This window comes from Thalassospira lucentensis (genome assembly GCF_001613805.1).
In the GTDB taxonomy this organism is placed as follows: domain Bacteria; phylum Pseudomonadota; class Alphaproteobacteria; order Rhodospirillales; family Thalassospiraceae; genus Thalassospira; species Thalassospira lucentensis_A.
This window is the reverse complement of sequence record NZ_LPVY01000003.1, coordinates 402,110-516,968: the sequence shown is the minus strand read 5'-3', so window position 1 is coordinate 516,968 and position 114,859 is coordinate 402,110. Positions and strand designations below refer to the sequence as shown.

The 114,859-nt window shown below is 54.5% G+C and carries 95 protein-coding genes and 1 pseudogene (1 of these 96 only partly in view); 60 read left to right on the top strand and 36 right to left on the bottom strand.

Annotated features, from left to right (window positions below; all coding sequences use genetic code 11):
• Window positions 1–293 (top strand): annotated as a pseudogene (locus AUP42_RS21500) (hypothetical protein); the annotation flags it as partial.
• Between the two features lie 3 nt (window positions 294–296).
• Here the strand turns inward: AUP42_RS21500 and AUP42_RS04670 are convergent.
• From AUP42_RS04670 to AUP42_RS04660, 3 genes are all read right to left on the bottom strand, one after another.
• Complete coding sequence (locus AUP42_RS04670) at window positions 297–482, bottom strand: hypothetical protein (protein WP_062949325.1); 186 nt, start codon at window positions 480–482, stop codon at window positions 297–299.
• Between the two features lie 4 nt (window positions 483–486).
• A complete protein-coding gene (locus tag AUP42_RS04665; protein WP_062949323.1) occupies window positions 487–2,055 on the bottom strand; it encodes an L-lactate permease in 1,569 nt (522 codons plus the stop codon).
• Between the two features lie 200 nt (window positions 2,056–2,255).
• Complete coding sequence (locus tag AUP42_RS04660) at window positions 2,256–3,272, bottom strand: LLM class flavin-dependent oxidoreductase (RefSeq protein WP_062949321.1); 1,017 nt, start codon at window positions 3,270–3,272, stop codon at window positions 2,256–2,258.
• A gap of 135 nt (window positions 3,273–3,407) precedes the next feature.
• Here AUP42_RS04660 and AUP42_RS04655 point away from each other — a divergent pair, with 135 nt between their 5' ends.
• On the top strand, window positions 3,408–3,917 hold the full coding sequence (locus AUP42_RS04655; RefSeq protein WP_062949320.1) for an AAA family ATPase: 510 nt from the start codon (window positions 3,408–3,410) through the stop codon (window positions 3,915–3,917).
• A 3-nt stretch (window positions 3,918–3,920) separates the two neighbouring features.
• On the opposite strand, the gene AUP42_RS04650 is transcribed toward AUP42_RS04655, so the two are convergent.
• Window positions 3,921–4,838, bottom strand: a complete 918-nt coding sequence (locus AUP42_RS04650) for a LysR family transcriptional regulator (RefSeq protein ID WP_062949319.1) — start codon at window positions 4,836–4,838, stop codon at window positions 3,921–3,923.
• Window positions 4,839–4,947: 109 nt separating this feature from the next.
• On the opposite strand from AUP42_RS04650, the gene AUP42_RS04645 reads away from it, so the two are divergent.
• Window positions 4,948–6,228: an MFS transporter gene (locus AUP42_RS04645; RefSeq protein WP_062949317.1), complete on the top strand. Its 1,281-nt coding sequence runs from the start codon at window positions 4,948–4,950 to the stop codon at window positions 6,226–6,228.
• Window positions 6,229–6,291: 63 nt separating this feature from the next.
• On the opposite strand, the gene AUP42_RS04640 is transcribed toward AUP42_RS04645, so the two are convergent.
• Both AUP42_RS04640 and AUP42_RS04635 read right to left on the bottom strand, forming a co-directional pair.
• Window positions 6,292–7,290: a cysteine synthase A gene (locus AUP42_RS04640; RefSeq protein WP_007090011.1), complete on the bottom strand. Its 999-nt coding sequence runs from the start codon at window positions 7,288–7,290 to the stop codon at window positions 6,292–6,294.
• A 130-nt stretch (window positions 7,291–7,420) separates the two neighbouring features.
• Complete coding sequence (locus AUP42_RS04635) at window positions 7,421–8,053, bottom strand: NUDIX domain-containing protein (protein WP_062949315.1); 633 nt, start codon at window positions 8,051–8,053, stop codon at window positions 7,421–7,423.
• Window positions 8,054–8,360: 307 nt separating this feature from the next.
• On the opposite strand from AUP42_RS04635, the gene AUP42_RS04630 reads away from it, so the two are divergent.
• The 3 genes from AUP42_RS04630 to AUP42_RS04620 all read left to right on the top strand — a co-directional run bounded on the left by AUP42_RS04630 (window position 8,361) and on the right by AUP42_RS04620 (window position 12,159).
• The gene (locus tag AUP42_RS04630; RefSeq protein ID WP_062949313.1) at window positions 8,361–9,995 is read left to right on the top strand and encodes a sensor domain-containing diguanylate cyclase; all 1,635 of its coding nucleotides are present in this window, start codon (window positions 8,361–8,363) and stop codon (window positions 9,993–9,995) included.
• Between the two features lie 47 nt (window positions 9,996–10,042).
• On the top strand, window positions 10,043–10,552 hold the full coding sequence (locus tag AUP42_RS04625; RefSeq protein ID WP_062949311.1) for a GNAT family N-acetyltransferase: 510 nt from the start codon (window positions 10,043–10,045) through the stop codon (window positions 10,550–10,552).
• 146 nt (window positions 10,553–10,698) lie between these two features.
• Window positions 10,699–12,159 carry an aminoacyl-histidine dipeptidase gene (locus AUP42_RS04620; protein WP_062949309.1) on the top strand — a complete coding sequence of 487 codons (1,461 nt, stop codon included), beginning with the start codon at window positions 10,699–10,701 and terminating at the stop codon, window positions 12,157–12,159.
• 58 nt (window positions 12,160–12,217) lie between these two features.
• Here AUP42_RS04620 and AUP42_RS04615 read toward each other — a convergent pair whose 3' ends face one another.
• Entirely contained in the window at window positions 12,218–13,576 is a 1,359-nt protein-coding gene (locus tag AUP42_RS04615) for a DnaJ domain-containing protein (RefSeq protein WP_062949307.1), read from the bottom strand.
• A gap of 185 nt (window positions 13,577–13,761) precedes the next feature.
• On the opposite strand from AUP42_RS04615, the gene AUP42_RS04610 reads away from it, so the two are divergent.
• A complete protein-coding gene (locus AUP42_RS04610; protein ID WP_062949305.1) occupies window positions 13,762–14,808 on the top strand; it encodes a methyltransferase domain-containing protein in 1,047 nt (348 codons plus the stop codon).
• Between the two features lie 150 nt (window positions 14,809–14,958).
• Complete coding sequence (ykgO, locus tag AUP42_RS04605; protein WP_007090004.1) at window positions 14,959–15,084, top strand: type B 50S ribosomal protein L36; 126 nt, start codon at window positions 14,959–14,961, stop codon at window positions 15,082–15,084.
• A 92-nt stretch (window positions 15,085–15,176) separates the two neighbouring features.
• Here ykgO and AUP42_RS04600 read toward each other — a convergent pair whose 3' ends face one another.
• The 3 genes from AUP42_RS04600 to AUP42_RS04590 all read right to left on the bottom strand — a co-directional run bounded on the left by AUP42_RS04600 (window position 15,177) and on the right by AUP42_RS04590 (window position 19,440).
• A complete protein-coding gene (locus AUP42_RS04600) occupies window positions 15,177–17,015 on the bottom strand; it encodes an adenylate/guanylate cyclase domain-containing protein (protein ID WP_062949303.1) in 1,839 nt (612 codons plus the stop codon).
• A gap of 97 nt (window positions 17,016–17,112) precedes the next feature.
• The gene (locus AUP42_RS04595; protein WP_062949301.1) at window positions 17,113–18,957 is read right to left on the bottom strand and encodes an adenylate/guanylate cyclase domain-containing protein; all 1,845 of its coding nucleotides are present in this window, start codon (window positions 18,955–18,957) and stop codon (window positions 17,113–17,115) included.
• Between the two features lie 45 nt (window positions 18,958–19,002).
• On the bottom strand, window positions 19,003–19,440 hold the full coding sequence (locus AUP42_RS04590) for an Lrp/AsnC family transcriptional regulator (RefSeq protein WP_062949299.1): 438 nt from the start codon (window positions 19,438–19,440) through the stop codon (window positions 19,003–19,005).
• A 177-nt stretch (window positions 19,441–19,617) separates the two neighbouring features.
• On the opposite strand from AUP42_RS04590, the gene AUP42_RS04585 reads away from it, so the two are divergent.
• From AUP42_RS04585 to AUP42_RS04570, 4 genes are all read left to right on the top strand, one after another.
• Window positions 19,618–20,700: a saccharopine dehydrogenase family protein gene (locus tag AUP42_RS04585; protein ID WP_062949297.1), complete on the top strand. Its 1,083-nt coding sequence runs from the start codon at window positions 19,618–19,620 to the stop codon at window positions 20,698–20,700.
• Window positions 20,701–20,887: 187 nt separating this feature from the next.
• Window positions 20,888–23,299, top strand: a complete 2,412-nt coding sequence (locus tag AUP42_RS04580; protein WP_062949295.1) for a tetratricopeptide repeat protein — start codon at window positions 20,888–20,890, stop codon at window positions 23,297–23,299.
• Between the two features lie 132 nt (window positions 23,300–23,431).
• Window positions 23,432–24,655 carry an HlyD family secretion protein gene (locus tag AUP42_RS04575; protein ID WP_062949293.1) on the top strand — a complete coding sequence of 408 codons (1,224 nt, stop codon included), beginning with the start codon at window positions 23,432–23,434 and terminating at the stop codon, window positions 24,653–24,655.
• Window positions 24,655–26,658, top strand: coding sequence for a glycosyltransferase (locus AUP42_RS04570; RefSeq protein ID WP_062949291.1), 2,004 nt, complete (start codon window positions 24,655–24,657; stop codon window positions 26,656–26,658). Before AUP42_RS04575 ends, AUP42_RS04570 begins: the two co-directional genes overlap by 1 nt.
• Window positions 26,659–26,662: 4 nt before the next feature.
• Here AUP42_RS04570 and AUP42_RS04565 read toward each other — a convergent pair whose 3' ends face one another.
• From AUP42_RS04565 to AUP42_RS04555, 3 genes are all read right to left on the bottom strand, one after another.
• A complete protein-coding gene (locus tag AUP42_RS04565) occupies window positions 26,663–27,169 on the bottom strand; it encodes a universal stress protein (RefSeq protein WP_062949289.1) in 507 nt (168 codons plus the stop codon).
• A gap of 239 nt (window positions 27,170–27,408) precedes the next feature.
• Window positions 27,409–28,167 carry a TIGR02186 family protein gene (locus AUP42_RS04560; protein ID WP_062949287.1) on the bottom strand — a complete coding sequence of 253 codons (759 nt, stop codon included), beginning with the start codon at window positions 28,165–28,167 and terminating at the stop codon, window positions 27,409–27,411.
• Entirely contained in the window at window positions 28,167–29,090 is a 924-nt protein-coding gene (locus AUP42_RS04555) for a sulfite exporter TauE/SafE family protein (RefSeq protein ID WP_062949285.1), read from the bottom strand. The genes AUP42_RS04560 and AUP42_RS04555 overlap by 1 nt, the downstream gene beginning before the upstream one ends.
• 118 nt (window positions 29,091–29,208) lie before the next feature.
• On the opposite strand from AUP42_RS04555, the gene AUP42_RS04550 reads away from it, so the two are divergent.
• Both AUP42_RS04550 and AUP42_RS04545 read left to right on the top strand, forming a co-directional pair.
• Window positions 29,209–29,463 (top strand): sulfurtransferase TusA family protein, encoded by a 255-nt coding sequence (locus tag AUP42_RS04550; protein ID WP_062949283.1) that lies wholly within the window; start codon window positions 29,209–29,211, stop codon window positions 29,461–29,463.
• A 45-nt stretch (window positions 29,464–29,508) separates the two neighbouring features.
• On the top strand, window positions 29,509–30,015 hold the full coding sequence (locus AUP42_RS04545) for a GNAT family N-acetyltransferase (protein ID WP_231858161.1): 507 nt from the start codon (window positions 29,509–29,511) through the stop codon (window positions 30,013–30,015).
• Here AUP42_RS04545 and AUP42_RS04540 read toward each other — a convergent pair whose 3' ends face one another.
• From AUP42_RS04540 to AUP42_RS04525, 4 genes are all read right to left on the bottom strand, one after another.
• On the bottom strand, window positions 30,016–31,386 hold the full coding sequence (locus tag AUP42_RS04540) for a DUF2336 domain-containing protein (RefSeq protein WP_062949279.1): 1,371 nt from the start codon (window positions 31,384–31,386) through the stop codon (window positions 30,016–30,018).
• Window positions 31,383–33,122, bottom strand: coding sequence for a sensor domain-containing diguanylate cyclase (locus tag AUP42_RS04535; RefSeq protein ID WP_062949277.1), 1,740 nt, complete (start codon window positions 33,120–33,122; stop codon window positions 31,383–31,385). The genes AUP42_RS04540 and AUP42_RS04535 overlap by 4 nt, the downstream gene beginning before the upstream one ends.
• Window positions 33,119–34,954, bottom strand: coding sequence for an EAL domain-containing protein (locus AUP42_RS04530; protein ID WP_231858160.1), 1,836 nt, complete (start codon window positions 34,952–34,954; stop codon window positions 33,119–33,121). Before AUP42_RS04530 ends, AUP42_RS04535 begins: the two co-directional genes overlap by 4 nt.
• Before the next feature lie 184 nt (window positions 34,955–35,138).
• Window positions 35,139–35,825 (bottom strand): GGDEF domain-containing protein, encoded by a 687-nt coding sequence (locus AUP42_RS04525; RefSeq protein WP_062949275.1) that lies wholly within the window; start codon window positions 35,823–35,825, stop codon window positions 35,139–35,141.
• A gap of 148 nt (window positions 35,826–35,973) precedes the next feature.
• Between AUP42_RS04525 and AUP42_RS04520 the strand changes: the two genes are divergently transcribed.
• Entirely contained in the window at window positions 35,974–36,285 is a 312-nt protein-coding gene (locus AUP42_RS04520) for a DUF5818 domain-containing protein (RefSeq protein WP_062949273.1), read from the top strand.
• 15 nt (window positions 36,286–36,300) lie between these two features.
• Here AUP42_RS04520 and AUP42_RS04515 read toward each other — a convergent pair whose 3' ends face one another.
• Entirely contained in the window at window positions 36,301–37,101 is an 801-nt protein-coding gene (locus AUP42_RS04515) for an SPOR domain-containing protein (RefSeq protein WP_062949271.1), read from the bottom strand.
• Window positions 37,102–39,345 (bottom strand): Lon protease family protein, encoded by a 2,244-nt coding sequence (locus AUP42_RS04510; RefSeq protein ID WP_231858159.1) that lies wholly within the window; start codon window positions 39,343–39,345, stop codon window positions 37,102–37,104.
• Between the two features lie 370 nt (window positions 39,346–39,715).
• Here AUP42_RS04510 and AUP42_RS04505 point away from each other — a divergent pair, with 370 nt between their 5' ends.
• Window positions 39,716–40,600, top strand: coding sequence for a hypothetical protein (locus AUP42_RS04505; protein WP_062949269.1), 885 nt, complete (start codon window positions 39,716–39,718; stop codon window positions 40,598–40,600).
• A gap of 14 nt (window positions 40,601–40,614) precedes the next feature.
• Here AUP42_RS04505 and AUP42_RS04500 read toward each other — a convergent pair whose 3' ends face one another.
• On the bottom strand, window positions 40,615–42,057 hold the full coding sequence (locus AUP42_RS04500) for a PLP-dependent aminotransferase family protein (RefSeq protein ID WP_062949267.1): 1,443 nt from the start codon (window positions 42,055–42,057) through the stop codon (window positions 40,615–40,617).
• Window positions 42,058–42,196: 139 nt separating this feature from the next.
• On the opposite strand from AUP42_RS04500, the gene AUP42_RS04495 reads away from it, so the two are divergent.
• The 10 genes from AUP42_RS04495 (at window position 42,197) to AUP42_RS04450 (ending at window position 54,805) form a co-directional block, all read left to right on the top strand.
• On the top strand, window positions 42,197–42,421 hold the full coding sequence (locus AUP42_RS04495; RefSeq protein ID WP_231858158.1) for a DUF1127 domain-containing protein: 225 nt from the start codon (window positions 42,197–42,199) through the stop codon (window positions 42,419–42,421).
• A gap of 116 nt (window positions 42,422–42,537) precedes the next feature.
• The gene (locus AUP42_RS04490; RefSeq protein WP_062949263.1) at window positions 42,538–43,506 is read left to right on the top strand and encodes a threonine dehydratase; all 969 of its coding nucleotides are present in this window, start codon (window positions 42,538–42,540) and stop codon (window positions 43,504–43,506) included.
• A complete protein-coding gene (locus AUP42_RS04485; protein WP_062949261.1) occupies window positions 43,503–44,936 on the top strand; it encodes a pyridoxal phosphate-dependent decarboxylase family protein in 1,434 nt (477 codons plus the stop codon). Before AUP42_RS04490 ends, AUP42_RS04485 begins: the two co-directional genes overlap by 4 nt.
• Before the next feature lie 48 nt (window positions 44,937–44,984).
• Window positions 44,985–45,812, top strand: coding sequence for a PhzF family phenazine biosynthesis protein (locus AUP42_RS04480; protein WP_062949259.1), 828 nt, complete (start codon window positions 44,985–44,987; stop codon window positions 45,810–45,812).
• Window positions 45,813–46,091: 279 nt separating this feature from the next.
• A complete protein-coding gene (locus tag AUP42_RS04475) occupies window positions 46,092–47,963 on the top strand; it encodes an SLC13 family permease (protein ID WP_062949257.1) in 1,872 nt (623 codons plus the stop codon).
• 161 nt (window positions 47,964–48,124) lie between these two features.
• The gene (locus AUP42_RS04470) at window positions 48,125–49,330 is read left to right on the top strand and encodes a phosphoserine transaminase (protein WP_062949255.1); all 1,206 of its coding nucleotides are present in this window, start codon (window positions 48,125–48,127) and stop codon (window positions 49,328–49,330) included.
• Window positions 49,331–49,473: 143 nt separating this feature from the next.
• A complete protein-coding gene (locus AUP42_RS04465) occupies window positions 49,474–50,640 on the top strand; it encodes an ATP phosphoribosyltransferase regulatory subunit (protein WP_062949253.1) in 1,167 nt (388 codons plus the stop codon).
• A 36-nt stretch (window positions 50,641–50,676) separates the two neighbouring features.
• Window positions 50,677–51,972, top strand: coding sequence for an adenylosuccinate synthase (locus AUP42_RS04460; RefSeq protein ID WP_062949251.1), 1,296 nt, complete (start codon window positions 50,677–50,679; stop codon window positions 51,970–51,972).
• 241 nt (window positions 51,973–52,213) lie between these two features.
• A complete protein-coding gene (locus AUP42_RS04455) occupies window positions 52,214–54,322 on the top strand; it encodes a protein kinase family protein (RefSeq protein ID WP_231858157.1) in 2,109 nt (702 codons plus the stop codon).
• A 9-nt stretch (window positions 54,323–54,331) separates the two neighbouring features.
• The gene (locus AUP42_RS04450; protein WP_062949247.1) at window positions 54,332–54,805 is read left to right on the top strand and encodes a hypothetical protein; all 474 of its coding nucleotides are present in this window, start codon (window positions 54,332–54,334) and stop codon (window positions 54,803–54,805) included.
• Window positions 54,806–54,897: 92 nt separating this feature from the next.
• Here AUP42_RS04450 and rpoH read toward each other — a convergent pair whose 3' ends face one another.
• The gene (gene rpoH / locus AUP42_RS04445; protein WP_062949245.1) at window positions 54,898–55,764 is read right to left on the bottom strand and encodes an RNA polymerase sigma factor RpoH; all 867 of its coding nucleotides are present in this window, start codon (window positions 55,762–55,764) and stop codon (window positions 54,898–54,900) included.
• A 111-nt stretch (window positions 55,765–55,875) separates the two neighbouring features.
• The gene (locus AUP42_RS04440; RefSeq protein ID WP_231858156.1) at window positions 55,876–56,955 is read right to left on the bottom strand and encodes an RluA family pseudouridine synthase; all 1,080 of its coding nucleotides are present in this window, start codon (window positions 56,953–56,955) and stop codon (window positions 55,876–55,878) included.
• Window positions 56,956–57,083: 128 nt separating this feature from the next.
• Between AUP42_RS04440 and AUP42_RS04435 the strand changes: the two genes are divergently transcribed.
• Both AUP42_RS04435 and AUP42_RS04430 read left to right on the top strand, forming a co-directional pair.
• Window positions 57,084–57,449, top strand: coding sequence for a hypothetical protein (locus tag AUP42_RS04435; protein WP_062949241.1), 366 nt, complete (start codon window positions 57,084–57,086; stop codon window positions 57,447–57,449).
• Between the two features lie 23 nt (window positions 57,450–57,472).
• A complete protein-coding gene (locus AUP42_RS04430) occupies window positions 57,473–57,925 on the top strand; it encodes a Mov34/MPN/PAD-1 family protein (RefSeq protein ID WP_062949239.1) in 453 nt (150 codons plus the stop codon).
• Here the strand turns inward: AUP42_RS04430 and AUP42_RS04425 are convergent, their stop codons facing one another.
• Together AUP42_RS04425 and AUP42_RS04420 are read right to left on the bottom strand one after the other, a co-directional pair.
• A complete protein-coding gene (locus AUP42_RS04425) occupies window positions 57,926–59,119 on the bottom strand; it encodes a glycosyltransferase (protein ID WP_062949237.1) in 1,194 nt (397 codons plus the stop codon).
• Complete coding sequence (locus AUP42_RS04420; RefSeq protein WP_231858154.1) at window positions 59,116–59,790, bottom strand: MarR family winged helix-turn-helix transcriptional regulator; 675 nt, start codon at window positions 59,788–59,790, stop codon at window positions 59,116–59,118. Before AUP42_RS04420 ends, AUP42_RS04425 begins: the two co-directional genes overlap by 4 nt.
• Window positions 59,791–59,942: 152 nt before the next feature.
• Here AUP42_RS04420 and AUP42_RS04415 point away from each other — a divergent pair, with 152 nt between their 5' ends.
• The 14 genes from AUP42_RS04415 (at window position 59,943) to rfbC (ending at window position 78,664) form a co-directional block, all read left to right on the top strand.
• Window positions 59,943–61,733 carry a type I secretion system permease/ATPase gene (locus AUP42_RS04415; protein WP_062949234.1) on the top strand — a complete coding sequence of 597 codons (1,791 nt, stop codon included), beginning with the start codon at window positions 59,943–59,945 and terminating at the stop codon, window positions 61,731–61,733.
• The gene (locus AUP42_RS04410) at window positions 61,730–63,112 is read left to right on the top strand and encodes an HlyD family type I secretion periplasmic adaptor subunit (RefSeq protein ID WP_062949233.1); all 1,383 of its coding nucleotides are present in this window, start codon (window positions 61,730–61,732) and stop codon (window positions 63,110–63,112) included. Before AUP42_RS04415 ends, AUP42_RS04410 begins: the two co-directional genes overlap by 4 nt.
• A 331-nt stretch (window positions 63,113–63,443) precedes the next feature.
• Window positions 63,444–64,238: a calcium-binding protein gene (locus AUP42_RS04405; RefSeq protein WP_062949231.1), complete on the top strand. Its 795-nt coding sequence runs from the start codon at window positions 63,444–63,446 to the stop codon at window positions 64,236–64,238.
• A gap of 69 nt (window positions 64,239–64,307) precedes the next feature.
• Entirely contained in the window at window positions 64,308–66,560 is a 2,253-nt protein-coding gene (locus tag AUP42_RS04400) for a glycosyltransferase (protein ID WP_062949230.1), read from the top strand.
• Complete coding sequence (locus tag AUP42_RS04395; protein WP_062949228.1) at window positions 66,557–67,402, top strand: class I SAM-dependent methyltransferase; 846 nt, start codon at window positions 66,557–66,559, stop codon at window positions 67,400–67,402. The genes AUP42_RS04400 and AUP42_RS04395 overlap by 4 nt, the downstream gene beginning before the upstream one ends.
• The gene (locus tag AUP42_RS04390) at window positions 67,399–68,661 is read left to right on the top strand and encodes a glycosyltransferase family 4 protein (RefSeq protein ID WP_062949226.1); all 1,263 of its coding nucleotides are present in this window, start codon (window positions 67,399–67,401) and stop codon (window positions 68,659–68,661) included. Before AUP42_RS04395 ends, AUP42_RS04390 begins: the two co-directional genes overlap by 4 nt.
• 21 nt (window positions 68,662–68,682) lie before the next feature.
• Entirely contained in the window at window positions 68,683–69,468 is a 786-nt protein-coding gene (locus tag AUP42_RS04385) for a hypothetical protein (protein WP_062949224.1), read from the top strand.
• A 159-nt stretch (window positions 69,469–69,627) separates the two neighbouring features.
• Window positions 69,628–71,820 (top strand): glycosyltransferase family 2 protein, encoded by a 2,193-nt coding sequence (locus AUP42_RS04380; protein ID WP_062949222.1) that lies wholly within the window; start codon window positions 69,628–69,630, stop codon window positions 71,818–71,820.
• Window positions 71,807–73,129 carry a glycosyltransferase family 4 protein gene (locus AUP42_RS04375; RefSeq protein ID WP_062949220.1) on the top strand — a complete coding sequence of 441 codons (1,323 nt, stop codon included), beginning with the start codon at window positions 71,807–71,809 and terminating at the stop codon, window positions 73,127–73,129. Before AUP42_RS04380 ends, AUP42_RS04375 begins: the two co-directional genes overlap by 14 nt.
• Before the next feature lie 36 nt (window positions 73,130–73,165).
• Window positions 73,166–74,356, top strand: a complete 1,191-nt coding sequence (locus tag AUP42_RS04370) for a polysaccharide pyruvyl transferase family protein (RefSeq protein ID WP_062949218.1) — start codon at window positions 73,166–73,168, stop codon at window positions 74,354–74,356.
• A gap of 99 nt (window positions 74,357–74,455) precedes the next feature.
• Window positions 74,456–75,454 (top strand): UDP-glucose 4-epimerase GalE, encoded by a 999-nt coding sequence (gene galE, locus AUP42_RS04365; RefSeq protein WP_062949216.1) that lies wholly within the window; start codon window positions 74,456–74,458, stop codon window positions 75,452–75,454.
• 96 nt (window positions 75,455–75,550) lie between these two features.
• Window positions 75,551–76,756 (top strand): polysaccharide pyruvyl transferase family protein, encoded by a 1,206-nt coding sequence (locus AUP42_RS04360; protein ID WP_231858153.1) that lies wholly within the window; start codon window positions 75,551–75,553, stop codon window positions 76,754–76,756.
• Window positions 76,757–76,838: 82 nt separating this feature from the next.
• Window positions 76,839–78,029, top strand: coding sequence for a hypothetical protein (locus tag AUP42_RS04355; protein WP_062949214.1), 1,191 nt, complete (start codon window positions 76,839–76,841; stop codon window positions 78,027–78,029).
• An 11-nt stretch (window positions 78,030–78,040) separates the two neighbouring features.
• Window positions 78,041–78,664 (top strand): dTDP-4-dehydrorhamnose 3,5-epimerase, encoded by a 624-nt coding sequence (gene rfbC / locus AUP42_RS04350; protein WP_062949212.1) that lies wholly within the window; start codon window positions 78,041–78,043, stop codon window positions 78,662–78,664.
• Here rfbC and AUP42_RS04345 read toward each other — a convergent pair.
• The 6 genes from AUP42_RS04345 to proV all read right to left on the bottom strand — a co-directional run bounded on the left by AUP42_RS04345 (window position 78,640) and on the right by proV (window position 85,336).
• Window positions 78,640–79,710 carry an HD-GYP domain-containing protein gene (locus tag AUP42_RS04345; protein ID WP_062949210.1) on the bottom strand — a complete coding sequence of 357 codons (1,071 nt, stop codon included), beginning with the start codon at window positions 79,708–79,710 and terminating at the stop codon, window positions 78,640–78,642. The genes rfbC and AUP42_RS04345 overlap by 25 nt on opposite strands.
• Window positions 79,711–79,867: 157 nt before the next feature.
• Window positions 79,868–80,887: a quaternary amine ABC transporter ATP-binding protein gene (locus AUP42_RS04340; RefSeq protein ID WP_062949208.1), complete on the bottom strand. Its 1,020-nt coding sequence runs from the start codon at window positions 80,885–80,887 to the stop codon at window positions 79,868–79,870.
• Window positions 80,884–81,750, bottom strand: coding sequence for an ABC transporter permease (locus AUP42_RS04335; protein WP_062949206.1), 867 nt, complete (start codon window positions 81,748–81,750; stop codon window positions 80,884–80,886). The genes AUP42_RS04340 and AUP42_RS04335 overlap by 4 nt, the downstream gene beginning before the upstream one ends.
• 204 nt (window positions 81,751–81,954) lie before the next feature.
• A complete protein-coding gene (gene proX, locus AUP42_RS04330) occupies window positions 81,955–82,971 on the bottom strand; it encodes a glycine betaine/L-proline ABC transporter substrate-binding protein ProX (RefSeq protein ID WP_114110351.1) in 1,017 nt (338 codons plus the stop codon).
• Between the two features lie 63 nt (window positions 82,972–83,034).
• Window positions 83,035–84,138, bottom strand: coding sequence for a glycine betaine/L-proline ABC transporter permease ProW (proW, locus tag AUP42_RS04325; RefSeq protein WP_062949204.1), 1,104 nt, complete (start codon window positions 84,136–84,138; stop codon window positions 83,035–83,037).
• Window positions 84,131–85,336, bottom strand: coding sequence for a glycine betaine/L-proline ABC transporter ATP-binding protein ProV (proV, locus tag AUP42_RS04320; protein ID WP_062949202.1), 1,206 nt, complete (start codon window positions 85,334–85,336; stop codon window positions 84,131–84,133). Before proV ends, proW begins: the two co-directional genes overlap by 8 nt.
• 239 nt (window positions 85,337–85,575) lie before the next feature.
• Between proV and AUP42_RS04315 the strand changes: the two genes are divergently transcribed.
• Window positions 85,576–86,070: a MarR family winged helix-turn-helix transcriptional regulator gene (locus AUP42_RS04315; RefSeq protein ID WP_062949200.1), complete on the top strand. Its 495-nt coding sequence runs from the start codon at window positions 85,576–85,578 to the stop codon at window positions 86,068–86,070.
• Between the two features lie 125 nt (window positions 86,071–86,195).
• Here the strand turns inward: AUP42_RS04315 and AUP42_RS04310 are convergent, their stop codons facing one another.
• Window positions 86,196–87,227 carry an ABC transporter substrate-binding protein gene (locus AUP42_RS04310; RefSeq protein WP_062949198.1) on the bottom strand — a complete coding sequence of 344 codons (1,032 nt, stop codon included), beginning with the start codon at window positions 87,225–87,227 and terminating at the stop codon, window positions 86,196–86,198.
• Between the two features lie 356 nt (window positions 87,228–87,583).
• Between AUP42_RS04310 and AUP42_RS04305 the strand changes: the two genes are divergently transcribed.
• From AUP42_RS04305 to AUP42_RS04225, 17 genes are all read left to right on the top strand, one after another.
• Complete coding sequence (locus tag AUP42_RS04305) at window positions 87,584–88,417, top strand: 3'-5' exonuclease (protein ID WP_062949196.1); 834 nt, start codon at window positions 87,584–87,586, stop codon at window positions 88,415–88,417.
• A 193-nt stretch (window positions 88,418–88,610) separates the two neighbouring features.
• Window positions 88,611–89,627 carry a Fe(3+) ABC transporter substrate-binding protein gene (locus AUP42_RS04300; protein ID WP_097050391.1) on the top strand — a complete coding sequence of 339 codons (1,017 nt, stop codon included), beginning with the start codon at window positions 88,611–88,613 and terminating at the stop codon, window positions 89,625–89,627.
• 224 nt (window positions 89,628–89,851) lie between these two features.
• Complete coding sequence (locus tag AUP42_RS04295) at window positions 89,852–90,877, top strand: Fe(3+) ABC transporter substrate-binding protein (protein WP_331710652.1); 1,026 nt, start codon at window positions 89,852–89,854, stop codon at window positions 90,875–90,877.
• A gap of 12 nt (window positions 90,878–90,889) precedes the next feature.
• Window positions 90,890–92,659 (top strand): ABC transporter permease, encoded by a 1,770-nt coding sequence (locus tag AUP42_RS04290; RefSeq protein WP_062949195.1) that lies wholly within the window; start codon window positions 90,890–90,892, stop codon window positions 92,657–92,659.
• 63 nt (window positions 92,660–92,722) lie between these two features.
• Window positions 92,723–94,027: a gephyrin-like molybdotransferase Glp gene (glp, locus tag AUP42_RS04285; protein ID WP_062949193.1), complete on the top strand. Its 1,305-nt coding sequence runs from the start codon at window positions 92,723–92,725 to the stop codon at window positions 94,025–94,027.
• A gap of 77 nt (window positions 94,028–94,104) precedes the next feature.
• Window positions 94,105–95,685: an MBL fold metallo-hydrolase gene (locus tag AUP42_RS04280; protein ID WP_062949191.1), complete on the top strand. Its 1,581-nt coding sequence runs from the start codon at window positions 94,105–94,107 to the stop codon at window positions 95,683–95,685.
• A gap of 126 nt (window positions 95,686–95,811) precedes the next feature.
• Window positions 95,812–97,014: a glycosyltransferase family protein gene (locus AUP42_RS04275; protein ID WP_062949189.1), complete on the top strand. Its 1,203-nt coding sequence runs from the start codon at window positions 95,812–95,814 to the stop codon at window positions 97,012–97,014.
• A gap of 21 nt (window positions 97,015–97,035) precedes the next feature.
• On the top strand, window positions 97,036–98,304 hold the full coding sequence (locus tag AUP42_RS04270; RefSeq protein ID WP_062949187.1) for a glycosyltransferase family 4 protein: 1,269 nt from the start codon (window positions 97,036–97,038) through the stop codon (window positions 98,302–98,304).
• Between the two features lie 12 nt (window positions 98,305–98,316).
• Window positions 98,317–99,465 carry a glycosyltransferase family 4 protein gene (locus AUP42_RS04265; RefSeq protein ID WP_062949185.1) on the top strand — a complete coding sequence of 383 codons (1,149 nt, stop codon included), beginning with the start codon at window positions 98,317–98,319 and terminating at the stop codon, window positions 99,463–99,465.
• Complete coding sequence (locus tag AUP42_RS04260; protein WP_062949183.1) at window positions 99,462–100,067, top strand: histidine phosphatase family protein; 606 nt, start codon at window positions 99,462–99,464, stop codon at window positions 100,065–100,067. The genes AUP42_RS04265 and AUP42_RS04260 overlap by 4 nt, the downstream gene beginning before the upstream one ends.
• Window positions 100,064–101,191 (top strand): glycosyltransferase family protein, encoded by a 1,128-nt coding sequence (locus AUP42_RS04255; protein ID WP_062949181.1) that lies wholly within the window; start codon window positions 100,064–100,066, stop codon window positions 101,189–101,191. The genes AUP42_RS04260 and AUP42_RS04255 overlap by 4 nt, the downstream gene beginning before the upstream one ends.
• Window positions 101,188–101,946 carry a polysaccharide deacetylase family protein gene (locus tag AUP42_RS04250; protein WP_062949179.1) on the top strand — a complete coding sequence of 253 codons (759 nt, stop codon included), beginning with the start codon at window positions 101,188–101,190 and terminating at the stop codon, window positions 101,944–101,946. Before AUP42_RS04255 ends, AUP42_RS04250 begins: the two co-directional genes overlap by 4 nt.
• On the top strand, window positions 101,937–102,551 hold the full coding sequence (locus tag AUP42_RS04245; protein ID WP_062949177.1) for a hypothetical protein: 615 nt from the start codon (window positions 101,937–101,939) through the stop codon (window positions 102,549–102,551). The genes AUP42_RS04250 and AUP42_RS04245 overlap by 10 nt, the downstream gene beginning before the upstream one ends.
• The gene (locus tag AUP42_RS04240; protein WP_062949175.1) at window positions 102,548–104,473 is read left to right on the top strand and encodes an ABC transporter ATP-binding protein; all 1,926 of its coding nucleotides are present in this window, start codon (window positions 102,548–102,550) and stop codon (window positions 104,471–104,473) included. The genes AUP42_RS04245 and AUP42_RS04240 overlap by 4 nt, the downstream gene beginning before the upstream one ends.
• Complete coding sequence (locus AUP42_RS04235) at window positions 104,470–106,419, top strand: ABC transporter substrate-binding protein (protein ID WP_062949173.1); 1,950 nt, start codon at window positions 104,470–104,472, stop codon at window positions 106,417–106,419. The genes AUP42_RS04240 and AUP42_RS04235 overlap by 4 nt, the downstream gene beginning before the upstream one ends.
• Before the next feature lie 76 nt (window positions 106,420–106,495).
• The gene (locus tag AUP42_RS04230) at window positions 106,496–107,494 is read left to right on the top strand and encodes an ABC transporter permease (RefSeq protein WP_062949171.1); all 999 of its coding nucleotides are present in this window, start codon (window positions 106,496–106,498) and stop codon (window positions 107,492–107,494) included.
• Entirely contained in the window at window positions 107,491–108,660 is a 1,170-nt protein-coding gene (locus tag AUP42_RS04225) for an ABC transporter permease (RefSeq protein ID WP_062949169.1), read from the top strand. The genes AUP42_RS04230 and AUP42_RS04225 overlap by 4 nt, the downstream gene beginning before the upstream one ends.
• A 52-nt stretch (window positions 108,661–108,712) precedes the next feature.
• Here the strand turns inward: AUP42_RS04225 and AUP42_RS04220 are convergent, their stop codons facing one another.
• The 5 genes from AUP42_RS04220 to dusA form a co-directional block, all read right to left on the bottom strand.
• Complete coding sequence (locus AUP42_RS04220) at window positions 108,713–109,894, bottom strand: MFS transporter (RefSeq protein ID WP_062949167.1); 1,182 nt, start codon at window positions 109,892–109,894, stop codon at window positions 108,713–108,715.
• Between the two features lie 119 nt (window positions 109,895–110,013).
• Window positions 110,014–110,871, bottom strand: a complete 858-nt coding sequence (locus tag AUP42_RS04215) for a class I SAM-dependent methyltransferase (protein ID WP_062949165.1) — start codon at window positions 110,869–110,871, stop codon at window positions 110,014–110,016.
• 25 nt (window positions 110,872–110,896) lie between these two features.
• Entirely contained in the window at window positions 110,897–112,093 is a 1,197-nt protein-coding gene (locus AUP42_RS04210; protein ID WP_062949163.1) for a 3-phenylpropionate MFS transporter, read from the bottom strand.
• On the bottom strand, window positions 112,090–114,123 hold the full coding sequence (mnmC, locus tag AUP42_RS04205) for a bifunctional tRNA (5-methylaminomethyl-2-thiouridine)(34)-methyltransferase MnmD/FAD-dependent 5-carboxymethylaminomethyl-2-thiouridine(34) oxidoreductase MnmC (RefSeq protein WP_062949161.1): 2,034 nt from the start codon (window positions 114,121–114,123) through the stop codon (window positions 112,090–112,092). Before mnmC ends, AUP42_RS04210 begins: the two co-directional genes overlap by 4 nt.
• Window positions 114,120–114,859 carry the 3' portion of a tRNA dihydrouridine(20/20a) synthase DusA gene (gene dusA / locus AUP42_RS04200; RefSeq protein WP_062949400.1) on the bottom strand. The gene runs 259 nt beyond the window's last position, so only the last 740 of its 999 coding nucleotides appear in the window; the start codon falls outside the window, past its right edge — the gene reads right to left on this strand; it ends in the stop codon at window positions 114,120–114,122. Before dusA ends, mnmC begins: the two co-directional genes overlap by 4 nt.

The following is a 114,859-nucleotide window of genomic DNA, read 5'->3' as shown; positions in this document are numbered from 1 at the left end:
CAGGCGGGGTTTTGTTTGGCGGGGCCTATGTCACGTTAACGGGTGTGTATCTGGTGTGGGGTGTACGGGCACTTCGGGATCGGCCCGCCACTGGCCTGATGATCGGTTTTTTGACCATTGCCATCGGTCAGACGGCTGGCGCACCGGTTTTCGGGTTCCTGCTGGACCGCATGGGGCCAGATAGTGCCGTAGTTATTTTTGCCTGTCTTGGCCTTCTGGCCGGGACAATGAGAACACGCAAAAAACGGGTTGCCGTTGATCCTGAAATCCGGCGGGCAACTCCCACCGGCTAGCAGCTATTTCTTGATGACGATCAGGGCCATGATGGCCGCAAACAGGCCAAACAGAATGCCGCCCACAGGTATGCCAGACAGGATGCCGGAAAGGGCGGCATCTTCGTTGATCAGGGCTTCGAACGCGACCAGCGGCAGGATCAGGGATGCCAGAAACAGAAAGACCGGATTGAACAGTTTGTTTTTCATGGTCTTAACCCCCGATCATCGCAATCAGCAACAGGCCCAGCGCCATGAAGCCGCAAAGGGCGGTCAGAAGTACACCGGTTTTCAGCACGACCGATAAAACCGGTCCTTCCTTGCCCGAAAGCCCGACCGTCGAACAGCCGACCAAGATTTTTGACGGGGCCAGCATGCTGCCAAGTGACGCACCGGTTGCCTGTGCGGCGAGAACAAGGGCGGTGGAAATGCCCGAAAGTTCGGCGGTGTGGCGCTGGAACATGCCAAAGACCACGTTGGAATTATTCGTGCTGCCGGTCATGAAGGCACCCAGGGCACCTATGGCTGGTGCCACCACCGGATAGGCGATGGCAAAGGAGCCGGAAAACAGCGCAGCGCCGCCTTCGGCCAGCGCGTAGGTCATGCCCGCGTGATCCATGATGATGGCAAGGCCGATGACCGGAACCATGCCGATGCTGGTCGGAAGGCCGCTTTTGACCGTGCGTTGCCAGATGCGTCTGGCGATGCCGTTATCATAGCGTCCGCGGATTTTGAAAAAGGCAAAGCTGATGGCGGCGGTATACAGCAGCAACGCGCCGGGATGGCCGAAAATGGCAATCGGCTTGGCGCTTTCGGCATTGATATTCCAGCCAAGATCGGTTGAAACCGCCGGGAAATCGAAGGTCAGGCGAAGGCCGGACAGGAAATCCTCGACCGGGGGGATGAAGGTTGCGATGCCGACAATCACCATGAAAACGAGGTAAGGGGTCAATGCCTCGATCAAAGGCATGTGATGATGGTCGTCTTCGGTGGTTTCGGCAACGTCATCGGGATGGGGTTTCCAGAACCGGGTAACGATGATCGAGGTGACAAGCCCGGCAATCCCGGCAGTCAGCCCGCCCAGCGTCCAGACGCCGTAATTTGCCATCAGATATTGAACAACACCCATGACACCGGCAATCAGTACCAGCGGCACGATCCGGCGACGCACGGTGCGAAAACCGCCATCGAGCCACAGAACCGCCGCCCCGCAGGTAAAGCCCGACAGGCCAAGCAGAATGGCGGAATAATGCGTGAGCTCGGTACCGGGAATGCCGGTAACGCCGATCAGGGCCTCGAACGAGGTTGCCATATTGCCAAACAGCACCGACCAGCTATGGCCGATCATCGGGGCGGCAACCGCGATGACGGGCGAGAACCCCATGCCAAGCAAAAGCGGGGCGATCACCGCAATCGGCACCCCGAACCCGGCAACGCCCTGCAGGAAGGTGGCAAACACATAACCCAGGATCAGCAATTGCAGCGGGCGGTCGTCGGTTAACTGGCGGATGGCCCGCCCGATGGTTTTGATGGCCCCGGCTTCTTCGGCCGCGAAATAAAGGATCAGGGCGGCCCAGACGATATAAAGGATGTAAAGCGCCAGCATCACGCCCTTGGCCTGCGCGATGATCAGCATATCGGTCGGCGCACCAAACGCGATCATGGCGATGGCAACGGTGACGAACCATGCGGCCGCACCGGCGCGTGCCGCGCCCCAGTTTGCCTTGATCATCAGAAACAGAATGGTGGCGATTGGCAGGGCAGCCAGAAGGAAGTCTGTCATGGGGGCGAGCCAAAACCTTTTGGAACAATGTGTTGCGGTTGATTTTCAACCGGGTCGACATCTTGTCCCAGCGCATCTGCAAGCGCAAGAAAACAGTTGGCGTCAGTGCGGATGCATTTCATATGATGAAATACAAGAACAGGCCCGATCAGCATGGATCGGGCCCGGTGATTACCTGATGAAGTGTTTCAGGCGCAGTTTCATGCGATTTTTTCGGCCTGTTCGGCGTCAAGTTCGTCACGCAGTTCGGCGGCAATCGAGAATGATTTCAGCCGTGCCGCGTGATCGAAGATATTGGCGGTGACCATGATTTCATCGGCCTTGGTCATATAGATGAAATCGCGCAGTTTCTTGCGTGCGGTATCGCGCGAGCCGATTGCGGCACAGCGCATGGCATGATCAACCCCGGCCTTTTCGACCCGGTTCCAGATGTCATCCATCGATTTGACCGGTTTGGGCAACTGGCCCGGCGAGCCGCGCCGCAAATTCAGGAATTGCTGCTGCATGGAGGTGGCAATAAATTCGCCTTCCTCGTCGGTATCGGCGGCAAAGAAGCCCATTGCGGCAATCGCATAGGGTTTATCAAGCTGTTTGCTGGGCTCGAACCGGTGACGATACAGCGACAGCGCATCCATCAGCATATCGGGCGCAAAGTGTGACGCAAAGGCAAAGGGCAGGCCAAGACGTGCGGCCAGATCAGCCGAAAACAGGCTGCTGCCCAGAAGCCACATCGGAACTTCGGAGCCATAACCCGGAACCGCCCGGATTGGCGGGTTGCCTTCAAGCGGGGCAAGGAATTGCTGAACCTGGAGCACGTCCTGGATAAAGCGTTCCTCGGTCCCGTGCATATCACGGCGAAGGGCGGCGGCGGTGCGTTGGTCGGTACCCGGTGCGCGCCCGATACCAAGATCGATACGGCCGGGATACAGTGCATCAAGGGTGCCGAACTGTTCGGCAATCACCAATGGCGCATGGTTGGGCAGCATCACACCGCCCGAACCTACGCGGATGGTTTTGGTGCCCGCCGCGACATGGGATATGACAACCGAGGTTGCGGCACTGGCGATGCCGGGCATGTTGTGATGTTCGGCCAGCCAGTAACGATGAAAGCCGAGATTTTCGGCATGCTGGGCGAGTTCAAGCGTATTGCGCAAGGCATCGCGCGGATGTTCGCCCTCGTTAACGGGGCAAAGATCAAGAACGGAAAAACGGGGCATAGGCATAATCCCAGTTGGGCGCAGGCCGAAAACGGCGCGCCGGATTTCAGTGTTGGGATTAATCTAGCCCAAAATCAGGTGCTTGCCAGTCAGGGAGTGTCGGTTTTAGGGTCAGGACCGGAGAAAGGATAGAATATGCTGATCATTTTTGGCGGTTTGCCCGGTGTTGGCAAGACATCCATTGCACGCGCACTGGCGCAAAAAATCGGTGCGGTGCATCTTCGGATCGACACGATAGAGCAGGCGATCCTTGATGCCGGGGTGCCGCCCGATGATGATATCGGCCCGGTCGGCTATATGGTTGCCAACCGGCAGGCGACCGATAACCTTAAGCTTGGCCTGACGGTGATCGGCGATGCGGTCAATTCGGTTGAAGAAACCCGAAGCGAATGGCGACTGGCAGCAGAGCGCGCCGGGAAACCGTATGTGCAGATTGAACTGATCTGTTCCGATCCGGGGGAACATCGCCACCGTGTCGAAACGCGTTCCTGCGACATTGAAAACCTGCATCAACCCGACTGGGACAAGGTCCTTGGCCGCCACTACGAGCCATGGCACGGGGTTGATCTGATTATCGATACGGCAAAGATGACGGTCGATCAGGCCGTTGATGCGATCTGTGAGGTCGTCAATAAAAACAGATAATATTCAATAATTTGTATCATTTTCCTGATCTTCTGCGCGATGCGCATTCAGCGTGCGGCTGACGAAGTTGCGCAGCACGGTCGAGATATCGTTGCTGCGATAGGCCAGCGCCAGATGCGCCATCGGGACATCCCCCGCGACCTTGCGATAGACGACCCCATTGACCTGCAATTGTGCCATGGCGGCGGGGACAAGCGAGAAGCCAAGTTCGGCAGCGACAAAGTTGATCACCGATCCCAATTGCGGCGCGCTTTGCCCCATGACCGGTTCAAACCCGGCGGCACGGCAGGCGGCAACGACGATATCGAAATGGGTTGGTCCGACCTGTCGCGGGGTCAGGATCAGGGCATCATCACGCAGGGTTTCAAGCGCCACCGTTTCATGCCGGGCCGCAGGATGACCGGCCGGAAGCACAATCAGCATCGGTTCGGATGTCAGGCGGTGCAGTTTGATGTCATCGCTGTTGGCGGCACCCTGACGTAGGAAGACGGCATCAAGCTGTTCATCCATCAATGCATGCAAAAGGCGGGCGGAATTGTTTTCTTCCAGCGTCATTTCAACACCGGGATAGGACCGGCGGAAATCACGGAAAACGCGCGGGACGCTGGGGCTAAACGCGGCGGATGCGGTAAAGCCCACCCGGATCGAGCCGATTTCACCACGACCGGCGCGCTGTGCGGCGCGAATGGCGCGTTCCGCCAGTTCCGGGAAATGCTGCACGATATCGCGAAAGGCAGTTCCGGCCTCGGTCAGTTCCGCGCCATGCGGGACGCGGTGAAACAACTGGGTGCCGATTTCGGTTTCAAGATCGCGGATCTGCTGGCTTAACGGCGGCTGGCCAATGCCGATGCGGGCTGCGGCACGGGTAAAGTTTCCCTCGCGGGCGACTTCAAGAAAATATCGAATATGGCGCAGTTCCATCCGGTATCTCCAAAACATATCGAAAATGACTGCGACATATATTGGACGGATATCGGGAAAGCTGCAATCCTTTCGGTCAGATCAGAATTCTTCAAAACGAGGCCGGAATATGAGTGCCCAACGGGCGAAAAGCCCCGCAGCGCAGGCTGCCAATGATGATATCAAGCCATCGACCGCCGGGGCCGAGCCGGTTTATACCGAACCGGGATCGCCGGAATTTCGCCGGATCAGTCTGGCGCTGTTTCTGGCGGGGTATGCGACCTTTTCGCTGATTTACTGCGTGCAGCCGCTTTTACCGGAACTGGCGCGGGATTTTGCCGTCAGCCCGGCATCCAGTTCGCTTGCGCTGTCGCTGACGACCGGCTTCCTTGCCTTTGCCATCCTGCTTGCCGGGGCGGTATCCGAGGCGTTCGGGCGCAAGCAGTTGATGTTTGCATCCATGTGCGGGGCGTCGCTTTTGAACCTGATTGCGCCGGTGCTTTCCGACTGGCATGCGTTTCTGGTGGTGCGTGCGCTTGAAGGCCTGATTTTGGGCGGGGTTCCGGCGGTTGCGATGGCGTATCTGGCCGAGGAAATGCATCCGCGCGGCCTTGGCACCACGATGGGAATTTACATCAGCGGGACCGCCCTTGGCGGGATGAGCGGGCGCGTGGTGATCGGCATTCTGACCGATATGTTTGGCTGGCATCTCGCACTTGGTGCGATGGGCGCACTTGGTTTGCTCGCCGCCCTTGGATTTGTCATCCTGTTGCCCGCATCGCGTAATTTCGTGCGCCGCCCCGGCTTTCAATTGTCCTATCATGTCCGGGCATGGGAAGGACATCTGCGCCATCCCGGTCTGCCATTCGTGTTCCTGATCGGGGCATTTGCGATGGGCTGTTTTGTGACGGTCTATAATTATGCCGGGTTCCGTTTATCCGCGGCCCCTTATGACCTGAGCCAGGGGCAGATCAGTCTGATTTTTGTGGTTTATCTTTGCGGGATGGTGACGTCTTCCATTGCCGGTGCCATGTCCGACCGGATCGGCCGGGGCCCGGTTTTGCTGGCGGGGGTCCTGATTGCCGGGGCAGGGGTTGCCCTGACACTACTTTCCAGTCTTTGGGGCATGATCGGCGGCATCATGGTCCTGACCAGCGGCTTTTTCGTGGCTCATTCGGTGGCAAGTGGCTGGGTCGGGCGGATGGCGAAACAGTCCAAGGGACATGCGTCGTCGCTTTATCTGCTGGCCTATTATCTGGGGTCTAGCATCATGGGATCGGTTGGCGGCTGGTTCTGGTCGCATGGTGGCTGGGACGCGGTGGCGGCATTTGCTGGCGCACTTCTGATTGGTGCGGCGATTTGCGGAACTTACCTTTGGCAGGCCGCAAGACGGGCTGAGGCTGTTGCCTGACACACAAAAAGAAACCCCCGCCAGAAGGCGGGGGTTTTTGTTTGCTGGTTGTCGCAGTCGGGCTTAGAGCCAATCGGGGCTTGGCAGACCTTTTTCCTTGAGGAAGGCCGGGTTCCACAGTTTGCTTTGATAGCGGGTGCCAAGGTCGCACAGGATGGTGACGATGGTTTTGCCTGGGCCGAGTTCACGTGCCAGACGTACCGCACCGGCGATGTTGATCCCGGTCGAACCGCCCATGCACAGCCCTTCTTCCTTGAGCAGGTCAAAGACGATCGGCAGCATTTCATCATCTGAAATCTGGAACGGGTGATCGATATCGATGCCTTCTAGGTTGGCGGTGATTCGGCCCTGACCGATCCCTTCGGAGATCGAGCTTCCTTCGGATTTCAGTTCGCCAAACTTGTAGTGGCTGTAAAGGGCAGCCCCCATCGGATCGGCAAGACCGATCTGAATGTCCTTGTTGCGATCCTTAAGCGCCATCGACACACCGGCAAGCGTCCCGCCGGTACCGACTGCACAGATAAAGCCGTCAATCTTGCCGTCGGTCTGTTCCCAGATTTCGGGGCCGGTGGTGTCGATATGGCCCTGACGGTTGGCGACGTTATCGAACTGGTTGGCCCAGATGGCACCGTTCGGTTCGGTCTTTGCCAGTTCTTCGGCCAGACGGCGCGAAACGTGAACATAGTTGTTCTGATCGCGATAGGGGACGGCGGGGACTTCGCGAAGATCAGCACCGAGCAAACGCAGCAGGTCTTTCTTTTCCTGGCTTTGCGTTTCGGGAATGACGATCACGGTGCGATAGCCAAGTGCGTTGCCAACAACGGCAAGACCGATGCCGGTATTGCCAGCCGTTCCTTCGACAATCACGCCGCCCGGCTTCAGAAGGCCGCGTTTTTCCGCGTCACGAATGATGGCAAGGGCAGCACGGTCTTTGACCGATCCGCCCGGATTGGCATATTCCGCCTTGCCCAGAATGGTGCAGCCCGTTAGCTCGGAAACCTTTCTGAGTTTCACAAGCGGGGTGCGGCCAATGGCTTCAATGGTGCCATTGCGAATGTCCATGACAGACTCCAAGCGTGGTTAGAATGTGTTTTGTTACCTGTTGATTGGGTCTTTTATACACAAAAGTCAAGATTGATTAAAAATTACCACTAAATTTGTGTGTTAATTAACTGGTATCCGGCAAACACGTTCACACGCCCGAAACCCCGGCTTCCCTGCGAATACGGTCGCGATTGAGTATTAGCCACTGAACGGCAATCGTCGCCGTTGCATTGCAGAGTTGTCCGTCACGCAACATGGCAAAGCATTCCTCGGACGATACCGTATAAACGCGGATGTCTTCGCTTTCTTCTTCCAAGCCGTGCAGGCCGCCCGCTTTGGACGCATCAACCCGGCCATAATACATTGTCACCGTCTCGCTCGAACAGCCGGGGGTGACATAATAGCGCGAAATCAGTTCAAGGTCGCCGATGACCGAACAACCGGATTCTTCCATGGTTTCGCGGTGCGCGACATCCTGCATTTCCTCGCCATCCTCGACGATGCCAGCGACAATTTCCGTCAGCCAAAGCGGCATTTCAGGGAAACGCTGATGGACCGAAATGGCACCGGGGCGGAATTGTTCGATCAAAACAACTTCATCGCGTACCGGGTCATAGGGCAGGACCGCGACGGCATGCCCGCGTTCAAGGACTTCGCGTTGTAAAACGGCACTTTGGCCACCGTTAAACAACTTGTGGCGGAGTTCATAGACATCGAGTTTGAAATGGCCATCCCAGCCGCGTCTGTGACGGATAATTTCGTAATTATTTTGCTGTTGCATCAATTTTGCCCGGTCATGGTTCTGGAATTTCTATTCCGTCGACAACATATATCCCATGGTTTCACAACAGCTTTGTGAAGAGAAGAGGGCAGCGGAAATTCGCAATTGGCGAAAGAAGTTATGGCATCGCACGCAGAAGGACCCCTTAATATTGCAATGCAACTATTCGCAAGGGTGAAAGCGACCGTGCCGTATTTTAATTATTGTTAATATAGTATAGCATTTGATCAATTAGCGCGCGGAATAAACGCCACCAAACAGGATAGATGGCGCGTTAGATCGCATTGGCGGGGATGATGGGGCTTTGATGCGATTCGAACCGACAGAAATCGCGCGTCTTTACGGGCGGTCGCGGGTGGGAGTTGTCGTGCACAGGGATTTGACCGCTGTGTATGTCAATGATGCCTACGCGAAAATGCTTGGTCGCAAGGATGTGAAGGATTTCATGTCGGAGCCTGACCTTCGGCAATATATCCCGCCAAGTTTCCATTACGAAGCGGCCAAGCTGGTGGCGGAATTCCAAAAAGCCACCGGGTTCCATGGCTGGAAAAAGGTTTATAACCTTCGTACCGATGGCACGCCGGTCTGGATGGAGATCAGCGACGAAACCGTTGAATGGGCCGATGAAAACGCTGTGCTGACAACAGCGCAGCTGATTGATAACGGCACGACCGCGATGCAGGTCGATCATATGCTGGGCCGGTCCTTTATCGGTGTGATGGTCCATCGCGACATGACAGCGCTTTATGTCAATGATGCCTTTGCGCGCCTGATGGGGGCGGAAAATGCCAGTGCATTCATGGAAAAGCCCAACATATTGCGATTTATTCCCGAAGCGGATCGCGAACGCGCCTTAAAGCATGTTGCCGATATTCTGCATGGCGAACGCGAAGGCGAACGCCATCGTGTGCGCGATGTTCTCGATAACGGCAATATCGTCTGGCGGGATCTGACCGATGAACGCATCCTGTGGCATGATGGTCGCCCGGCTATTTTGACGACCGCACATGATGTGCGCGAAGAAGTCGAAATGAACGAAGCCCTGATGCGCACGAAGGCCGGTCTTGAAGAAGCCGTGACCGAAGTCATCCGCATGGTGCCGTCAGCCGTTGCAATGCTTGATATCCGTCAGAATGTTGTGAATTACAACCGCGAATTTGCCCGTCTGTTCGGTACAGAACAGGGTAACAGCGATGATGCGCCCGTCTTTGATATCACGATCCTGCGTGAGATGTATGACGCCATGATCAAAAGCGGCCACGGGCACGCCAACAATGAAAGTGTCAAAACACCATCCGGTTGCCATGCCGATATCCGCATGAACCTGATGGAAGATGGCGGCGTGATGGTGTCCGCACTGGATATTTCCAGCCATAAACGCAAGGAACAGCATCTTGATGCGCTGGCGTCGACCGATCCGCTGACCGGGGCATTGAACCGGCGCGGATTTGAATCAGCAGTCAGCCGACTGCGCGAAATCCGGCAATTGAAGGGCAAGGTCTGGCAGTTCGGATTGGTGGTTCTGGATGTTGATTATTTCAAATATGTCAATGACACCTATGGGCATTCGGTCGGTGACCGGGTTCTTGAAAAAATTGCAGTAACCCTGCGCCAGGCGCTTCGCGATGATGATCTTGTCGTGCGTCTGGGCGGCGAGGAATTTGCCGTTCTGTTGCCGTCGGCAACAGCAGCAGTGACCAAACGGATCGCCGAACGGCTGGCAACAATGATCCGTGCAATCGAAATACCGGTTGGTAACAGCGGTGATGAGAACGTTACCATCACGGCAAGTTTTGGTGTCACCGTTGGCGGGGAATTGCGCGGGCAGTTTGTCGAGCTGGAGCAGGCGATGCTGACGGCAGACCGGGCGATGTATGCGGCCAAGGAAGCCGGTCGTGACTGTATCAAATTCCTGACCTTTGATGACGATATCGACAGTTGATCCGGACTGAATTACCGTATCGCTTTGCGTAAAGTGGCAGGCGAAAAATGAACATTCGCGATATGCAGGCGATGGATGGAAACGCGGTTGTCGATATCTATGACCGGGCGCTGAAATCCGGTCATGCATCCTTTCAGCAACATGGCGGAACATGGGCCGACTGGGACGGCGGGCATTTGACGAAATGCCGCTATGTCGCGCTTGACGATGCCGGACAGGTAACCGGCTGGGCCGGGTTATCTGCCGTTTCGGGGCGGTGTGCCTTTGCCGGTGTTGCCGAGGTATCGGTTTATGTCGATCCGCAATGTCAGGGGCAGGGGATCGGAAGCCGTTTGATGCAGGCATTGATCGAAGGTTCTGAACAAAACGGTTTTTGGTCACTGGAAGCCGGAATATTTCCCGAAAATACCGGAAGTGTTGCCCTGCATCGAAAGCACGGGTTCGAAGTCCTGTGCCGCCGTACCGGATTTGGACGTATGGGATACGGGCCGATGCAGGGGAAATGGCGCGATGTGTTGCTGCTTGAACGGCGCAGCAGGCGGATCGGGATCGACTAGTTAGCGCCGCCACCAATCCGGAAGGGAGTTTGCGTAAAATCCCTTAGATGATCTGGAAATTGATCCGCCGATGCGTTAAGCAGCTAGAGCACCCGCGAAATGCCCGTCACATACGCGGCAAATAAACGATACAGGAGAGCGCCACCGTGAATGAAATCAGCAAAATTGCCCCGGTTGCAATCTGGGAGAACTTTCAGAAACTTTGCGACACCCCGCGCCCGTCGACCAAGGAAGAAGCCGTTTTGCAGCTTCTGGAAAAGATGGCCGATGCCAAGGGTTTTGAGCATTTCCGCGACAGCGGCAGCAACCTTGTTATTTCCATTCCGGCGAAACCGGGATTCGAGAATCGCAAGATGGCGATCCTTCAGGCCCATGTCGATATGGTGACGCAGGCCAATAGTGGTTCGACCCACAATTTTGATACCGATCCGATCCGCATGCTGATGAACGGCGAATGGATCACGGCGGATAACACCACCCTTGGTGCTGACAACGGCATCGGTGCGGCGGCGATGATGGGATTCATGACCGAAGAAGGTCTTGAACACGGTCCGCTGGAACTGCTGTTCACGGTTGATGAAGAACGCGGTCTGACCGGTGCGATGAATCTGGAGCCCGGTCGGCTTAAGGGCGAAATCCTTCTGAACCTTGATACCGAGGATGAATACGAGCTTTGCGTGGGCTGTGCCGGTGGTGGCGATCTGGTCGCGAGTTTTGCCTATACCCCCGAAGCCGTTGAAAGCGGGCAGGTTGCACGTGAAATTGCCCTGACCGGTCTTAAGGGCGGGCATTCGGGGATCGATATCATCCTTGGACTTGGGAATGCCAACAAGCTGATGGCGCGCTTCCTGCGCACCGCCATTCGTGATCTTGGTGCGCGGATTGTGACCATCAATGCCGGTACGGCGCGTAACGCGATCCCGCGGGAATCCTTTGCAACGGTCGTTTTGCCGTCTGACAAGGCAGCGGCCTTTGATGGTGCACTGAGCGCCTTTGCAGCCGAGGTCAAAGACGAGATCGGCGTGATCGAGCCGAACTTTGCCATTGCAGCCAAAGATGCCGAAGTGCCCGCAAAGGCGATGAGCGCGACGGATTCCAAACGTTTCAATAATGCGGTTGTCGGAGCACCGAACGGTGTGCACGCCATGAGCACCAGTGTTGAAGGTGTTGTTGAGACGTCGATCAATCTGGCGATTGTCAAGCTGGCCGATGGCAAGGCGGATGTCACCCTGTCGGCGCGCAGTTCGATCAATTCGGCGCGTGATGCCCTTCGCGAGGTTGCGACATCGGTGTTTGAAAATATCGGTGCGACGGTCAAGTGGGGCGATGCCTATCCGGGTTGGAAGCCTAATGCGGACAGCGAAGTCGTCAATATGATGAAAGCGGTTCATCGCGACATGTTTGGCAAAGACCCTGAAATCCGGGTCATTCATGCCGGGCTTGAATGTGGTGTATTGGGCTCCAAATATCCGCATTGGGATATGGTTTCATTCGGCCCGACCATCAAACGCGCGCATAGCCCGGACGAGTGCGTCCATGTGCCAAGTGTCCTGCGTTTCTGGGATTATCTTCTGGCGGCGCTGAAGGCGATTCCGGTCAAAAACTGATTTTGGTTACTTGGTAACCTACAGATTAGAAGTCAGTTGCGACTGACCGTATTTGCGGTCAGTCGCAACTGTTTGTGGCACACCATTCATCGCGTGCCTTTGCGCCGCTTCCGGGCACCAGCGCATCCAGATTGACAAAGCCGGTCTCGCCAAGGGCGGTTTCAATTTCGATCCAGAAATCCTCGCTTGGTCCGTCGACATAGACGGTTTCAAAGCGTGCCAGACGCCGCATGACCGGATATTCGACACCGGGACCTTCGCGCATGTTCAGAAGATCACGGTCGATGTAATAGGGATCGCGTTCCTCGCCGATGATTTGTTCGACTTTGCGCGTCAGTTCACTGGTCTTTTCGGACACAAGTTTTGGAATGTCGTGACTGACAAAGCCCTGTCCCGGCCCAAACGCCACCAGCAGACAGAAAATGGCAACAAATAGCGGGCTTAGATGCAAAAGGGCATCGAGCATCCCGGCCTGTTTCCATTCGCTGCGCACCCGGCGAAGCGGCTTTCCGTCATCCAGACGCCGCAGATTGGCGCGAATCTGTTCGGCCAGCACCGACCGGTTGGTGCCGATGAAATCATTGGCCTGTAACAGGACGGCACGCGCAAGCGGCTTGTTACCGCTGCGTTCGAATGCGGTGGCCTGCGTGAACAGAAGTTTTGCATTGCCTTCCGGGGGCAGGGTGCCGCCCCGCATATTGCCAATAATGGCCCGCCATGCCGGGATGAAACTGCGCCAGCCCCAGAAACCGCGTAGCCATGTTTTGAAACTGGCTTTGAGTGCCATGCGCTTTGCCCCCTTGGGGGCAAGGTTGGCGGTGATCTTTTCGATTTTCAGGGAATTCAGAAAACCGCGAACAATGGTGAATTCCACCTGACGGGGTTGGGCTGATACGACTTCGGTGACCGCACAGCGTACAAATCCGGCCTGATCCGGGGTCGTGCGGTTTTTTGCATGGCGTTTGGCCCCCGGATGGATGTTTGATTTGCGCGCCGCGTTGCGTTCCTGCTGCTGGCGATAGGCCTCGTTGGCACGTGCAAACCTGTCTTCTTCGCTTTCGCGGCTGGTTTCGGCCTTGCGCCCGGTACCGGCAAAACCCTGTCGGGTGCGTTGCGAACTGGCATTTTTGGCCCCGGCAGCCTGCGGACCATAGGGGCCGTTTTGCTGCTTGCCTGCCGTGTCGCCTGTGCTGTTTTTACCGTTGCGAGGCGCATTTGGGGGAGCCTTGCGTATGCCGATCAGGATTTCATAGGCTTCGGTGATGTCCTTGAATTTTTCTTCGGCATCGATATCTGTATTTCGATCAGGATGAAATTCAAACGCCAGTTTGCGATAGGCAAGCTTGATCTCTTTTGCGCTGGCACCCGGCGCAATTTTAAGCAGGCGGTAATAGATCCCGAGGTGATCCTGGCTCATTCGTGAAAAGGCATCCTGCACATAAATATTGTCCCGAAGCCGGACTGGTAAAACATGTTCAATTTATATTCGTGTCGACGTCGGGATCATATGATTGAAATCTTAACACGTTGTCACTTTTGCGTATTTGCCATATTTTGCAAGAATTGATCCGTCCACCGCGAACCGCTTAGCGAGTATCTGCCTTGAAACTTAAATTCTGGCAACGCAATGCCGACCATGACGGCGATGTCCTTGACCACGGTGGTGGTTATGGTGGTGATATGCCCGAATTTGTGATGCCCGATGGCCACAGGCTTAGCCTTGCGACAAAGCTTCGCGCCCGTTGGCAGGGTTATGACAACCCGGTCGAATATTATCTTTTGCAAAAAGAAATCGATGATTACCGGGCGTGGCTCCACAGAATGCGCCTGTTTCTTGCGAGGCCGGTCGAGCCGGAACTGGGCGAGCTTGACCTTGATGATGAAATTGGTCGCTGGCCGCCAGAACGGGTCAAGCTTTATGCCAAGCTGTTTGATCGCGGGATCATGATCCCCGGTGGCCATGATTATGCACTGGAACTGGCAAAGCCGCTTGCGCTTGACGAAACCATGAGCTGCCTTGAAATCGGTGCGAAGCTTGGCGGGGTGGCGCGGTTGCTTGCCGATAAGCTGGGGGTCTGGGTCACAGCCTATGAACGTGATGGTGAATTGGCGTTGCTGGGCATGGAGCGATCCGTTCAGGCTGGTGTTCAGAAAAAGGTCCCGGTGCAGGCATTCGACCCGTCCAACCCGGAACTGCGCAAAGCCTATTTCAACGTGGTCTATTCGTTTGGGGACCTCTTCCACATTGAAAACAAGGATGTTTTGCTGGTGTCGCTGGCGGAAACATTGCGCGATCACGGCCAGATATTGCTGACAGACTATGTTCTGACATCCGAAGGGCACGAAGATGCCATTGCCGAATGGGCAAGGCACGAGGATTTCCGGCCTTACCCCTGGACGGCGGACCATTACAAGAATGCGCTGGGCAAGCTGAAATTCGACATTCGCATCGCCAAGGACGAGTCAGATGTCCATGTAAAGCAGATCAAGGCAGCCTGGATGGCGATGCTTGCCGATATCCAGAATAGCGGGTTGGACCCGGATGTTCTGGCATATCTGGTGCCGGAGATGGAAATGTGGATGAATCGCGTAAAAATGCTTGAAAACGGAACGCTGGCATTTTATCGGTTCTACGCAACGATCAGGTGATCGACCGGTTTGATGTCTGCTGTTGGCGACGAATGAATGGACTTTGTCTGGAATTCTGTCGCTGCAACCTGTTTTAGGTGTTGACAGGGGCAGGGTGTACTTCTATTTTCCGGCTTCCTCGAAGGGGCCAAGTTTCTAAGGTTTACTATTATGAAGATCCGGAACTCATTGAAATCCGCGAAGCTGCGGGAAAAAGGCTGCCGTATCGTGCGCCGCCGTGGCCGCGTATACGTGATCAATAAAAAGAACCCGCGTTTCAAGGCGCGCCAGGGTTAATTCCCGGTACCTTGTTCTCACAGGTTTTACAAAACGCCGCATCGGTTCATCCAATGCGGCGTTTTGTGTTTTGTGGTGTGCCGACCGGTTTCCTAATCAATGCCGTCAATCGGAATGGTATAGACTGCGGTGGTTTCACTGCGCCCGCGCAGCAGGATTTCATCGGCAAGGCGGGCCTGGGCCGGGTCTGAAAGCTGTTCGAATGTGGTGCTTGCGATCAGGATGCGCGTGCCGAGTTCCTTGTTCTTGGCTTCCAGCCGGGCGGCACTGTTGACCGCATCGCCGTGTACGGTGAATGTCAGACGGTCCGGCGCCCCGACATTACCCGCCACCAGAAGGCCGGTATTGATCCCGCAGCGACAGCGCAGTTCTTCGCCGTCAAACAGTTCGTTATGAACCAGCTTTTGCAGGGCGACTGCCGTTCGCACCGCGGCATCGGCGTGACCGGGCACCTCGTCAAAGGCATTGAACACGGCAAGGATGGCATCGCCCTGAAACTGGGTAATGATGCCGCCGTTTTCTTCGATGATCGCGGTGGCCTTCGCGAAATAGGCATTCAGGATGGTCACGATCCGTTGCGGGTCGATCTTTTCGCTAAGTGTTGTAAAGCCCACCAGATCGACAAACAGGATCGATGCCTCGCACTGGTGCGATTGTACATTGCCGGTGTCATCATCAGACGCCAGCAGTTGTTGGGCAATGGCGACAGGCAGGAATTTACCAAACAGCCGCCCGATGCGTTCGCGGTCGCGCAGGGTAATCGCCATATTGTTGAAGGATCGCGACGCATCGTTGAATTCGATGATGTGGCTGCCGGGCAGGACCGGCAGATCATCAAGAATGCCGGTTTCAAGTTGCCTTGTGGCGGCCGAAAACCGTTTAAGCGGTCGTGTGAAATAATGCGCGATCAGGATCGCCAGAATGACGGCAAGAACCATGATTGCCGTTCCGATCAGTGTCGCCAGTTGCAGGCGGTCCCATTCGCGGGTGAAAACGGCTGGATCAAAATGCATGCCCATCAGGACAGGAAGGCCTGCCGATTCTTCGAATTTTCGGGTGATGATAACGTGATAGCCGTTTTCGGTTTCCAGTGACGATGCCTGTGACCCGTTGGTTCCGCCTGATGACGGGACATCGTCAAAATCAAATGCCTGCCACTGGCCCATATTTGCAAGAACCGGATCGGCAAGATCATCCACACGGGGCAGAACGCCAAGAACATCATCGGTTCCCGTGTTCTTGGGTGGGTGCAACTGGTGCCAGTCCGACAGGGACGGATGGGCAATGACATGGTCGTTGACGATGACAAAGGGGGTGCGTCCGGCCTCGGTCGGGTCGGTTTTCAGATCATGTGAAAAATCGCCAAGCGAAACAAGCTGCACAAGTGAGCCGACATATAGCCCTTCCTGAAACAGGGGGATCATTTCGCTGATCACGACCTGATTGACCAGACTGTTCCAGCGCGGAAACTGCGTGATGCTTTGACCCGGGCCATAGGCGATCAGGGATCGGGCGATGATGTCTTCTTCGGGGTCGGCCTTGCCGGAAAGAGGTTTGTCCGTCTTCGGATCATAGCCCCGGAAATGGCCATCGGGGGTCAAAAGCCCGATGGCTGTGACGTCAAGTTCATTGGTGACAAGGGCGGCCAGGGTATTATCCCATATGGCAACATTATCCGGTGACAGATCGCCGTGCGCCACTTCGCGTGCAACCCATATATTGCGGCGTTGCATGCGTTTGATCCGGTCGCGCATGGCGTCTTGCGCGTCTTCCAGATCGGCATGTGTCATCGTAATCCAGAGATTGCGGGTATTGTCATAGGCCGTATCAAGACCAAGATGAAGTGCAAGCCCAACACCCAGTACGCTGGTAATGAAAAACGCACCCAGCAATACGCCAAGTATTGAAAAACGCCCCCTGCGTTCAGTCATCACATTCCCCGTATGCCCCCGAAGACCCGGCTTGTGTTGCCGGGTTGTCGGCAAAGCTTACTGATGATTGATCACGATGGAAAGAATATCGCGTGTTTTAGCGACGGCAGGTGTAAAGCTGGGTTTGAGTATGGCGACCACGCAATTGAATTTGACCGGCTTTGACCACCCGTTCCGGATTGGAAAGCAGGTCGCGTGTGCTGTCTGAGAGCAGGATGCGGGTGCCCAGTTCCTTGTTTTCACGTTCAAGTCGGGATGCGGTGTTAACGGCATCCCCGTGCACGGTAAAGGACAGGCGGGCACTGGCACCGACATTCCCGGCGATCATGCGCCCGGTATTGACGCCGCAACGGCAATGAATGGAAAGCCCGTCAAACTGGCGGGTTTCAACGGCATGCTGGATGGCAATGGCCGAATCAAGTGCGGCATCGGCATGGTCGTGCAATTCGTCAAAGGCGTTAAACACTGCAAGAATGGCATCGCCCTGGAACTGGGTGATGATCCCGCCATGTTCTTCGATAATGCCGGTCGCGCAGTCGAAATAGGCGTTCAGCATCGAAATGATCTGTTGCGGTTCGAGTTCTTCGCACAGGGTTGTAAAGCTCTCGATATCGACAAACAGGACCGTTGCCTCGCACTGCTGGGGCGGGAGGACGCCGGAATCGGTTCCCGATGCCAGAAGTTTGCGGGCAATCGATGCCGGCAGGAATTTACCAAACAGGCTGCTGATCCGTTCGCGATCATGCACGGCCTTGATCATGTGATTGAAGGACCGGGCCGCATCATCATATTCGCGAATGCGGCTGCCTTTCAGGTCAGGGAAATCGTGGTTTTCGATGCCGTCTTCCTCAAACGCCCGGGCAGCAGCGGCAAAGCGCCGGATCGGTTTGGTAAAGTGACGCGCAATGATTACTGCAACAATGATCGACAGCAGCAGGACCGCACCGCCCATCACCGATGCCAGAACAAGCCGGTTCCATTCGTCATCGAACAGTTCTTCTTCGAAATGCAGACCAATGATGATCGGAGAGAAAGGCGTATCCATCATCTGTTTCGTGACGATCATTGAATAACGGCCGTCAAGATCAAGGCCGGAAAGACGAAGATTGCTGGTTTCGGGGCGTTGTTTGCTTTCATTGCCGATATCGATGGATTCGGATTTTCCGATATTTGCCAGTACAGGGTCGCCAATATCATTGATCGTCGGCAAGGGGATGGGGCTGCGCGCGATATCAGCACCATTTACGAGTGCCGATGCGGTGCTATCCCCCCATTCGCGAAGTCGGGGGTGGGCCATCACACGGTTTCCGGCAATCAGGACGAAAGGCACACCCGGCAGGTCTTCGCGCCCGCGGATCAGGCTGTTCGACAGGTTTGAAAGTGACAGATACTGAATGAACGTGCCAAGGTAACGCCCGTCGGCAAACAGGGGAATCCAGTCGGCAATCACTGTTTGTTTGAAGTAGGGATCCCATCGCGGGAAGCTGGTGTGATTGACGGTTGGCCCGCGCAAATGCGCCAGTTCCGAGAAAAGCACATCATCAACGGGCAGGGTGCGGCGGATTTCGCGCATGTCTTCGGGGTCATAACCGATGAACTGGCGATCCCCCGTGATTAGCCCATAGGCCATCACATCCATTTGGGATGCCGAAAGTGCGCGCATCGCATTGTTCCAGCCGTATTGAAAGCTTGGATCAAGGGCACCACTGGCGACCTGATCGGCGACCCATATGGCCCGTTTGCCCACATTTTCCATCCGTTCATGCATGGTGCGCTGGACCGATGTCAGGTCCAGATCGCTTAGCATGACCCAAAGATTGCGGGTGTTTTGATAGGCCGCGCCAAGTCCGACATAAAGTGCAATGCCGACACCAAGAATGCTGGTGACAGAAAACCCGGCAAGCAGAACAGTCAGGACGGAATATCTGCGTTTTTCAGCCAATTTTTTGAAAATTCCCGAACAAAGGTCCCCCAACCCGAAGGCAGTCTATCGTCTATCAAATTTTGTGGAAAGGATGATTGAGCTTGCTGTGCGTTTAATTCCGGGCAGGGCACCGATTTGATCGAGAACGGTATCAAGTTCCTCGGACGTATCGGCAGCTATTTCCGCGATCAGGTCATATTCTCCAGAAATCGCAAGGCAGCGAATGCAGTGGGTGATTCTCTGAAGCGCACCAACAACCCCGGCGGATTGTTTCTGTTCGACCTGTATCATGACTTCGGCAAGCAGAAGTGATCTGGCTTCCTCGCCAAGTTGCACGGTGTATCCCGTTATGATTTTTGACTTTTCAAGTCGTTCGAGGCGTTCCTGAACGGCACTGCGCGACAGATCGACATCACGGGCGAGTGCCGCGATCGGGGTCCGGGCATTTTGCTGTAACCGGGCGATCAGGCGGCGGTCAATTTCATCAAGGTTACGTTTCATCGGAATTGCCCGTCATTTTAACGGTTAAATCATTGGAAATGACAGTATCGCCGGGTTGTAACCGGCAGTCCAGCGGAAGACCATCAAGGCAGCATAACAATAACGTTATCAGGGCCGTAATCAGGCGGGGCAACGCATCACATGCGGTCTCAGACGTCAAAATGGGAGTTTGCTGAAATGAAAAAAGTTCTGATCCTTGGGGCGGGTAAAATCGGTCGCATTGCCGCAGTCATGTTGAATGAAAGTGGCGCTTATGCGGTGACGCTGGCGGATTCCAACGGGCATATGCTTGAAATTTGTGCCAAGGATGACGCGGCAACGCTGGTAAAGGTCGATGTCACCGACGAGGTCGCATTGACGGAAGTTGCCAAAGGCCATGATGCCATCCTGTCGACCTGTCCGTTTTACCTTAATGTTGCGATTGCGCGTGTGGCGCGGGCGGTCGGTGCATCCTATTTCGACGTCACCGAGGATGTCGAAACCACCCGTGCGATCCGCGATATTGCCAAGGATGCCGATGGGGCGTTTGTGCCGCAATGTGGTCTGGCACCGGGTTTTATTTCGATTGCAGCCCATGATCTGTTCAAGCGGTTTGATAGTGTTCAGAACCTGCGTCTTCGGGTTGGTGCCCTGCCGCAAAATCCGACCAACCGTTTGAAATATAACCTGACATGGTCGACAGATGGTTTGATCAACGAATATCTGAACCCGTGCGAAGCCATCCACAAAGGCAAGCGAATAGAAGTTCTGCCGCTTGAAGGGTATGAACGTTTCACGATTGATGGCACGGAATACGAGGCTTTCAATACCTCGGGCGGGGTCGGTGCGCTTTGTGACATGCTGGAAGGCAAGGTCGAGAACCTTGATTACAAGACGGTGCGTTACCCGGGGCATCAGGAAATCCTGAAAATCCTGATCGAAGACCTTGGGCTTGGCAAACGTCCCGATCTGATGAAGGAAATCTTTGAAAAGTCACTGCCGATCACAAGCCAGGACGTGATTGTGATCTTTGCCGATACCATCGGCACCCGCGACGGCGAGCTATGCGAGGAAAACTTCATCCGCAAGGTTCATGGCACGGCCATCGGTGGCAGGAACTGGTCTGCGATCCAGATTACGACATCGGCGGGGCTTTGTGCCGTCATGGATATGGTTCTGACCGGCACGCTTGCGGGCAAGGGATATATCCGGCAGGAGCAGGTCGCACTTGATGATTTTCTTGCCAACCGTTTCGGCCGTTACTTCAGCCACGAGGGCTGATTTATAACTCCCGCATCATGCTTTTTGGCATGGTGATGAACTTTGCCACCCGGTCTTGTCAGGCCGGGTGGTTTTTTGTGCGTCCTTGCCATAGTCACGACCCATATTTTGTGGCAAAGACGTGGTTTGTTAACGCTTGGTCACTATGGTGACCGATTAAACAAACTCTCGGGTGGCGATACGATCCTTGTCTGAACTTGGCGAGATGTTCCGGTTTGCAATCGACCTGTTTGAAACGGGTCAACTGGCGGAGGCTGAAAGCGCCTGCCGCAAGATGACGCTTGCCTATCCGCAGGCGGCAGAAGCCATGCATCTGGCCGGTCTGGTTGCCATGAAACAGGGTAATGGTGATATCGCAGCCGAACGTATGGGCCGCGCTGCAATAGCCGACGCCAATAACGCCGAAATCCAGCATGACCATGCGCAGGCCCTGAAAGCGGTCGGCAAGCTGCGCGAGGCCGTCGGTGCCTTCAAGCGCGCGATTCGCCTATGCCCGGATTCCCCGGCGCTTTATTGCAATATCGCCAATACCTATCGCCAGCTTGATGAACTTGAACTGGCGCATGAAAACTACATGCTGGCTCTTCGACTGGCACCCGATGTTGCCGAAATTCATGCCAATCTTGGTGCCTGCCAATATGCCATGGGTGATATCGCAGGCGCAGAGGCATCCTGCACAACCGCACTTAAGCTGCGTGACGATATCGTCAATGCGCTGGTTTTGATGGGGCAGATCAGGCTGGATCAGGGACGGACGGTTTCTGCATCCGAGCCGCTTTTGCGTGCCCTTGAACTGCAACCCGGGCATCAGCGTGCCCTGACGGCCTATGGCGATGCGCTTTTCCGACTGGGCCAGTTCGCCGGGGCGCTGCATTGCCTGCGCCAGGTTCTGGCACTTGATCCACAGGATGCGGGGGCGCGGCGCACGTTGGCCCTGCTGTATTTGCGGACCGGGCAGGGGACCGAGGCCATTGGCGCGTTGGAAGCACTTTTGCGCGCAAATCCAGAAGACCCCGAACTTCTTTTGATGATGGGCGAGGCATTAAGCCTTGCCGGGCGCCATAGCGAAGCCGTGGAACGGTTTGGTGCCGCGATTGGTGCGGGAGGTGGTGATGATGCCGTCTTCCGGCTGGCTGTCGAGCTGGCAGAAGAAGGCGATGCGGCATCCGCCCAATCGGTTCTGCAAAACGCAATAGATCGCAAGATTGCCATGGGGGACAACACGGCGCTGTTCAGAACAGCCCGCCGGCTGCTTTTCGCCCCGGTTCCTGCCGATCTGGCGGCACAGAATGACGAAGTTGTTCGCGATCTTCTCGACGATACGCTGGATGATGACGATCTCGACCTTGATCTTGGCCAAAGCGATCTGATTGATCCGATCACCCTGACACGGTTCCCGCCGGTATGGCGTGCGGCGCTTCGCCCCGAAGGCGATGCGCAATTGCGCGCGGTTGGTCATTATTGGGAGCGGCTGGTTTCTGGTTATGACGTGCCCCATGTCGCGGCGCGGGCCCGACCAAAGGGCGGCAAGGTCCGCCTTGGCGTTGTATCGGCCAATATGCGCGATAACGGTATTGGGCGATGGATTGCGGGGCTGGTCCGTGCGATTGACCGCGACCGGTTTGATATCACGGTGATCCGTCCGCCATTGGGTGAGGATGACATAACCGCGCGCATAGATGCGGAGGCCGATCTGGTGGTGCCATTGCCGCTTGATCCGTTGCATTCGGCCCGGGTGATTGCGGGCCTTGACCTTGACGTCTTGCATTATGTCGATCCGCAGGCCGATGCATATACCATGTTGCTGGCAAGCTGGCGGCTGGCACCGTTGCAGATTGCCGGTGGCGGAATTGCCGCGACGACGGGCCTTTCAAACATTGATTGCCACCTGATTGCCGAGGATTGGGAAACGGCGGGCGGTGAAACCCGCTTTAGCGAGGAATTGATCCGTCTGCCCGGATTGTTTGTCAATGCAACAAGGCCAGATGAAATTAAGCTGTCGCCGGGTGATCTACAGCGCCGCTGGCGCATTGATCAGGACCGGAATACGTATCTTTGTCCGCAGCCGCTTGATGTTCTGACGGCTGATTTTGATCCGCTGATTGCCGAAATTCTGCGTCTTGATGAAACTGCTGAACTTCTGTTGATCGCACCCGAGCGCGATAGCTGGGACGCGGCATGGGGGCGGCGTTTTGCGGTCAATTATGCCGATGTGGCCGGACGCATGCGGTTTGTTTCTGTTCATAGCCGTGCCGATCTTCATTCCCTGCTTTGTGCGGTGGATGTCGTTCTTGAAAGCCCGGCATGGAACGATGCGATGCTGGCATTTGATTGTCTTGGCCTTGGTGTGCCGCTTGTGACCCTGCCGGGCAAGGGGGCGCGATCGCGGCGTAGCCATACCTGTTATCGCCAGATATCGGTGTTTGATTGTGTTGCCTATCATTCAGCCGACTATGTTGAAACCGCGCTGACGCTGGCGATGGATAAACGACGGCGTTCGGTCGTTTCACAGGCCATCCGCAACCGCGCTCACGTCCTGTTCGGGCAGCGGTCTTCCTTTGATTCTTACATGAACTTCCTTGAAGATCGCACGGCTTAATATTCGCCTTTTGCGATATGAATTTGCCAAAAGTTCCTTGTTTTTCAATCCATAGCCTTGAAAACTTCGTATAGCATTCTCAATCTATAAGTGTTGCGCATTGCATCATTCCCCATGGATCGGAGAGACAGTATGAAGTTCGGTTTGACGCGCGGCCAGACGGTAAGACTGGCTGTTGCCGCCGTAATTATTGTTGTTGCGATTTGGCAGCTAGCGCCTCTGACTGTTGCCGATATTCGGCCGAACGGCGTTGTTAACGCCAAGCTTGTGACCATCCAGGCACCGATCAGCGGTCAACTTGTGCGCGCCATTCCAGATATTGGCGAGCCGATAAAAGCGGGCCAGGTTGTAACGCGTATTACTGATGATACCGAACCACAGGCGTTGCTTGCCCAGCTTGACGGTGAAAACCAGTTGCTGCGTTCGCGTGAAACGGCCTTGCTTGAAAAGCTTAATGCGCTGGATGCCCTGAAAGCCGAACTTACCACCCGTGTCAAAGACATGATTTCGGGGTCGCAGCTTAACCTGCGTTTTCGTCTTCTGGAGGCCGAGGCCCGTCGCAAAAGCTGGCAATCGGTCGTCAAGGAACGTGAATTGACATTGGCACGGCAACGCACCCTGTTTGGGGATGGTCATGTTGCCCGTGTCCGGGTTGACGAAGCAGAGTCACTTCTGGAACAAGCCCAGCAGGAAGTTGAACGCGCCAAAGCCGATGCCGAGCGATTCCGCGAGGAGGGCGAGGCGGTCGGTAAGGGCATTTTTGTCGGTGATGGTCAAAATGATGTTCCCTATTCACAGCAACGTCTTGATGAAGTGGTTCTTGCAATTGCCGATCTGAACGTGCAGTTGGCAGAAACCCGGGGGCGCATGGGCGCGATTGACCGGCAGTTTCGCGAGGAGACCATGCGGGCGGGCCGACGTGAGTCGATGCAGGTCCGCAGCCCGATTGATGGCCTTGTCTGGCGTCGAATGGCATCCGAGCTATCAACGGTGACAAAGAATAACGATCTGGCAAAGCTTCTGGATTGTTCGGCAATTCATATTGAAGTTCCGGTCGATGAAGGCATGTCCGATACGTTGCTGCCCGGAAGCGATGTGAGCGTAAGACTTCAGGGTTCGTCGGAAATCTATCGCGGAGTTGTGGTTGGTATTCGCGGTACCCGTGCCGTAACACCGGAGCTTGAATATGCGGCTATCCCGCCGCTTTTGAAAAAGGACGAGGTTCTTCTGGTGGTCGAGGTGCCGGAAGCCGACTTTGCCAGCAGCCCGCAAACATTTTGCAATGTGGGGCGCCGCGCCGAAGTGCAGATACCGGGGCGTTTTGACGGCTGGTTCACCAGCAGTGAGGAAAGCTGATGAACCTTTGGGTGCAGTTTGCCCCTTTGGCACTGATTATTGGTGTCATGATGCTTGTGTCGCCAATTCTGCCGCGTGACAGGTTATGGGCACGCTGGCTGGTGGTGATCTTTCTGATTGCGCTTATCGCCCGTTATCTGCCTTGGCGTATTACGGAAACCGTTCTTCCTGCGGACCTGTCAACCGCGCAAGGCTGGTGGATTGTTTTTCTGTTCGCAATTGAGATCGTTTTTCTGTGCGATATGCTCCGCCAGTCGCTGATCCATTGCAAGATCGTCAATCGTAGTGCCGAGGCAGATGCTGCCCTGCAACGATTGCAGGCACGCCCGGTCGAGGCATGGCCGATCGTCGATGTTTTCATTCCGTCTTATAACGAACCGCTTGATGTGCTTGAACGCAGTATCGTCGGGGCGCTGGCGCTGGATTATCCGAAACTGAAGGTCTGGGTGCTTGATGATGGCAAACGCGACTGGCTGCGGGAGTTTTGCGAGAAGAAAGGTGCGAATTACATCATTCGCAAGGACGGCACTCACGCCAAGGCAGGAAATGTCAATAATGGCCTGTCGCAGTCTAACGGTGATCTGGTGTGCATTTTTGATGCCGATTTTGTTCCATATCGCAATTTCCTGAAACGTGTTGTCGGATTTTTTGAAGAGTCCGACATTGGCATTGTTCAGACGCCGCAGCATTTCTTCAACAAGGATCCGATGCAGCGCAATCTTTGGATTGCAGATCGCTGGCCTGATGAACAACGACTGTTTTTCGATCACATAGCGCCATCGCTTGATGCGTGGGACTCAATGTTCTGTTGCGGGTCCTGCATGGTGATGCGCCGCAAGGCGCTTGACGAGATTGGCGGGGTGCCGACCGCATCCATTACCGAAGACATCCTGACTTCGCTTGAAATGCTGCGCAAAGGGTATCGAACCCGATATTTAAATGAAAAGCTGTCAATCGGTCTGGCTGCCGAAAGTCTTTTGGCATTCCATACCCAGAGGGAACGCTGGTGTCAGGGCGGAATACAGACCCTGTTTCTCAAGGCCGGGCCATTAGGACCGGGGCTTTCGGTTTGGCAACGTATACTGCTGTTTCCGATCTATTGGGTGTTTCACATTCCGGCCCGATTGCTTGTGATCATGATCCCGATTTTTTACTTCTGGTTCGGGCTGCAACCGCTCGAAAATGCGCGGAGCTGGGAAATATTCTATTGGCAGTTACCTGTTCTGATCGGCGGATGGGGAACAGCGATGTGGCACAATGGCAGACAGGCCTATCCCGTCGTTAACGAGGGGCCAGCGGTGCTGGTGTCACTTCGGTTATTCCCGATTGTTGTGTCATCCCTGATTCGGCCATTTGGGCGTCCCTTTAAGGTGACACCAAAGGGATCGCAATCGGGAGCAGGAAGTTCATTCACCGAGGCGATCATTCTTGGTGTCCTGTTTCTGCTGACGGTCGGCGGGTTTTTTTTCAATATCGATACCGACATCCGGATCATCGACAATGCCAATTTCCTTCTCGTTGGTGGTTTGTGGGCATCAATCAACGCGTTGACACTGCTTGTGGCATTGCTGATCTGCTTTGAAAGCCCGGTGCAACGGCAACAGGAACGTTTTCCGGTCAGCCTGACGGCAAAGATCAAGGCAGATGAACATCCGGAACCGCTTGATGTCATGATTACAGACATGTCGCTTGGCGGGGTCCGTCTTGAAACCCGGTTGCCTGATGCCAAGGCTGCCGCCTTTGGCAAGAACCGGAAAATTGAACTGCATGCAGAAGATTTACCGCCCTTGACCGGAATTCTGGCGCGTTCGTTCGAACGCGATGACGGAGTGCATGTCTTTACACTGGATTTCGAACCTGAACCGCAGGATGCAGAACGCGATGCTTTGATACGCGCGCTTTATACCAGCGGGATCGACAATGCGACCAAACCCGCCCACAGTCTAGAACTGTGGGGGGCGATATTCCGGCGCATATTCGGTCGTGGTCCGGTTCGGGGCTAGGTAATCAGCTAAGCGCGTCGATATCGGCTTCTGACAGGGCGGCGGGGACGATGGTCAATGGCAGGCGCAATTGACCGACCACATCCCGATTGGTCAGCGCCGTGATCAGCGGGCCGGGGCCATCGCTGTTGGTGCCGGCTGCCAGAACCAGAATGGAAATCTGTTCTTCTTCGTCCAGAACCTTGAGTAGTTCGTCCTTGAGGCGACCCTCGCGGATGAACAGAAGCGGCATGGAGCCGGTTTGTTCATGCACATAGGCCGCAAGCTCGTTGATACGGTTTTCGGCGTCTTCGCGCGCTTCTTCCTGCATCAGATCGCCAACAGCCATCCAGTGCTGAAATTCGGCTGGCTGGATCACGCTTAGCAATGCGACGCGTCCGCCGGTATGCTGTGCACGGCGGCAGGCATATCGAAGTGCCTTGGTCATTTCGTCACTGTCGTCGACCACAACAAGGAACGTGCGATCCGTGGTGGCAGCGCGCAGTTCTCGGTCGGCATCAAATGAATTCATGTCGTCCTGCCCTGAATGAAAACGGGTTCCGAATGTGTTGCGCCAACTTGCGGGGCGAGGGGCTGTCACACCGGATCAGCAAAGTTTGCCGTAACTTAAGGACCGTTTCCAAGTTATTTTTCAAGCATCCCGGCAAAGAAATTATCTTTACGCAACTGCAAAACATGATGGTGCATGTGCGAAAACATTGCCCGGACAAGGACGCTTCGCAATCGTTCAAGCAACGATTGAAGGTCAGATTACCTTTTGCGGAACATGACGCTTGCTGTCCATCCGGCGGCGACGGCAATGATCACGGCGATGATACCGTAAAGCGCGGAATAGCGATGTGCGAAGTCATAAACTTCGGCGCTGACGCCGGTTTTGGATACGACCAGCGGCGTTGTCTTGACGCTGGCAATACGACCGTCCCGGATCAGATAGACATTGATGGTGTATGTACCGGTCGGGGTATTGGCCGGAAAATGGATGTCGGTTCGAAAAAGCTGATTGGACAGGAAGCTGATTTTTGCCGGTCGCTGGTTGAAAAGGCCTGCGGCACGCATGTTTCGCAACAGGGCATCGCGGTAATCGCTGCTGTTGCGATCCTTGTCATCGATTTCGGTCACAAAGCGCTGATGTTCAAGCCCGATACGGTAATCATTGTAAAGCTGTGAATTGGCGATGATTTCCATCGGCCGGTTCGACGCGCTGGCATAATAGGCAGGCACATTGCGGAAAGTGGCACTTTCGCTGTTGACCCAGATGCCGACTTTGCGTTCCTTGCGCCGCACGACCATATCCTGATCGGGGCCCCTGACCGTGACGATCACATCGCCTTCGCTTTGCACCGCGCCAAACAAAAGCACGTCGGTTCCGGTGAAGCCGGTGGTGATGGCAACAAGATGGTTGGAAAGATCAACAACCAGCGCATCGGCGCGTGCCCGGTCCTGTCCGGCCACGGCAAGCACCGCCATGGTGGCAAGCAGTGTACGAATGATCGCGCCCGATTTGTTCATTACAAATTCTCCGGCGCGATGGAATAAAGTTCGGTCGGCGTGATCACGAGATCGAACAGAAGTTTCAGGCAAACCGAAAGAACCAGAAGCCCCAGCATTGCCCGCAAATGTTCCGCCTTAAGGCGCGATCCGAATTGTGCGCCGAATTGTGCCCCGATGACGCCGCCGATCAACAGCAGGATGGCAAGGGCAACATCAACGGTTTGCGTCTGAATGGATTGCAGGAAAGTAACGTTGGCGGTCACAAAAATGATCTGAAACAGCGATGTCCCGATGACGACACTGGTCGGCATGCCCAGGATGTAAATCATCGCCGGAACCATTACAAAGCCACCGCCAACCCCCATCAGAGCGGTCAGAAGCCCGACAAAGAAGCCGACAAGAAGCGGCAGCAAGGCGCTGATATAAAGCCCGGAGCGGTAAAACCGCATTTTAAGGGGCAGACCATGGACAAAGCTGTGCTGGTGTTTCTTGGTGCGACGAAATGGCCCGCCGCGGCGCCGGGTGCGGAAAATGGCACGCGATGCCTCGATCAGCATCATGCCGCCGATGATCCCCAAAAAGATCACATAGCAAAGCGAAATGACCAGATCAATTTGCCCGAGGGAACGTAACCATGCAAAAACCCAGACCCCGATTGTGGACCCGGCTATACCACCCGCCAGAAGGACAAGGCCCATTTTCAGGTCGACGTTACCGCGTCGCCAATGGGCAAACACGCCTGAAACCGACGATGCGACAATCTGGTTCGCAGCGGTTGCAACCGATACAGCAGGGGGGATACCATAGAAAATCAAAAGCGGCGTGATCAAAAATCCGCCGCCAACCCCGAACAACCCGGACAAAAATCCGACGCCGCCGCCTAGCCCCAGTATCAGAAAAATGTTTACCGACATCTCGGCAATAGGCAAATAGATTTGCATCGCAGGCGGGCATCAGCGTTTGATTGATTCTGAGAAATCAGTCTAACATATTGTGCAAATGCAACAATCGCCAATTCACTGATTGGCCGGGATAATCCGATTTTTTGTAAGGTTTTTCATGTCGCTTACTCCAGAAGATCCCTTTGACCTTGTTCTTGATGCCCGTGGATTGATTTGTCCGATGCCGGTGCTGAAGGCAAAAAAGGCATTGCGCGATGTGCCTGCAGGCGGTGTGCTTAAGGTTTTGGCGACCGATCCAGGCTCGGTCGCAGATATGAAATCCTTTTGCGAAATGACCGGAAACCGCCTGTTGTCATCGACACAGGAAAATGATGTGTTTATCTATCATATCGAGCATCTGGCCGCGAAATAACCAGAACAAGCGCGTCCATCACGTCCGGAAATGAAAGTTGCCGCCATGTCTGCCTCATCCTCGACCCTGCAGTGGGTGCATTGCGCCTTTGACGAGATGACACCGCTTCAGGTTCATGACCTGTTGCGATTGCGGCAACAGATTTTCATCATCGAACAGGAATGCATTTTCCCCGAGATCGACGGGCTTGATCCGCTTTGTCAGCATGTTCTGGGATTGCTGGACGGCAAGGTTGTTGCCGCTGCGCGCATTGTGGCACCGGGTATCGATCCCGATCATTCCGCACAGGGACAGCATCCGGCGATCGGCCGTGTCGTTGCCAGCCCCGATTTGCGTGGCCAGGGTATCGGCCGTAAACTGATGTTGCAGGCCATCGCGTCCTGCCACGATACCTTTGCGGGCAGGGGGATTTTCCTGAATGCCCAGCTTTATCTCAAAAACTTTTACGAGGCACTGGGCTTCATGCAGTTCGGCGAAGCCTTCTATGAAGATGGTATCGCCCATATTTCAATGCTGCGCTCGCCCGATAGCAGGCAGGATCAGCTGCACTGATCAGCGCAGCCCGACCGTTGCCATGCCGGTAAAGAATTCAAGCTGCCATTTCATGTCTTCTTCGCTCAGCGGATAGTCGTTGCCACGCGGATTAAGCGTCTGCCCGGGCGGGACATGCCCAAGCTTGACCTGAATCTTCACGGCCAGTTCGGCCGGAAGTCCGGCCTTCCATGCCAGCGATACGACACCTTTGGCTGAATGGGTGTTAAGGACTTTGGTCACGGCTTCTGGCGGAATACCGGCAAGGACTGCAAGGGCCGCACGCGCAAACTTGACATCGTTGGCTGCCAACGCCTTGGCAACTTCCTTATCGGTCAGTTTGCCTTTGCTATGCAGGGCCAATGCCTTTTCATAAGAAGATTCTTCTTCCTCGCTCGTCGCTGCGGCCTCGGCACCACCGGACTTGGTCGTTGCTTTCTGTTCTGCCTGCTTCTGTTTGGCCTTGCGGGTTTCAACCGGTGCATCTTCGCGTTTGTCGAACTCGCCAGATGAAATGCGTCGATTGACGACTTCGCGAACCGCGTCGAGCTGTTCCTTTTTCAGATCCTTGCGCCGTTCCAGCACGCCGATCAGGTTTTCAGCGACAAAACGTGCCAGTTTACCTGCTGCCGTCGGTGGCAGTTGCGGGCGTTCAACCAATGGCTTGTGCCATTCCGGATAATCCGGCGCACGATCAATAAGCTGATCAAGGGTTTCTTCGCGGATCTGTGCCGACTTGTTGCCCAGAAGATGCGAGATCGCATCCTTGTCGCTGCTGGCGGCAATCGCATCGGCAAGTTTTTCACCAACATTGCGACGACGCGAGATAAAGCTAAGCGATCCTCTTCCCGAACTGCCTTCGATGATTTCCAGAAGATCGGTTTCCGTCAGAACCGGCGAATATTGCAGGACCGGTCCGCAGACGACACTTTCGGTATCGCGCGCCAGCTGCTGGATGATCGGCTGTGGCGCGTTGGCGATATCCTTGAGCGTTTCCGAAATAACCTGGCGGACATGGACGGCCTGATCGCGGGCAAGCTTGTCCAGCGCTTCATAGGTCATCCGGCGCAGTTTATCGGTTTCATTCGGTGTCAGCCCGGCCGAAAGATTGGCAATCTTTTCGGCAAGGCTTCCACGAACGCTGTCGTCCTTGTCATCGGTTAGCAGGACGTCGGCTTGCACAGGAGTGGCGTGGTTTGCTGCAATATGGCGCCGCACCTGGGAATCTGCATCACTTGCAAGGTAATACAGAATTTCCGGTTTGGTATCATGACGTTGCGCCAGCACGCCGCGAACATTCGCATCCGGGCTGGCGGCCATGTCTTTGGCTTCATCATACGTGATCGGGGTTTCCCGACGTTTGGTGAAGACCCGCTGCAAAAAACCCTTCATAGGGGCGTCTCCTGATCTTCTATTCTTGCCGGACTGCTCGATCCGGGAGGGGCGGCGATGCCGAAACTGCCTTTGCCGTGTTTTTTGACCTGATACATGGTCTGATCGGCACGAAGCACAAGCTGTTCAAGCGGTTCTTTCGAACCGGCATCACGCACGGCAATGCCCACCGAAATACCAAGCGGACGATCCTTGCTACCGGAAAACGACGACAAGGTGGCGCTTTTGTCAAGCAGGATGCGCGCGCGTTGCGATGCGGTTGCCATATCCGCCCCGTCGAGCCAGACCACGAATTCATCGCCGCCAAGGCGCGCGACAAGATCAATCGGGCGGGTGTTGTCCAAAAGGATGCGGGCGAGCGCCAGAATGGCCTGATCCCCGGTTTGATGACCATGGACGTCATTAACTAGCTTGAAATTGTCCATGTCGACATACATCAGGGCCGCAGGCATGTCATCATGCACAAGGCGGGCGTGGCGGCGGCCCAATTCGTCGAAGAAGGCGCGCCGGTTCAAAAGCCCGGTAAGACCATCGGTTCGCGACAGGGTAACGATCCGGTCATGTTGGGCTGCCTGTTCAATCGCGATCCCGATCTGGTCCGATACTTCGGACATGATGGCGCGTTCGCCCTCGTTAGGGGCAGGGTGATCGGCGTTGAAGATAAATATAACCGCGCCATTCACCTGCTGATGATAATGGCAACGCTGGGCCAGAACGCGATAATTCTCGATTTCGGCTTCAAACACCTCATCGGTGTTGCCAAGCTGGTTCAATGCCTGTTTGGCAATCGGATCAAGGTCTTCGGGGCCATGACATGCGACCACCTCGATCCTATCGGTTTCCTCGTTGCGGCGGAAAATGGCACATCCGGCACAGGCCAGGGCACGCGCGCTGGCATCGGCCGCCCCCTTAAGCACAAGCGTCGGGTCGATTTCATCGCGCATGGTGCGAACAATGTAGGTCATCAACCGGTCGCGGTTTCGTGCCGTGGCGACTTCGCTTTCGCGCCGGCGCTGTTCGGTGATGTCATGGGCAAGGCCGCGCGTACCGGTCCAGCGACCGTCACGCGTATATACCGGGGTCGATGAAACGGCGAGGCAGGCAGCATTGCCATTGGCCCGTCTGAGCCAGATCGGTACATCGCGAACGGCCTTCTGGCTGCGAAACACAATTTCGCTGTCCTGGTCCGCTGTATCCAAAAGGAAATCAAGCGGTGACCGACCCACAAGTTCATCGGCCTTGTAACCCAAGGCGCCACGCGGCGAGACAAAAATGAAATTGCCGGTATCGTCGGTTTCCCACGCAAAGGCGGATGATACTTCGACGATGTCACGATAGCGCTGCCGCGAGTCAATCAGCGCATCGCGCAGATTGCGATCCATACTTACGTCGCGCGGTAAAAGCAGAACCCGGTCATCTGCCATCGGCAATGCCGTCAGTTCAAGCGTTGCCGTGCCGCGCTGTACCTCGAATGTCAGGAGTTCGACAACCCCGCCCGGCGTTGTGATGGCGCGTAAAACCAGCTTGTTTATTTCCGGAAACAGACCATCACGAATGCCTTCGGCGAAGCTTCGGGCATTTTTATTGGCAAACAGGGGGGTGCCGTTCTTGTCCATGACCATGACGGGTGCCTCGGCATCTGCCATGGTCTGCGGATCAAGAATGAAACCCTGATCTGATGTCATATCGTTATATGCGGACATTTCCTTGTCGGCATCCTTGTGATGCTGTTTCATTGCCCGCCTCCGGTCGCGTTGGCGGTCTTCGCGTTACTTGATGATCCGGTGTTCACACTTGCAAGCGTTACCGGTGCGCCAAGATGATATCCCTGACCGAAATCAATGCCCAGATCACGAACCAGTTCAAAGCTGGCCTGATCATAGATCATTTCTGCAATGGTATGGATGCCAAGATCGCGGCAAAGCAGGGCTGTGGCTTTGATAAAGGCGCGGCCTTTGGGTTTGGCCAAAGCCGTGCGCATTGCACCGCCATCAAATTTGATGATGTCGACGTCAAGGGCGCTCAGATATTCGAAATTGGCGGCTCCGGCACCGAAATCATCAAGACAGACAAGGTGCCCGCGTGCACGTAGCCGTTGCAAACCGTCATTCACGTCCCGAAGGCCACGAATGCGCGATGTTTCGGTTACCTCGAACATGATTTTTGCCGGGTCAATGTCGTAACGATCAAGAATTTGTTCCAATGCCGGCAGGAAATCCTGCTGTTCCAGTGAATGGCCTGACAAATTAACCGCTACAGAATGAGTTACAAGTTCCGGTTCAAGCGTTACATGATCAAGTACTTTCTGGCACATCGCCAGATCGAACTCGGTAATCAGGCCGGTACCTTCGGCAAAATGGATGATCTGATCAACGGCAAGTGCGCTGCTGCCGTCGTGGAAGCGTGCCAACGCCTCGTAATGGTGCATTTCAAGACTGCCAAGATGCACGATCGGTTGCAGTGCCACGGCAAATGAGCCGTTCTGAACAATTTCGCGAAATGCGCGGACCGATTTCAGGGTTTCCTGAATCAGATGGGGCAGGCTGGCCGAGAGCCGTTCGGCCGACACATCCGTATTCGCATCGCTGCGATGTTGCAGGCGGTTAAGCGCATAGGCCACAGCGCGTGTCAGGTTGGTTTCCTTTTCCCCGCCTGCCATTGGCTGGCGGACATTTTGTGTCAGGCGATGAAAACCGCTGGCAAGATCGTAATCACGTCCAAACAGATCGTTGGTGGACAATGTTGAGCCACCCGAAGTGCCGGAACTACCGGTGGCAAGGTTCAGGTTTTTGAAAGGATCAACGGTATTTTCCGCGTCGCTGCAATCGGGATCGTCGAGATCGGCGCGCAGGGCACTTGCATAAGCGACAATACGCCGTTCCAGTTCGATCATCGGCTCGTCAACCAGATGGTTGCTATTGGTGTCAAAGTCTTCAGTGTTCCTGCGGGAACCAATTCCGATCCCGATCAACCGGGCCAGTTCGTTGGTGGCGTCGGTTTCTGCCTGGCTGCGAAGGGCGGCAAGGTTTTCAAGCACAACAAGGGCCTCGCTATGGCTTGATGCCACGCGCGCCATTGTTTCGGAATGCTGTTCGGTTTTGCCGGATGAGGAATTTGCCGAAGACAGCGTGTTTTGCAGGATCAGCCGGTCAATCCCGGATCGCGCACGTGGGCGGATCGCCCGATGACGGGCAGCAATGAAATAGCGTCCGATCGGTTCGGAAATCATATAGCCGCTCAGTGACAGGGGAACCGGGTTGCCAAGGGCGGTGTCGTCATCCTCGATCAACTGGAAATCAAGGTCGAGCTCCTCAAGGCGCTTGATCCCGGAAGTGGCATGAAGATAGGCCCGCAAAAGGGGCCGTTCCGAACGGATAACCAGTTTATCAAGTGCTTCGCCAATCAACCGTTCCGGTGGACAGCCCAGAAGGCTTTCGGTCGCGCCAGCCACAAACAGGATATATCCGTTCTCGTCGACTTCAAGCAACATGTCCGCCCAGCAGAAGGCCATGGCAGCCAGAAGATCCCTGTCGTTCATTTCTGCTGAGTAGCCAATATTGTCTGTCATAAGAGAACCATCACCAGCCTGCCCCCAAAAACGCTTCGGATATGCTCCGAAGTCATTTTCCCCGTTTTTTATAAATAGCGATCTTGAGGGGCAATATGAAGGAAAAGCATTTAATAAACAAAAAATGCCTGCCGATATCCGATATGGGAAGTCGGTGGGATGGTTTTAGGCCCGATAAGCGTGTTCAGGCGGCGTTATGACTGTTTTGGGGAAGGGCGCGTTTTGCATGCTTGTTGGCATACATCGCATCATCGGCCTGTTTCAAAAGGTCGGTGACATCGCTGTTGGCGTGATAAATCGTATAACCGAAGCTGGCCCGGATCGGAAGAGCCGTGCCCTGCCAGATCAAGGGGAAGCGTAAGGTGGCTTTTTCAAGGTCTCTGATCCGGGGTTCGGCGACATCGGGGTTGCTGCCAACCATCAGGATGGCAAACTCGTCCCCGCCAAACCGGGCGACAAAATCGTCGGCACGTGTGTGCGTGCGAAGGTTCTGGCCAAAATGGCGCAGAATGGCATCGCCCGCCGCATGACCATGATGATCATTGATCATCTTGAAGCCGTCCAGATCGGCAATCACCAGAAGCCCGCTTTCTTTGTAGCGGGCGGCGCGTGCCATTGCTTCGCGGGTGCGGCGAAGGAAGCCGCGGCGATTGTAAAGACCGGTCAGTTCGTCGGTCTCGACCATTTGTTCAAGCTGGCGGATACGGTTCTGCTGCTGATCAAGGCGGTTTTGCATGTCACGTGCAAGATCGACAAGTGTTGCAAACGCATCTGTGCTTTCGGTTTCAACGGTGGCACGGGTATTGACGTCCGTGCGCGGTTGAAATTCTTCAGCCAGTTGTTTCAAAAGTTCCAGATGCGAGTTGTTCATCTTTGATCTTGTTATCAATGACAATGCGAATTGAAACGCGTAAAACGTTTGCAGGATCCTTTTTAAAATCCAGTGCGTTACAACATCCTTAACGAGGGACATAAGGTTTTGTGACGATAAGAAACCGCACGAGCACAGGAGAACCATAATGAAAACCGGAATAGGCGCCGTTTCTGGCAAGTTTGCTGCGATCCTGGCCGCGGGAATGCTGTTGTCGGCATGCTCGGCATTTCAGAAAGAAAATATGACCCTGACCGGTGAAATCACCGATAATGGCCGGGAATGCGTTACATTCCGTGCTGATGACGGAACGCTTTATGCATTGGCAAACAAGGCAACCCGATTCCGTCCCGGTGACAAGGTCCGTGTGACAGGTCATGGCGCATTGATGACCACCTGTACCGAAGCCGAAACACTGATCGTCGACAAGATTGTGTTGTTGGGTGGTGAATCAAACTAGAGCCAAACCCCGACTCTATTGATCCAGCGTTGCAAAGCAATCCGTGCCGTCAGCCAAAAGCTGGCGGCATTGTGTTTCGGCGCTGGTCATATCGGCAAAGCCGCCAAGGCGAAGCCGGTGAAAGATACCCTTGGCGCCCAGATCCGCCGTCGAAAGACTGCGTTGATGGGATTTTGCCAAATCCGGATAGCGGATCATGAAGCTTGCCCAATAGGTCTGTGCGCTGATGGTGTCGTGAAATGCGCCCAGCTGAATCGCAAATGCATTATCCGTTGCGGTCGGAAATGTGCTTGAGTCCGTTATTGCCGCAGTTTGGGATGGGCCGCTTTCGGGCATTGTTGCGGGTATCGCTGGCTGGGGCGCATTGGCAGCCGAAACCGTTTTGGCGGATGCCGGTTGCGGGGCAGCAGTTGGCGCAAGACTGGTTTCAGGAGCGCGTTTCACAACGGTTGCCTTTGACGGCGCACGTTTGAAGCCCTGCCTTTCCATTCGATATTGTTCGGCAAGGCTTGGCCGTTCGGTATCTTCAAGCAAAACCGGTTCGGTTCGGATCGTGCCGGGTAAAAGGCTGAGGGGCTGATTGATCGGGGAAGGGCTGCTGGCATGAACCGGAATATCAGTCGGGATGGCGTCCAGACCTGATTTGATTTCTTCGGTTGCGGGGGCCGCTCTGTCGCTTAGATTGCCGAAATACTGCGCACCAACACTATCCATCGTCATGATCAGAAAAAGACCGGCGGCAATGCACCCTGTTGCTGTGCTGGTCATGTCGAACCAGCAAAGGTTGCGAGCAGGGGGCATTACCGCTTTCGTCATTTACTGCTCCGTCCATGCCGGAAAAGCATGGCGTTCACGCAGGATGCGATCATTCTGGCGCAGTCGTTCCATGGCCTTGCCATACACACTGTCGGCAGTGTATTGGCCTTCGGGATGGTCGCCGCACGGTTTGCCTGCCAGCAGTTCAATGGCATCGTTAATGTGTTCGACCGTCCAGATATTGAACTTGCCCTGGCGGATTGCCTGAACGACTTCTTCGCGCAGCACGACATTTTCCGCATTGGCTAGCGGGATGATCACCCCCTGATCGCCGGTAAAGCCCTGATCGGCGCAAATACGATAGAACCCTTCGATCTTGTGCGAAATACCGCCGACCGGCTGGGCCTGTCCGAACTGGTTCATTGATCCGGTGACACCGATATTCTGGCGCATGGGGATGTTCGAGATTGCCGAGATGATCGCGCAAAGCTCTGCCATGGAGGCGGAGTCACCTTCAATGCCACCATAGTTCTGCTCGAACGTGACGTTGCAGGCAAAGGAGAGCGGGAATTCTTGCGCAAAGCGGGACTTCAGGAACCCTTCGATGGTCATGACCGATTTCTGTTGCAGGGGGCCGGACATGTCGACCATGCGTTCGATGTTCAAAACCCCGAGACTGCCGACATAGGACCGTGCCGAAACACGTGCGGGCAGGCCAAAGGCATGATCGCCATAATCCAGAACGGTCAGGGCGTTGACTTGCCCGACAACCGCACCATAGCTGTCGATCAGGATTTCGCGACGCTGAACCCGCTCATGGGACCGGTCTTCAAGGCGGCTGTTGCGGTGGCGGCGTTCTTCGATGGCGCGGCGGACGTCGGCAGCCCGGATGCTGCTGCGTTTGTCGGTCTTGGCCAATGCACCGGCCTCGATTGCAACATCTTCGACCCGTTCGATCTGGGCTGTCAGTTTGTCACGTTCCCCGGCCCAGCGGGCCGCCTGACCCAGCAATTGACGGATTGCACCGTTATCAAGCGGGATACCGGTACGTGCCAAGGCAGACTCGCGTAGTAACCCGGTATAAATCGAAATATTGCGACCCGCTGCGGGCATATCGGCGTCGATATCAGCCTTGACCCGGAAATGGTTGCGGAAATCAACATCCAGCGAGAAGAAGGTATAGTAATATTTCGGTGCGCCGACGATCACGACCTTGACGTCAAGCGGGATGGGGCGCGGTTCCGGTGCACCGGCAGTTGGCGGGCCGGATTTATGGGTTTCCTCGATGCGGATTTCGCCATCACGAAGGGCTGCCTTAAGAAACGCCCAGCTGTCTTCGTGTTCGACCAGCGATTCCGCGCGTAAAACCAGAACGCCGCCATTGGCGCGATGCAGGGCACCTGGCTTGATCAGGCTGAAATGCGGGTGCATGCCACCGGCCACCGGGCGGTACTGGATTTGACCAAACAGGTTATCATAGCTTGGGCTTGGTTCCAGAACGACATCAGGATGCTTGTCGCGCGAATGGTCGATCAGAAGATTGACCGCATAACGGTCATCGACGGTTTCGGGCATTTTGCCGTCGCCACTGTCGATGGCAGGTTGGTCGCTGGCTTCTTCGAACGCGTCGATATTATCCAGAATGTCTTTTTCAAGTGCCTCGAACCAGGCCTTCATACCCGGTGATGTGAACTTGTCGCGAATTTTGCGAATACGCGGTTTCAGAACAACTTTGGCTGCCCCGCGGCGAAGCGCATCAAGCGTATCGGCGATCTGTTCTTCAAGATCGCGGGTCGAAAGCAGCGTCTTGCGAGCTTCTTCGGCGACTTCTTCAAATGCGTCTTCGGCTTCGGCGCGGCGCTCCTTGGGGATTTCGTCAAGAGAAACCGGCTCGCCTTCTTCGTTCAGCGCGACGATCATTACGCCTTTTTCGTTTTCCTGAACGTCAAGACCACGTTCGCGGGCATATTCACGCAGCGCATCAAACTTTTCGCGCAGCTGGGTGCGTGCTTCTTCCGTCTGGGTCTGGGTTTCGGTCAGATGAGCCGGGGCGTTGAAGGCGGATGCAAATGCCTCGCGCAGGTGCGATACCAGCGTTTCCATCGCATCGGCCAGCTTGCGGCCTTCACCGGCGGGAAGGGCATAGGGACGCGGGCGATTGGTACGCGAAAAGTTGTTCAGATATACCCAATCCTGTGGGGCCGGGCGTTCTTCCATCGATTTCTTCAGATAATCGAGCGTTGCGGTCATGCGACCAGCACGATCAAGGCCCAGAACAAAGATGTTAAATCCTGGCTCGGACATCGAAAGACCGAACTTCAATGCTTCTGCGGCGCGGTAATGTGATGAAAAATCGAAAATTTCAGGTGACTGGTCTTTGTGTGGGCTGCGAATCCGGAAATGTGGGAAACCACAATCATCAGCGTCGAGGCGGGAAACTGGCATTTGCTGTCTTTCTGCTGCCCAAAAGGATGTGATCAGACAGGCGCGCCGATCACGAAATCTTATCTTGGAAGCAACGCGATAGGCCGGTCAAGTGCAGCTTGCTGATTTTGCATTTACCGATGACTGGCAGGGGTGGATCATCCTTCTGTCGACCTTGACGTTACGAACAGCTATCCCCATTGATTGAGTAATAAACTCAAAAAAGCTTTGAAGGGGAATCGGGGACGGCATGGGGCATTTGTCTCGCATTCGAAGCGGTACAATCTTTGGTTTGTATCTGCTTGCCTCGATTGGCGGAGGAATTGGCGTTTCCGGCGCGCAGGAAACCGTCATTACCTATCGCCCTCCGCCAGAAGCGGCAGAAAATCATGTTTACCCACAACGACTTCTGGCCGAGGCCCTTAACCGGACAGCGGATCGATACGGCGATGTGCGCATTACGCAGGCCTTTGCCACCGTTTCGCGCGACAGAAGCAAGGTTCTTCTTGAAGAAGGTCGGTATTTGCATGTCATGGCTGAAGTCCCGCGACCGAATTGGGAAAACGATCTGATCCCGATTTACATTCCGCTTCGCAAAGGGCTTCAGGGGTACCGGTTGTTTTTCATAAACCGCGAACTCCAGCCTTTGATGGACAAGGTTGAAACACTTGACGATCTCAGACGGTTTTCGACCGGATCCGGTGCACAATGGTCGACTACCCTGATCCTTGAAAATGCGGGGTTTGATGTTGTAACCGGGCACGATTACGAAACAATGTTTGATATGTTCAGCTTGCGCCGTTTTCAGACATTCAGTCGGGGCATCAACGAAATATTCTTTGAGCTCGACACCATGTCGGACAAATATCCTGACATGTATATCGAAACCGGACTGGCTCTTCATGTACCGTTGCCAGTGTATTTTTTCGTGACACCGACAAAACCGAAGCTGGCCGAACGTATCGAACTTGGTCTGCGCGAAATGATCGCCGATGGCAGTTTCGATAAATTGTTCATGGAATATCACGGCGATCTGATCCGGCGGGCAAATCTTGCAAATCGCAAGATATTCCGTCTCGAAAACCCGAACCTGAGCAACCGGGTCCCGCTTGAAAACCCTGATCTGTGGTATTGATTACCTGATCTGGCCTACATTACGACCGTGTTGCCAAATTCGCTGGTTTGCAGAAGCCGTTCGACAATCTGAACGCCTTCACGTAGCCGTTCGGTCGATTTTTCCGCGCCAAAACAAAGTCGTAGCCCGCGTGGCGGGTGCCCAACGGAAAACTGTTGTGCAGCGGTCAAAAGAACACCGTTGTTGGCCGCATTCATCACCAGTTCGCCTGGATCAATATGATCAGGCAGGCCGAGCCAGATATGATAATTGGTGGGATGGAACCGCACGTCATATCCCTTGAGTGTGCCAAGAATGATCGAAAGACGTCTTGCGGCTTCTTCGCGATGCCAGGCTTCGTATCGTTTAAGACTGCCATCCTCGATCAGCCGTGAAACCAGTTCAAGATTGATGGCTGACACCATCCAGCAGGTGGATCGGATGGCGCTGGCAAGTTTGGCGATCATTTCGCCCGGCGCATGGATATAACCGACCCGAAGGCCGCCACCGATGCTTTTGGATACGCCGTCCAGATAGATGCTGCGTTCAGGCGCAAAGCATGACAGCGGGGGTGGGGCGTCGGGATTGAGGAAATGATAAATTCCGTCTTCAATCAAAAGCAGATCGTATTTGCGCATCAGTTCTGCGATTTCCATGCGGCGCTTCTGGCTCATGGTGCTGCAAAGCGGATTATGCAGTGTCGGCATCAGATAGATCGCGCGCGGGCTTTGCGTGCGGCACAGATTTTCCAGTGCTTCGGGAATAATGCCTTCTTCGTCCATAGAAACACCGCGCAGGCGGAATTGCAGAAGATTGGCCAGGCTGCGCAGGTTCGGATAGGTCAATTCCTCGCACAGGACCAGATCACCTGGTCGTACGGTTGCCAGCAATGAAACCGTCATGCCGTGTTGAACGCCTGCGGTTGGCAGGACGCGTTCGGGATTGTCATCCAGCCCAAGGGCACCTGCCATCGAAGCGAGAGCACGCCGATGGCCCGGCATGCCATATTCCGACTTGTAGGTGATCATGTCATTTAACGGCGTGCATTTGGCAACGTCGATCAGGACATTGCGAATATGGTCTTCACGTGGGGGCAGGGGGCAATTCATCCGGAAGTTGACCGGGCCGATATCCTCGGCGTCGTCATTTGCCGTTTCCCGGGTCATCGCGCCGATATTGTTGCTGAAATGGCCCGGTGCGGGGACCGTTACCGCCATATCCAGTTCGCTTTGCAATCCGCCCAGCACATATGTGCCGCGCCCGACTTCGCCTGCGACAAGCCCCAGTCTTTCCGCCTCGCGATAGGACCGGGTGATTGTGCCGACGGTGACGCCAAGGTGATAGGCGAGATCGCGATGGGTGGGAAGGCGGTCGCCGGGTTTGAGTGACCCGTCATTAACCGCGCTGCGGATGGCGTGTGCGATCTGCCGATAAACAGGACCGCTGCCGCCTTCAATGTTTGGAAGCCATATTGTCATGGTGACAATGTTTAAATTGACACAGTGACAATGTCAATGACAAAACGAAATCGGTACAATTAATCGACAGGAGGAAGTGATGGTAAATTGTAACGATACAATCCGGTTTCCCGAAATCAATATCAAAGGAAATGCACAGATGAACACCAAAGGCGCCGTCAAGGCGACTACCTGGCGTTCTGCTGTTGCCGGCATCGCTGTCTCCGTGTTGGAACGTGTTCGCGTATGGCAAGAAAGTGCACGCAATCGCAGAATGTTAGAGCAACTTGACGATCATCTTTTGAAAGATGTCGGAATGACGCGGTCTGATCTGGATCGTGAATTGTCAAGGCCGTTCTGGATAGGGTTCCCCCCGCGCAGCTAGGTGAAGTTGCGCCGAACGGAGGTTTACGCTCCCTCGTGCCTCCGTTCGAACCTTGTCTGGAATTGTACCAATAATTCACATTCGATTGTACTCATAAACTATCCTAAAGGGTGACAATGTCGTTGTTTACGGTAAACGAACTTCGCGAGGCTGCGGCTTATGTCCATGAATATGTGGCGTCGACGCCGACTATTCGCTGGCCGTTGCTGGATCGGGCGACGGGATTGTCCCTGTATGTGAAACATGAAAACCATACACGCCTTGGGGCGTTCAAAATTCGCGGCGGGCTGACATTTTGCCGTTATCTGAAAACCTCGCTTGGCGTATCGCGCGGTATCATAAGTGCCACACGCGGCAATCATGGGCAAAGCCTTGCGCATGCGGCCAGTCAGTCGGGTATTTCGGCAACCATTATCGTCCCGCATGGCAATTCGGTTGAAAAGAACGCAGCGATGCGGGCCTGGGGGGCCGAGGTCATCGAGCATGGCGATGACTTTCAGGACGCGGCCGAATATGCCGCCCAACATGCCGTGGCCGAGGATCTGGTCATGGTGCCGCCATTCCACCCGGAACTTGTGCGTGGTGTTGCATCATATGGGCTGGAACTGTTTGACGCGGTCAAAAAGCTTGACCGGATTTATGTGCCGATTGGCATGGGATCAGGGATCTGTTCGTTGATTACGGTGCGCGATGCACTGGGCCTTGATACCGAAATTATCGGTGTTGTCGCGGAGGGTGCAGATGCCGTCCTGCAATCCTTCCGGGCGGGCAAGGTAATTACAACGCCAACGGCGAATACGTTTGCGGATGGTGTTGCCTGTCGCAGTCCTGATCCGGCTGCGTTTGAAATCATCAAAGCCGGTGCATCCGATATCGTCGCTGTCAGTGACGATCAAATCCGTGATGCAATGCGCCTTTATTTCAGTTCCTGCCACACCCTTGCCGAAGGGGCCGGAGCCGTTTCGCTTGCGGCAGCCATTGCGGATCGTGAACGCAATATCGGCAAGAAGACGGCTGTCATTCTGAGCGGCGCCAATATTGATCGGGCCGACTATGCCCGCATCCTGAACGGAGATACCCAATGAGCCGCCCCTTAAATCGTGCCGAAAGCAGCCCCACTGCACCAACGGCGCGTCATCTGATGTTTGACGATCTTGAACAGCTTGACCAGATCCTGGCCGCAACCAGCGATATGGCACGGGCGTTTGTTCAGGGTGCCGATGACATGGATGTAACCTGCCGCGACTTTTCTGCCTTTGATCCCTCGCGCCCGATGCCGGGGCAGGGTCGCGGTACGCTTGATGCGTTGCGGGCAGCGAAGGAAGAAATTCTGCCGCTGCTCGCCGCATCAATCGGTCCCCGTTATCTTGGCTTTGTGACCGGTGGAACCACACCCGCCGCCCTTGCCGGTGACTGGCTGACCGCTGCGGTTGACCAGAACGCCACCGGACCGGAAGGCAGTGTTACGGCGGCGGTCGAGGAACAGGTGATCAGTTGGCTGTGCGACTTGGCCGGTTTGCCCAAGGGGCGGTTTGACGGTGTTTTGACCACCGGGGCGACGGTATCCAACCTTTTGGGGCTTGTTGCCGGTCGCCAGTGGTGCGGCCAGCAGATCGGTGTTGATGTTGACGCTGATGGGGCCGGTGTTCTTCCGAGTTTTGAAATCTTTGCGGCGAGCCCGCATGCCAGCATGATCAAGGATTTATCGGTCACCGGTATCGGTCGTAATAGCTTTACCAAGGTTGCGACCCAACCCGGGACCGAAGAAACCGATATTGTCGATCTTAAGGCGAAGCTTGCGGCAAGTACGGCCAAGGCCAAGATGGTCATTGCATCTGCCGGAACGGTGAACGCCACCGATTTCGACAATCTGGTCGCTATTGCCGATTTATGTGCGGCGTTTGGGGCGTGGCTGCATGTAGATGCGGCGTTTGGCATGTTTGCTGCCCTTGATGATCGTCGTGCCCATTTGCTGGCGGGGCTTGACCGTGCGGATTCCATCACGTCCGACGGTCATAAATGGCTGAATGTTCCCTATGATTGCGGAATTTTCCTGACCCGGCATATCCGTGTACTTGAAACCTGCTGCCGGGCATTTGCGCCTTATCTGCAGACCGAGGCAGTCGGTAATATGTATATCAATCGCGGGGTGGAAAACTCCCGCCGGTTCCGGGCCTTGCCGCTTTGGTTGGCGATGGTGGCCTATGGTCGAGACGGATTTGCCGGTATTGTTCGGGCGAACTGTGATCAGGCTGCTGATCTGGCGCAGTGGGTGCGCGGTCATGAACGGCTTGAATTGCTGAGCGAACCCAAACTCAACGTGACCATGTTGACCGGTCCGGGAAGCGATGATGACAATCGCGCCTTGCTGACGCGAATCAATGCGACCGGCAAACTGTTTATGACGCCAACGATTTATGGTGGCCGGTTCGGGTTCCGTGCTGCGTTCAGCAACTGGCGCATGCAGGATCACGATATGGAGATTGTAAGAAACGCAATTGACGGTGTCCTGTAACAGCGTTGTTTTTTGACATATGTAGAGATCATTCAGGATAGACGACTTATGACCACACTTCCGATTTACCAGATTGACGCGTTCGCAGACCGGATGTTTGCCGGTAATCCGGCGGCGGTGGTGCCGCTCGATAGTTGGCTGTCTGATGCGGTAATGCAGAATATCGCCTTGGAAAACAATCTGTCGGAAACAGCCTTCGTGGTGAAGCTTGATCCGGCAAAGAATGACGGAGCTGATTTTCATATCCGATGGTTCACACCAACGGTCGAAGTGCCGCTTTGCGGGCATGCGACGCTGGCAAGTGCGTTTGTCATTTTCAATATGCTGGGCTTTGGCGGTGATTTGATTCGCCTGCAAAGTGCTAGCGGAATTCTGACTGCGCGCCGTGATGGTGATGCGATTGTGCTTAATTTCCCCAAGCAATCGATTGCTCCTGACGATGTTCCGGCGCACGTCCTTGCCGCCATATCCGACGCAAGGCCGACAGGAACATTCCGGGTTGCCAGCCGGGATACGGATTTTGTCGTGGTCTATGATGATGCATCGGTGGTGCGGAACATGACCCCCGATATGTCAGCATTGGGAAAACTCGCCGAACGCGGTGTGATCGTTACCGCACCGGGCGATCAGCCGGGCATCGATATGGTATCGCGGTATTTCCTGCCCGCCCTTGGCATCGATGAGGACCCGGTCACCGGCTACATGCATTGCGTTGTCTCGCCGTATTGGGCGGAACGCAACGGGAAATCCAATGTTGTCGGCTATCAGGCGTCCAAGCGCGGCGGGATTGTTGATTGTACGATTGATGGTGATCGTGTCCATCTGAAGGGCAATGCGCTTTTGTATCTCAAGGGCGAGATTTATTTGCCTGATTGACGTCGGACAGATTGTCGAAAAGCGATCATTGCAATGGCGGGCAGGGCACAACACTGCCCGCCATTTTTATGGAAAGTCGCTGGTTTTCTATGACCTTACGTGGCTGGCTGATCTACCCACTATCGCGCAGGGCCGCGATCACACGTTTGATTTTTATTGACCTCTTGCAGGGGCTTTCGTCTAAGTAAGGACAAAATACGACTTTCGGGGAATGGACAGACCTTCAAAATTGTCTGCCACAACCCCGTATCAAAGCGCTGTTGCAGGGGAAGATAGATCGTGATCGATAGTGTTGTCGCCAGTTCTGCGACGCCATTACAGATGTGGGTGGTTTTGGCACTGGTCGCCGGATCGCTGGTTCTGTACGGGCTGGAGCGCATATCGCTCGAACTGACCAGCATGGCGCTGATTGCCATATTGCTGTTGTTCTTCAATTTCTTCCCGCTGCCCGATGCCGAGGGCAACAACCTTCTGGATGCTGGCGCGTTGATGTCGGGGTTTGCCAACCCCGCCTTGTTGACCGTGTTATCCTTGCTTGTTGTTGGGCAGGGCATGGTTTTGACCGGTGGGGTCAGCTATATCGCCGGTCTGATTACCGAACATGGTGGCAAGAACGCATCCGTGGCGATTTTTATCGGTCTGTTTGTTGTGATGCTGATGTCGGCGTTCCTGAACAACACCCCGGTTGTTGTTATCTTCATACCGATCATTCAGGCACTGGCTGAACGTATCCAGCGTTCACCAAGTGCTTTGATGATTCCGCTTTCTTACGTTGCGATTCTGGGCGGTATGACGACCCTGATCGGGTCTTCGACCAACCTTCTGGTATCAAGCTCCTTGATCGAACTTGGCATGCCTGCGCTAGAATTCTTCGAATTCACCGTGATTGGAAGCGTGCTTGCCCTGTCCGGGTTTATTTACGTCCTGTTTATTGCGCCGCGTCTTTTGCCCGCATTGGCATCGATGCGTAGCAAGCTTGCCAACCCCGACAGCAGCGGAAAACAGTTTATCGCCCAGATTACGGTTGGTCCGGCATCGCAGATGATCGGCAGCCGCCCGGTTGCGGGTTTCTTTAAGAACCTGCCCAACATCACGATCCAGATGATCGTCCGGCGCGAACATGCCGACCTGCCGCCGTTCGAAGAGGACATGGAAATCCAGGCAGGTGACGTTCTTGTCGTTGCCGCCACGCGCAAGGCCCTGACCGAGGCGCTTCAGAAAGACCCGGGGCTTTTGCATGCAGAAGCCGCCGCCGTTCACGAAGGCGGCGAGGAGATTCCGCAAAAGTCGACGCAGCTTCTGGCCGAAGTGATGCTGCCGCCGGGTTCGCGCCTGATCGGGTTCAACCTTGAACAGATCGGTTTCAGATATCAGTACAAGTGCCTTGTTCTTGGTATCCAGCGCCGTTCGCGCATGATCCGCACGCAGATGACCGAAATACGCCTTGAAGCCGGTGACGTTCTTCTGGTGCAGGGAAGGTCCGAGGATGTTGAAGCTCTTCGTACCATTCGCGATGTGGTTTTGCTGGAATGGTCGACGCGCACCTTGCCGCGCCCGTTCCATGCGCGCCGTGCCGCGACCATTTTCCTTGGCGTGATTGCGGTTGCCGCGACCGGCCTTGTGCCGATCATGGTTTCAAGTTTTATCGGTGCGGCACTGATGATCGCATCCGGGGCGCTTAATCTGCGTCAGGCATCGCGTGCAATTGATCGAAAGATCGTGCTGCTGGTGGCGGCTGCTCTTGCCCTTGGCAATGCCTTACAGCTAACCGGCGGGGCCGAATTCGTTGCTGATCAATTGTTGGCGGCAACGCGCGGGGCTCCGGCGCCGATCATCCTGTCATTGTTCTTCCTGATCGTGGCGCTCTTTACCAACGTTTTGTCGAACAATGCCTGTGCTGTTCTGTTCACACCCATCGGCATTGGCATGGCCCAAAACCTTGGGGTGGAGCCGCATATCTTCGCTATTGCGGTGGTGATGGCGGCGAACTGTTCGTTTGCATCACCGGTCGGGTATCAGACCAACCTTCTGGTGATGGGGCCGGGGCACTATCGATTTGTCGACTTCCTGCGCGCCGGGACACCATTGATCATCATCTTGTGGCTGGTGTTCAGTCTGTTTGCCCCGTGGTATTACGACATCCCGTTCTGATCCGGATTTCGGATGAGAAATCGGCTGATCTGTCATGCAAATACGGGCAGTTCTGATGCGCCAAAGGCGTTTGACTTTTGCGCATGTCGCAATAGGATCGGGCTCCGATTTTGACGAAGAATTATGCGCCTGCATCGTTCGATTATCTCAGGAATATGCTGATGGCCCAGAACGCCAATGTAACTGCCAATTCCACTGATGCCTTTGCCAAACCAAATCAGCGCCCCGAAAGCCCGAATTTTTCGTCGGGCCCATGCAAAAAACGTCCGGGCTGGTCGGCGGATGCACTTGATACCCGTGTTCTTGGCCGGTCGCATCGTTCCAAGTTCGGCAAGGAGCGCATGGAAGAGGTCATTGACCGTTCACGCGCGATCCTGAACCTGCCTGATGATTATCTGCTTGGCGTTGTTCCCGCGTCCGATACCGGTGCGGTGGAAATGGCGATGTGGTCGCTTTTGGGGCCGCGCGGCGTTGATATGCTGGCATGGGAAAGTTTCGGTTCGCTTTGGGTGACCGATGTCCTGAAACAGCTTAACCTGCCAGATGTTCGTGTTATGGAAGCCGATTATGGCAAATTGCCCGATCTTGGCGCCGTTGATTTTGACCGGGATGTCGTTTTCACATGGAACGGCACGACTGCAGGTGTCAGGGTGCCCAATGGCGACTGGATCGCATCGGACCGCAAAGGTTTGACAATTTGCGATGCAACCTCGGCGATTTTTGCCATGGAACTGCCATGGGACAAGCTGGATGTTGTCACCTATAGCTGGCAGAAGGTTCTGGGCGGTGAAGGTGGCCATGGAATTATTATCCTGAGCCCGCGTGCGGTTGAGCGCCTTGAAAACCACAATCCGGCCTGGCCAATGCCGAAAATCTTCCGCATGACCAAGGGCGGAAAGCTGATTGATGGCATTTTCCGCGGGGAGACCATCAATACCCCGTCGATGCTGGTGGTCGAAGATGCCATTGATGCCCTGAAATGGGCCGAAGACATCGGCGGTCTTGAAGGTTTGCTGAAACGTACCCGCCAGAATCGCGCCTATCTTGATGAATGGCTTGCCAAAAGTGACTGGGCGGCTGATTTGTCGGAAAAGCCGGAAACGGCATCCAATACATCGATGTGCATCAAGATTGTTGATCCGTGGGCATTGTCGTTGCCGACGGAAAAGCAGGCAGCATTGCCAAAACGCATTTCGCAAATCCTTGAAGCCGAAGAAATCGCGATGGATATCAATGGCTATCGTGATGCGCCTCCGGGGCTTCGGATTTGGGGCGGTGCGACTGTGGAACCCAGTGATGTCAAGGCGTTGCTGCCTTGGCTCGACTGGGCCTATGCGACGGTCAAAGCTGAAATTCAGGCTGGCTGAACGGCATTTCGTAAGTATTATTTGCGTCTTCGGGGGTTTTCCCGTTGCCCTGTCCGGCACAAAGCGGTAGTAACCGCTACCGGATATATAGATCAGGCACGACCTGAACCGATTTTGCGCGCCTTGTCCGGAAAGCACACATAATGACCGAACTTGCCAGGAAAGCTCTTTTGCCCGCCGGCCTTCAGGATGTTCTGCCTGGAACCGCCGCACGGGAAGCTGACATCCGCGAAAAGCTGATGAGCAGTTTCGCACATGCGGGCTATGACCGGGTCAAGACGCCGCTGGTCGAATTCGAAGAAAGCCTTCTGGAAGGTGCTGCTCCCGAACTTGCCACCCAAACGTTCCGCCTTATGGATCCGGTGTCGCACCGGATGATGGGGGTTCGTTCCGATATGACCCCGCAGGTCGGCCGCATTGCCGCGACCCGTCTGGGGGATGCGCCGCGTCCGCTGCGTCTTTCCTATTCCGGCGATGTATTGCGCATCAAGGGCACACAGTTGCGTCCTGAACGTCAGTTTGCCCAGGTCGGGGCGGAACTTATTGGCGTGTCCAGTGCCGCAGCGGATACCGAGATTGTGTTGCTGGCGCTTGAGGCGCTGGAGCATGTCGGTCTGCCCGATGTTTCGGTTGATCTGAATTTGCCGACCCTGCCGGTACGCCTGTTTGATGCGTTTGGCGTCGCGCCCGATGATCGCGAAACGCTGATCGCGGCCCTTGAACATCGCGATGTTGCCGCGGTCAAAGCGGTTAGTGGCAATGTAACCGATGTGCTTGTTGCCCTGCTTGAGGCGGCCGGTCCGGCGCAGGCGGCATTGCCGAAGCTTAGAAAACTTGAATTGCCGCTGGGCGCATCCGAAGAATTGCACCGTTTGATCGAGGTTGCCGAACGCATTCTGGCATCCGATCTTGATGCAGCCCTGACCATCGATCCGGTTGAAATGGCCGGTTTCCGCTATCAGACCGGTGTCAGCTTTACCCTGTTTGCCAAGCATGTGCGCGGTGAGCTGGGGCGCGGCGGCCGTTATCGGGCGGGTGGTTCGGGCGGCGAAGCCGCAACCGGTATGTCGCTTTTCATGGATACGATTTTGCGCGGTCTTGCCGATGTAAAGCCGGTCGAACGTGTGTATCTGCCATTGGGCACGCCACAGCGCGAAGCGCGCAAATTGCGCAAAGACGGCCATTATACCGTGGCAGCACTTGAAGGTGCGGCCGAAGCCAAAACAGAAGATGCGGCGCGCAAGGAAGCACGTCGCATGGGATGCAGTTTTATTTATCTTGGCGGCCAGATTGTGCCGCTGGGTGCGTAACCCAGAACCATTTCTTATCGCGCAAGGAGTTTTGCGATGACCAATGTTGCCGTGATCGGTTCCCAATGGGGGGACGAGGGGAAAGGCAAGATCGTCGACTGGCTGTCCGAACGGGCAGACGTCGTTGTGCGTTTCCAGGGCGGTCATAACGCCGGTCATACTTTGGTGATCGACGGAACCACCTATAAGCTGAGCCTTTTGCCGTCGGGTATTGTTCGCAAGAACAAGCTGTCGGTTATTGGTAACGGCGTTGTCGTTGATCCGTGGGCGCTTCTGACCGAGATTGACCGCCTTAAAGGGCAGGGCGTTGAAATTACGCCGGAAAACCTGCGCGTAGCCGAAAATGCCTGCCTGATCCTGCCGTTGCACGGCAATCTGGACAAGGCACGCGAAGCCGCGGCGACAGGCAACAACAAGATCGGTACGACCGGTCGCGGGATCGGCCCGGCATATGAAGACCGCGTTGGCCGCCGTGCAATCCGCGTTGGCGACCTGGCCGATGTTGAACTTCTTGAAGCCAAGGTCGAAAACCTTCTGACCCACCACAATGCGCTTCTGCGCGGTTTGGGCCAGCCGGAAGTTGATGGTGCGGAACTGTTGGCGCAGCTTAAGGAAATCGCACCGAAAATCCTGCCATTCTCGGACACTGTCTGGAAGTCGCTGAACCAGTTCAAGGAAGCCGGTCAGCGTATCCTGTTTGAAGGTGCGCAGGGCACGATGCTTGATATCGATCATGGCACGTACCCATTCGTTACCTCTTCCAACACGGTTTCGGGTCAGGCTGCGGCTGGTTCGGGTATGGGGCCGTCGGGTGTCGGTTATGTTCTGGGGATCACCAAGGCATACACCACACGCGTTGGCGAGGGACCGTTCCCGTCCGAGCTGTTTGACGCGGATGGTGAACGTCTTGGTGAACGTGGTCATGAATTTGGAGTTGTCACCGGGCGTAAACGTCGTTGCGGCTGGTTTGATGCAGCCCTTGTCCGACAGTCGGTCAAGGTTAACGGTATTACCGGTATTGCACTGACCAAGCTTGACGTTCTTGACGGGTTCAAGGAAATCAAGATCTGTACCGGCTATGACATTGATGGCAAAATCTATGACCATCTTCCGGCGAACCAGCGTCTTCAGGCCAAAGCCAAACCGGTTTATGAAACCATTGAAGGCTGGTCGGAAACCACGATGGGTGCGCGTAGCTGGGCCGATCTTCCTGCGGCGGCGATCAAATATGTTCGCCGGATCGAAGAGCTGATCGAGGCACCGGTTGCGTTGCTGTCGACCAGCCCGGAACGTGATGATACCATTCTGGTTCACGACCCGTTCAGCGCCTGATCGCGTGTTTGAATGAAAATGCAAAAGCCACCGGTTCTTCCGGTGGCTTTTTTCGTTTCAGGTGAATGATTTGGCCGATCCGGTCCTTGTTTGCAGCGCGGATAACGGCTTGCTCCGTTTTGTTATCGGCAGTATCGTTTCAGGGGACCAGAGGACACGACAAAACAGCTTTCCAAGTAGGGGCTTTGAACGTGTTTCCTCCAACAAAGAAAAACCGGGGCTCATGGCACAAGAAGCGGAAATGCAGAAACAGGATGTTTCCGACGGCGCTGACGAACAGGATGGCGCCGGGGAGAAAAAGGATTCCCGGGCGCAGGGACCAGGCTTGGGCGGAGAGGAACCCGCTGCCAGTGGCGGTGGCGGACGCAGTGTCGAAATTGGCAATTTCCGTGTGTTTTCGGATCTTCGGCTTCCTGAATACGATATGGGTAATTGCAAGGCCTATGCTGCGGATAATCTGCGCCGCGAAGAAGGTGGTGCATTCGCACTTGTCACCGACCCGACTGTTCCAACGCGTCAAGACCTGATCAGATTTCTGACGGGGGTGCATATCGGTGGGCAGATCGATCTTCTGGACCATGAAATTGCCCACTGGCCGCTATTGGACCGCAAGACAATGGTGCTTTTCTATGAAAAGCCAGCAGGTGGTCGTGTTCTGGTGCCCGGCGAAAAACAGAGAAAGATAGACGAGCACGATTTTGCCAAAGTTGTTATCGAACCGTTGATGCATGTGTTGCAGGCTGTGGCCGACAAAGGGCTGACGCATCGGAATATTCGTGCAGACAATCTTTTCTTTGGCGATCCGATGGCTGAGAAGGTTGTCGTTGGGGATTGTTGTGCTGCCCCTGCCGGTTTCAATCAGCCACTGGTTTACGAGACCATATCCCGAATGACTGCCGACCCTGCCGGTCGCGGGTTGGGAACGCTGCTTGACGATCTTTATGCCTTGGGCATGACGATTGCCGCCCTTGGTATTGGGCATACGCCTCTTCAAAAGCTGCGCGAACAGGACATTATCGACGTTAAACTGTCCAAGGGGTCGTTCCAGGCCGTGGTCATGAATGAAAAACTGCCATTGGCATTGATTGAACCAGTGCGTGGACTTTTATGTGATGACACTGAAGAACGATGGGGATTTGCCGAACTGAATGCCTGGATCGATGGCCGTCGAGCAAAACCGGTCCAGTCAAATACCGAGCGAAGAGCGGCCCGATCCCAGAACCTGGCGGGCAAGGATTATTATACTGCGCGATCACTTGCGCAGGGGATTGCAAAGAACTGGGTCAACTCGCTTGCACCGCTTCGCGATGGTACTGTTGAAATATGGTTGCGCCGCGGACTTGCGGATAATGACCGCGCCAAACACATGTCTGAAGCAATACGGCAATTGCAGTGGGCTGGTGCGGATAAGCGCGCGGCCGAGGATATCCTGGTTGCCAAATCAATTATCATCCTTGATCCATCCGGAGCAATCCGGTTCAAGGGCTTTTCTGCGATGGTTGATGGTCTGGGCAGCATGCTGTCCTATGATGTTCAGCACGGTCGTGGGCCGCAGCGTTTTGCCGATGTTGTGGTCCGCGATATTCCGTCCTTCTGGTTTGGCCGTCAGGGCGGGTACAGCCCGGAAATTCAGAAGCTGCAGCAGGCGTACAAAAACCTGCGATACTATATCCAGCAGCAAAGTGCCGGTTATGGCTATGAGCGGTGCCTTTATGCCATCGTGCGCAATCAGCACTGTCTGAGCCCGATGATCGAGAAAGATTATGTTGTCGATATAACGCAGCTTTTGCCAGCACTGGAAAAAGCTGCCGCAGATTTGCCTGACGATAGCTGGCCAGTGGACCGACATATCGCGGCCTTTATCGCGACCCGCCTTGAGGATGATGTCGAGGCACAGCTTCTTGCTCTGCAGAATCCATCTGATGAAGTTGAATACAGTCGTGCGATTATCAGTATGCTGGCACTTGTTCAATGGCGACATGGCCCCGATAACCTTCAGAACCTGTCCCATTGGGTCGCACGTTTGATGGAGCCCGCGGTCAAGGTATTTCACAGCAAAGCCAGACGGGAACGGGTCGAGCACGAAATCCCGAAGCTGGCCAAGCGCGGCAATCTGGTCGAACTTTATAATCTGATCAATGACGAACAGGAACGCAGAAAGGACCAGACCGAATTCATCACCGCGGTCGAGGAATATTCCGAAGCGGAAAGCGAGGTTTTTGATCTTGAATCATCAGGTCCCGCACGGCTTGAACTGGCAGAAAAAGTCGGTCAGCAGGCGGCAGCTTTTGCGTCGACCATGATTGCATTGCTGACGGTGTCGGCACTGTTTCTGATGCATATCTGGTAGGGGACGGGGATGGCAAGACAGTCTGGCAGTAAAAAGAAAAGTGCCTTTTCCGGTTTGTCGGTGGTGGCATCCGCCGTGCTTTTGTTCATGGTAGCTCTGCCGACATTCATTACTTTGGCGGTCGGGCTTTTGCCTTCTATGGTCGCGTTCATGTTTGATCGCAGCCAGGGACGGACCATGTCACGCTGTATTTTCGGTCTGAATTTTTCAGGGGTTGCGCCCTATATCATGGAAATCTGGCAACAGGGGGCGCAAACCGTTGGTGTTGCAACGCAGGAAATTTTCCAGCCCGTTGCCTTGTCGATCATGTATGGCGCAGCCGGTCTTGGCTGGCTTTTGTATCTGGCGATGCCACCGATTGTTGCCAATGTTCTTAACCTGTCGGCCCAGCGTCGGGTTTCCGAGTTGCGCAAGAAACAGCGCGGATTAATCAAAACTTGGGGTGACAGCCTGATCAAGGAAATTGATCGTTCCGGGAAGTGACCGGTTCATTGAATGATATATCTTAAACACAAAAAAGCGGCGGACAATTTGTCCGCCGCAGTCATATTCATTGACGAGGGTAAGGTTGGGACTCACATCGGCAAATCGGTGTGGATCGATTTGCGCACTTTTTCAAAGGCACGTACTTCAATCTGGCGAATGCGTTCGCGCGATATTCCGTATGCGACGCTAAGGTTTTCAAGAGTTACAGGTGAATCGAGCAGGCGACGCTGGGTCAGGATGTCACGTTCACGTGCATTCAGGTGTGACATCGCACTTTTCAGCAGGTTCATCCTTTGAAGGAATTCCTCGCGCTTGCCATACAGGGTTTCCTGATCTTCGTCTTCGCTTTCGATCCAGTCGACCCATTCGCCGTCGCCGTCAATGCGTACCGGCGCATTCAGAGAATGATCTGGTCCGGCGAGGCGGCGGTTCATCATGATCACGTCATCTTCGGAAACGTTCAGCTTTGTCGCGATCAGTTCCACCTGTTCCGGTAGCAGATCTCCTTCATCAATTGCCTGCATCTGGCTTTTGAGTTTCCGCAGATTAAAGAAAAGCTTTTTCTGGGCGGCGGTCGTGCCCATTTTCACCAGCGACCAGGAATGCAGGATGTATTCCTGTATTGCGGCGCGGATCCACCACATTGCGTAAGTCGCAAGGCGGAACCCTTTGTCCGGGTCAAAGCGCTTGACCGATTGAAGCAGGCCTACATTGCCTTCGGAGATCAATTCGTTTATCGGAAGTCCATAACCGCGATAGCTCATGGCTATCTTGGCAACCAGTCGCAAATGGCTGGTAATCAGCTTTTCTGCGGCAGTTGCATCATCATTGTCACGGTATTCACACGCAAACGTCGTTTCCTGTTCAGGTGTAAGCATGGGGTAACGGCGGATGCGCTGCAAATAGACTGTCAGACCATCTTGGGAGATGATTGGAAGTGCATTTCCCTGTTTCATTGAAGCCTCCCGTTACGCTTCGTATAAGGTGCGGTTTATCCCCTAGCACCTTAGACAGGGTATACGTGGGTATTAGAAGGCGTCAATAGATTTTCGACCAAAAAGGTTAGGTCAAACTATCCCAATGGGTAGGTCTAGGCAGGTGATGAGTTCTTGTAAGTCTTCCGGAAGGGGGGCTTTGGTAAGGACGTAATCGCCTGTTTTTGGGTGCAAAAATCCCAGTGTTCTGGCATGTAGCGCCTGTTTCTCAAAGCTGTTCAGAACCTCGTGCACCCGCGAGTTGAACTTCTGGGTAAGTTTGCTTCTACCATAGACAGGATCACAAATAAGTGAGTGACCGAGATGGGTCATATGGACGCGAATTTGATGTGTTCTACCCGTTGCAAGGCGGCACTCGACGAGTGAAGCCAACGAGTCGTCACGTTTTGCCAAAACTTTGTACCGGGTGAGGGCCGGTTTTCCGCCATTTCGCAGCACCGCCATCTTTTTACGGTTGCGTGGGCTTCTGCCAATATTGCCTTCTATTATGCCCTCGCTCTGGCGGGGGACACCCCAGACCACGGCGATATAGGCGCGTTCGATATTTTCCTTGTCCTCGGAAAACAGGGTCGAAAGTGCCCTATGGGTTGCGTCGTTCTTGGCGACCACCATGGCACCGCTGGTGTCTTTGTCGAGCCGATGCACGATGCCTGGGCGCTTTACGCCGCCAATGCCCGAAAGGCTGTCACCGCAATGGGCCAGCAATGCATTGACCAGTGTACCGCTTTCATTGCCCGCTGCGGGGTGCACCACCATCCCGGCCGGTTTGTTGATTACCAGCAGGTCGTCGTCCTCATACAGGATATCGAGCGCGATTTTTTCGGCCACGGGATCGGCCGCAACAGCAGGTGGAATTTCGAGCGCAAACTGATCACCGGATTTGACCTTGTACGACATTTTGGCAACCGGACTACCATTCAGCATCAGATGTCCGTCCTCGATCAGGCTTTTGATGCGTGAACGTGATTGCTCGGGCCATGCGGTTGCCAGAACCTTATCGAGCCTCGCACCTTCATCCGAGGGTAGGGCGATATATTCAAGATGTTCCGCGTTCGGGCCGCTATCCATATTCACATCTGCTGTTGTTCGGGGCCATTTGGGCCGGTGATGTCTGTTGCAGGGCGGTTTTAATCGCTTGACGATGAAATGCAATCCCGCTTTGCAAACTTGCAATTGGTGTTTCTTGTCGGTATGGCCTTCAATGTTGTCCTGTTCGGCATGCTGTAGTGGCAGCGTGATGCAAGATCAGGCTGTTGATCAACTTATCAATCGGAAATGTGATGCGCGTTATCAAGATTCTGGTCGCTTTTATGGGGGTGCTGATCGTCGCGGGCGTCGCACTTGTGGTTTATGGGGTATCGCGTCAGGAAGATGGTGGCATTGTAACCGATGACCCAACGCCGTCTGTACCGGTTGCCGGGCAGGTTGACGCATCGTCCGGTCTTGATCCGAAACCGGTTGCGCAATTGGCACCGTTCGGAACGATCAATATTGATCTGGCGCCGGGTGAAACGCTGGTTGATTTTTCCCGGCAGGGAAGCGAGGCAACCGTGCGCCTTGAGGGTCGTCAGGGAAGCCGTCTGGTCGTCGTATCCTTGCGAGATGGCACGATCCTTGGGCAAATCCTGCTGGTGGAGCCGCAATAGACCGTTTTCTGCAAGGTGGTTCGATGACCGGATCCGGGTATGTTGTGACGTTGCCAGAAAGTCTGCGTGACGAGGTTTCGGCCTTGGCAGTCAATGCTTGGCCTGAGGAATGCTGCGGCCTTTTGGTTGCAAACGCAGATGATCCGACCACGATTACCCGATTTGTTGTTTCGAGCAATATTGCCGCCGATCCCCTGAAGACATTTGAAATCGATCCGCAAACCCTGATTGCAACGTATCGTTCGGTTCGTGATCGCGGCGAGGTGATTGCCGGGTGCTATCACTCGCACCCTAATGGCGATTGGCAGCCGTCGAAAACAGATTTGTCACGTGCCGAGGAAGCCGGTTTCCTGTGGCTGATCATCGCCACCGATAAAACGGGCCTTGCCGGATACGGGTTATATCGCCGGATGCCTGAACATTCCGGCGATGCAGGCCCGCGCCATTTCATGCGTTGCGAGATTTCCGAAACCTGATCACCGCTTTGCCATCCGTTCAATCAGACCGGTCTGTCTTTCAAGGCATTGCTGCAAGGCAAAGTTTCGTGTGATCGTAAGGCGCGAAAGCTTGCGGATTTCGCGAAGACGTTCAGGGTGTGCCAAAGCTTCCGCCATTGTTGTGGCAAGCTGATCCTCGTCCCAAAAACCGCACATCAATCCGTTCTTTCCATGACGAATGATATCTCGGCACGGTCCGGTATCCGATGCGATTACAGGTGTTCCGCATGCCATGGCTTCAAGGACTGACCATGACAAAACAAACGGATATGTCAGATAGACATGGGCCGAACTGATCTGGAACAGGCGGATCAGCTGGTCATGCGGAATTTGCCCAAGAAAGGCAATTCGGGACGGATCCATGCCGGTTTCTGACATCATGGCGTCACGCCATTTCTTTCCGTCACTGCGGGGGGATCCATAACTGATGCCGTCACCACCCGCGACGACAAAAGTAACCTCCGGGTTTTGACTGGACAGTTTTGCCGCAGCACGCATGAACTGCGGGAACCCGCGATAGGGTTCAAGGTCGCGCGCGACATAGGTGATTACCGGATCACCCTGCCGGACAACGCGGCCATCGGGCAGGATCAGTTCTGCTTTTTCATCCGGGCGGCAGCGATGGATATCAATACCATCATGGCAAATCCCGATCTTGTTGTGGAAGCTTTGCGGGAAGGCAGCTTTTTGCCAAGCCGTTGGGCTGATCCCGGCATCAATGGTTTCCAGACTTGAAAGCTGCGCGTTGTTGCGCAACCGAAGCTGGGTTCGCTTGGCCAATGTAACCGTTTCGGTCGGATCGAAACCGACATCGCGCCCCTCGGCATGATAGTAATGTTCGCAATAACCGATCAGTGGTGTCTTGCGCAGGACATCCCGCGCAAACATCATGCCGCCCCAGCCAATATGCCCGTAGACAATATCGGGTGGCCCCTCCTGTGCGACGAGTGAATCGAGTGTTGTGGCGGCCTGCATGCCGATTTGATGGTGATATTGGGGGAACGGGGTGGCAGGCGGGGGCGGGGTAGCCCGCTGACGCAGGACACGAATGCCGGGAAGTTGAACGTTCATTGCTTCGCAAAGGAAGGAAACCTGCCATCCGGCATTTGCCAGATGACAGGCCAGGTGAACAAATTGTCCCGGTCCATGGCGGTGGACAAAGACAATTTTCATCGGCGACTGCGAAGCTCTTGTGTCATGACAGCGCTTGTTACCGGCACACCGCCATAGCGGAGGGTCTGTGTCCAGAATTCCTCCAGGCGCCGCAAGGTGCGAAGTGCTGTTTCCATTTCCTGCTGGTCTTGCAGGTCATTGGTCAGTGCGTTGTGATATTCCTCGTGGAATTCATGCAGGGATTCACACAGTTCATGCCCCTTACGGGTAAGTTTGATTCTGGCAGACCGTCGGTCACGGGCCATCACATGGCGTTCAACATAGCCCGATTCAGCCAATTGCTTCAGATTATAGGATGCATTCGATCCCATGTAATGGCCGCGATCAAGAAGATCCCGGACCGAAAGTTCATCGTCTCCGATGGTAAACAGCAACGCAACTTGTGCGGGGCTGATGTCATCTTTGCCGAGTCGAATAAGATCTACACGAAGCAGATCAGCAAAACGCCGATAAATACGCTCGACGGTGTTTGCTAGTTCAAGATGAGTGACGGTCATGTTGTTTGATCCGTTATCTGGTCCCAAGCGAGAGTTGATGCCATGGTCTTTCGACCGTAGCAGGCCTTTCGTGTGGGGAAGATAACAGGACGTTGCTCTTGAACGGTTTTTCCGCACGCCCAATTCTTCCCTCAGTTTGCTCGTAATTTCGAAGTAATTTGAAAGTATTTTCATTTTTAAATTACTTCGTCTTCTTCTGTTTTTACATTGTCAGATCATGAACATGAGATCGACATATTTGATTTTATTGTAGATCATCATGACATCGCAACTATGTGATTAGATTGCGGAAAAACTATGACTTTTGGCTGATTGGATGAAAATCAATGCATTTTGGTCGTAAAAACACGCCAAAAACCGCAGAAAGCAAAGCTGTCAGACCATCGCTGGATGCGAAGTCCGTCATCCGCGAGGCAAGATACACTTTTGTTCGTGGCCTTGGATGGGCCGGGGTCCTGAGCGGCTTTATCAATGTTCTGCAACTGACCGTGCCGCTTTTCATGCTTCAGGTGCATGATCGCGTCATCAACAGTCAAAGCACCGATACGCTGAAATTGCTGCTGGCAATTGCGGTCGGTGCCATCATTCTATACGGCATCCTTGATTTCATTCGGGCCCTGATCTTTCAGGAAATGGCCAAATCATTACTGCGTCGCCTGAACTTGCCTGCGATTTCGGCAGCAATGAGCGTCGCGCTTGAAAAAGGGTCGGTACAGGGGACGCAGGTTCTGCGCGACCTGTCCGATCTGCGTAATTTTATCAATGGCAATACCATTGGTGCACCGCTTGAAGCGATCTGGTCGCCCATTTTCCTCGGTGTGATGTTTGCCCTGCATCCATATTACGGGATTGCCGGCCTTGTGGCGGTGCTGATCCTGATCGGGCTTAGCCTGTTGGGGGATTTGCTGGTACGCCAGATCACCAAGGAGGGTTCTGACGCCAATCTGCGCAATATCGGCGATATCGGGTCAACCGTATCAAATGCCGAAGCCATTGAGGCGATGGGTATGTTGCCGGCTCTTGCTATGCGTTGGCGTCAATCGCAAATCCATGCCAGCGAGCTACTTGATATCGGTAATGCGCGTAGCAAGGGGATGTATTCTGTCTCGCGTTCTGCCCGTTTCGGCATGCAGATTTGTGTGCTGGCGATGGGCGCATATCTTGTCATTCAGGGTGAAACAACACCTGGCGCGATGATTGGCGGTACGGTCATTATGGGGCGTCTTCTGTTGCCGTTCGATAATGTCACCCGCGATTGGCGGGCTTGGGTTTCAGCCCTGTCGTCATGGAAGCGTATTCGAAATATCCTTGAAGAACGTCAGTCCGAGCGTGAGATAGAACCAACGCCGCGTTCCGAAGGCCCGCTTGTTGTCGACAATCTGGTTTATGCGGTGCCGGGATCGAATGTTCCGGTTTTGCGCGGTGTGAATTTCGACCTTAATCCCGGCGAAATTCTTGGGGTGGTCGGGCCATCCGCAGCGGGTAAGTCAACCCTGTCACGTGTTCTGGTGGGGGCTGCAAAGCCGACGGCAGGCGGTGTGTTCCTTGATGGGCACAGTACCTATCTTTGGGAGCGCGGGTCGTTTGGCAACATGGTCGGTTATCTTCCACAATCCGTGTCACTTCTGAACGGAACCATCCGTGAAAACATCGGTCGCATGCGCGAGGCAAATCCGCGCAAGGTTATTGATGCAGCCCGTGCGGCCGGCGTTCATGAAATGATCGGCCGTTTGCCGTTGGGCTATGACACGCCGATCGGGGCCGGGCGACATACATTGTCCGGTGGGCAGCAGCAGCGCATCGCGCTTGCGCGTGCATTGTATGGCTGGCCCCGTCTTCTGGTACTGGATGAACCTAATGCCAATCTTGATGCCGAAGGCGAGGCGTCTCTGATCCGGGCGGTACGTCAGGCTGCGGATGCGGGGGCGATGGTGGTGCTGATCGCGCACCGCCAAAGCATCATGCAATACGCCCACAAGCTGCTTGTCATGCAGGATGGTCGGGTCAAGCAGTTTGGTGAACGCACCGATGTGATCCGTTCGATGACGCAGGATGACAATGACATCAAAAGCCTGCCGTCGATCAAACGCAATCAGCAAAACGGGGGTGCGGCATGAACCGTGTAATCAATGTCGATGATCGTGGCGAGGTCATGATCCCGGAAGATCCGCAACCTGCATGGTATCAGGTGCTTGATGAAGAGAGGACGGCGTCTCGCCAAAGTCTGCGCAAGCCGATCATGGCAGGTATTATTGTGATCGCTGTTGGGTTTGGCGGTTTCTTTTCCTGGGCTTTTACAGCTGAACTTGATAGCGCTGCGGTTGCGTCAGGCTCGGTAATCGTGGATTCCCGCAAAAAGGTCGTGAACCATTTCGAGGGCGGCATTTTGAAAAAGCTGCTGGTCGAGGAAGGGGAACGCGTAAAGCAGGGCCAGGTTTTGATGCTGCTTGACGGGACGCGAAGCGAGTCCGAACTCGGGCAGTTGCGCGGCGAAAGATATGGACTTCTTGCAAAACTTGCACGCCTTCGTGCGGAGCAGGAAGGTCGCGACCAAATCAACTTTCCGCAGCAATTGATGGATGCGAAACAGGAATATGTTGATGACATCTTGCAGGATGAAAAGCGTCTGTTTGGCAAGCGTAACGAGGTTTATGAAGCCAAACGGAATGCTCAGGCCAAACAGATAGAACAGTTTGACGCCGAGGCCCGTGCGCTTGATTCCCAGATCAATGCCCGCACCCGGCAGGAAAAGTTGGTTGCCGAGCAATTGCAAGGCATTCGTCAGTTGGCCGAGAAGGGATTCGCAACGCGTACCCAGTTGGTCGAAATCGAGAATAACTGGTCAGATCTTGTTGGCGATATGGGCGAGTTCAAAGCGCAAAAAGCCGCAGCAGAACAGCAAAAAGCCGAAGCTGAAATCAATCTTGCGTCGATTGAAATGGAATGGCAAAGCGACATAGCAACTGAAATTCAGGAAGCCCAACTGGCATTGAACGATGTCAGCCAGCGTCTTCGTGCCAGCGAAGATGTCCTGAACCGGTTGGAGGTCAAGGCACCGCAGGCCGGAACTGTTGCCAATATTCAGGTCCGCACACCGGGCGGCGTGATCAGTCCGGCAGAACCGATCATGGATATTATCCCCGAAGACGAACCGCTTTTGATCGAGGCGATGATCAATCGCCAGGATATTGATTCAGTTCATGTCGGATCAAAGGCCCAGATCAAACTGACGGCATATAGTCAGCGTCGCCTGGCACCACTTGATGGGGAGGTTAAATATGTTGCAGCAGACCAGACGGTCGATGAGCAGCGCGATTCTTCCTATTACATCGTTCGGGCCGCAATTGACCCTGGTGCATTGGCAGAGCGCGATGACATTGAAATTCGACCGGGTATGCCAGCAGATATTCTGATCCTGAAATCGCCCAGAAAGGCGATTGACTATCTGGTAGATCCGATCACCGAAAGCATGAGCAAAGCGTTCCGCGAGGACTGATTTTCAGAAATGCTGCAGGCGCGAAAGCCGCAGATTGAAACGTCTGCGGCTTTTTCTTTTCAAGTATTGTTCAAAAATAAAACTAAATATAAATAAAATAAAAAATGAATACTTGTGAAATAATTCAGGAATTATAATGTAATTCATGCCTTAATCCATAATATTGACACAATAAAAACACGAGAATATCTTCCTAAGATAAAAGAAAAGAATATAGGGTTGCTGTGTGGCCGATCTCAGGGGGCCTCTAGCGCCTTGAGGGAACGGCCAACCTCTCGTGAGGGGATAACCCCCGCGATGTCAATAATGTTGGGACACGAAGGAGGATTACATGGCAACTCTCGAAGGCGGCGCCTTTGATGATGCGCTTCTAGGGTCTCGTTTCAGCGACGTGATTTTTGGACGTGGCGGTGACGATACAATCTTCGGACAAGGTAATGATGATGTTCTGTTCGGCGAAGAGGGCGATGACGTCCTGTTCGGTGGCGCAGGCAACGACGTTGCCATTGGTGGCGAAGGTAGCGACATCCTGTTCGGTGGATCGGGTAACGATGTACTGATGGGGGATTCCGGCAGCGACCTGATGATGGGTGGCTCTGGTGAAGATGTTTTGTCAGGTGGTGTCGATGACGACACCATGCTTGGCGGTTCGGACAATGATGTCCTCGATGGCGGCGCAGGCGATGATCTCGTGATCGGTGGATCCGGTGATGACATCATGCTTGGCGGCGAAGGCAATGATCAGATGTTGGGCGGTTCTGGTGACGATGTTCTCCAGGGCGGCGAAGGCAATGATCTTATGCTCGGCGGCGCAGGGGACGATGTCCTTGACGGAGGTGCCGGTGACGATCTGATGATCGGTGGCTCGGGTAGCGATACCTTTGTCTTCACCGGTGGCGGCGGTAACGACGTCGTACTCGACTTCACGGTTGGCGAAGACATGCTTTCCATTAGCAACAACATCAACGACACCGGCATCGAAAGTGCCGACGATGTTGCTGCGCGTGCAACGCAGGATGGCGCCAACACTGTTATCGACCTTGGCAATGGGGATTCCATCACCCTCAACAATGTCGATGCAGAAGACGTCCAGGACAATCCGGACAGCTTCTTCAGCGTCCAGTAATCCGAATGATGGCGTCCGCAACTTATGTTGCGGGCGTCACCCTGAACTTCTTGTGAAGTGAAAATCGCCATGCTCGAATTTGCCTCGTCCGAAGCTGTGCGGACGACCGGTGACGCGCCGGAAGTTTGCCTGCTTAACCCTGAAACATTGCTTCTTATATGGGATATGCCGACCCGTTTGTGGGCGGTGCCCAAGCTTGAAACTACCGAAGGCAAAGCAATTTCGCCGCAAGCCACATTGCGTCTGCCTCTTGGCGGCGGAGGAACCCGCCTGCTGCGTGTTATCCGCAGACCCAAAGATGCACCTGTTTCATTTCTGGCTGAAGCAGGGACCCTTGGCCGCAAAGATGAAATTACAATTGATCCGGATGGTGATTTTGAATTCGCCAGCGCAGGCATGCTGCTGGAAGATGTTACGCCATCAGGGCGATTGTCGCTGATGTCTGCCTTGCTTGGTGCATGGGCCAGCATGTTCCGCACCCGCCGCAGCAAAAGTTACACCATATTCCTCAATAAGCTCGTTTCCGAAATTGTCGATACGCCCCAACGCGCCAAAGCGGTCGCGAAGCTGTCCGATCAGCAAATCCTGATCTCGGCCGGGCTGCCGGTGGCATTTGGCGAAATCGAAGCCGTTTACATCGTTTCCTCCTTTGGTTTCCGCCGCCTGGCGCTTCCGCCGCATGAAAGCAGCGAAGGTCCGCAGGGCAAGAAACAGACCTACATGATCGCTGATCGCGACGGCACCGAGAACGGTGCCTATCTCGTCGTGACCGGCGGACGCGCGCTGGCCATTCGCCATCTGGCGGCGACGCCAGTTTTGCCCTCGTTGTCGCGATGGTGGCTGGCGCGCGGCAAATCCGATGCCGATCTGCGCGAATATATCATCGGCGCGATGGCTCGTGGCGACACCAAGGCCCGGAAGGCCGCCCTTGAATTCCAGTTGCGCTGTCCGCTTTCAAGCCAGCGGGTAACCGGTGGCGGCGGATTGCCGAGCGGCGAGGTCGACCTTGCCGTAACCACGGCACGCGGCACCCTGATTGGCGGTTGGTATCGTGATCCGGCTGAAATGATTGCCGGGATCGATATTCTTGACAGCAAGGGAACGGCACACCCATTCGGCGAGGGTTTCTACCGTTATGCCGGTAATGTCATGGATGATGATCGTACCGTTTCGGCAACCGGTTTCGTCGGATTTTATCGTGAAATCCAAAGTCAGGTGCCGATCCTGCAGCCGCGCAGTTTGATGCGGCTGACATCTGGCAGCCGTCATCTGATGGTGCCGACAGCACAGCCGATTGATCCGGCCGAGGCACGGGCCCGCATCCTGCGTGCGGTCCCGCCGCAACATCTGACCGACGAGATTATTGAAAACTGTCTGTCACCGGTCATTGGTGATTTGCAGCAGAAGTTGCTGGCAGCAGCCAAGATTGACCGGACCATCGAGTTCGGAGAGCCGCGCAAGGAGCCGGCGGTTTCCATTGTCGTGCCACTGTATCGGGTCCTGGATTTTCTGCGTGCGCAGGTTGGTGCCTTTGCCTGTGACCCTTGGATTTCGCAATATTGCGACGTGATCTATGTGCTTGATTCCCCGGAACAGGCGGAGGAATGCGAACATCTTCTGCGCGGTTTGCATCTGCTTTACGACATGCCGATGCGTCTGGTGGTTATGAGTCGTAACGGTGGTTATGCGCGTGCCTGCAATTCCGGGGCGGAACATGCCCGTGCGGACCTGATTGCAATGCTCAATTCCGATGTCATTCCCCATCAGATCGGCTGGCTGGAATTGCTGGCATCGAAAATGGGTGGTCCACAGGAAGTCGCTGCCGTGGGGCCGAAGCTTTTGTTTGAAGACGGTTCGTTGCAGCACGCGGGAATGTATTTTGCCAAAAATGAACGCGGGCAGTGGCTTAATCATCATTTCTACAAGGGGCTTCCGGATCAGTTCCCTGATGCCAATATCGAACGTTCCGTTCCGGGAATTACCGGGGCCTGCATGTTGCTGCATCGCGGTGCATTCGATGACGTCGGTGGCTTTACCGAGGATTACGTGATCGGCGATTACGAGGACAGCGATCTGTGCCTCAAGATCCGCAAGGCCGATTTCGACATCAAATATGTCCCCGACGCCAGCCTTTATCATTTCGAGCGCAAGTCGATTTCAACCCACACCGATTACATGCTCGGCGTGGCGACGCAATACAATGCGTGGCTTCATGCCTCGCGTTGGCGCGACATGCTCGAAGATTTTCATGAAAACGATGTTCCGCAGAACCGGCCGCAAAACCGCGTTTCGGATGAAGACGACCAGGGAGAAGCGGCATGAGCCAGGTTCTGGCATTTTCCAATCACGATGAACCGGTACTGGACGCCAAAGGCGAACAGCATCTTGACTGGCTTTGCCAGCAGATCATCGCCAATCGTTTTCTGCCGGTGCCGCCTGAGGAAGCCGTTTTTGTCGGCGATGGCGACTATCGTGCCATCGGTGCCGAATTCCTTGGGCATTTTGTACGCCGTGCCGGGTTGATGCCCGATCACGATGTGCTTGATATCGGGTGCGGTATTGGCCGGATGGCAGTGCCTTTGACCCAGTATCTTGATGCGGACAAGGCGATTTACGAAGGCATTGATCCGGTTGCGAACGGTATCGAGTGGTGCAAACGAACCATCTCGCCAGTTTATTCCAACTTTGGCTTCCAGGTACAGGATGTCAAAAACGCGCTGTACAATCCCGAAGGATCCATCGGCGGGCGTGGCATGCGGTTGCCTTTTCAGGACGGTGCATTCGATTTCACGGCAATGATCTCGGTGGCAACCCATCTGCCGCCCGAAGAAATCGAAACCTATTGCGCCGAGGTGTTTCGCGTGCTGCGCCCGGGCGGGAAGCTGTTTTTAACAGCATTTGTCATCCGTGATCCGGAAGAGCTGTCAATGCCCGGTTGTGACCCGCGTTTGACCAGTCTGGAAAAACTTGAAAACCAGCCATGCTGGCACCTCAAGGGTGAAAACCCGATGGCGGCTGTGGGGTTTGATGACGGCTTTATTGACGGTGCGATGCGCGCCGCCGGATTTAGCCTGATGACAAAAAGTTTCGGTACCTGGCATGGCGATCAGTCCGACCATTACCAGGACTTCCTGATTGCTGAAAAACCGCGGAGGAACGCATGAACCCCCGTATCATGGTTCTGGCACACAATCATCCCGACCTGCATCCCGGCGGGACCGAGATTTTCGCCCACGATCTTTTCAATGCCTATAAGCGGGCAGGGTGCGAAGCTATTTTTGTCGGTGCGACCAACGATATCCACCGTGAACGCCGTCCGGGAACCAGCTTTCAGGCGATTAATGATGCTGGCGATGAAATGCTGTTCTGGGCCGGGCATTTTGACCGGTTCAACATGTCGCAAACGGACCTGTATGCCGTCGCGCCGAATTTCACCGAGCTTCTGAAAACCTGGGATCCGGATGTGGTGCATATCCATCATCTGGTTCTTTGGGGCATCGAACTGCCGATGCTGATCCGGCGTGTCCTGCCGCATTGCCAGATCGTGATGACGTTGCACGACTATTATCCGATCTGTCCCAATGACGGACTGATGATCCATCGCGGCACGCGGCAGCGTTATCTGGAAGCAGATCGTATCGGCAAACGTTGTGGCCTGGATGGCATTGCACCGGATCGTTTTTCGATGCGGTCGGTCAATCTGCGCAATCATCTGCGTGTTGTCGACCGGTTCCTGTCGCCCAGTGCGTTCCTGCGTGACCGTTACATCGATTGGGGTATCAACCCGGAAAAGATCGAGGTCATGCACAATGGCCGTCCGCCGGTTCCTGCTGCGCCGAAACGCGATATGGGCACGGGTATGCCCAATGTATTCGGTTACTTTGGCAACCTGAACCCCTGGAAAGGCGCGGATGTGCTACTTGAAGCCAGTCAGAAACTGGCCGCCGATGATGTCGATTTCGAACTGCGCGTTCATGGCGCTGCACCGTTTCAGACGGTTGCTTTCAATGAAAAGATCGACGGTCTTTTCGAGGTGGCCGGTTCGAAAATACACCGGATGGGGGCCTATGAACGGGCCGATATTCCGGAACTGATGTCACGGGTCGACTGGGTCGTTGTGCCATCAATCTGGTGGGAAAATGCCCCGCTGGTCATTCAGGAAGCATTCCAGCATGGCCGTCCCGTCATTACAAGCGGCATCGGTGGCATGGCTGAAATGGTGCGTGACGGGCATGACGGCATTCATGTGCGTGCCGATGATCCGGCCGATTTGGCCCGTGTGATGAAGGACTGCGCCACCAATCCGAAACTCTGGAAAAAGCTGTCGGGCCATGTGCGCCCGCCGGCCGCCATCGACGACGTCGCGCAAAAGCACCTCATGCTGTTTCGCAAGATGATCCGTCCCGATTTCGTCGCGGCCTGACACAGATAAAAGGAGGCATTCATGGCGATTGCCCAGAAAGACCTGACAGAGACGACGTCTGCAAAACCGGTTGCCAATGACTCGGCAAAGGCCAATGCCGAGCAGGCTATCCCGACCATTGAGGGCCGCGTTGACGCAATTGACCGCGAACGTCTGTTTGGCTGGGTGTGGTCCCCGGAACGTCCGGATGCGCGCATTGAGGTTATCGTGCGTCTGAACGGGCATACCCTGCTGCGCGTGAAAGCCGAAAACGAGCGTGTTGATCTTCGTCGTAACGGTATTGGCGATGGTGCCCATGCGTTTGAGGCAGAGCTACCCGAAGCAGCGTTAGCCAGCGTTGAAAATGTTACCGTTTTTGCAATTACACCGGAAACCGGTGATCAGATCGAATTGCGCATTCCGTCGCAAAGCGAACAGCAGGCGCAATCAGCGGTTAATGCACCCCTTAGCAAGATTTTGGACCGGCTTGACCGGCTGCTGGCGGCCCAGCACATTTTGCAAAATGGTCAACGCGAAGCAGCCAAGCGTCTCGTCGACGCATCCAGGCGTATGGATGAATTGGCATCTGCCGATGACGGGATCGAAGCCGGTGTGAAACTGGTGCGTACCGGGCAGGAAGAATTGAACAGTCGTGTCGAGGAACTCGAAGTTTTCCTTGTCCGTTTTGACAAGTCACTTGGCGGCTTCGACGAACGGCTTTCCGCACTTACCGAGCAGCATCGCAACGACCTGAAAACACCGCTTTTGGTTTTGGCCTGCCTGATCGGTGTGACCGTCGGGATTTCCATCGGCGCGATGGTGTGGTGAGGCAGGGCATTATGGTGCGCACGACGGATCTTAGCCAATTGTTTGAAAGTGCCACGAATGCAAATTCTACAGTGCCATCATTTGGAATGCCGCTGTCGTCGGGTTGGGCCGAGCTGTTTTTCAATTCACAACCACAAGAAATGACAAGGAGGGCAGGGCATGACTGAACCGTCTGGAATGCCGCTGGACGGCAGGACCGTTGTGGCTGCTTTGGTCGATGACGGGCTTGCGCTTATGGCTGGTGTCGGTGCTGCAATGCCGGCGACAATCGATGTATTCCTGAACGGTCAATCCGATGCCAAGGTTCAGGCATCGATCATCAGCTGGCGCCGTGCCGATGGCCCGCCCGAGGCGGCTTATGGTTTTGTTGCACTTCTGCCGATGCAGAATGTCTCGCAGCGCCGCTTGAAAACGGCCCTGTTCAAGGCGCCGGGACAACCCGGAGAGTACCGGATTGAAAGCCGGTCGCAGGGACTTGAATCCATTCTGTCTGCCGTGGCAGAACAATCCGGGGCGGCATTTGCCACCGTGATTGATGGCGTTATTGAAGCCCTTCTGGCGGGCAATCCTAACAAGAAACGTCTGCGCACTGTGGCGGCTCTTGTTCGAATTGCTGCACGCAGTAACGGTTTTATCGAAGTTCTTGGCGGTCTGGAAGAAGGCGATATTTACATACAGGGCTGGTCCAGCAATTTCCCTACCGGGCGTACCCGCGTTATTGCAATCGACGAAGGCCCGGTTCTGGCCGAACTAACGAGTGCCGAGTTCGTGCGTGACGATCTTGGCGAACATGCCACGGGCGTTACAGGGCTTATGGCCGGCGATACCCGGATCAATCCAAACAAGCTGCAACGCGTTTATTTCCGTGGTCGTGATGGCTGGTTTTCGATCGAGGTTTATCAGCAACGCGTATTGGTCGCATTGCCAGACGTACCTGCACATATTCGTTCTGTTCTGGATCGGGTAAAGGCACCCGATAATATTCTTGAACAGATCCGTATGGCAGCCCATCGATTTGACGGACGCGATACTGTTTCTGAACTGGATCGGCCTGTACGTATCGGGATTGATTTTTCGCTGGTAATCGAAGGCAGTGGCATTCTGGTTTCCGGCTGGATGCTGGATCCTGACCGCGCAGTTGAAACCGTCATGTTGCGCGTTGGTGGTGAAGCGGTTCGCATTGATGATCGATGGACCCGCCAATCACGTCCTGATGTCACCAATGCCTTTGTCAACGATCCGATGTTCTCGGGGCTTAACCCGGCACGTAACAGCCATGGTTTTCTGGTGTTCTGTCCGCTGGAAGATACCCCGGCATCCGATCAGCCGGTTTATCTGGAACTGGCCATATCTGATGCGTTTCCCGCCTATTGTCCGCTAAATCCGACCCGCGCATCGGCACGACAGGCTTTATCGCGTGTTTTGCCGTCCCTTGACCCGCGTTCGGTTACTGCTTCAAACAGTATCGAACGCCAGTTTGGCCCGATGTTGCAGAACATGACGGCGCAAAGCCCGTTCGCCATTGATACCCATGATATTGGCAATTTCGATGAAGATGCGCCGGTTACCCTGATAGTTGGTGTTGACGATACGATTAGCGATATCGGTGTGACAATTGCCTTGCTGGGGCTCGATGAAGTCACGCGTCATCTGCCGATTGTGATTGCCGGACCTGCTGAAAGCTTTGATCAGGTCGGAAGCGACATGATGCGACTGGCAGCCTTTTACAAGCTTAATGTCCGCATCGTATTTGCCGAGGGTGTCGAAGATTTCTGCGACGCGCTTGAAGTCGGGGTTGCTTCAACCAATTCCGAGACGATTGCCCTTGTTTCCGCCCATATTCTGCCGCACGACACGGGATGGTTCGAACCTTTACTCACGGCTTATCGCAAGCGGGGCAGTAAATGCGTCGTCTGCCCGACGATCCTGTTTGAAGATGACTCTGTCCGTTGGGCAGGTACATGGATCGAAGGCGATGTCGACGGGCAGTATCTATCGGATCGGTATGTCGGCTATCCGCGTGCGGTTCTGTCTGATGCCGAACCGACGGAAGTCAGCGCCGGAACTCCAGAATGCTGCATCATGCCACGCAAGGCTTTTGAAGACATCAACGGCTTTACCCGTGGCTATATCGGTCCGTCGGAGAAGGGGCTCGATCTCGCTCTGAAGCTGCGCATGGGCGGAACTGCCTCATGGTGGATTCCTGAAATCGAAGTCTTGGGGAGCGAACAATCAATAACAAGCGCACCCGCCTGGGAGGAACTTTCGCATCGTCTTGACCGCTGGGCGTTCGATCGCCGCTGGTCATTGGTCGTCTCAAATTTGCGGAGCCACAATCATGCCGTCGACTGACCTGCGTGTCCTCATTATTTCGCACGGACATCCCAGCATGTCGCTGGGCGGGGCCGAAGTGGCCTCCTACAACCTGCATAAAGGTTTGAACGAACTGGACGGGGTGGAAAGTTTCTATCTGGCCCGTGTCGGTCATCCGGTACCGCGCCATGGTGCGTCAGCACTGATGAGCCTGCGCCAGAAAGATAACGAAATCCTGTATCACGCTGAAAATTACGATCATTTTCTGCTGTCGAACGGAAATACCGATGAAATAGACCGCGATTTGCTGCGGTTCGTACGTGATTACGAGCCCGATGTGGTGCATTTCCATCACTATCTTGGCCTTGGTCTTGAAACGATCTATGCGATCCGAGAAGCCATGCCCGATGCGGCGATCTTCTTTACCTTCCACGAATTCCTGACGATCTGCCACAACCATGGGCAGATGGTCAAAAGCGGTGGCACGAAGCTTTGCAACCGGGCCAGCCCGATTGAATGCAACGGCTGTTTCCAGAATATCTCGCCGGCGTCCTTCCTGCGTCGGGAACGGTTCATCAAGGCGATGCTTAATCTGGCCGACCATTACGTTTCGCCCAGTGATTTTCTCGCCGACCGGTTTGTCGACTGGGGGCTGGATCGTGACAAGATGTCGGTGATCGAGAACGGCTTGGACGTGAAGGAAGCGGCAAATACACGCCCATTATCCAAGGCGCAGCCGCGCCGGTCGCGGTTCGCATTTTTCGGACAACTGACCATGTTCAAGGGGGCGGACATCCTGCTTGATGCGGTGGGTCGCGTACCTGACGACATCTGGGGTGATGATGCCCGCATGATGATCTTTGGTGGCAACCTTGAGCGGCAACCCATTGAATATCAGGAAAAAGTTCGCGACCTGATCGAGAGGGCCGGTGAACGTGTCCGGTTCTATGGCGCCTATCAGAACAGCGAAATGCCCAAACTGATGGAGCTTGCCGACTGGACGATCATTCCGTCGATCTGGTGGGAAAATTCCCCGATCGTCATCCAGGAAGCCTTCTTCCACGGGCGGCCGATGATCTGTTCGAATATCGGTGGCATGGCTGAAAAAATCACCGACGGTGTTAATGGTCTGCATTTCCGTGTTGGCAGTGCCGAAGACCTTGCTGACCGTCTTGTCGATGCCCTTACCGACAACAAAATCTGGGATCGGATGCGCGAGGGAATTCCACGCCCGCCGACCTATATCGATTGCGCCGAGCAACATCTCGCGCAGTACCGGGAGGTTCTCGAGACCCGCCCGATGTCTGTGACTCCTGTGTCGCAGCACTCCGTCGCCAGCACGGCATAACGATAATCAGAAGTCACCTAGCCAAGGAGAAACACTATGGCGCGCGTTCTCGTAATGATTCCATCGGGCGAAGTCTACGACCACGACAACGTCCGTTGGTACAATTATCAGCAGATTCAACGCTATATCGATCACTATCACAATATTGGCGATGCGTTCGTATATGATTCGTCGCTGAAACTGATGAATTTTGAAAAGCTTGGCGTTGTCGAGATTGCCAACCCGGATATGGCCCAGATCGACAAGCTGCGTGAGGAATATGACTATGTCTTCCTGCGCGGGTCGAATTACATCCATTCCCAGATGGACTGGCGCAACACCATTGAGGTACTTGAACGTTTACGCCTGCCGGTTCTCGGTTTTGGCTTGGGCGCTCAGGCCCCGGTCAAAGGCAAGATCAATCTGTCCGAACAGACGAAAACCGTTCTGCACATGATGGCAGATTCAACCACGTCTATCGGGGTGCGTGGTGCCTATACCGCGCAGGTTCTGTGGGATATCGGCATTCGCAATGTGCGTATTGTCGGTTGCCCGACTGCCTTCCGTTCGAACAATCCGAATATGCGTATCAAGCTGCCGGTACTCGATACGGTCAAGAATGTCGGTATCACGCTTCGCCGCGAAGTTTCGTCGTCCTATGCACAGAATATCGAACGTTATCTGACCTTCCATCGCGATCTGGTCAAGGACCTCGCACACCGGTTCGATAATGTCACACTGATGGCACAGGGCGAACCCGAAGAAAAGAAACTGGTCTTTGGCACCGACGAACAGAAAGAACAGGCCATTGCCGAGCTGCGTGGCAATCCGAATGTCGGCAAATGGTACATGGATGACGAGATGGAACGCCTGTATCGCTCCAAGATGTTCTATTCCGACGTGGTTGCCGATTACGAAAACCTTGTACGCCAGAAAGACTGTGTTCTGGGTTATCGCCTGCACGGCAATCTGATGGCGCTGTCGAACGGTGTTCCGTCGATCTATTTCACCTATGACAGCCGCACAGTCGAATTTGCCGAAACCTATCAGATCCCGTCCTATGACGTGTTCTCGAAGAAGGAGTTCGTGCTCGAGGATTACTGGAATCAGGATTTGTTCGACAAATTCAATCGCGCCTGGTTCCAGACCTATCGCGAGATGGCAACGTTCCTGACGGAAAACAATATCGATCACAAAATGGTCGATGTAATGACCCTAGACGCTCAGCCCGAGCGCAAGGTCGCCTGATCAAACCCGGTGCAGTCATCCCGCACCGGTATCGGGCGGGAAGACTGTGCCACCACAAGCATGTCCGAAAAAGGACAGCGATAACAAGGAGACACGGCAATGACTGTACTTGTAACGGGTGGCGCAGGTTATATCGGTAGCCACGCAGCGCTTGCACTTCTGGATGCCGGGCGAAAGGTCGTCGTCCTCGATAATCTCAGTCAGGGGTATCGTTGGGCCGTTCCGGCCGGGGCTGCCTTTGTCGAAGGTGACTGCGGTGATTATGAACTGGTTCGCAAGCTTGTCGCGGATCACGACGTCAAGGCAATCATGCATTTTGCAGGATCGATCATCGTGCCGGAATCGGTGGTTTATCCGCTTGATTATTACTATAACAACACGGTGAATTCCCGTGCTCTGGCACAGGTCGCCGTTGATGCGGGCATCCGGTATTTCATCTTCTCCTCGACTGCGGGTGTTTACGGTGAACCCGCCAAAACCCCAATCCTTGAAGATTTCCCGTCAAAACCGATTTCGCCTTATGGCACGTCGAAAATGATGACGGAAAAGATGCTGGCCGATGCATCTGTTGCCCATGACATGAACTATGTCGCGTTGCGCTATTTCAATGTTGCCGGTGCTGATCCCGAAGGACGGGCAGGGCAGACATCACGCAAAGCAACCCACCTGATCAAAATCGCCAGCCAGGCGGCAACAGGTGTGCGTTCACATCTGGAAATCTATGGCGAAGATTACGAGACTCCGGATGGCACCTGCATCCGCGATTACATCCATGTTTCAGATCTTGCCAATGCGCATGTGCTTGCATTGGAATATCTGGAAAATGGCGGTGAAAGCGACGTGATGAATTGCGGTTACGGACGCGGTTTCTCGGTCAAGGAAGTAATTTCGGCGGTCAAGGAAGTATCGGGTGTCGATTTCCCCGTCAAACTGGCGGAACGTCGCCCGGGTGATCCGGCTGCCTTGATTGCGGGTGCGGATCGTGTTCGCGAGAAGCTCGGCTGGGAGCCGAAACATGATGATCTTGAGATGATTGTGCGCCACGCCCTTGATTGGGAAGAAAGCCTTAAAACCCGTCAGGTGGTTGACGCCGCATAACACCCACGCGCCAGAAAGGGAGGAAACGTCCATTACGAGCAAGCGGTTCAGAAGGACTGAATAAAGGCCCGAACCGCCACAGCAGGAGTACCAGACATGAGCCAGAATATCCCCTCAACTGGCCAGAAACCTCGTATCGGCGTTCTCATGCCGGCAGGCAGAGTTGTCGAGAATGTAGGAGTGGTAACGCATAATTTCGGTTCCCCCGAAAAATCAACGCGGCATTTCAGCAATATCGGTGATTGCTTTGTCTATGATTCGTCCCTGCGAATTCTCGATTATGCTGAACTGCAACCCATTTATGCCCCGGCTAGCGGCGACCTGACACCGGCTCAGGTCGAGAATATCAATCAGCTCGACTACATCTTTTTGCGCGGATCGAACTATATTCATACCAACGGTCAATGGGATCCGATCACACGTGTCCTGGAACAGACCAATGTTCCGGTTATCGCATTCGGGATTGGTGTGCAGACCCCTGATAATTCGGAAGAATATGTCAATGAATCGACCAAGCGCTTTTTGCAGGTCGTTTCGCATCGTTCAACCACTCTTGGCGTGCGCGGCCATCTTTCAAAAAAAGCGTTGAATTCGATCGGGATCAAAAATGTCCGTATTTTTGGGTGCCCGACGGCATTTCGACACTGCAAACCGAAACTGACGCTGCCGCGTCTCAAGTCGACCGATATCAAAAAACTTGGCTTTACCCTGCGGCGCAAAACACCCAGATGCGTCATGTTTCAACGATATCTGATTCGGACACTCGCCGAACGATATCAAACCGAACTTCTTTGTGCCGGCGAGCTGGAAGAAAAGGCGATCTTCTATGCGCGCTGCAACCAGATTGCCAATGCGGATGAAGTGATGTCAAAGGCCGTCAATCAGCTCATTACAGAAGGCTGGTTATACGGTGAAACGGATCCGTTATTGCAAATTTATAAATCGTCACTCGCAGTATTCGAGACGGTGGCCGATTTCGAGGAAGCCGAGCGGCATCTTGATGCTGTGACCGGGTTCCGTTTGCACGGCAATCTTCTGGCGCTCGCCAATGAGGTGCCAGCCCTTTACATCACCTATGACACGCGGACCCGTGAGTTTGTCAAAACGCTTGGTATTCCGCATATCGACGGTCGCTATATCGACAAATTTTCCTTCGAAGAAGCATGGGATCAGGCAGATTTCGGCCATTTCGAGGAAACCTACCAGATGCGGTTTGGCGAACTGAAAACCTTCCTCGAAGAAAACGGCATGGCACATCGCCTCGGCACTACCCCGACCCCTTACGTGGTTGAGGCGGCGTAACCATGCTGCTTGGGCATGGCCGGTTTCCTAGTTCCGGTCATGCCCGGTTTTCTTTTCATTTTGAACGGCCATGGATGGATAAGTGTTAAACAAATCGCATATCCGCTACGCGACGATCCTGATTGCAACAGTGCTGTCAGGCGGCGGCATCCTTGCATTCTCATCACCGAATTCTGCGGCGCTGGAACTTAAAGTCACCGGGCCGGAAAAGATCATTTTTGATAGCGATGTTGCGGGATGTGATTCGCATCATTTGCCCGACGCGCCCGCGCGCGCATTTCGTGATGACAGGGGGCGCATGATCCTGTTTGCGCCAAATTTCCAAAACCGTGCTTTTGTTGGTTATGGCTTTGACAGTCTGAAACCCGATTGTGACAGCCGGTTCATGGCCGCCGGGAAAGCGCAGCCCGATCTTTTGGATGATCGCACCTGGATCCATGCAATTTACACCAAAGATGGAAGAAATGTTTACGCACTCGGCAGTGCCAGTTTCATGCCGTATCGTCACGAAATGCCCTGCAAGGGACGGACAAAGCGGATTGATTGCTGGATCAATGGATTGGTGACGCTGAAATCGACCGATGGTGGGAAAACGTTCGATTATCTTGGTCAGCCGCCCCATCATGCACCTTTCCCGCCGCCGGAACCGTATCGGGATGATCGGAAGCGTGCACCAAGCTATGTGACGGTCACCAACATCATCAATTGGCAGAATTATCTGTATGCGATTGTCTGGCGTCGCGAGGAGGAATGGAAAAACTCGCGCAATTGTCTGGTGCGAGCACCTGCCAATGATCCGTCAAGCTGGCAGGTATGGGACGGTAATGACTTTATTGAGGCCGCAAACCTGACCGATCAGGGATGGCAGGTACAGCAAACCGATTGCGCGCGCGTCGGCCCCAAGGGAATTACGTCGATCCGCGGGTTTGTAAGGCATGAAGGTACAAATACCTTCATCGCGATCTATCAGCACCGTCAGCGCAACAAGGACGGCACGAATCGGCACGGCATGTTTTATTCGACATCGCCGGATATGAAAAACTGGTCGGAGCCGAAGTTTCTGCTTGATGAGGATCTTGATCCCGATGCCGGGCCGGGGGACCCGTTTGCCGCCTATGCCACCATGATTGACGAAGACAGCCAGGACCGGCTTTTCAGCACCGTCGATGACGAGGCCAGCCTCGTTTTCGTCCGTCTGATCCCAAAGCCCCATAACGGAAAGTGGCGGGTGCCACGGCAATTGGTGCGGTTCCCCGTTTCCATTACGAAGTAAAGGACAAGGCCATGGAATTTGATCGCTTTGATATTGACGGGCCGGTGCTGTTTGTACCGAACCGTCATCGTGATCCGCGCGGGACATTTGCCGAGACCTTTCGCGAGGATGAATTTCGTGCGGCAATTGGCGATGTGACATTGGTGCAGGAAAACCAGTCGATCAGCAAACCGGTCAACACCATTCGGGGCTTGCATTATCAATCCGAACCGCGCGCGCAAGGGAAACTGGTGCGCGTGACCACCGGAGCGATCATGGATATCGCTGTTGATCTGCGCCTGCATTCACAGACATTCGGTCAGCATATCAAGATCGAGCTGTCCGAAGAAAACTGGTATCAGCTATGGATCCCGCCGGGATTTGCGCATGGTTTTCGCACGATGCGTCCCGATACGACCGTGATTTACAAGGTATCGGATTATTACAGTCCCGAGCATGATCGAGGGATCGCCTGGAATGACCCAGATATTCACATTGACTGGGAACTGTACGGGCAACAGCCGGTATTATCGGAAAAGGACAAAGATCAACCAGCACTGGTCGAGCTGTTTTCGATAGATGTTGCCCGGGCTGCGGAGGCGCACCGGGCGATGGTGCATGACATAGGGCGTTATCGGGCTTCGACGGGCGACTGATAAAGCGGTGCCAGGGCAATCAGGCTTTCATCCGGAGTTTGCTGAATGGAATTGACATTCTTTTCCAGTGTCCTGCCCAAGGCATGGACCAGAACCATTTCCAGTTTGCCGTCATTGGCCATTTGTAAAAGAATTGCCAGTGATTCCGCGACGGTAAAGGGTTCCTTGTAGGTGCGACGTTCCAGCAGTGCGCCCATAATGTCACAGATGGTCAGAATACGTGTCAGATCGTGAATTTGGTCACCTGCCAGACCGTCAGGATACCCGCTGCCATTCAGAAATTCGTGATGATGCAGGATGGCATCCAGAACATCTTCGGCAATGCCGTCCTGCCGGGCCAGAAATTTATATCCTGCCCCCGGATGGGTGCGGATGACATCAAACTCTTCTGCTGTCAGCTTGCCCGGTTTATCAAGGATTGACGCAGGTATATCCACCTTCCCGATATCATGCAGCAGTCCTGCGGTCGTCAGTTTTTCAATATCTGCCTTGCGCATCCCCATATTGGTCGCAAATGCGCAGGCCAATCCGGTTACGATCAGAATGTGCTGAAATGTCGTATGGTGATAGGCCCGTACAGTGGATAGCCATTCATTAACGCCAATATTGCTAATGGTCTTGGCGATTTCTTCGCCGGTTGCCGCAACCTCGCCAAGATCAACCGGTTTGTTGGTGGTAAACCGGGCGAAGGTATTTTCAAGTGTTTTTGCGGCCCCGTTGACGGCCTTGCTGGCTGTCGGGGTGAGCATCCCCGCCGTTTCACGAATGTCTTCGATGATCTTTGCCAGTCCGGCATCGCCTACCGGCCTGTGGATTGTCTTGCGTGCGCCAAGGGTAGTTGCCTGCAATTCTTCCTGTAGGTTGCCTTTTGTAATCGCGAAAATCTGTTTGCACCGGGCAGGGGCAGCCTTGCGGAATGCCGCAAGCTTGGCGATGTTTTCACCGTTGCCAAGGTCGACATCAAGTACGATGGTATCGGCATCCAGCGGAATTTTATCTGCCATCGATGATGTGCGGATGTCGAAGCCAAGCAGGGATGCCGGCATCAAATCCGTGCGATCTCTTTCGCAAACGACATGCAGTATGTTGGGGGTGCCGGTGTTCAATTTGTGGCCATAACAGTGGTTTCCGCCTGATTTTATCTTTGATATTCGTTTGAATATAAGAATTTTATCAAGCAATTATAAGCCACTAATTACAAAATTATGCTGCCAGCGCAGCTATCACCTGTTCCTTGCTTAATATCCCGATTGGTTCCTTTTTGCCATTGATCACCGCCATTGATCCGCCTGTTGCCAGCGCCACAGGCAGAATATCTTCAAGGCGCATATCACCGGTAATCTCGGGCCAGCTTGCATTAACTTCACCGCCATTGACCAACGGTTGCATCAATGTTTTGGCGCGCAACACACGCGATCTGTTCACATCACGGGTAAAGGCGCGGACATAATCATCAGCGGGACACATGATGATTTCTTCCGGTCGACCGATTTGGATCAGTTTGCCATCTTTCAGGATCGCAATCCGGTCGCCCAGTTTAAGTGCCTCGTCCAGATCATGGGTAATAAACACGATGGTTTTGTGAAGCTCTCCCTGAAGCTTCATCAGTTCATCCTGCATGTCATTGCGGATAAGGGGATCAAGAGCGGAAAATGCCTCGTCCATCAAAAGAACTTCGGGGTCCGTGGTCAGTGCGCGGGCAAGGCCGACGCGCTGCTGCATCCCGCCTGATAACTGATCGGGAAACTTGTCCTCGTATCCGGCCAGACCGACCCGTTCGATCCAGTTGCGTGCCGCATTCTCGCGCGTGTTGCGGTCCACATCCTGAATTTCAAGGCCATAGCCGACATTATCCATCACACTGCGATGTGGCAGAAGGCCAAAGCGTTGAAACACCATACCAAGCCGCTTTCGCCGGAACGCATTCAGCTCATTGATGCTCATGGCAAGGATATCGGTGCCGTCAAAAAGTACTTCGCCGGATGTCGGGTCAATCAGCCGGTTAAGATGGCGGATCAGAGTTGACTTTCCAGACCCCGAAAGTCCCATAACCACAAATGTTTCACCGCGTTCGATAGAAAGAGACACATCATGCAGCCCGACCGTATGGCCTGTTTGGGCAAGTATTTCATCCTTGTCTGCACCGTCTCGTGCAAGCTTTAGCGACTTTTCTGGATCGGGGCCGAAGATTTTGAAAATATTGCGGATTTCGATATAGCTCATGATTTTCCCTCCGCCTTGTGGCTGCGATGTGATCGCTTGCCATAGGCCTGACCGATCCGGTCAAACACAACCGCCAAAAGCACTATCGCGATGCCTGCTTCCGTGCCCGCACCGACATCAAGGCGCTGGATGCCCATCAGTACCTGTTCGCCAAGTCCACGCGCGCCGATCATGGATGCAATCACCACCATCGAAATCGCCATCATCGTCGTCTGATTGATCCCGGCCATGATATTGGGCAGCGCAAGGGGAAGCTGTACTTTCCACAGAATTTGCCTGCGATTGGCCCCGAATGACCGGGATGCTTCAAGTACCTCGGGATCAACAAGTCTGATGCCAAGATCGGTTAGTCGAATGACCGGCGGGGCTGCGTAAATCACGGTGGCAAGGATTGCCGGAACCTTTCCCAGCCCAAACAGCATCAGGGCAGGGATGAGATACACAAAACTCGGCATCGTCTGCATGGTATCAAGGATCGGCAGCATCACAGCGCGCAGGCGGTTTGACATTGCCATGGCAATTCCGACCGGAACACCGATGATAACGGAAAGGGCCGTGGCAACGATCATCAGGGCAAGGGTCTGCATCGCCTTGTCCCAAAGCCCCAGTGACCCGATGGCGACCATCGCAATCGCAAGCCCTGCGGCAATTTTCCAGTTGCGACTGGCATGAAACCCGATCACGGCGATGGCAATCACAACGATCCACCAGGGAGTGCCGCGCAGGATCTGTTCCAGCCAGACCAGTACTGTCAGCAGGCTGTCGGCAAACGCTTCGAACGCGTCGCCATAATTCACCACCAGCCAGTCGACAAAGCGATTGACCCATTTGCCCAAGGGCACATTCAATTGTTCTGGAAACATCGTGCGCGTCCGGCCGGTTGTGTTCAGAAAACCAATGAACGTAGGAGCCTAGCAATATGATCCCGCCAACGCACGATTAAATGCTTGGGTGCCTGACATCTCCTGACAGTTTTGTGTAATGGTACCCAAAAGAAAACACCCCGCACCGAGGGTGCGGGGTATTCCATTCGTCATCGAATGCACATTTCGTGATCTTCGAAACGATCACATCGCAGCTTTGCGTGCTTCTTCAAGCCAACCGTCGAATTTTGCCTGATTTGCCTTGATCCAGGCATCGGCATGACGGTTGATGTCTTCGGCCGACTTTTCACCGTCGCGCATACGAAGGTTCTGGGCAGAGATATCGTTGGCCGACAGTTCCATGATGGCAAACAGCTTCGCCGCGGCCGGGTTTTCTTCGGCCCATGCCTTGTTGGCGATGATCTGCTGGTTGTTCACCTGGAAGCCATAGTTCGAACCGTCCGGAAGGGCGGTGTCGGCATCCTTGTTTTCACCCGGAAGGGATGAGAACGGAACCTGCAGCCAGGTCACGTCCTTGCCCGGGACCAGAACGCCCGAAACCCAATACGGGGTCCAGGTGTAATACAGGATCGGCTCGCCAGCTTTGTAACGGGTAATGGTATCGGCGATGATGGCCGAATAGGAACCCTGATTGTGGGCTACCGTGTCACGCAGGTCATAGGCATCAAGGTGATGTTCGATCACACCTTCACAGCCCCAACCCGGGTTGCAGCCGGCAAGATCGGCTTTGCCGTCACCATTATTGTCGAAAATCTTGGCAATTTCCGGATCGGACAGCTGGCTGATATTGGTGATGTTGTGTTCATCAGCGGTTTTCTTGTCGATCAGGTAACCCTGCAACGCACCCGGTGAATAAACACCTTCGCGATAGATTTTTTCGTCACCGCCGGCTGCCTTGTAGAAATCGGCATGCAGCGGGTTCCAGTGGTCGGCCAAAAAGGTTGCATCGCCATTGCCAATAGCAACGTGACCAGCCGCATATTCGATTTCCTGGATGTCCTTGACGTCGTAGCCAAGCTCTTCAAGTGCCTTCATCACCAGAACGGTCTGGAATGTTTCTTCGGCAATCGAGCTTTTCAGCGGCTGGACTTCAACGCCTTCACCCGGTTTCATATCGTCGGCGAATGCAGCACCGCTGATCAGAAACGAGCTGGTCACCGCAATCGCGGCACCGGTGGAAAGTTTCTTCAGGATCGTCATTAGCTTCTCCTTGTTGGTTGATTGGGGCAGTTTTCTGCCCTTGTTTTCAAACCGGCGTGCCGGCTATTTCTTGCCCATAAGGGAACGGATAAGTGCGGCCGGGCCGCTCTCGTACCAGTGGCGGGTGCCCTTGCTGCGGCTATCCTGACCAAGGGCCTGCGTCATGCGGTCCAGCACGATCGCCAGAAGCACGATCCCGACACCGCCAACCGTGGCGAGGCCCATGTCAAGGCGACCAATGCCGCGCAAAACCATCTGGCCAAGGCCACCAACCGCGATCATCGATGCGATTACCACCATCGAAAGGGCCAGCATCAGGGTCTGGTTCACGCCGGCCATGATTGTCGGCATGGCGAGCGGAAGCTGGACACGGAACAGAAGCTGTTTCGGGCTGGCGCCAAAGGAACGTGCTGCTTCCACCAGATCGCCGGGCACCTGACGGATACCAAGGATGGTCAGGCGGATCAGAGGCGGCAGGGCAAAGATGATCGTCACGACCACGCCCGGCACATTGCCGATACCAAACAGCATTACGATCGGCACAAGGTAAACGAATGCCGGTGTCGTCTGCATCGCATCAAGGATCGGGCGTGCGGTATTTGATGCCCGCTCGTTGCGGGCAAGCCAGATACCGGTCGGCAGGCCGATCACCACGCAGAACAGAACCGACGTGATCACAAGCGACAGGGTCACCATGGCTTCCGACCATGCGCCGATCAGGCCAACGGCAATCATCGAAATCAGCGTTCCGATGGCAAGGCGACGGCCCGCAACCTGCCACGCAATCAGCGACAGAATGACAATGACGATAATTGCCGGCGTTGCCTGCAAACCGGCCTCGACGCCCGACAGGACTGCATCAATCGGCCAGCGGATCGCCTGAAACACGCTGCGGAAATTATCGACAATCCATTCCAATCCCTGATTGACCCAGATATCGAGCGGGATCACCGCGTCCTGAAACGGATGCAGGATGTCGAAATGCTGTTCCGGGGCAGGGGCGGCATTGGAAAGCCAGTCGCCTGCCGTATCAGAGGCACCGCTGCCCCACGGGTTGGAGGCACCACTCTGGGCAGCATCGGCCGCCCCCGATGTGGTTGCGTCTTTTGCTGCGTCTGCCGCGCCGTTATCGGTGGCGGCACCCCATGGATTGCTATTGTCAGCCATTTGCGCCATCTCCTTCGCGGTCGAGAGTCGCCAAAAGATTGGCCCTGTTGATTACGCCCAGATATTTGCCGTTTTCATTAATGACTGGTACGCCACAAGGTGTATGGGCTACGGTTCCGATCAGATCGGAAAGCTGTGTGTCATGGGCAACAGCGTTGATATCCGGCAGGAACGCTGCGGAAAGTTTGTCAGCGCCTGATTTGATTGCCTTGTCGACGCTGTCGACGGAAATAATTCCGTGGAAATCAAGCTTGTCGCCGACAATGTAACCATATTCGCGATCTTCGTTGCGAAGACGGTTAAGGGCGGTTTTAAGGCCAACGCCTTCGCGTTCGATAACAGTAACCTGCCGTTTGACGACGATATCCTTGGCCGTCAGAATTGTTGATACGTCAACACCGCGGAAGAAGGATTTGACATAGTCATTGGCCGGATTGTTGAGGATTTCCTCTGGCGTTCCGACCTGTACGACAATGCCGCCTTCCATGATCGCAATCCGGTCACCGATGCGCATCGCTTCATCCAGATCGTGCGAGATAAAGATGATGGTGCGCTTGTGTTCGCGTTGCAGGGTCAGAAGCTCGTCCTGCATTTCGGTTCGGATCAGTGGATCAAGGGCGGAAAACGCTTCATCCATCAACATGACGGACGGATCATTGGCAAGAGCGCGGGCAAGGCCAACGCGCTGCTGCATGCCGCCGGAAAGCTCGTCGGGGTATGAATTCGCCTGTGCTTTCAGTCCCACCTGATCAAGCGCATTCAGGGCGCGCTGATGGCGTTCTTCCTCGGCAACTCCGGCCAGCTCAAGACCAAAGGCCGCGTTGTCGACGACGCTCATATGGGGCATCAGGGCAAAGGACTGGAATACCATGGACATATCCCTGCGGCGCAGTTCACGCAGTTCCTCGTCGCTCATGGCTGCTATATCTGTGCCGTCATAAAGCACCTGGCCAGATGTCGGCTCAATCAGGCGGTTTAACAGTCGAACCAGCGTCGATTTGCCGGAACCCGAAAGCCCCATGACAACAAAAATCTCGCCTTCCCGAACAGTGAAGCTGGCACCACAAACGCCAACGGTTTGTCCGGTTTTGTCAAAAATTTCGGCTTTGTCGATCCCGTCATTGATCATCTGCATGGCTTGATCGGGACGGTCGCCAAAGACTTTATAAAGGTCCTTTACAACGATTTTATCGGTCATTGGCCCTTGTCATTTGTTGTTATCGGACAACAGGCGGCGTGTATCCCGGGTTCCGGAAACCGCGCGATGCCATCCATTGAAAATGTCATGTCGAGACAGGTGTGATCGTTGCGCCGGATCGCGCCTGCTCCCCCAATTTCGTCACATTCTGTAATCTGATAGTTACAGATCAAAACATTTGATGTCAAATTATAATGGCGCTAAGTTGGGCGGATAATATGACAGGGAGGATTGCGTACATGATCTCGGATCAGCAGAAAAGACGCGAGTTTCTCGATGTTTTGGTTGCTCTGCGGCAGATCATTCGTGCAACAGATCTGCACTCAAAACATGTGATGAAGGTTTGTGGTCTTACGGTTCCGCAACTCGTCGTGCTTCTGGCGATCGAGGAACTTGGTGCGGTAACCGTCAAGGAGATCTCCCGTCATGTATCGCTGAGTCAGGCGACCGTAACGACGATCCTGAACCGGCTGGAAGGACGCGGTTTTATCGAGCGTGCCCGAAATGCCGATGATAAACGGGTGGTCAACAGCCGTTTGACTGACAAAGGGCTTGCGGTTCTAAGTGATACGCCGCCGCTGATGGATGGTGAATTCATGCAGCGTTATGAAAGACTCGATCAGAACGAACGCAGCCGTATCCTCGCATCACTGCAGCACGTGGCCCGCCTGATGGATACCGAAGAAGTCGACCCCAGACCGCCGACCGGATGGGATCGGATCGGTTCTCCGTGAACTAGATGACAAGACGGCCCCCGGAACCGGTAGCAAACAGGCAGTAAAAAGGGGGCAGATCGAAACCTGCCCCGTGATCGATATCTAAAAGATCGCACAGCGATCAGGTGTTGCTACCTGTGTTGTTACAGCGCAGCTTCAACCCGTTCTGCGACTTTCTCCGGCACCCATGCTTTCCACACGCCCGGCTTTTCTTTCAGGAAATAAAGGGCCGCATCTTCGGGTTTTTCACCGTTTTCCTGCATATAGGCCAGCATTTCCGAAACCATGGCGTTGCTGGTTTCATAATGCGTCAGGAATTCGATCAGTTTGGGGGCTGATTTCATGAATTCCGTATTCACCCCGACTGTGACCGTGCTTTCCGGATAGGCTGTGGCCTTTGTCGGATTTTCATCCGTTTTCAGCTTGTCGAAAATTGCCTGATCATATGCAGGTTCTTCAAGGCGATAGCTGTCATAAAGACCCATCACCCAAGTCGGTCCCCAGTAATAATAAAGTGCTGGTTCACCGCGCTTGTGCGCAGATGCGATTGCTGCGGAAAGTGCGGCACCGGTGCCCGGTCGGAAGTTGGTGAAACTGTCATTCAGGCCATAGGCCGCGAGTTTCCCCGAATTGACCTTTTCGCACACCCAGCCTGCCGGGCAGTTATAAAAACGGCCCTTACCCGGTTCTTCGGCATCTTCGAACAGACTGGCATATTTCGGCAGGTCATCGACGGATTTCAGATCCGGTGCCATCGGCTCGATCCCGCGTTCCTTGTCACCTTCGATAACGTAACGCGGCACGAACCAGCCTTCGACGGCGTCATCGAAATTCACACCTATCTGAGTTACATTTCCGGCGGCTTCGGCCTTTTTCCATGCGTCAGCGACGTTGTCACGCCAGATTTCCATGACGACATCGATGTCACCTTTGCCCGCACCGGTCAAAAGCGGAATGACGTCACCGGGCAGGGCGTCGGTTTTACATCCGTAGCCCTTTTCAATGATGAAGCGTGCAACCGCGTTATGGAAAAGCGCGCTGTCATAATTCAGTCCGGCGAACATCACCGGACGGTCGATCTCGCAACTGGCATCCTGTGCCTGTGCGCTTGTGTAGGTAGAGAATGCAAGGCCAGCGGCCATAAGCATTGCGGCTCCGGTAGGCAGGATGTTCATCACTTTTCCCTTTGACTATCTTCTACGGTCCGGAAGCGCATCAAATGCAATGTCCGGCGGTTGAATGCCGCCATGTCACCAGTGGTTGTGTGCTCGATCCCCTGACTGGACTTTGCCCCTGATACAGGTGATGTGAAGTTTAACCTTGGGGTCAAAGGTGACGCAACCCTGCTTGCCGACATTTGCCGGACTTGTGATGTGCCATAATGATTTGAAGTCTAAACTGCATCTCCTGACAGCCGTGTCAGGAGATGTCAGTGCGGATGTGATTGCGAGGATGAATTTTGCCCGGAAGTTCGTGAAACTTCTGCCAAGCATGTTTATGCTGCGCGAAACGCATTTCTGCCGGGGGCACCATGACACATGACAGTCTGTTTGTTTTTGATATCGAAACCGTTCCCGATATCGATGTCTTGCCGCAACTGACCGGTGAAACCGCACCTGATCCAGTGACCGGGCGTGAAATGCTTGAAAAATATCATCTTGATATCACCGATGGCCGGAACGGCTTCCCGCGCCAGCCGTTTCACAAGGTCGTTGCCATCAGCTTCCTGCGTGCGACGATACAACGCGATGGCAATCTGGAAACCTACGAGATTGAAGAACTGCGTTCCGGTGGCGATCTGACCAGCGAGGAAAAGGATCTCGTGAACGGCTTCTTTGCCTATTGCGGCAAGCTGTATCCCAGGCTGGTCAGCTTCAATGGACGCGGGTTCGATCTGCCGGTTTTGAAGTATCGCGCGATGAAGCATGGTGTGTCTGCGCGCTGGCTACATCAGTCGGCGAATAAATGGGAAAATTATACATCGCGCTATGCGCCGAACTGGCATTGTGATCTTGCCGAAGTTCTTTCCGACTATGGGGCATCTGCAAGAACCAAAATGAACGAGGTCTGTGCCGCACTTGATCTTCCCGGCAAGACCGGCGTTGATGGCAGCAAGGTCTCGGATATGTATGACAATGGCGAAATCGAAGGCATTCGTCGTTATTGCGAAACCGATGTCCTGAACACCTATCTTCTTTATCTGCGCTATGTGCTTCACACTGGTCTAAGCGACCATGACGGCTATAATCATGCTATCAATCTGACCGTTGCATGGCTTGAAGAACGCGCAGGCGATATTCAAGCCTATCAGGAATTCCTTGATGCCTGGAAAAGTGCAAGTAAGGGGTCGTTCAACCTGCTTTAGGTTGCATTTTCCGGATTGCTGCAATCTTTGGGATCAGGTCGATATTTCTATATGTGAAATACATCACATCGTCGGGTTGAATTAGGGTGATCTCTGTTGAAATCGTGGCGCAGGGCGCTTAATTGCATCTTTGCGTTTGCAACTGATTTGCAGATGCATGCGGATTTCATGGATTTCAACGGGGAACGTTCACATGGACATCAGAAAGATTATTTGCGGTACGGTGTTGGGAGCCGCCACCGTTGCTGCTACGGCTGCGTCGGCACAGGAAGTTAACGTTTATTCCTTGCGTCAGCCTTTTCTTGTAGAACCGCTGTTTGAAAGCTTCACCAAGGAAACTGGCGTTAAGGTCAATGTGATCTTCGCCGAAAAAGGTCTCGTTGAACGCATCAAGCAGGAAGGGGCCAATAGCCCGGCCGATGTTCTGATGACGGTCGATATCAGCCGAATTCAGGAAGCCGTTGATGCGGGTGTTACAGAGGCCGTCGACAGTGATGTCCTCGAAACCAACATTCCGGCCCATCTGCGCGATGAAAACGATCAGTGGTTTGCCCTGACCCAGCGTGGTCGTGCGCTTTATGCCTCCAAGGATCGTGTCGCCGAAGGTGAAATCACCACCTACGAAGATCTTGCTGATCCGAAATGGAAGGGGCGCGTTTGCACTCGTCCAGGCTCGCATGACTATAACGTTGCCCTGATTTCCTCGATGATTGCCCATCATGGTGCCGAAGAAGCCAAAACGTGGCTCGAGGGCCTGAAAGCAAACCTTGCACGTAAGCCACAGGGCAATGATCGCGGTCAGGTCAAGGCGATCAAGGAAGGCGAATGCGATGTTGCCATCGCCAATACTTATTACTATGGCAAGATGCTTGATGATCCGGAACAGCGTGCATGGGCTGAATCGGTAAACATCGTTTTCCCGAATCAGGATGGTCGCGGCATGTCGATGAACATTTCCGGTATGACCCTGATCAAGGGTGCACCGAACAAGGAAAACGCTGTCAAGCTGATGGAATTCCTTTCGGGTGACGAAGCGCAGAAAATCTACGCCGAAGTGAACTATGAATATCCGGTCAAGCCGGGTGTTGAATGGTCCGACTATGTAAAGTCGTGGGGCACCTTCAAGGCTGACGAGCTTCCGCTGGCCGAAATCGCCCGTCTGCGTGCCGATGCGGTTCGCATGGTTGATCAGGTCGGCTACGACGAATAACTGAATTTTCGTTTTTCGAATAATTCCGGAAAGGGGCGGTAACCATTACCGTCCCTTTTTTTGTTGGCAAAACGGGTCCGGCTCCGTGCAGAGGCAGGAGGCCGACAAGGCGGTTATGTTCTATTCGCTCTTGCAAAACAGGGCGGCTGCCCTTTAATTTCCCGGGCAGCGAGTACAAATCATTCTTACTTGCCTTCACCCTTTGCGACCATTTCAGGAGATTCATGATGACTTCACTGCGCAACAAGGTCTTTGGCATGATGGGCGCGGTGGTCGGATTGACGGCATTTCATGCGAATGCTGCCGAGGAAGTTAATGTCTATTCGCTGCGACAGCCTTTCCTGATCGAACCAATGTTCGAACAATTCACCAAGGAAACCGGCATTCGGGTCAACACACTGTTTTCCCAAAGCGGTCTGGTTGAACGCATTAAGCATGAAGGCCGTAACAGTCCGGCCGACCTTTTGCTTACTGTTGATATTGGTCGTATTCAGGACGCCGTTGATGCCGATATCGCGACACCGCTTCAAAGCGATATGATTGATGCCAATATCCCCGAACAGTTTCGTGATCAGGATCACCTGTGGGTCGGCCTGACCACCCGTGCGCGTGTCCTTTATACGTCGCTTGACCGTGTGAAGCCCGACGCCATTGCGACATACGAAGAACTTGCCGATCCGGAATGGAAGGGACGTATTTGCGTGCGTTCCGGGATGCATGTCTACAATATCGCACTGGTTGCCTCTATGATTGCCCATCATGGCGAGGAATATACAAAAACCTGGCTTCAGGGACTGCAGGACAACCTTGCGCGCAAACCGCAAGGGGCGGATATCGATCAGATCGAGGCCGTATCCCAAGGCGTTTGCGATCTGGCAATCGGCAATTCCTATTATTACGGCAAGATGCTTGATGATCCAAACAAAGCCGATGCTGCCAAGGATGTCCGGATTGTTTTCCCCAATCAGGGAGACCGCGGCACGCATGTGAATATTTCGGGTGTGGCCCTGATCAAGAATGCGCCGAACAAGGAAAATGCGATCAAGCTGGTCGAATTCCTGTCCGGGGACGAGGCGCAGCACATGTATGCAGACGTGAACTTTGAATATCCGGTCAAGCCGGGGGTGGCTTGGTCGGAAATGGTTCGTTCCTGGGGCACCTTCAAATCCGATACCCTGCCGCTTAACGAAGTTGCCAATAACCGTGGTGCGGCCATTCGTCTGATCGACGAAGTCGGCTTTAACGAATAGGGCGCAACTCGCGTGAACAATTCCTGCCAGACCGAAGACGATCGCGATATCCGGCCTTCTGCCGTAACCGAGACGCTTGATCCGTTGCGCGAACGTTCGCTTGGAACCTCCATGCGCTGGCTGCCGCGCGGCCAATCAGGTCTTTGGCTGGCCGGGGCATTTATTATCGCACTTCTTGTCGCAACACCGTTGATTGCGGTTGTTTATCTGGCGTTGTTCCCGACGGAAAACATCTGGCCGCATCTGGCATCCACCATGTTGCCGCGATACCTGAAAAATACCGGTATCCTGATGCTGGGTGTTGGTATTGGCGTGACGTTGATCGGTGTTTCGGCGGCATGGGTCGTAACCATGTGTCGCCTGCCGGGCAAACGGTTCTTTGAATGGGCGATGCTGCTTCCGATGGCAGTTCCGGCCTACATTGTTGCCTATGTCTACACCGATCTTCTGGAATATGCCGGTCCGTTGCAGCGTCTTCTACGCGAGATTTTCGGCTGGCAAACCGCGCGTGATTACTGGTTTCCTGATATCCGGACCAAGGGTGGTGCGATACTGGTGCTTAGCCTGACGCTGTATCCCTATGTTTATATGTTGGCCCGGGCTGCCTTTTTGGCACAGTCGGTCTGTGTTCTCGAAGCTGCACGTGTTCTCGGGCGTTCGGCCTGGAACTCGTTCGTAACGGTTGCCTTGCCTTTGGCGCGTCCGGCTATCGTGGTTGGTGTCGTCATTGCGCTGATGGAAACCTTGAATGATTTCGGGACCATCGATTTCTTTGCTGTTCATACCCTGACGGCCGGTATTTTTAATGTCTGGCTCGGTATGGGAAATGCCGGCGGAGCTGCCCAGATCGCGCTGACTATGTTGGCGGTAGTGATTGTCCTGATCGTGGCTGAACGTTATTCGCGCCGTCGCCAGCGTTTCCACGATACGACCAACCGCTTTCAAGAATTACCGGGTTATGAGCTTGGTCCGGTCGCCAAATTTTTTGCGCTGGCTGTCTGCATCCTGCCGATTGTGCTGGGTTTTGTGATCCCATCATTAGTGTTGGTCTATTATTCCGTTGGCTATTTTGATCAAAGCTGGACCGCAGATTTCTTTGAATTTGCTGGCAATAGTTTGCTGGTGTCGGGTCTTGCAACCTTTGTTGCGGTTGGTTGTGCTGTGTTCCTTGGCTATGCCTTGCGTCTTTTCCCGCAACCTCTTTTGCGGTTCTGCATTCGCATGGCATCGGTTGGTTATGCCGTGCCCGGGGCGGTTCTGGCGATCGGGGTTCTGATCCCGTTTGCGCGGTTTGATAATGCGGTTGATGCCATGATGCGCGAAACGTTTGGCATATCTACCGGCCTGCTTCTGAGCGGGACGGTCTTTGCCATTGTTTTTGCCTATGCTGTGCGTTTTATGGCGGTTTCCTATGGCTCTATTGAGGCTGCGCTTGGCAAGGTCCGACCAAGCATGGATGACGCGGCCCGCACATTGGGCGAAAGCCCTTGGGGAACATTGAAGCGCATTCATTTTCCGATGGTGCGGGGCGGGATTCTGGCAGCTGCGGTTCTCGTCTTTGTGGACGCGATGAAGGAACTCCCGGCCACGCTGATCCTTCGGCCGTTCAATTTCGAAACACTGGCGACGCATGTCTATCAGTTCGCCAAGGATGAAATGATCGAACAGGCAGCCCTTGGTGCATTGACCATCGTCATTGTCGGTGTCGTTCCGGTGATTATGTTAAGTCGGGCGATTTCGCGATCCCGCCCGGGGCATGATGGCGCATCGTCGCGCCATTGACGTTCCCGTTCCGGCGGATCACTATCGCCGCTATATGATCCCGTTAAGTTCGACAGGCTTCTGATGACCATGTCACAAAATAATCCTGCCAATTCAGATATTTGCCACCAACCGGGACTGACGCGGCTTGAAGATGCGCTGCGTATTGCATTTGACGAAGTCGCTGTTCGTGCACCGGTAATTGAGGCGCCTCTTAATGATTGTTATGGGGCGATCCTGCGCAAGGATATCGTTGCCAGGATCGACGTCCCGTCTGCGGATAACTCGGCAATGGATGGATATGCATTCTATCATGCCGACCTGCAGGAATTTGTCGGTAAGGGGGATGTGCAAATCACTGTCGGCGGTGTGTCGCTGGCGGGGCATCCGTTTACGGGGAAAATCCCGCGTGGGCAGGCAATCCGCATCGCGACGGGGGCTGCCATTCCTGAGGGCGCAGATTGCATCATCATTCAGGAAAATGTCGCGGCGAATGCCGATGAAACGCTTTTGACCGTTTCGCAGGATGTGGTCGCAAAGACCCGCCAGCATCAACATGTCCGTCGTCGCGGCGAAGATGTTGCGACTGGTGCGGTTATCCTCCCAGCCGGTAAACGCTTGCGCCCGCAGGATATCGCGGTTGCCGCCGGGCAGGGGTATCAGTCAGTGCCGGTGTCTAAGCCCTTGTCGGTTGCCGTTTTCTCGACTGGGGATGAACTGGCAAAGCCCGGAGATCCGCTGCCGCCCGGTGGCGTTTACGATTCTAACCGGTTTGCCATGATCGGCATGCTGCGCGCTTGCGGGTGCGCGGTTACTGATCTTGGCCTTCTGGCTGATGATTTTGATGTGCTGAAAACCGCCTTAAAGGGGGCTGCGCAAACACATGATGTCATCATGACATCGGGTGGGGTATCTGTTGGTAAGGCGGATCTGTTGAAGCCTGTTGTCGATAGTCTTGGTGAAATTCAGGCATGGAAGCTGGCAATCAAACCCGGCAAACCTTTGATGCGCGGTCGTATTGGGGATTGTGTTGTCATCGGCTTGCCGGGAAATCCGGTTTCGGTGATGGTTTCTGGGCTGCTTTATGCCATGCCGCTTCTTTCGCATATGATGGGGGCATCGGACGACGTTTGTGCGCCCCTGCGATTGCCGGCCATCGCAGGGTTTGACTTCAAACGTGGTACGGGGCGTCGCGAATGGCTGCGCGCCCGTCTGGTGCAGGATGACGATGGGCAATGGGTTGCCATGCCTTACCATTCGGCGAGTTCCGGCATGTTATCCTCGATGGTGTGGGCCGAAGGCCTGATCGAAATCGCCGAGGATTGCGGGCAGGTCAGAACGGGTGATCAGGTACTCTATCTGCCATTTGGTGGTTTGCAGGCATTTTAAAAACTGATCCAGATCATGGAATTTGCATCCTTTTCCGGTGATGTTTAACAAAACAACGGAACAGGGGTGGAAAGCGGATGACTGTATCAGTGACTTTTTGCGGGGCTGCGGGTGGTGTTACCGGTTCATGTTATCTACTGCGCACCGACAGTGGCGACATCGTTGTCGATTGCGGTATGTTTCAGGGCAGCAAGACAGTTCGCGAACTGAACTATGGGGCTTTCCCGTTCAAGGCTGCTGACATTCGTGGGGTGCTTTTGACCCATGCCCATATCGATCATTCCGGCTTACTTCCCAAATTGGTAAAGGCAGGTTTTAACGGGCCGATTTATGCGACGGAACCGACCTGCGACCTACTGACCTATATGCTGCCTGATTCCGGTTACATTCAGGAAACCGAGGTCGAACGCCTTAACCGCCGCAATGTCAGGCGTGGTCGGCCGGAAGTCACCCCGATCTATACCCGTGAAGACGCGGAAAAGACTCTCAAACGGTTGCAGCCCGTTGACTATCATGAATGGCGTGAAGTTCTGCCGGGCTTACGGGCGCGCTACTGGGATGCCGGGCATCTTTTGGGATCCGCTTCGATAGAAATCGAAGTGGATGATGAGGCCCCAGACGGTGAGCCACGTACCCTGCGACTGCTGTTTTCCGGCGATATCGGTACGGGTGAGGCGGTGTTTAACGATGCGCCCGAAGGGCCGAAAAACATCGATTATCTGTTTGTTGAATCCACCTATGGTGATCGCAATCGCCCCGAAGTCAGCGACGCAGAGCGCCGCGAAATGCTTGCTGTCGAGGTTCGCCAAGCCATTCAGGCCGGCGGTAATCTTGTAATCCCGAGTTTCGCAGTGGCTCGTACACAGGAACTGCTTGTCGATCTGGCGACCCTGTTTAATCGTGGAAAACTTCCCAAGGCGGATGTTTTTGTCGATAGCCCGCTGGCCCAGCGCGCGACCGAGGTTTTTGCCAAACATCTCTCCCATGATGATGCACGTGCTCTGGCCCATCCCAATTTTCATATGGTGCCCGATGTTGAGGCAAGCATGCAGTTGGCACGGGTCAGAAGCGGCGCGATCATTTTGTCGGCAAGTGGCATGTGCGATGCCGGGCGCATTCGCTATCATTTGAAAAACAATCTTTGGCGGCCGGAATGCACGGTGCTGATGGTCGGTTTTCAGGCTGCCGGGTCGTTGGGCCGTGTGCTGCAGGGCAGGGCAAAGCATGTGCGCATTCATGGTGATGAAGTCGATGTGCACGCCCGGATCAGGACGCTTGATATCTATTCCGGACACGCCGATCAGGACATGCTGCTGCGCTGGACAAAGGAAAGGATGCCAATATCGCGGCGCATTTTCCTGACCCACGGCGAAGACGGGGCGCGCGCCGCTTTGCAACAGGCCATGATCAATAACGGGATCGAAGAAAGCAAAATCGCACTCCCGATGCTTGATGACACCGTGACGCTCAAACGCGGGCAGGCAAAACAGGCCGAATTCAAACCGCGCCTGCCTGTTGGCGAGATGTCCCGTGATGATTGGCACAACCGCTATGCCCATAGTGTTACAGAACTTTCTGAAAAACTTCGCGCACTCGACAGCAACGAAAAACGCGAAGCACTGCTAGAAAAAGTCTTGCAAGATATCGCATCGGCATGAGAGCAATAGCCCGATGGCAGGTTGGAAATACCGTAAAATACGGAAATGCTTGCCAACGGGCGATATCATGTCACCCTATATCGGGTTGAGAAGGTATCGAGGGACACTACGAGAGCGGGCGGATATATGTCGATCGTGGGGAATACCGGCTATCGTGTTCTGATCTATAGCCACGATACATTCGGCTTGGGCCATTTGCGCCGCTGCCGAACCATTGCGCATGCGCTTGTTTCGCGTCGGGACGATGTATCTGTGCTCATCCTTTCCGGATCGCCTATCATCGGCAGTTTCGAATTCCGTTCACGAGTCGATTTTGTGCGTATTCCGGGCGTGATCAAGCTCTCGAATGGTGAATACACATCGCTTAATCTGAATATCGACGTCGATCAGACTCTGGCGATGCGTGAATCCATTATTCAGCATACCGCCGATGTGTTTAATCCCGATCTGTTCATCGTCGACAAGGAACCGCTTGGCTTGCGCGGTGAAGTTGAATCGACACTTCAGATGTTGCGCCACCGTCGCACGCGCCTTGTCATGGGCTTGCGCGACGTGATGGATGATCCGGTCAATCTGCGTGAAGAATGGGATCGCAAAAAATGCGTTCCGGCTCTGGCCGACCTTTACGACGAAATCTGGGTCTATGGCCTCAAAGACATTTGCAATCCGCTTGAAGGCATTGATCTGCCGCCGGGTGTCGAAGAAAAAATGACCTATACCGGTTATCTGCCACGTACCGCGACGCGCAAACCGACCCCGGAACATGGCGCGCTTGGTCTTGAGGAACCCTATTATCTCGTCACGACCGGTGGCGGCGGGGACGGGGTTAATCTGGTCGATTGGGTGATCAGTGCCTATGAGGCCGATCCTGATATTCCTGTTCCTTCGCTTGTCGTGCTGGGGCCGTTCATGGCACCAAATGACCAGCAGGCGTTCATGGAACGCGCGGAAAAGATCGACAAGCTTTCGGTCATTACCTTCGATGCCAATGTCGAAATGCTGATGGATCGGTCCGCCGGTGTGATCGCAATGGGTGGATACAACACGTTTTGTGAAATCCTGTCCTTTGACAAACCGGCAATCATCGTGCCGCGCACCGTGCCGCGGCTTGAACAATATGTTCGCGCGTCGGCTGCCGAAAAACTTGGTCTGGTCAAAATGCTGACCGAAGATGGCGGTCGTCCGCCGATGCAGATGGCCCAAGCCCTTCGGGGTCTGATTGATCAGCCAAAGCCGTCACATGTAACCGTGCCAAACCTGATGGGTGGCCTTGATAGTGTTGGCGATCAGGTTGAACGCTGGCTGCCACCGCAGCTCGCTGCCGAGTAAGATTTTCCGGGATAACAACAGATGACATGCGACAAGCTTGCAATCGTGGTGAAAGGATATCCACGATTGTCGGAAACCTTTATTGCCCAGGAAATCCTCGGTATTCAGCAGGCAGGTATTCCTTATCGTATTGTATCACTGCGTCATCCGACCGATAAAAAACGCCATCCGGTCCACGAAAGGATCACCGCTGAAATCGATTACCTGCCGGAATATGTCTATCAGGAACCGATGCGCGTGTTTCGCGGCTGGTTAAAGGCCCGCAAAATGCCGGGATATCGTCGGGCGAGAAATATCTGGTGGCAGGACTATCGCCGGGATCGCACGCCGAACCGCGCCCGTCGTTTTGCGCAAGCATTGGTAATGGCGGCGGAGCTGCCGGACGATATCACGCGCATCTACGCCCATTTCCTGCATACCCCGGCATCGGTTGCGCGATATACAGCGATGATGCGCGGTCTTCCGTGGTGTTGTTCTGCACATGCCAAGGATATCTATACCAGCGAAGATTGGGACATGCGTGAAAAGCTGGCCGATATGGATTGGCTGGTGACCTGCACGAAGGCCAATGTCGACCATCTGCAAAAGCTGGCCGATGATCCGACCAAGGTGAATTTGCTTTATCACGGCCTTGATTTTTCCCGTTTCCCCGAAGATTTGCCGGGCCGGATGCCCCGTGACGGCCGGGATCCCGATCATCCGGTAACGATTCTGTCGGTTGGTCGGCTGGTCGGCAAAAAGGGTTATGACGATCTTCTGCGTGCACTTGCTGATTTACCCAAGGATCTGCATTGGCGGTTTGTTCATATTGGTGGTGGCAATTGCGATAAATACAAATCTCTCGCGACCGATCTTGGAATTTCCGATCATTGTGACTGGCAGGGGCCGCGTGACCAGAAAGAAGTGATTGGGGCCTGTCAGTCCGCCGATCTGTTCGTGCTGGCAAGCCGGGTGGAACAGGATGGTGATCGTGACGGATTACCAAACGTCCTGATGGAAGCACAGCTTTGCGGTCTGGCGGCGGTTTCAACGGCAATTTCAGCCATTCCGGAACTGATTACCGATGGCCTTAACGGCAAACTTGTTCCCGAACGTGATCCCAAATCATTGTCCTTGGCAATGGCTGAATTGATTGCCAATCCGGCGTTGCGCGATCAGATGGGGCGCAAGGGCAACGAAATCGTTCGACGGGATTTCTCATTCTATACCGGCATGAAGGAACTGGCACATCGCTTTGGTGTTGATGCACCGGTAGCCGGAACTGCCGCGCAACAACCGGCAGCGGAGTAGGGGACGGCAAACGTGCAGATCGCCTTTTATGCACCGTTAAAGCCGATTGATCATCCGATACCATCCGGGGATCGCCTGATGGCGCGCCTTCTGTGTGAAGCGCTAGCGCAAGCCGGACATAAAGTTGATATCGCATCGCGCCTGCGCAGCCGGGTTGGCGATGGCAATATCCTGCGTCAGGCGCAAATCGCCGAACTGGCGTCAAAGCTGGTTGCGCGGCTATTGCGGCAATATCAGAACGGCAAACGCAAACGCCCCGATATCTGGTTTACCTACCATCTTTATTACAAGGCCCCGGACTGGATTGGTCCGGTGATCGCTAAAGCGCTGGATATCCCCTATGTCTTAGCCGAGGCATCCTTTGCCCCTAAACGTGCAAACGGCCCCTGGGCGCAAAGCCACGCAGCCGTTGAACATGCCCTGCGATGTGCCAGTGCGGTATTCTCCCTAAATCAGGCGGATATGGAATGTCTGGCGCCGATATGTGCTCAGGACCGGTTGCATTATCTGGCACCCTTTACTCATACCGAAAACTGGCATGCTGCCGATCGCGGTGAAATCGATCCCGATAAACCGGTTCAGTTGGTGACAACCGCAATGATGCGGCCGGGCGATAAACTGAAATCTTACGAGTTGCTGGCAGCCGCACTTGGCAGGCTCAATGCGTACAATTTGATAAACTGGCATCTGACCGTAATCGGCGACGGTCCGGCCCGCGCCGACGTTGAAGCGGCTTTTGAACGGCACGCCATCAACCCCAATCAACTTGATTTCGCCGGTCTTTGCGATGCCGATCACACGCGTATCATTCTTGCGCGATCTGATATGTTTGTCTGGCCAGCGATCAACGAGGCCTATGGTATGGCCCTCCTTGAGGCACAGGCGGCAGCATTGCCTGTTCTGGCGGGCGACTGTGGTGGTGTTTCGGGTATTGTCGCGGATGGCAAAACCGGATGGTTGGTACCGGTTGGAGATATTGATGCGTTCGCAGGCAAACTTGCCGAGTGCCTGGCATCAGACCGATACAGTGCCTTGCGCGATATGGGACAATCCGCCTCGCAGAAAGCAGAACAGATGCATACAATAACCGCTGCGGCCAAAGAGCTTGGTAATGTCCTGCATGATGTGATGGAAAGTCACGGGAAACGGAAACAGGGATGAGCAGCTTTCATTTTGCCCTGTTACGGCATGGCGTTACCGCGTGGAATGCAGAAAGACGTATTCAGGGCCAAAGCGATATTCCTCTGCTTCCCAAAACCGTTGACGAATATCGCAGCCTTCAGTTGCCCCAAAAATGGTGTGCTGTTCCATGGCGAGTCAGTCCGTTGATCCGGACAATCCAAACAGCAGACGCACTGGCGATTGACGGTTTTTCACCCGATGAGCATTGGATCGAGATGAACTGGGGTGATTGGGAAGGGAAAAAGCTATCTGATCTGCGCCGTGATCTTGGTGCGCAAATGCAGGAAAATGAAGATCGCGGCTGGGACTTTCGTCCGGATGGAGGCGAAAGCCCGCGCGATGTCCTTTCCCGAGTTGAGGCCGCATTGGCTAGCAATCGTGACGGTAATTTTGGTGTCGTGACACATAAGGGCATTATTCGAGCAGTTTATGCTGCGGCATGCGGTTGGAATATGATGGGAAAAAGCCCAGACAAACTCGATTGGAAAGCCGTTCATGTCTTTTCCTGGTCTTCCGATGACGGGCTTGGCATCGTTGATCTGAATTGTCCCCTGCTTGAACGGGACGGAACAACCACATGAGCGACATTCTGATCTATGTTCAGCATCTGCTTGGCATCGGCCATGTCCGACGCGTTGCCCTGATCAATGCGGAACTTGACAGGCTTGGCATGACAACAACTGTTGTCACCGGAGGTATCCCGGATGCCTCATTGGATTTTGGCAGCGATAATGTGATCCAGCTTCCCCCTTGCCGAACCGCAGATAGCGGTTTTTCCGGATTGATCGATGAAGTCGGCAACCCGGTTGATGAGGCATGGAAGCAACAGCGAAAGCAGGCTCTGTTTGATGCGTTCAATGTCGTTGCGCCCAAGCTTTTAATGGTCGAAATGTTCCCGTTTGGCCGTCGAGCCTTCCGGTTTGAATTGTTGCCGTTACTCGATAAGGCCGGGCATGCGGGGATTCCCCGTATCTGTTCCGTTCGTGACCTTCTGGTGCGCAAATCTGATCGTTCGAAAGAAGCATGGATGCGTGATATCGCGCGCAGCCATTTTGACCGTGTGCTGGTTCACGGCGATCCGGCGCTTTTTGATTTCGGTCGCAGCTTCCCGTTTGCCGATGATATCGCCGATTTGATCGAATATACCGGCTATGTCGCACCCAAAGCCGATTTTGCGGCAGGCGAAAGAAAGGGTGTTCTTGTTTCTGCCGGTGGTGGCGCGGTCGGAACTGCATTGATTGAGGCTGCAATTGCGGCGCGTCCACTATCCAGCCGCTTTGCCGGTCAGCCTTGGGATATCGTGGCCGGGCCGCATTTCCCGCGTGAAGCATTCCAGCGCCTTGAGGAAAACCTGCCGACAGGGATAAACTTGCATCGCTTTTTGCCGGATTTCCGTGAACGCATGGCACATGCCTGTGTTTCCGTCTCGCAGGCAGGCTATAATACCTTGATGGATGTTCTGGCGACGGAAACCGCATCGGTCATGGTTCCATTCGCCGATGGTGGTGAAAGCGAACAGGCTGAACGTGCTGCTATTTTGGCGGGAAAGAACGTACTGTCGTTGCTTGATCCCGACGATTTGAATCCACAATCATTGGCAAATCAAATAGATCGGGCGAAGAATCCTGTTAAATTAGATATATCTCTGGACGGGGCAGGGATAACTGCGGCTAAACTCGCAGAAAGAATAAGAGGGAAGGCATGAGCACCTGGGATCAACTTCGCGCAGAGCTGGATCTGTGGCAGTCCGAAGAACGGATTGCCACGATGTGGTGGCGCGACGACGACGCGGTTGCAGTTACGCCAGCCCTGGAAACCCTTCTTGCCTTCGAACAGGATCATGGGGTTCCTTTGGCTCTTGCCGTGATCCCGGCTGATCTTGAACATGATCTTGTTCTGCGTCTGGCAGAAACACTTGATACCCGGGTGTTGCAACACGGCTGGTCGCATACCAACCATATGCCTGCAGGTCGCAAAAAGCAGGAACTGGACGATGTTCGTGATATCGGTGCGGTTGTCACCGATATTCGCGGTGGGTTTGACGTCCTGTCATCACAGTTTGGCAACCGTTTCCTGCCCGTCATGGTGCCGCCATGGAACCGCATCGCCGATGACGTCATGAGGGCTTTGCCATCACTTGGTCTGCGCGGTATCAGCACGTTTAACGCGCGATCAGATGCCTATCCCGTTCCGGGGCTCCTGATGGTCAATACGCATGTCGACGTGATTGACTGGCGCGGAACGCGTGGTTTTGCGGGCGAAGATCAATGCATCAATGCGATGATTTCCCATTTGTCCGCGCGTCGGAACGGTGTGGTGGATGACGCGGAAGCCACGGGGCTTCTAACCCATCATCTGGTTCATGATGATGCAACGACAAGATTTCTTGAAAACCTGTTTTCGTTTGAGCATGCGGCGCTCAAATGGCTGCGAATTCCCGGAGTTTTCCCATGGCAATAAGCCCGACTGAAGAAACCGGCGGTGTTGAAACAGCCGATCCGGTCAAACCGGCTGGTGTGCGTGATCGTGATGTGCAGATCATGGGATATCCACCAAGACTCATGGCACCGGATATGGCGAAATCGGTGGCTGGCCTGCTGATTTGTGGTGTTATCGCATTGATCCCTGAAATGTTGCCGATCATTCAGTGGACTGCCGCGGGGCTTGCCTTGCTGTTTGTTGTCTATTTCGTGCGCACCTTACTAAGGTTTCAATCAAAGATTTATGTATCGGAATATGGTATCCGAATCAGCAACCTGCGTGGTGGTACGGCGTTCGCGTGGTCGGAACTTTCCAAATTCCGGTTGCGTTATTTCTCTACCCGTCGCGATGGCAAAAAGGGATGGTTTGAACTTACCCTGCAGGCAGGGGATGCAAAAATCGTCACAGAATCAACATTGGACGGTTTTGATGATCTGCTTGAAATTGCCCGGGATTGGGCCAAAGATAACCAGTTACTGGTCGACGACATAACAAGAACCAATCTGATGCGCATGGATGAGGCCGAAACAATGGTCCAGGCAGCCGCATCAAGTCGGGCAGGCGGCATTGGCGAGGGAAGATGACCGATATACTGCGTATCCGTGACTTGAAAGTCGAATTCGTTTTGCCCCATATGCGGGTCAAGGCGGTCGAAAATGTAAGCTTTCGCATTGGCGCGCAGGAAACCGTGGCTCTTGTCGGGGAGTCCGGATCGGGAAAAACCACCATTTCCCAAGCAATTATGGGATTGCTACCCAAATCGGCACAGATTACCAACGGATCAATTGTGTTCGCTGATCCGAAAAAGCCCGGTACACGGGTCGACATCGCAATGCTGGATCGCTCGGGTGCTGAAATGCGCTCCATTCGTGGTGGCCGTATTTCGATGATTTTTCAGGAACCGATGAGTTCCCTTTCGCCGCTTCATACCATTGGTGATCAGATTTGCGAGGCAGTCCGCCTTCATCGCAAGGTCGGGACGGGCGAGGCCAAGGAGCTTGCCCGCGAAATGCTGGAACTTGTCGGGTTTCCCAATCCGAAAAGGTCGTTAAAGACATATCCGTTCGAACTGTCTGGTGGTTTGCGCCAGCGTGCGATGATTGCCATGGCGATGGTATGTCGTCCGGCCCTGCTGGTTGCGGATGAACCGACAACTGCACTTGACGTGACGATACAGGCCCAGACACTTCGCCTGATCAAGGATATGCAGTCGGAACTGCAAATGTCTGTTCTGCTGATTACCCATGATCTTGGTGTGGTCGCCAATATGGCAGACCGAATGGTGGTGGTTTATGACGGTCGGGTTGTGGAAAGCGGTTTGACGCATGATGTTTTTGTCAATCCGGGACACCTCTATACCCAGTCGCTACTTTCTGCCGTCCCGCATTTCGATATGGGGCCCGATGAACGCCTGCGCCCGTTGCGCGAAATCAAGCCCAAAGTCGATAGTCTGCTGACTTTCTGCGGGGACAAGGATTCTTCGGGCGAGGGGGATGTTCCACCGTCTCTGGCATTGCATCCGGCAATGGCGAGCGAACCGGTTTTGGCCGTCCGTCACCTTTATAAAAGCTTTGCCGTCCGCAAGGGCAACTGGTTCAAGGCCGAGGAACAGGAAATTGCCGCTGTTGCCGATGTATCGCTGACGATCAATCGCGGCGAATGTGTTGGTCTGGTTGGGGAAAGCGGCTGCGGTAAAACCACTCTTTCCAAATTGATCATGCGGGCGATGGCACCTGATAGCGGTTCAATCCTGTTTCGCGGTGAAAGCGGTCAGATGACCGAATTGACCGGTTTGAACGAAGATCAGCTCAATCCGTATCGAAAGCGTATCCAGTTTGTGTTTCAGGACCCGTTCGGCTCGCTTAATCCGCGCATGACCGTGCAGGATATCATCACGGAACCGATGATCATTCATGGTATCGGTGACACATCCTATCGCAAGAAAATGGTGCTGGAACTGATGGAACTGGTGGGGCTTGATCCACGGTTCCTGAACCGCTATCCGCACAGTTTTTCCGGTGGGCAGCGGCAGCGCATTGGCATCGCGCGCGCCCTTTCACTTAAGCCGGACCTTTTGATTTTTGATGAACCGACATCTGCACTTGATGTGTCTGTTCAGGCGCAAATCCTGAACCTTCTAAAGGATTTGCAGCGTGAACTTAAACTGACATACATGTTTATTTCGCACAACCTGGCAGTGGTTGATTATATCGCGGACCGGATTGCGGTGATGTGCGCTGGGCGGATTGTTGAGTCGGCACCGCGCGAACAGTTGTTCAGAAACCCCGTTCATCCCTATACCCAGGCATTGCTTAATGCCGTGCCATTTGCCGATCTTGATCATCTTCTGGATTTCACCAAGATCGTCGATGGCAAGGCTTCAGATCCGCGCCGCTGGCCGGCACCCTTTACCATTGATGCGCAGTCGGATCCCCGTATGGTCCAGTTTGCCGAAGATCATTTTGTCCGTGCCGCACGTGCCGATTATCAGGAGATCGCCATATGAACCCGATTAATGTTCCTGCGTTCTCTGCGGGCTGGTTCAACAGGTCACGCAATAAACTTGCACGCACTGGCCTTGGGGCGATGATGCTGGCTGGAATAATATCGCTTGGCAGCCCGGCACAGGCTGAAATCCCGTATTTCAAGGATGCCGTGTCAAAAGGTGAACTGCCACCGATGGCGGAACGCCTGCCCGAACATCCCAAAGTCATCGACTTTACCGCCGAAAACAAGGAAATCGGTAAATATGGTGGTGATCTGGTTACCATCATGGGGCGTTCACGCGATATTCGCATGGCGGTGGTATATGCGTATACCCGCCTGATCGGCTATGAGGAAGATCTCAATCTGAAGCCTGACATTCTTGAAAGTCTGGATGTTAACGATGCGGGCAATGAATTTACCCTGCATATTCGCAAAGGCCACAAATGGTCTGACGGTGAGCCCTTCACGGCCGAGGACTTCCGCTATTTCTGGGAAGATATCGTCAATAATGATGAACTGTTTCCCGTTGGTCCGCCCCGCTTCCTGTTCGTAGGCGATGAACCGGCAACATTCGAGGTTCTGGACGAATATACCGTTCGTTACAGTTGGTCCCAGCCCAATCCGTTCTTCCTGACGGAGCTGGCGGCAACGCGTCCGCCTTTCATTTATCGTCCGGCGCATTACCTCAAACAGTTTCACGAAAATTACCGTGATGCAGCCGAACTTGATGCGATTGTCAAAAAACGTGGTTTGCGCAGCTGGGCGGTGCTACATACTGACAAGGACCGCCCCTACAGGCTTGAAAATATTGAACGTCCATCGCTGGAGCCATGGCTGATCCGGACCGAAGAACCGTCTGACCGCTTCATCTTTGAACGTAATCCGTATTACCATCGCGTTGATCCCGACGGCAATCAGTTGCCCTATATCGATCGGATGATCTTCAACATCTCCAACGCCAAGTTGGTTCCGGCCAAGGTTGGTGCGGGCGAGGTCGACCTGCAAAGCCGCATTCTGTCGCTGCAGGATTATACCTTCCTCAAACAGTCCGAGCCTCAGCAAAACTTCAAGGTTAATCTTTGGGATGTTGGTTACGGTGCCTATGCCGCACTTTACCCGAACCTGACCTGCTCCGACCCGGTCTGGAGGAAATTGCTGCGTGATGTGCGTTTTCGTCGGGCACTGTCGCTTGCCATTAACAGAACCGAGATCAACCGGGTGATGTTCTTTGGTCTGGCGACACCAACCAACAATACGGTCCTTCCCAAAAGCCCGCTTTTCAAGCCGGAATATCGCGAAAGCTACATTAAGTTTGATGTGAAGAAAGCCAATGCGCTGCTTGATGAAGTTGGCCTGACCAAGCGCAATGATGACGGTATCCGTTTGATGCCCGATGGCCGTCCGCTTGAAATCATCGTCGAAACCATGGGGGAAAATCCTGAACATGATGACATGCTGGAACTGATCAGTGACAGCTGGAAACAGATTGGTGTGAAACTGTTCGTCAAGGGATTGCAGCGCGAAGTTCTCCGTAATCGTGCGTATAGCGGTGAGACCGTCATGTCGATTTTCAATGGTGTCGATAGCGGCCTTGCTACGCCTGCAACCGTTCCGGCCGAGTTCGTTCCGATCCAGCAGGATAGCCTGCAATGGCCGAAATGGGGGCAGTATTTCCAGACTAATGGCGAGGCAGGCGAGGCACCGGATTTACCTGCTGCAAAGGAACTCATGGAACTTTACGGCAAATGGGTGAAGGGCAATGACGCTGCCCGCAAGGAGGCCTGGCAAGGCATTCTTGATATTAATGCGGAAAACATGTTTTCGATTGGTCTGATTGGTAATGTGCCGCAGCCGGTTGTGGTCCGCAATGATTTGCGGAATGTGCCAGAGAAAGGGATACACAGTTGGGAACCGGGCGCCTTCTTTGGAATTTACCGTCCCGATACATTCTGGTGGGACCGTTGATCGCAGTGGTCTGAAATCGAACGCATCATTCCGGGCAGGGAAACCGGGCGATGCGTCAGGGGGAGCTTAACCGCCGATGCTGACTTTCTTGGCAAGACGGCTTTTTGTCATGATGCCCACGCTGTTTTTTATCAGCGTGCTGGTGTTCATCATTATTCAATTGCCGCCGGGCGACTTCCTGTCCACCTATCTGAATGAATTGCAGGCGCAGGGCGAGGCGGTCGATCCGGCCAAGATTGCTTTCCTCAAACAGCAATACGGCCTTGATCAGCCGATCTGGCAGCAATATTTCGATTGGGCCTGGGGATTACTGCATGGCGATCTTGGTTTTTCCTTCGAATATAATCTTCCGGTCACCGAGGTGGTCGGGGACCGTCTTTGGCTTTCGGTCGTTCTGAATTTCAGCACGGTACTGTTCATCTATATCGTCAGCTTCCCGATCGGGATCTATTCGGCCACCCGTCAATATAGCTGGGGCGATTATGGCTTTACCTTGCTCGGCTTTCTTGGTCTTGCCATGCCGAACTTCCTGTTTGCGCTGATTCTGCTTTATTACGCCAACGTGGTTTTCGGAACCTCTATCGGTGGGTTGATGGACCCGGAATTCATCAATCAGGGCTGGTCCTTTGCCAAGGTCATGTCGGTCGCCGAACACCTTTGGGCACCGGTTCTGGTGATTGGTACGTCGGGAACGGCGTCGATGATCCGGCGTCTGCGTGCCAACCTGCTTGATGAACTGGGCAAACAATATGTCGTTACCGCCCACGCCAAGGGCCTGTCGCCAGCGCGGGTTCTGTTCAAGTATCCGCTGCGCATGGCCCTGAATCCGTTCATCGCCGACATTGGCAATATCCTGCCGCAGGTTGTCTCGGGCTCTGTGCTGGTATCTGTTGTGATGTCGCTGCCGACCACCGGGCCTATGTTGCTTGCCGCCCTGCAAAGTCAGGACATGTATCTGGCCGGATCATTCCTGATGTTTCTGGCGCTTCTGACTGTGGTCGGCATGTTTGTATCTGATCTGCTTCTTGCCTGGCTTGATCCCCGAATTCGCCTGCAGGGAGGGGTATCACAATGAGCCGCAGCGACGATAAACGTAACGAGCATTTCATTGATACCGCGCCTTTTGATCCCTGGGATCGCGAGGAGCTGACATCCGCGCAGGAAAAATACTATCTTGCGTCACAGTGGCAGCTGATCTGGTGGAGGCTTAAACGTCATCGGCTAGCTTATGTTTCGCTGATCATTCTGGCGATCATGTATGCATCCGTTTTCATCGTTGAAATCCTTGCGCCCTATGCGCAGGAAACGCGGAATTCGGAATATATCCATCACCAGCCACAGGCGATCCATCTGTTTCATGACGGGAAATTTGTCGGACCCTTTACCTATGGCACCGACTTCTCGATTGATATGGAAACGCTAAAACCGATCTATACGCCAAGCGAGAACCGCGTTGAAAAAATCCGCTTCTTCTGTTCTGGTGATCCCTATGAATTCTGGGGCCTGTTCGAAGCCGATTTTCATGTGATGTGCCCGGCCGAGGACGGAACCCTGTTCCTGTTGGGCACGGATCGGCTGGGGCGCGATATGCTGTCACGAATGATTTACGGCGCACGCGTGTCGTTGACCATTGGTCTGGTTGGTATCGCGGTCAGTTTCGTTCTCGGCATTCTGATTGGCGGGGCGGCGGGGTATTACGGCGGCTGGGTCGATGCAACCGCGCAGCGTCTGATCGAAGTCATCCGTTCCATGCCCGAAATCCCGTTATGGATGGCGCTATCGGCGGCCTTGCCGGTAACATGGAGCCCCATTCTGATCTATTTCGGGATCACGATCATTCTGGGCCTGATCGACTGGACAGGACTTGCCCGTGCGGTGCGATCAAAACTTCTGGCACTGCGCGAAGAAGACTATGCCCTTGCCGCACGCCTGATGGGGGCAAAACCAAAACGCATCATCGCCCGCCATCTGCTGCCGAACTTCGCCAGCCACCTGATCGCATCGGTAACCCTTTCGATCCCTAACATGATCCTTGGCGAAACAGCACTCAGTTTCCTTGGCCTAGGCCTTCGCGCACCTGTCACCAGTTGGGGCGTGCTATTGAACGAGGCGCAGAACATCAACGCCGTTGCGGTTTATCCTTGGCTGATGTTGCCAGTCGTACCGGTCGTAATCGTTGTTTTGGCGTTCAACTTCCTTGGTGATGGCCTGCGGGATGCTGCTGATCCCTATAAGAATTGATCTTTCTGCGAAATGCAAAACAGCCCGTCAGTGTGTGGCGGGCTGTTTTGTTTTAACGCGGAACCGGATTTGATCGCAGTTGGGCCATGGAAGGCACCATCGCGATCAACGAAAGTGTCAGCCCAAAGCCGCAAACAGCAGGCCAGCCACCCAGCCCCCAGGCGTAAGTGGCTCCGGCCGAGCCAAATGATCCGCCAAGGAACATGCCGGTCATATAAACGGTATTGATCCGGCTGCGCGCCTCGGGGACCAGACCGAAAATCACATGCTGGTTGGAAATCATTGCGCTTTGCACGCCGAAATCCAGAATGATCACGCCAAGGATTAGCCCGGCCAGCGCCGTCCAAAGCCCGAATGCCAGCCACGAAATCACGCAAATGATGACACCTGCGGCAATGACGCGTGACGGGCCATATCGATCCGCCAACCGGCCCGAAAGGGGCGCTGCCAGAACGCCAATCGCCCCAAGAACACCGAACAGCCCGGCGATATCGGCACCCAGCTGATAGTCCGGTTCCTGAAGATGCAGTGCCAATATGGTCCAGAAGGCCGAAAATGATCCGAACAGGGCGGCCTGCGTCAATGTTGCACGGCGAAGGGCAGGCTGTTGTTTGCACAGGAACAGCACGGATAAAAGCGCCTCTCCATATCCGATGGATGTGCGTGCCTTGTCCTTTGGCAACATCACCGCCATCAGGATCGCAGCAAGAACCGCCACCGGGGCGGCAAGCCAGAACATTTCGCGCCAACCAAGATGGGTTGAAACAAACCCCGCCAGCGTGCGGCTCAAAAGAATACCGCAAAGCAGGCCTGCCATAACCGTTCCGATGGTTTTGCCACGGCTTTCGGGCGGAGTCAGTGCGGTCGCATAGGGGATGATCTGCTGGGCGACAGTCGAACAGGCACCCAGCAGGACTGACGAGGCAAACAGAATGTAATCTGTTGGTGCCGATCCCTCGATCACAAGCACAAGGGCCAGCAGAAGAAACTGCAGGACGATCAGTTTGCGCCGGTCAAACAAATCGCCAAGTGGCACCAGCAAAAACAGGCCGATGGCGTATCCCAACTGCGTTGCCGTCGGGATCAGGGCCGCTGTGCCGCTTTGGCCGAATTCCGCCATGATGATGCCAAGCATCGGCTGATTATAATAGATATTGGCAACGGCAAGACCGGCAGCGATCGCCATGACAAAGGTCAGTCCCCGGCCAAGACCCGGAGCATCTGTTCGCGACATCGACTTAATCCTGACTAATCTCGGGTCGGGTGGAAGGACGTTTTCCCGGTGGGCAGGCGGGGCTTGGCGCCCCGTTGTTTCCGTAAATTACGGCTTGGCTTGATCTTATCTGGTCGGAATTACTTTTTGCGCAACCATAAACTGGTCTCATGCGCACCTTCGGGAAGGTGAATGCCATTGGCAATCGACTTGCTCACAATATCCTTCAGGCGTGTCGTGGCATAGGCACTGGACCACAGGATTTCAAACCCGTTCCCGGCAAGCAACGCCGCGACGCCCTGCTGTTCGTTATATCCGCGCCATTGCCAGATTCCCGGGTAATCATCGGGCAGGGTGATGTCATGAATATGAATGATCGTCCCACTGGGCAATGACGGTATGACCGTTGAAAACAGCAGATCAACATCCGTTCCGGGCATCAGGATATGGCTTGAATCAATCGAAAGAATATCTGCACCCGACAATGACCTGAACACGGTCGGATCGGCTTTTTGCACGATGGTCCGTTCAACCGTGATCGGAAGGGCTGCAATATCGGCACGTGGTGCCGGATCTATCGCGTGAAAGAGGGTTTCAAGTTCACCATCCAGAATGGCGCGATAATAAAATCGCGTCGAATGACCCGATCCGATTTCAATAATCCGTTCCGGGCGAAATTCACGCGTCAGCACATAAGCCATCATCCCGTCCAGCCGCGGGAACCAGCTTTGTTGCCAGCGCGGATCGGGTGGGGCGGCATTGCCGAAACTGGCAAACGCATCCTGATATTTGGCGGCTTTGGTCAGCCATGCCTTCATGGTCGGTGCGGCCTGATCCATCATTTCCTCGATGGCCGGGTAATGCGGTCGACCAACGGCATTGGCCGTTTCTGCGGCATAGCGATACGGAATGAAATAACCGGCTGGTGATGCCGTCAGAAGTGTCTTAAGCCCCAGTTTCAAACGGCGCCATTTCCGTGAAAGCGGAAGATTGCTCATCAGATTTCCCCCCGGGGCACCCCGGTCAGTCACAAAACGTGTTGTCTTCGCCGCGCCAGCGCTGGATTAGCCAAAGCGCAAAGAAGAACGCAACAATCGAAAGTCCGCTCATGGCGTAATAGGCATGCGACCCGAAATGATCATAAAGCGGACCGGATGCCCAGATCGCACTGCCAAGAAAAACACCCATCGACAATGTCGCCATCAGACTTTGCGCCGACGTCGCCAATTGGGATGGCACTGCACGGGCAATAAAGCTGACAGCCGCCAGATGGGTAATACCAAATGTCATGGCGTGCAATGGCTGCACCAGAACAATCAGCCAGAAATTGTCGGTCATGCCCAGAACTGTCCAGCGCAAAACACCGGATGCCGCCCCAATGGCAAACAGGATCCCTGGATGCCGCCCCCGGACATATTTCCCGGCAAAGGCAAACAGGGCGATCTCGGCAATCACCCCAATGGACCAGAACGCACCGATCACATCATGGGGATAACCGACATTTTCCCAATGGACAGAGGCAAAGCTGTAATAGGTGCCGTGCGATCCTTGCGCGAAACCGATACAGCCGAGGTAAATCAGGAAAACGGGTTTCCGCAGCAGATAGATGATTGATGATCCGGACCGCAACGGTCGGTCGGTTTGCGGATCGGGCATACGGGTGACGATGGCAAAATTGACAATCCCGGCAATGAATAGCAGCCAGACAATCCAGGCGGTCGATGTCCCGTCCAGCACCCATCCCGCGCCATAAGAGGCCCCAATAAACGCTAGCGACCCCCAAAGCCGTACCCGCCCGTAATCAAGTTCCTTGGCTTTGCATTCATGAACCGTAATCGTCGTGCCCAGCGGCAATAACGGCGCAAAGGTAAAGCCGATGATCACTGACAATCCTGCCAGCCACCAGAAATTGCTTGATACCGGGAAGGCAAGAACCGTAACGACATAAATCCCCGCCAGCCAGAGCATCGGCGTTTTACGGTTGCCCGTACGGTCCGCGCGTTGTGCAATCAATGGGTCGGCAAAAACCCGAACCCAGTTGGGCAGGGACAGCAGAATGCCGATTTCGCCTGCCGATAATCCCTGGCTTTTGAGCCAGACCGGCCAATAGGGCAGAAACACACCCTGAATAAGGAAAAGCCCCACGAAAAACAGCGCAAGGATCGTTGCGGTTTTCATGCGCGGGTCGTCAAATGACGGAAGGATGGGCTTGTTGATCATGCCGTGATCTGCCGCCGTTTAAGACCACGCACGATGAACCGCGCAGGATGGATCGCATCCATCAGGGACTTTTCAAGGGGCAGGGGCATATTGCATATCTCGCTGGCAATTATTTCGGCGGCGAGCGGAGCCGCAATCAGCCCGCGTGCGCCAAATCCGGTACAGATATACACGTCTTTGTGGTAAGTCGCATCGACATATCGTGCCGCCTTTTTCCCTTTGTCTATATCGGCATAAGCCAGAAGATAGGCACCATAGTCCGGTGCAGGACCAACTACGGGCAAATGATCCGGGGTTGTGGTCCGAAGTGCCGCCCGGCCAGACAGTGCCGCCGGATCAAGCACATCGGCAAGCTTTGGCAATACCTTGCCCAGTTGCCCGACATTGAAGGCATGATCGTCTTCGCGTAAATCCGTCTGGCTATCGTCGCGCCCGAATGTCGCGCCAAACACATGAGTGCCATTTCGCGCCGGGGTCAGGTATCCCTTGTGACTTAACACACAACGGATCGGATGATCCCCGTAACAGTCCCGAAGCACGCCTTCGTCAAAATAACTGATCTGCCCACGTACCGGACGCAGGTAATCCGCAAGCCAGCCGGTTTGGTCAAATGCGCCGGTTTCGGTGGCACCTGCGATGATGATGGCATCAAACGTACCAAATTCACGATCATCGGCGGATTTCACGACTTTGCCGTCGCCATCGTCAAAAATGCCGACGATATTGGCCCCCGTATGGCATTCAATCCCGTGCGCAAGGTACGACACCAGTGACGGCGGATTGACCCAGCCCGCATCTGGATAAAACAACCCGCCATGCGGCAGCGGCAGGCCAAAGATTGCACTGGCTGCTTCGCGATCAAGCAAACGGACCAGATCGGGACTTTGCCCCAGTCTATTGATCAGTCCTGCCTGACGTTCTTCATCACGCGGGCCCGATATCAGATCAAGCACGCCACAGAAACCGGCTTCGATATGTCCGGATTCTGCAAGTGTCCTTACCAATCGCTGGCTATAGCGAAAACCCGCTTCGTAAAACCGCCCAGTGATTGCGTCATCGACGGTAAGGTAGGGTTCAAGCATCCCGATCGGGTTGCCGGATGCCGCGTCGGCCAAATGATCCGATTTTTCAAAAAGCGTCACCGCACATCCGCGATTGTGCAGGGCGTGCGCACAGGCTGCACCTGCCATGCCGCCGCCAATGACGGCGATATGTTTTTTGCCGGTTGTCTTTGGCAAAACAAACCAGGGACTCTCATCAATCCCTTTGCCGCTGGTGTCCTGATCAGGTGCATCCTTCGGCGCAAGTCTGGCCGTAATCATATCGCGCTTATAGGCATATCCTTTGCGCTTGCTGATCTCGAACCCGGCCTGTTCCAGCCCGTCGCGCACGATGCGTGCCGCACTGAATGTCGCAAGGGTCGCTCCATCATGACTTGATGCCGCGACAAGAGCATTGAACAATTCCGGCCGCCACATATCGGGATTCCGCGACGGCGCAAAACCATCAAGGAACCAGCAATCGATTGTTCCGTGATAATCACGGTAACAGTCAATCGCATCCCCGATCAGAAGTGTCAGCGTGACCGAACCATCATCCGATCCCAAACGATGCACACCGGGCAACATGGTTCCGGTCGGCCATTGCGCGACCAGTTGCCTTGAAATATCGGCCAATTCCGGCCAGTTCTGATGTGCGCGTGCCATCGCATCACGCGTCAGCGGGAATTTCTCGACCGATACGAAATGAAGCCGTCTGGACCGCGCCGGGTCCTTTTGCCAGCAATCCCACGCGGCAAGAAAATTCAGGCCTGTGCCAAAGCCGGTTTCGCCAATCGTGAAATTCTCACGGTTTTGCCAAGCCGCGGGAAGGTTATTGCCCGCCACAAACACATATTGCGTTTCGGCCAATCCGTTTTTCGGATTGTAATAAATATCACCAAATTGCGGGGAATAGGGGACGTTTCCGTCGCGCCAGATAATGCCGTCGGCTATTTCGGCGTTATCGCCGGATGGTTCATCTGCGCTCATGCAGACAGTGCCTCGGCATCTTCTTCGTCGGACACAAGTGCCAGTGCCTCGCGCACGGTATCAACACTCGCACCTTTGCGATGGGCGTTCTCGCTTAGATACCGGCGCCATTGTTTGGCTCCGCGCATATGCTGAAACAGTCCCAGCATATGCCGCGTCACATGACCAAGCGTCCCGTTGTCCGATTTCAGATGTTCGTCAATATAGGGCAGCATCGCCTCGGCCACCTGATGGCGGCTTGGGGCCGGGGTCTCATCGCCATAAAAACGACGGTCGACATCCGAAAGAACATAGGGGTTCTGATAGGCTTCACGCCCGATCATCACACCATCAACCTGTTTAAGGTGCTCTTCGGTTTCGTCCAGTGTCCTGATGCCGCCATTGATCAGGATTTCAAGTTCCGGAAATTCCTGTTTCAACTGGTAAACCAGTTCATATTTTAACGGCGGAACTTCTCGGTTTTCCTTGGGGCTGAGCCCGTTCAGCCACGCCTTGCGGGCATGCACGATGAATGTCTTGCACCCGGCATCGGCCACGGTTTCGACAAATCGTTTCAGTGACGGGTAACCTTCCTGATCATCGATGCCGATACGGTTTTTGACCGTTACCGGCGCGTCGCTGGCGCCAATCATCGCCTTGACGCAATTTGCCACCACATCGGGGGTAGCCATCAGACAGGCACCAAAGGCACCGTTCTGCACGCGGTCCGACGGGCAACCGCAATTCAGGTTGATCT

Coding starts and splice junctions, on each gene's coding strand:
- AUP42_RS04670 (WP_062949325.1), bottom strand. CDS start 482: ATGAAAAACAAACTGTTCAATCCGGTCTTTCTGTTTCTGGCATCCCTG.
- AUP42_RS04665 (WP_062949323.1), bottom strand. CDS start 2,055: ATGACAGACTTCCTTCTGGCTGCCCTGCCAATCGCCACCATTCTGTTT.
- AUP42_RS04660 (WP_062949321.1), bottom strand. CDS start 3,272: ATGCCCCGTTTTTCCGTTCTTGATCTTTGCCCCGTTAACGAGGGCGAA.
- AUP42_RS04655 (WP_062949320.1), top strand. CDS start 3,408: ATGCTGATCATTTTTGGCGGTTTGCCCGGTGTTGGCAAGACATCCATT.
- AUP42_RS04650 (WP_062949319.1), bottom strand. CDS start 4,838: ATGGAACTGCGCCATATTCGATATTTTCTTGAAGTCGCCCGCGAGGGA.
- AUP42_RS04645 (WP_062949317.1), top strand. CDS start 4,948: ATGAGTGCCCAACGGGCGAAAAGCCCCGCAGCGCAGGCTGCCAATGAT.
- AUP42_RS04640 (WP_007090011.1), bottom strand. CDS start 7,290: ATGGACATTCGCAATGGCACCATTGAAGCCATTGGCCGCACCCCGCTT.
- AUP42_RS04635 (WP_062949315.1), bottom strand. CDS start 8,053: ATGCAACAGCAAAATAATTACGAAATTATCCGTCACAGACGCGGCTGG.
- AUP42_RS04630 (WP_062949313.1), top strand. CDS start 8,361: ATGCGATTCGAACCGACAGAAATCGCGCGTCTTTACGGGCGGTCGCGG.
- AUP42_RS04625 (WP_062949311.1), top strand. CDS start 10,043: ATGAACATTCGCGATATGCAGGCGATGGATGGAAACGCGGTTGTCGAT.
- AUP42_RS04615 (WP_062949307.1), bottom strand. CDS start 13,576: ATGAGCCAGGATCACCTCGGGATCTATTACCGCCTGCTTAAAATTGCG.
- ykgO (WP_007090004.1), top strand. CDS start 14,959: ATGAAGATCCGGAACTCATTGAAATCCGCGAAGCTGCGGGAAAAAGGC.
- AUP42_RS04600 (WP_062949303.1), bottom strand. CDS start 17,015: ATGACTGAACGCAGGGGGCGTTTTTCAATACTTGGCGTATTGCTGGGT.
- AUP42_RS04590 (WP_062949299.1), bottom strand. CDS start 19,440: ATGAAACGTAACCTTGATGAAATTGACCGCCGCCTGATCGCCCGGTTA.
- AUP42_RS04585 (WP_062949297.1), top strand. CDS start 19,618: ATGAAAAAAGTTCTGATCCTTGGGGCGGGTAAAATCGGTCGCATTGCC.
- AUP42_RS04575 (WP_062949293.1), top strand. CDS start 23,432: ATGAAGTTCGGTTTGACGCGCGGCCAGACGGTAAGACTGGCTGTTGCC.
- AUP42_RS04570 (WP_062949291.1), top strand. CDS start 24,655: ATGAACCTTTGGGTGCAGTTTGCCCCTTTGGCACTGATTATTGGTGTC.
- AUP42_RS04565 (WP_062949289.1), bottom strand. CDS start 27,169: ATGAATTCATTTGATGCCGACCGAGAACTGCGCGCTGCCACCACGGAT.
- AUP42_RS04560 (WP_062949287.1), bottom strand. CDS start 28,167: ATGAACAAATCGGGCGCGATCATTCGTACACTGCTTGCCACCATGGCG.
- AUP42_RS04555 (WP_062949285.1), bottom strand. CDS start 29,090: ATGCAAATCTATTTGCCTATTGCCGAGATGTCGGTAAACATTTTTCTG.
- AUP42_RS04550 (WP_062949283.1), top strand. CDS start 29,209: ATGTCGCTTACTCCAGAAGATCCCTTTGACCTTGTTCTTGATGCCCGT.
- AUP42_RS04545 (WP_231858161.1), top strand. CDS start 29,509: ATGTCTGCCTCATCCTCGACCCTGCAGTGGGTGCATTGCGCCTTTGAC.
- AUP42_RS04540 (WP_062949279.1), bottom strand. CDS start 31,386: ATGAAGGGTTTTTTGCAGCGGGTCTTCACCAAACGTCGGGAAACCCCG.
- AUP42_RS04535 (WP_062949277.1), bottom strand. CDS start 33,122: ATGAAACAGCATCACAAGGATGCCGACAAGGAAATGTCCGCATATAAC.
- AUP42_RS04530 (WP_231858160.1), bottom strand. CDS start 34,954: ATGACAGACAATATTGGCTACTCAGCAGAAATGAACGACAGGGATCTT.
- AUP42_RS04525 (WP_062949275.1), bottom strand. CDS start 35,825: ATGAACAACTCGCATCTGGAACTTTTGAAACAACTGGCTGAAGAATTT.
- AUP42_RS04520 (WP_062949273.1), top strand. CDS start 35,974: ATGAAAACCGGAATAGGCGCCGTTTCTGGCAAGTTTGCTGCGATCCTG.
- AUP42_RS04515 (WP_062949271.1), bottom strand. CDS start 37,101: ATGACGAAAGCGGTAATGCCCCCTGCTCGCAACCTTTGCTGGTTCGAC.
- AUP42_RS04510 (WP_231858159.1), bottom strand. CDS start 39,345: ATGTCCGAGCCAGGATTTAACATCTTTGTTCTGGGCCTTGATCGTGCT.
- AUP42_RS04505 (WP_062949269.1), top strand. CDS start 39,716: ATGGGGCATTTGTCTCGCATTCGAAGCGGTACAATCTTTGGTTTGTAT.
- AUP42_RS04500 (WP_062949267.1), bottom strand. CDS start 42,057: ATGACAATATGGCTTCCAAACATTGAAGGCGGCAGCGGTCCTGTTTAT.
- AUP42_RS04495 (WP_231858158.1), top strand. CDS start 42,197: ATGAACACCAAAGGCGCCGTCAAGGCGACTACCTGGCGTTCTGCTGTT.
- AUP42_RS04490 (WP_062949263.1), top strand. CDS start 42,538: ATGTCGTTGTTTACGGTAAACGAACTTCGCGAGGCTGCGGCTTATGTC.
- AUP42_RS04485 (WP_062949261.1), top strand. CDS start 43,503: ATGAGCCGCCCCTTAAATCGTGCCGAAAGCAGCCCCACTGCACCAACG.
- AUP42_RS04480 (WP_062949259.1), top strand. CDS start 44,985: ATGACCACACTTCCGATTTACCAGATTGACGCGTTCGCAGACCGGATG.
- AUP42_RS04470 (WP_062949255.1), top strand. CDS start 48,125: ATGGCCCAGAACGCCAATGTAACTGCCAATTCCACTGATGCCTTTGCC.
- AUP42_RS04465 (WP_062949253.1), top strand. CDS start 49,474: ATGACCGAACTTGCCAGGAAAGCTCTTTTGCCCGCCGGCCTTCAGGAT.
- AUP42_RS04460 (WP_062949251.1), top strand. CDS start 50,677: ATGACCAATGTTGCCGTGATCGGTTCCCAATGGGGGGACGAGGGGAAA.
- AUP42_RS04455 (WP_231858157.1), top strand. CDS start 52,214: ATGCAGAAACAGGATGTTTCCGACGGCGCTGACGAACAGGATGGCGCC.
- AUP42_RS04450 (WP_062949247.1), top strand. CDS start 54,332: ATGGCAAGACAGTCTGGCAGTAAAAAGAAAAGTGCCTTTTCCGGTTTG.
- rpoH (WP_062949245.1), bottom strand. CDS start 55,764: ATGAAACAGGGAAATGCACTTCCAATCATCTCCCAAGATGGTCTGACA.
- AUP42_RS04435 (WP_062949241.1), top strand. CDS start 57,084: ATGCGCGTTATCAAGATTCTGGTCGCTTTTATGGGGGTGCTGATCGTC.
- AUP42_RS04430 (WP_062949239.1), top strand. CDS start 57,473: ATGACCGGATCCGGGTATGTTGTGACGTTGCCAGAAAGTCTGCGTGAC.
- AUP42_RS04425 (WP_062949237.1), bottom strand. CDS start 59,119: ATGAAAATTGTCTTTGTCCACCGCCATGGACCGGGACAATTTGTTCAC.
- AUP42_RS04420 (WP_231858154.1), bottom strand. CDS start 59,790: ATGAAAATACTTTCAAATTACTTCGAAATTACGAGCAAACTGAGGGAA.
- AUP42_RS04415 (WP_062949234.1), top strand. CDS start 59,943: ATGCATTTTGGTCGTAAAAACACGCCAAAAACCGCAGAAAGCAAAGCT.
- AUP42_RS04410 (WP_062949233.1), top strand. CDS start 61,730: ATGAACCGTGTAATCAATGTCGATGATCGTGGCGAGGTCATGATCCCG.
- AUP42_RS04405 (WP_062949231.1), top strand. CDS start 63,444: ATGGCAACTCTCGAAGGCGGCGCCTTTGATGATGCGCTTCTAGGGTCT.
- AUP42_RS04400 (WP_062949230.1), top strand. CDS start 64,308: ATGCTCGAATTTGCCTCGTCCGAAGCTGTGCGGACGACCGGTGACGCG.
- AUP42_RS04395 (WP_062949228.1), top strand. CDS start 66,557: ATGAGCCAGGTTCTGGCATTTTCCAATCACGATGAACCGGTACTGGAC.
- AUP42_RS04390 (WP_062949226.1), top strand. CDS start 67,399: ATGAACCCCCGTATCATGGTTCTGGCACACAATCATCCCGACCTGCAT.
- AUP42_RS04385 (WP_062949224.1), top strand. CDS start 68,683: ATGGCGATTGCCCAGAAAGACCTGACAGAGACGACGTCTGCAAAACCG.
- AUP42_RS04380 (WP_062949222.1), top strand. CDS start 69,628: ATGACTGAACCGTCTGGAATGCCGCTGGACGGCAGGACCGTTGTGGCT.
- AUP42_RS04375 (WP_062949220.1), top strand. CDS start 71,807: ATGCCGTCGACTGACCTGCGTGTCCTCATTATTTCGCACGGACATCCC.
- AUP42_RS04370 (WP_062949218.1), top strand. CDS start 73,166: ATGGCGCGCGTTCTCGTAATGATTCCATCGGGCGAAGTCTACGACCAC.
- galE (WP_062949216.1), top strand. CDS start 74,456: ATGACTGTACTTGTAACGGGTGGCGCAGGTTATATCGGTAGCCACGCA.
- AUP42_RS04360 (WP_231858153.1), top strand. CDS start 75,551: ATGAGCCAGAATATCCCCTCAACTGGCCAGAAACCTCGTATCGGCGTT.
- rfbC (WP_062949212.1), top strand. CDS start 78,041: ATGGAATTTGATCGCTTTGATATTGACGGGCCGGTGCTGTTTGTACCG.
- AUP42_RS04345 (WP_062949210.1), bottom strand. CDS start 79,710: ATGCCGGCATCCCTGCTTGGCTTCGACATCCGCACATCATCGATGGCA.
- AUP42_RS04340 (WP_062949208.1), bottom strand. CDS start 80,887: ATGAGCTATATCGAAATCCGCAATATTTTCAAAATCTTCGGCCCCGAT.
- AUP42_RS04335 (WP_062949206.1), bottom strand. CDS start 81,750: ATGTTTCCAGAACAATTGAATGTGCCCTTGGGCAAATGGGTCAATCGC.
- proX (WP_114110351.1), bottom strand. CDS start 82,971: ATGACGATCCTGAAGAAACTTTCCACCGGTGCCGCGATTGCGGTGACC.
- proW (WP_062949204.1), bottom strand. CDS start 84,138: ATGGCTGACAATAGCAATCCATGGGGTGCCGCCACCGATAACGGCGCG.
- proV (WP_062949202.1), bottom strand. CDS start 85,336: ATGACCGATAAAATCGTTGTAAAGGACCTTTATAAAGTCTTTGGCGAC.
- AUP42_RS04315 (WP_062949200.1), top strand. CDS start 85,576: ATGATCTCGGATCAGCAGAAAAGACGCGAGTTTCTCGATGTTTTGGTT.
- AUP42_RS04310 (WP_062949198.1), bottom strand. CDS start 87,227: ATGAACATCCTGCCTACCGGAGCCGCAATGCTTATGGCCGCTGGCCTT.
- AUP42_RS04305 (WP_062949196.1), top strand. CDS start 87,584: ATGACACATGACAGTCTGTTTGTTTTTGATATCGAAACCGTTCCCGAT.
- AUP42_RS04300 (WP_097050391.1), top strand. CDS start 88,611: ATGGACATCAGAAAGATTATTTGCGGTACGGTGTTGGGAGCCGCCACC.
- AUP42_RS04295 (WP_331710652.1), top strand. CDS start 89,852: ATGATGACTTCACTGCGCAACAAGGTCTTTGGCATGATGGGCGCGGTG.
- glp (WP_062949193.1), top strand. CDS start 92,723: ATGACCATGTCACAAAATAATCCTGCCAATTCAGATATTTGCCACCAA.
- AUP42_RS04280 (WP_062949191.1), top strand. CDS start 94,105: ATGACTGTATCAGTGACTTTTTGCGGGGCTGCGGGTGGTGTTACCGGT.
- AUP42_RS04275 (WP_062949189.1), top strand. CDS start 95,812: ATGTCGATCGTGGGGAATACCGGCTATCGTGTTCTGATCTATAGCCAC.
- AUP42_RS04270 (WP_062949187.1), top strand. CDS start 97,036: ATGACATGCGACAAGCTTGCAATCGTGGTGAAAGGATATCCACGATTG.
- AUP42_RS04260 (WP_062949183.1), top strand. CDS start 99,462: ATGAGCAGCTTTCATTTTGCCCTGTTACGGCATGGCGTTACCGCGTGG.
- AUP42_RS04255 (WP_062949181.1), top strand. CDS start 100,064: ATGAGCGACATTCTGATCTATGTTCAGCATCTGCTTGGCATCGGCCAT.
- AUP42_RS04250 (WP_062949179.1), top strand. CDS start 101,188: ATGAGCACCTGGGATCAACTTCGCGCAGAGCTGGATCTGTGGCAGTCC.
- AUP42_RS04245 (WP_062949177.1), top strand. CDS start 101,937: ATGGCAATAAGCCCGACTGAAGAAACCGGCGGTGTTGAAACAGCCGAT.
- AUP42_RS04240 (WP_062949175.1), top strand. CDS start 102,548: ATGACCGATATACTGCGTATCCGTGACTTGAAAGTCGAATTCGTTTTG.
- AUP42_RS04235 (WP_062949173.1), top strand. CDS start 104,470: ATGAACCCGATTAATGTTCCTGCGTTCTCTGCGGGCTGGTTCAACAGG.
- AUP42_RS04230 (WP_062949171.1), top strand. CDS start 106,496: ATGCTGACTTTCTTGGCAAGACGGCTTTTTGTCATGATGCCCACGCTG.
- AUP42_RS04225 (WP_062949169.1), top strand. CDS start 107,491: ATGAGCCGCAGCGACGATAAACGTAACGAGCATTTCATTGATACCGCG.
- AUP42_RS04220 (WP_062949167.1), bottom strand. CDS start 109,894: ATGTCGCGAACAGATGCTCCGGGTCTTGGCCGGGGACTGACCTTTGTC.
- AUP42_RS04215 (WP_062949165.1), bottom strand. CDS start 110,871: ATGAGCAATCTTCCGCTTTCACGGAAATGGCGCCGTTTGAAACTGGGG.
- AUP42_RS04210 (WP_062949163.1), bottom strand. CDS start 112,093: ATGATCAACAAGCCCATCCTTCCGTCATTTGACGACCCGCGCATGAAA.
- mnmC (WP_062949161.1), bottom strand. CDS start 114,123: ATGAGCGCAGATGAACCATCCGGCGATAACGCCGAAATAGCCGACGGC.